Annotated in this window: 99 protein-coding genes, 2 tRNA genes and 2 pseudogenes (1 of these 103 only partly in view); 63 read left to right on the top strand and 40 right to left on the bottom strand. The window is 73.9% G+C overall.

Going from position 1 to position 112,575, the window contains the following annotated elements; genetic code table 11:
- The 4 genes from ACIQKA_RS20830 to ACIQKA_RS20815 form a co-directional block, all read right to left on the bottom strand.
- A protein-coding gene (locus ACIQKA_RS20830) for a hypothetical protein (protein WP_402541905.1) crosses the window boundary here: on the bottom strand, positions 1 to 105 show its 5' portion. The gene continues 432 nt to the left of window position 1, outside the view; only the first 105 of its 537 coding nucleotides appear in the window; its start codon is at positions 103 to 105; the stop codon falls past the left edge of the window.
- Between the two features lie 350 nt (positions 106 to 455).
- The gene (locus ACIQKA_RS20825; RefSeq protein ID WP_383156205.1) at positions 456 to 800 is read right to left on the bottom strand and encodes an FmdB family zinc ribbon protein; all 345 of its coding nucleotides are present in this window, start codon (positions 798 to 800) and stop codon (positions 456 to 458) included.
- 68 nt (positions 801 to 868) lie between these two features.
- On the bottom strand, positions 869 to 2,095 hold the full coding sequence (locus ACIQKA_RS20820; RefSeq protein WP_383156231.1) for an MFS transporter: 1,227 nt from the start codon (positions 2,093 to 2,095) through the stop codon (positions 869 to 871).
- A 395-nt stretch (positions 2,096 to 2,490) separates the two neighbouring features.
- Complete coding sequence (locus tag ACIQKA_RS20815) at positions 2,491 to 4,077, bottom strand: potassium/proton antiporter (RefSeq protein ID WP_383156203.1); 1,587 nt, start codon at positions 4,075 to 4,077, stop codon at positions 2,491 to 2,493.
- A 260-nt stretch (positions 4,078 to 4,337) separates the two neighbouring features.
- Here ACIQKA_RS20815 and ACIQKA_RS20810 point away from each other — a divergent pair, with 260 nt between their 5' ends.
- The gene (locus tag ACIQKA_RS20810; protein WP_402541903.1) at positions 4,338 to 7,178 is read left to right on the top strand and encodes a penicillin acylase family protein; all 2,841 of its coding nucleotides are present in this window, start codon (positions 4,338 to 4,340) and stop codon (positions 7,176 to 7,178) included.
- On the opposite strand, the gene ACIQKA_RS20805 is transcribed toward ACIQKA_RS20810, so the two are convergent.
- On the bottom strand, positions 7,168 to 7,773 hold the full coding sequence (locus ACIQKA_RS20805; RefSeq protein WP_383156198.1) for a 5-formyltetrahydrofolate cyclo-ligase: 606 nt from the start codon (positions 7,771 to 7,773) through the stop codon (positions 7,168 to 7,170). The two genes, ACIQKA_RS20810 and ACIQKA_RS20805, sit on opposite strands and share 11 nt — an antisense overlap.
- Before the next feature lie 104 nt (positions 7,774 to 7,877).
- Between ACIQKA_RS20805 and galU the strand changes: the two genes are divergently transcribed.
- The 8 genes from galU to ACIQKA_RS20765 all read left to right on the top strand — a co-directional run bounded on the left by galU (position 7,878) and on the right by ACIQKA_RS20765 (position 13,847).
- A complete protein-coding gene (gene galU, locus ACIQKA_RS20800) occupies positions 7,878 to 8,789 on the top strand; it encodes a UTP--glucose-1-phosphate uridylyltransferase GalU (protein ID WP_383156195.1) in 912 nt (303 codons plus the stop codon).
- Positions 8,790 to 8,792: 3 nt separating this feature from the next.
- Entirely contained in the window at positions 8,793 to 10,154 is a 1,362-nt protein-coding gene (gene glp / locus ACIQKA_RS20795; protein ID WP_383156193.1) for a gephyrin-like molybdotransferase Glp, read from the top strand.
- Positions 10,155 to 10,213: 59 nt separating this feature from the next.
- On the top strand, positions 10,214 to 10,699 hold the full coding sequence (gene moaC / locus ACIQKA_RS20790; RefSeq protein ID WP_383156191.1) for a cyclic pyranopterin monophosphate synthase MoaC: 486 nt from the start codon (positions 10,214 to 10,216) through the stop codon (positions 10,697 to 10,699).
- Positions 10,696 to 11,262: a molybdenum cofactor biosynthesis protein B gene (locus ACIQKA_RS20785; RefSeq protein WP_383443336.1), complete on the top strand. Its 567-nt coding sequence runs from the start codon at positions 10,696 to 10,698 to the stop codon at positions 11,260 to 11,262. The genes moaC and ACIQKA_RS20785 overlap by 4 nt, the downstream gene beginning before the upstream one ends.
- Positions 11,259 to 11,870, top strand: a complete 612-nt coding sequence (locus ACIQKA_RS20780) for a GNAT family N-acetyltransferase (RefSeq protein WP_391095790.1) — start codon at positions 11,259 to 11,261, stop codon at positions 11,868 to 11,870. The genes ACIQKA_RS20785 and ACIQKA_RS20780 overlap by 4 nt, the downstream gene beginning before the upstream one ends.
- Positions 11,871 to 12,007: 137 nt before the next feature.
- Positions 12,008 to 13,099 carry a gephyrin-like molybdotransferase receptor GlpR gene (glpR, locus tag ACIQKA_RS20775; RefSeq protein ID WP_402541899.1) on the top strand — a complete coding sequence of 364 codons (1,092 nt, stop codon included), beginning with the start codon at positions 12,008 to 12,010 and terminating at the stop codon, positions 13,097 to 13,099.
- A gap of 276 nt (positions 13,100 to 13,375) precedes the next feature.
- Positions 13,376 to 13,449: transfer RNA gene (locus ACIQKA_RS20770), tRNA-Ala, on the top strand.
- A gap of 182 nt (positions 13,450 to 13,631) precedes the next feature.
- A complete protein-coding gene (locus ACIQKA_RS20765; RefSeq protein WP_383156182.1) occupies positions 13,632 to 13,847 on the top strand; it encodes a hypothetical protein in 216 nt (71 codons plus the stop codon).
- 146 nt (positions 13,848 to 13,993) lie between these two features.
- Here ACIQKA_RS20765 and ACIQKA_RS20760 read toward each other — a convergent pair whose 3' ends face one another.
- A complete protein-coding gene (locus tag ACIQKA_RS20760) occupies positions 13,994 to 14,473 on the bottom strand; it encodes a GNAT family N-acetyltransferase (RefSeq protein WP_383156179.1) in 480 nt (159 codons plus the stop codon).
- Positions 14,474 to 14,523: 50 nt separating this feature from the next.
- Here ACIQKA_RS20760 and ACIQKA_RS20755 point away from each other — a divergent pair, with 50 nt between their 5' ends.
- Positions 14,524 to 15,327, top strand: a complete 804-nt coding sequence (locus tag ACIQKA_RS20755; protein ID WP_383156177.1) for an exodeoxyribonuclease III — start codon at positions 14,524 to 14,526, stop codon at positions 15,325 to 15,327.
- Positions 15,328 to 15,341: 14 nt separating this feature from the next.
- Here ACIQKA_RS20755 and ACIQKA_RS20750 read toward each other — a convergent pair whose 3' ends face one another.
- Positions 15,342 to 15,962 (bottom strand): MerR family transcriptional regulator, encoded by a 621-nt coding sequence (locus tag ACIQKA_RS20750; protein ID WP_383156229.1) that lies wholly within the window; start codon positions 15,960 to 15,962, stop codon positions 15,342 to 15,344.
- 300 nt (positions 15,963 to 16,262) lie between these two features.
- Between ACIQKA_RS20750 and ACIQKA_RS20745 the strand changes: the two genes are divergently transcribed.
- From ACIQKA_RS20745 to ACIQKA_RS20725, 5 genes are all read left to right on the top strand, one after another.
- Complete coding sequence (locus tag ACIQKA_RS20745) at positions 16,263 to 17,789, top strand: flavin-containing monooxygenase (RefSeq protein ID WP_402541895.1); 1,527 nt, start codon at positions 16,263 to 16,265, stop codon at positions 17,787 to 17,789.
- Positions 17,786 to 18,712: an alpha/beta fold hydrolase gene (locus ACIQKA_RS20740; RefSeq protein WP_383436581.1), complete on the top strand. Its 927-nt coding sequence runs from the start codon at positions 17,786 to 17,788 to the stop codon at positions 18,710 to 18,712. The genes ACIQKA_RS20745 and ACIQKA_RS20740 overlap by 4 nt, the downstream gene beginning before the upstream one ends.
- The gene (locus ACIQKA_RS20735) at positions 18,709 to 19,590 is read left to right on the top strand and encodes an SDR family oxidoreductase (protein ID WP_383156172.1); all 882 of its coding nucleotides are present in this window, start codon (positions 18,709 to 18,711) and stop codon (positions 19,588 to 19,590) included. The genes ACIQKA_RS20740 and ACIQKA_RS20735 overlap by 4 nt, the downstream gene beginning before the upstream one ends.
- A 143-nt stretch (positions 19,591 to 19,733) precedes the next feature.
- Positions 19,734 to 19,919, top strand: a complete 186-nt coding sequence (locus ACIQKA_RS20730; RefSeq protein ID WP_383156170.1) for a hypothetical protein — start codon at positions 19,734 to 19,736, stop codon at positions 19,917 to 19,919.
- Positions 19,920 to 20,035: 116 nt separating this feature from the next.
- The gene (locus tag ACIQKA_RS20725) at positions 20,036 to 20,530 is read left to right on the top strand and encodes a GNAT family N-acetyltransferase (RefSeq protein WP_391095796.1); all 495 of its coding nucleotides are present in this window, start codon (positions 20,036 to 20,038) and stop codon (positions 20,528 to 20,530) included.
- Between the two features lie 6 nt (positions 20,531 to 20,536).
- On the opposite strand, the gene ACIQKA_RS20720 is transcribed toward ACIQKA_RS20725, so the two are convergent.
- On the bottom strand, positions 20,537 to 23,839 hold the full coding sequence (locus ACIQKA_RS20720; RefSeq protein ID WP_383436578.1) for a S41 family peptidase: 3,303 nt from the start codon (positions 23,837 to 23,839) through the stop codon (positions 20,537 to 20,539).
- Positions 23,840 to 24,042: 203 nt separating this feature from the next.
- Here ACIQKA_RS20720 and ACIQKA_RS20715 point away from each other — a divergent pair, with 203 nt between their 5' ends.
- Both ACIQKA_RS20715 and ACIQKA_RS20710 read left to right on the top strand, forming a co-directional pair.
- Positions 24,043 to 24,615, top strand: a complete 573-nt coding sequence (locus ACIQKA_RS20715) for a TetR/AcrR family transcriptional regulator (RefSeq protein ID WP_383156164.1) — start codon at positions 24,043 to 24,045, stop codon at positions 24,613 to 24,615.
- Positions 24,616 to 24,742: 127 nt separating this feature from the next.
- Positions 24,743 to 26,914, top strand: a complete 2,172-nt coding sequence (locus tag ACIQKA_RS20710) for an MMPL family transporter (RefSeq protein WP_383156162.1) — start codon at positions 24,743 to 24,745, stop codon at positions 26,912 to 26,914.
- Positions 26,915 to 26,982: 68 nt separating this feature from the next.
- On the opposite strand, the gene ACIQKA_RS20705 is transcribed toward ACIQKA_RS20710, so the two are convergent.
- The gene (locus ACIQKA_RS20705) at positions 26,983 to 27,375 is read right to left on the bottom strand and encodes an SsgA family sporulation/cell division regulator (RefSeq protein WP_383436813.1); all 393 of its coding nucleotides are present in this window, start codon (positions 27,373 to 27,375) and stop codon (positions 26,983 to 26,985) included.
- Between the two features lie 144 nt (positions 27,376 to 27,519).
- On the opposite strand from ACIQKA_RS20705, the gene ACIQKA_RS20700 reads away from it, so the two are divergent.
- The 5 genes from ACIQKA_RS20700 (at position 27,520) to ACIQKA_RS20680 (ending at position 32,006) form a co-directional block, all read left to right on the top strand.
- Positions 27,520 to 28,578: an energy-coupling factor ABC transporter permease gene (locus ACIQKA_RS20700; protein WP_402541891.1), complete on the top strand. Its 1,059-nt coding sequence runs from the start codon at positions 27,520 to 27,522 to the stop codon at positions 28,576 to 28,578.
- A gap of 1 nt (position 28,579) precedes the next feature.
- Positions 28,580 to 29,341, top strand: coding sequence for a cobalt ECF transporter T component CbiQ (gene cbiQ / locus ACIQKA_RS20695; RefSeq protein WP_391095804.1), 762 nt, complete (start codon positions 28,580 to 28,582; stop codon positions 29,339 to 29,341).
- Positions 29,338 to 30,084, top strand: coding sequence for an energy-coupling factor ABC transporter ATP-binding protein (locus ACIQKA_RS20690; RefSeq protein WP_383156441.1), 747 nt, complete (start codon positions 29,338 to 29,340; stop codon positions 30,082 to 30,084). The genes cbiQ and ACIQKA_RS20690 overlap by 4 nt, the downstream gene beginning before the upstream one ends.
- Before the next feature lie 100 nt (positions 30,085 to 30,184).
- Positions 30,185 to 31,384 carry a serine hydrolase domain-containing protein gene (locus ACIQKA_RS20685; RefSeq protein WP_383156439.1) on the top strand — a complete coding sequence of 400 codons (1,200 nt, stop codon included), beginning with the start codon at positions 30,185 to 30,187 and terminating at the stop codon, positions 31,382 to 31,384.
- A gap of 133 nt (positions 31,385 to 31,517) precedes the next feature.
- On the top strand, positions 31,518 to 32,006 hold the full coding sequence (locus ACIQKA_RS20680) for a YbaK/EbsC family protein (RefSeq protein ID WP_383156453.1): 489 nt from the start codon (positions 31,518 to 31,520) through the stop codon (positions 32,004 to 32,006).
- Positions 32,007 to 32,012: 6 nt separating this feature from the next.
- Here ACIQKA_RS20680 and ACIQKA_RS20675 read toward each other — a convergent pair whose 3' ends face one another.
- Positions 32,013 to 32,630, bottom strand: a complete 618-nt coding sequence (locus tag ACIQKA_RS20675) for a LysE family translocator (protein WP_383436805.1) — start codon at positions 32,628 to 32,630, stop codon at positions 32,013 to 32,015.
- A gap of 261 nt (positions 32,631 to 32,891) precedes the next feature.
- Here ACIQKA_RS20675 and ACIQKA_RS20670 point away from each other — a divergent pair, with 261 nt between their 5' ends.
- The 4 genes from ACIQKA_RS20670 to ACIQKA_RS20655 all read left to right on the top strand — a co-directional run bounded on the left by ACIQKA_RS20670 (position 32,892) and on the right by ACIQKA_RS20655 (position 35,201).
- Positions 32,892 to 33,674 carry an SDR family NAD(P)-dependent oxidoreductase gene (locus tag ACIQKA_RS20670; RefSeq protein ID WP_383436816.1) on the top strand — a complete coding sequence of 261 codons (783 nt, stop codon included), beginning with the start codon at positions 32,892 to 32,894 and terminating at the stop codon, positions 33,672 to 33,674.
- A 130-nt stretch (positions 33,675 to 33,804) separates the two neighbouring features.
- Positions 33,805 to 34,224, top strand: coding sequence for a phage holin family protein (locus ACIQKA_RS20665; protein WP_383156435.1), 420 nt, complete (start codon positions 33,805 to 33,807; stop codon positions 34,222 to 34,224).
- Positions 34,221 to 34,661, top strand: coding sequence for a DUF3618 domain-containing protein (locus tag ACIQKA_RS20660; protein ID WP_383436802.1), 441 nt, complete (start codon positions 34,221 to 34,223; stop codon positions 34,659 to 34,661). Before ACIQKA_RS20665 ends, ACIQKA_RS20660 begins: the two co-directional genes overlap by 4 nt.
- A gap of 78 nt (positions 34,662 to 34,739) precedes the next feature.
- Positions 34,740 to 35,201 (top strand): GNAT family N-acetyltransferase, encoded by a 462-nt coding sequence (locus ACIQKA_RS20655; protein WP_402541887.1) that lies wholly within the window; start codon positions 34,740 to 34,742, stop codon positions 35,199 to 35,201.
- A 21-nt stretch (positions 35,202 to 35,222) separates the two neighbouring features.
- Here ACIQKA_RS20655 and ACIQKA_RS20650 read toward each other — a convergent pair.
- The 5 genes and pseudogenes from ACIQKA_RS20650 to ACIQKA_RS20630 form a co-directional block, all read right to left on the bottom strand.
- A pseudogene (locus ACIQKA_RS20650) lies at positions 35,223 to 35,707 on the bottom strand (YdcF family protein); the annotation flags it as partial.
- Positions 35,708 to 35,721: 14 nt separating this feature from the next.
- On the bottom strand, positions 35,722 to 36,033 hold the full coding sequence (locus tag ACIQKA_RS20645) for an NUDIX domain-containing protein (RefSeq protein ID WP_390110314.1): 312 nt from the start codon (positions 36,031 to 36,033) through the stop codon (positions 35,722 to 35,724).
- A gap of 163 nt (positions 36,034 to 36,196) precedes the next feature.
- A complete protein-coding gene (locus ACIQKA_RS20640; RefSeq protein WP_402541885.1) occupies positions 36,197 to 37,372 on the bottom strand; it encodes a methyltransferase domain-containing protein in 1,176 nt (391 codons plus the stop codon).
- Positions 37,373 to 37,374: 2 nt separating this feature from the next.
- The gene (locus ACIQKA_RS20635; protein WP_383156420.1) at positions 37,375 to 37,509 is read right to left on the bottom strand and encodes a hypothetical protein; all 135 of its coding nucleotides are present in this window, start codon (positions 37,507 to 37,509) and stop codon (positions 37,375 to 37,377) included.
- A gap of 287 nt (positions 37,510 to 37,796) precedes the next feature.
- Positions 37,797 to 38,219 carry a hypothetical protein gene (locus ACIQKA_RS20630; RefSeq protein WP_390110323.1) on the bottom strand — a complete coding sequence of 141 codons (423 nt, stop codon included), beginning with the start codon at positions 38,217 to 38,219 and terminating at the stop codon, positions 37,797 to 37,799.
- Positions 38,220 to 38,365: 146 nt separating this feature from the next.
- Here ACIQKA_RS20630 and ACIQKA_RS20625 point away from each other — a divergent pair, with 146 nt between their 5' ends.
- Positions 38,366 to 39,712: a tetratricopeptide repeat protein gene (locus tag ACIQKA_RS20625; RefSeq protein WP_402541882.1), complete on the top strand. Its 1,347-nt coding sequence runs from the start codon at positions 38,366 to 38,368 to the stop codon at positions 39,710 to 39,712.
- Positions 39,713 to 39,753: 41 nt separating this feature from the next.
- Here the strand turns inward: ACIQKA_RS20625 and ACIQKA_RS20620 are convergent, their stop codons facing one another.
- The 3 genes from ACIQKA_RS20620 to ACIQKA_RS20610 all read right to left on the bottom strand — a co-directional run bounded on the left by ACIQKA_RS20620 (position 39,754) and on the right by ACIQKA_RS20610 (position 42,808).
- Positions 39,754 to 40,605 carry an EamA family transporter gene (locus ACIQKA_RS20620; protein WP_383156414.1) on the bottom strand — a complete coding sequence of 284 codons (852 nt, stop codon included), beginning with the start codon at positions 40,603 to 40,605 and terminating at the stop codon, positions 39,754 to 39,756.
- Positions 40,602 to 41,090: a YbaK/EbsC family protein gene (locus ACIQKA_RS20615; protein ID WP_383156412.1), complete on the bottom strand. Its 489-nt coding sequence runs from the start codon at positions 41,088 to 41,090 to the stop codon at positions 40,602 to 40,604. The genes ACIQKA_RS20620 and ACIQKA_RS20615 overlap by 4 nt, the downstream gene beginning before the upstream one ends.
- A gap of 68 nt (positions 41,091 to 41,158) precedes the next feature.
- Positions 41,159 to 42,808 (bottom strand): penicillin-binding transpeptidase domain-containing protein, encoded by a 1,650-nt coding sequence (locus ACIQKA_RS20610; protein WP_383156409.1) that lies wholly within the window; start codon positions 42,806 to 42,808, stop codon positions 41,159 to 41,161.
- Between the two features lie 199 nt (positions 42,809 to 43,007).
- Here ACIQKA_RS20610 and ACIQKA_RS20605 point away from each other — a divergent pair, with 199 nt between their 5' ends.
- Positions 43,008 to 43,400 carry a hypothetical protein gene (locus ACIQKA_RS20605; protein ID WP_383443374.1) on the top strand — a complete coding sequence of 131 codons (393 nt, stop codon included), beginning with the start codon at positions 43,008 to 43,010 and terminating at the stop codon, positions 43,398 to 43,400.
- A gap of 89 nt (positions 43,401 to 43,489) precedes the next feature.
- On the opposite strand, the gene ACIQKA_RS20600 is transcribed toward ACIQKA_RS20605, so the two are convergent.
- A complete protein-coding gene (locus ACIQKA_RS20600) occupies positions 43,490 to 45,232 on the bottom strand; it encodes a dolichyl-phosphate-mannose--protein mannosyltransferase (protein ID WP_383156404.1) in 1,743 nt (580 codons plus the stop codon).
- Positions 45,233 to 45,293: 61 nt separating this feature from the next.
- Between ACIQKA_RS20600 and rsmI the strand changes: the two genes are divergently transcribed.
- The 6 genes from rsmI (at position 45,294) to ACIQKA_RS20570 (ending at position 51,286) form a co-directional block, all read left to right on the top strand.
- A complete protein-coding gene (gene rsmI, locus ACIQKA_RS20595; protein ID WP_383156401.1) occupies positions 45,294 to 46,193 on the top strand; it encodes a 16S rRNA (cytidine(1402)-2'-O)-methyltransferase in 900 nt (299 codons plus the stop codon).
- A 138-nt stretch (positions 46,194 to 46,331) separates the two neighbouring features.
- Entirely contained in the window at positions 46,332 to 46,748 is a 417-nt protein-coding gene (locus ACIQKA_RS20590) for a hypothetical protein (RefSeq protein ID WP_383156399.1), read from the top strand.
- Positions 46,749 to 46,797: 49 nt separating this feature from the next.
- Positions 46,798 to 47,667, top strand: coding sequence for a TatD family hydrolase (locus ACIQKA_RS20585; RefSeq protein WP_356544055.1), 870 nt, complete (start codon positions 46,798 to 46,800; stop codon positions 47,665 to 47,667).
- A gap of 187 nt (positions 47,668 to 47,854) precedes the next feature.
- Complete coding sequence (locus ACIQKA_RS20580; protein WP_402541877.1) at positions 47,855 to 49,249, top strand: ubiquitin-like domain-containing protein; 1,395 nt, start codon at positions 47,855 to 47,857, stop codon at positions 49,247 to 49,249.
- 76 nt (positions 49,250 to 49,325) lie between these two features.
- Entirely contained in the window at positions 49,326 to 50,198 is an 873-nt protein-coding gene (gene rsmA, locus ACIQKA_RS20575; RefSeq protein WP_402541875.1) for a 16S rRNA (adenine(1518)-N(6)/adenine(1519)-N(6))-dimethyltransferase RsmA, read from the top strand.
- Positions 50,195 to 51,286 (top strand): 4-(cytidine 5'-diphospho)-2-C-methyl-D-erythritol kinase, encoded by a 1,092-nt coding sequence (locus ACIQKA_RS20570; RefSeq protein ID WP_402541873.1) that lies wholly within the window; start codon positions 50,195 to 50,197, stop codon positions 51,284 to 51,286. The genes rsmA and ACIQKA_RS20570 overlap by 4 nt, the downstream gene beginning before the upstream one ends.
- 99 nt (positions 51,287 to 51,385) lie before the next feature.
- On the opposite strand, the gene ACIQKA_RS20565 is transcribed toward ACIQKA_RS20570, so the two are convergent.
- On the bottom strand, positions 51,386 to 52,816 hold the full coding sequence (locus ACIQKA_RS20565; protein WP_402541871.1) for a PLP-dependent aminotransferase family protein: 1,431 nt from the start codon (positions 52,814 to 52,816) through the stop codon (positions 51,386 to 51,388).
- Between the two features lie 46 nt (positions 52,817 to 52,862).
- Between ACIQKA_RS20565 and ACIQKA_RS20560 the strand changes: the two genes are divergently transcribed.
- From ACIQKA_RS20560 to ACIQKA_RS20550, 3 genes are all read left to right on the top strand, one after another.
- Entirely contained in the window at positions 52,863 to 53,315 is a 453-nt protein-coding gene (locus ACIQKA_RS20560; RefSeq protein ID WP_402541869.1) for a carboxymuconolactone decarboxylase family protein, read from the top strand.
- Between the two features lie 234 nt (positions 53,316 to 53,549).
- Positions 53,550 to 53,708 (top strand): hypothetical protein, encoded by a 159-nt coding sequence (locus tag ACIQKA_RS20555; protein ID WP_402541867.1) that lies wholly within the window; start codon positions 53,550 to 53,552, stop codon positions 53,706 to 53,708.
- A 47-nt stretch (positions 53,709 to 53,755) separates the two neighbouring features.
- Entirely contained in the window at positions 53,756 to 55,078 is a 1,323-nt protein-coding gene (locus tag ACIQKA_RS20550; RefSeq protein WP_391095822.1) for an acyltransferase family protein, read from the top strand.
- Here the strand turns inward: ACIQKA_RS20550 and ACIQKA_RS20545 are convergent.
- Complete coding sequence (locus ACIQKA_RS20545; protein WP_402541865.1) at positions 55,059 to 57,431, bottom strand: PQQ-binding-like beta-propeller repeat protein; 2,373 nt, start codon at positions 57,429 to 57,431, stop codon at positions 55,059 to 55,061. The genes ACIQKA_RS20550 and ACIQKA_RS20545 overlap by 20 nt on opposite strands.
- Before the next feature lie 2 nt (positions 57,432 to 57,433).
- Positions 57,434 to 59,779 carry a protein kinase domain-containing protein gene (locus tag ACIQKA_RS20540; RefSeq protein WP_383156380.1) on the bottom strand — a complete coding sequence of 782 codons (2,346 nt, stop codon included), beginning with the start codon at positions 59,777 to 59,779 and terminating at the stop codon, positions 57,434 to 57,436.
- Between the two features lie 227 nt (positions 59,780 to 60,006).
- Between ACIQKA_RS20540 and ACIQKA_RS20535 the strand changes: the two genes are divergently transcribed.
- From ACIQKA_RS20535 to ACIQKA_RS20500, 8 genes are all read left to right on the top strand, one after another.
- Positions 60,007 to 61,812, top strand: coding sequence for an ABC-F family ATP-binding cassette domain-containing protein (locus ACIQKA_RS20535; protein WP_383156378.1), 1,806 nt, complete (start codon positions 60,007 to 60,009; stop codon positions 61,810 to 61,812).
- A gap of 112 nt (positions 61,813 to 61,924) precedes the next feature.
- Complete coding sequence (locus ACIQKA_RS20530; protein WP_402541862.1) at positions 61,925 to 63,754, top strand: PQQ-binding-like beta-propeller repeat protein; 1,830 nt, start codon at positions 61,925 to 61,927, stop codon at positions 63,752 to 63,754.
- A 13-nt stretch (positions 63,755 to 63,767) separates the two neighbouring features.
- On the top strand, positions 63,768 to 65,603 hold the full coding sequence (locus ACIQKA_RS20525) for a PQQ-binding-like beta-propeller repeat protein (RefSeq protein ID WP_402541860.1): 1,836 nt from the start codon (positions 63,768 to 63,770) through the stop codon (positions 65,601 to 65,603).
- 191 nt (positions 65,604 to 65,794) lie between these two features.
- Complete coding sequence (locus ACIQKA_RS20520; protein WP_383152408.1) at positions 65,795 to 66,478, top strand: LuxR C-terminal-related transcriptional regulator; 684 nt, start codon at positions 65,795 to 65,797, stop codon at positions 66,476 to 66,478.
- 198 nt (positions 66,479 to 66,676) lie between these two features.
- A complete protein-coding gene (galT, locus tag ACIQKA_RS20515) occupies positions 66,677 to 67,720 on the top strand; it encodes a galactose-1-phosphate uridylyltransferase (protein ID WP_402541858.1) in 1,044 nt (347 codons plus the stop codon).
- Positions 67,717 to 68,688 carry a UDP-glucose 4-epimerase GalE gene (gene galE / locus ACIQKA_RS20510; protein WP_402541856.1) on the top strand — a complete coding sequence of 324 codons (972 nt, stop codon included), beginning with the start codon at positions 67,717 to 67,719 and terminating at the stop codon, positions 68,686 to 68,688. The genes galT and galE overlap by 4 nt, the downstream gene beginning before the upstream one ends.
- Positions 68,685 to 69,824 carry a galactokinase gene (galK, locus tag ACIQKA_RS20505; RefSeq protein ID WP_390110351.1) on the top strand — a complete coding sequence of 380 codons (1,140 nt, stop codon included), beginning with the start codon at positions 68,685 to 68,687 and terminating at the stop codon, positions 69,822 to 69,824. The genes galE and galK overlap by 4 nt, the downstream gene beginning before the upstream one ends.
- Positions 69,825 to 70,111: 287 nt before the next feature.
- Positions 70,112 to 70,912, top strand: a complete 801-nt coding sequence (locus ACIQKA_RS20500) for a LuxR C-terminal-related transcriptional regulator (protein ID WP_383433056.1) — start codon at positions 70,112 to 70,114, stop codon at positions 70,910 to 70,912.
- Here ACIQKA_RS20500 and ACIQKA_RS20495 read toward each other — a convergent pair.
- Positions 70,871 to 71,368 (bottom strand): MarR family winged helix-turn-helix transcriptional regulator, encoded by a 498-nt coding sequence (locus ACIQKA_RS20495; RefSeq protein ID WP_383152397.1) that lies wholly within the window; start codon positions 71,366 to 71,368, stop codon positions 70,871 to 70,873. The genes ACIQKA_RS20500 and ACIQKA_RS20495 overlap by 42 nt on opposite strands.
- Positions 71,369 to 71,531: 163 nt before the next feature.
- On the opposite strand from ACIQKA_RS20495, the gene ACIQKA_RS20490 reads away from it, so the two are divergent.
- The gene (locus tag ACIQKA_RS20490; RefSeq protein ID WP_402541853.1) at positions 71,532 to 72,365 is read left to right on the top strand and encodes a trans-aconitate 2-methyltransferase; all 834 of its coding nucleotides are present in this window, start codon (positions 71,532 to 71,534) and stop codon (positions 72,363 to 72,365) included.
- Positions 72,366 to 72,423: 58 nt separating this feature from the next.
- Here the strand turns inward: ACIQKA_RS20490 and ACIQKA_RS20485 are convergent, their stop codons facing one another.
- The 3 genes from ACIQKA_RS20485 to ACIQKA_RS20475 all read right to left on the bottom strand — a co-directional run bounded on the left by ACIQKA_RS20485 (position 72,424) and on the right by ACIQKA_RS20475 (position 76,102).
- Positions 72,424 to 74,118 (bottom strand): FG-GAP-like repeat-containing protein, encoded by a 1,695-nt coding sequence (locus ACIQKA_RS20485; protein ID WP_391095834.1) that lies wholly within the window; start codon positions 74,116 to 74,118, stop codon positions 72,424 to 72,426.
- Between the two features lie 302 nt (positions 74,119 to 74,420).
- Positions 74,421 to 75,110 (bottom strand): TetR/AcrR family transcriptional regulator, encoded by a 690-nt coding sequence (locus tag ACIQKA_RS20480; RefSeq protein WP_383152407.1) that lies wholly within the window; start codon positions 75,108 to 75,110, stop codon positions 74,421 to 74,423.
- Entirely contained in the window at positions 75,110 to 76,102 is a 993-nt protein-coding gene (locus tag ACIQKA_RS20475; RefSeq protein WP_383433052.1) for an acyl-CoA desaturase, read from the bottom strand. The genes ACIQKA_RS20480 and ACIQKA_RS20475 overlap by 1 nt, the downstream gene beginning before the upstream one ends.
- Positions 76,103 to 76,354: 252 nt before the next feature.
- Here ACIQKA_RS20475 and ppc point away from each other — a divergent pair, with 252 nt between their 5' ends.
- The gene (gene ppc / locus ACIQKA_RS20470; RefSeq protein WP_383152393.1) at positions 76,355 to 79,096 is read left to right on the top strand and encodes a phosphoenolpyruvate carboxylase; all 2,742 of its coding nucleotides are present in this window, start codon (positions 76,355 to 76,357) and stop codon (positions 79,094 to 79,096) included.
- Between the two features lie 170 nt (positions 79,097 to 79,266).
- Here the strand turns inward: ppc and ACIQKA_RS20465 are convergent, their stop codons facing one another.
- From ACIQKA_RS20465 to ACIQKA_RS20440, 6 genes are all read right to left on the bottom strand, one after another.
- Positions 79,267 to 79,707 carry a hypothetical protein gene (locus ACIQKA_RS20465; RefSeq protein ID WP_383152392.1) on the bottom strand — a complete coding sequence of 147 codons (441 nt, stop codon included), beginning with the start codon at positions 79,705 to 79,707 and terminating at the stop codon, positions 79,267 to 79,269.
- A 55-nt stretch (positions 79,708 to 79,762) separates the two neighbouring features.
- The gene (gene pth, locus ACIQKA_RS20460; protein ID WP_383152391.1) at positions 79,763 to 80,359 is read right to left on the bottom strand and encodes an aminoacyl-tRNA hydrolase; all 597 of its coding nucleotides are present in this window, start codon (positions 80,357 to 80,359) and stop codon (positions 79,763 to 79,765) included.
- A gap of 113 nt (positions 80,360 to 80,472) precedes the next feature.
- Complete coding sequence (locus ACIQKA_RS20455; protein ID WP_383433068.1) at positions 80,473 to 81,093, bottom strand: 50S ribosomal protein L25/general stress protein Ctc; 621 nt, start codon at positions 81,091 to 81,093, stop codon at positions 80,473 to 80,475.
- 239 nt (positions 81,094 to 81,332) lie between these two features.
- Complete coding sequence (locus ACIQKA_RS20450; RefSeq protein WP_030216703.1) at positions 81,333 to 82,307, bottom strand: ribose-phosphate diphosphokinase; 975 nt, start codon at positions 82,305 to 82,307, stop codon at positions 81,333 to 81,335.
- 120 nt (positions 82,308 to 82,427) lie between these two features.
- Complete coding sequence (glmU, locus tag ACIQKA_RS20445; protein WP_402541849.1) at positions 82,428 to 83,876, bottom strand: bifunctional UDP-N-acetylglucosamine diphosphorylase/glucosamine-1-phosphate N-acetyltransferase GlmU; 1,449 nt, start codon at positions 83,874 to 83,876, stop codon at positions 82,428 to 82,430.
- Positions 83,877 to 83,985: 109 nt separating this feature from the next.
- Positions 83,986 to 84,057: transfer RNA gene (locus ACIQKA_RS20440), tRNA-Gln, on the bottom strand.
- Positions 84,058 to 84,236: 179 nt separating this feature from the next.
- On the opposite strand from ACIQKA_RS20440, the gene ACIQKA_RS20435 reads away from it, so the two are divergent.
- Entirely contained in the window at positions 84,237 to 85,571 is a 1,335-nt protein-coding gene (locus ACIQKA_RS20435) for a sensor histidine kinase (protein WP_383152389.1), read from the top strand.
- A gap of 55 nt (positions 85,572 to 85,626) precedes the next feature.
- Here ACIQKA_RS20435 and ACIQKA_RS20430 read toward each other — a convergent pair whose 3' ends face one another.
- Both ACIQKA_RS20430 and ACIQKA_RS20425 read right to left on the bottom strand, forming a co-directional pair.
- Entirely contained in the window at positions 85,627 to 86,115 is a 489-nt protein-coding gene (locus tag ACIQKA_RS20430) for an SUKH-3 domain-containing protein (protein WP_383152388.1), read from the bottom strand.
- Between the two features lie 10 nt (positions 86,116 to 86,125).
- Positions 86,126 to 86,638, bottom strand: a complete 513-nt coding sequence (locus ACIQKA_RS20425; protein ID WP_383152387.1) for a YwqJ-related putative deaminase — start codon at positions 86,636 to 86,638, stop codon at positions 86,126 to 86,128.
- A gap of 269 nt (positions 86,639 to 86,907) precedes the next feature.
- Here ACIQKA_RS20425 and ACIQKA_RS20420 point away from each other — a divergent pair, with 269 nt between their 5' ends.
- The 3 genes from ACIQKA_RS20420 to ACIQKA_RS20410 all read left to right on the top strand — a co-directional run bounded on the left by ACIQKA_RS20420 (position 86,908) and on the right by ACIQKA_RS20410 (position 91,588).
- The gene (locus ACIQKA_RS20420; protein WP_366377068.1) at positions 86,908 to 87,906 is read left to right on the top strand and encodes an SMI1/KNR4 family protein; all 999 of its coding nucleotides are present in this window, start codon (positions 86,908 to 86,910) and stop codon (positions 87,904 to 87,906) included.
- A 7-nt stretch (positions 87,907 to 87,913) separates the two neighbouring features.
- Positions 87,914 to 90,547, top strand: a complete 2,634-nt coding sequence (locus ACIQKA_RS20415) for an SUKH-4 family immunity protein (RefSeq protein WP_402541845.1) — start codon at positions 87,914 to 87,916, stop codon at positions 90,545 to 90,547.
- A gap of 126 nt (positions 90,548 to 90,673) precedes the next feature.
- Positions 90,674 to 91,588 carry a cellulose-binding protein gene (locus tag ACIQKA_RS20410; protein ID WP_391096711.1) on the top strand — a complete coding sequence of 305 codons (915 nt, stop codon included), beginning with the start codon at positions 90,674 to 90,676 and terminating at the stop codon, positions 91,586 to 91,588.
- Positions 91,589 to 91,609: 21 nt separating this feature from the next.
- Here the strand turns inward: ACIQKA_RS20410 and ACIQKA_RS20405 are convergent, their stop codons facing one another.
- Positions 91,610 to 93,226 carry an MFS transporter gene (locus ACIQKA_RS20405; protein WP_402541959.1) on the bottom strand — a complete coding sequence of 539 codons (1,617 nt, stop codon included), beginning with the start codon at positions 93,224 to 93,226 and terminating at the stop codon, positions 91,610 to 91,612.
- 285 nt (positions 93,227 to 93,511) lie between these two features.
- On the opposite strand from ACIQKA_RS20405, the gene ACIQKA_RS20400 reads away from it, so the two are divergent.
- Positions 93,512 to 94,300 carry an ABC transporter ATP-binding protein gene (locus tag ACIQKA_RS20400; RefSeq protein ID WP_383152383.1) on the top strand — a complete coding sequence of 263 codons (789 nt, stop codon included), beginning with the start codon at positions 93,512 to 93,514 and terminating at the stop codon, positions 94,298 to 94,300.
- Positions 94,297 to 96,867, top strand: a complete 2,571-nt coding sequence (locus tag ACIQKA_RS20395; RefSeq protein WP_402541842.1) for an ABC transporter permease — start codon at positions 94,297 to 94,299, stop codon at positions 96,865 to 96,867. The genes ACIQKA_RS20400 and ACIQKA_RS20395 overlap by 4 nt, the downstream gene beginning before the upstream one ends.
- Positions 96,868 to 96,934: 67 nt before the next feature.
- Here the strand turns inward: ACIQKA_RS20395 and ACIQKA_RS20390 are convergent, their stop codons facing one another.
- Complete coding sequence (locus tag ACIQKA_RS20390) at positions 96,935 to 97,309, bottom strand: type II toxin-antitoxin system VapC family toxin (RefSeq protein ID WP_383152381.1); 375 nt, start codon at positions 97,307 to 97,309, stop codon at positions 96,935 to 96,937.
- Positions 97,306 to 97,572 (bottom strand): type II toxin-antitoxin system Phd/YefM family antitoxin, encoded by a 267-nt coding sequence (locus tag ACIQKA_RS20385; protein WP_383152380.1) that lies wholly within the window; start codon positions 97,570 to 97,572, stop codon positions 97,306 to 97,308. Before ACIQKA_RS20385 ends, ACIQKA_RS20390 begins: the two co-directional genes overlap by 4 nt.
- 242 nt (positions 97,573 to 97,814) lie before the next feature.
- Here ACIQKA_RS20385 and mfd point away from each other — a divergent pair, with 242 nt between their 5' ends.
- Positions 97,815 to 101,348, top strand: a complete 3,534-nt coding sequence (gene mfd / locus ACIQKA_RS20380; protein ID WP_383443425.1) for a transcription-repair coupling factor — start codon at positions 97,815 to 97,817, stop codon at positions 101,346 to 101,348.
- Positions 101,349 to 101,375: 27 nt separating this feature from the next.
- On the opposite strand, the gene ACIQKA_RS20375 is transcribed toward mfd, so the two are convergent.
- On the bottom strand, positions 101,376 to 101,936 hold the full coding sequence (locus tag ACIQKA_RS20375; RefSeq protein WP_383152378.1) for a TetR/AcrR family transcriptional regulator: 561 nt from the start codon (positions 101,934 to 101,936) through the stop codon (positions 101,376 to 101,378).
- A gap of 71 nt (positions 101,937 to 102,007) precedes the next feature.
- Between ACIQKA_RS20375 and ACIQKA_RS20370 the strand changes: the two genes are divergently transcribed.
- The 3 genes from ACIQKA_RS20370 to ACIQKA_RS20360 all read left to right on the top strand — a co-directional run bounded on the left by ACIQKA_RS20370 (position 102,008) and on the right by ACIQKA_RS20360 (position 104,509).
- Positions 102,008 to 102,901: a hypothetical protein gene (locus ACIQKA_RS20370; RefSeq protein ID WP_402541839.1), complete on the top strand. Its 894-nt coding sequence runs from the start codon at positions 102,008 to 102,010 to the stop codon at positions 102,899 to 102,901.
- A 107-nt stretch (positions 102,902 to 103,008) separates the two neighbouring features.
- Entirely contained in the window at positions 103,009 to 103,680 is a 672-nt protein-coding gene (locus ACIQKA_RS20365; protein ID WP_402541837.1) for an HNH endonuclease family protein, read from the top strand.
- Between the two features lie 82 nt (positions 103,681 to 103,762).
- A complete protein-coding gene (locus ACIQKA_RS20360; RefSeq protein ID WP_383152375.1) occupies positions 103,763 to 104,509 on the top strand; it encodes an N-acetyltransferase in 747 nt (248 codons plus the stop codon).
- A 191-nt stretch (positions 104,510 to 104,700) separates the two neighbouring features.
- Here ACIQKA_RS20360 and ACIQKA_RS20355 read toward each other — a convergent pair whose 3' ends face one another.
- Both ACIQKA_RS20355 and ACIQKA_RS20350 read right to left on the bottom strand, forming a co-directional pair.
- Positions 104,701 to 105,465 (bottom strand): hypothetical protein, encoded by a 765-nt coding sequence (locus ACIQKA_RS20355; RefSeq protein WP_390110386.1) that lies wholly within the window; start codon positions 105,463 to 105,465, stop codon positions 104,701 to 104,703.
- Positions 105,466 to 105,588: 123 nt separating this feature from the next.
- Positions 105,589 to 106,338, bottom strand: coding sequence for a DUF4190 domain-containing protein (locus tag ACIQKA_RS20350; protein ID WP_383152373.1), 750 nt, complete (start codon positions 106,336 to 106,338; stop codon positions 105,589 to 105,591).
- Between the two features lie 313 nt (positions 106,339 to 106,651).
- Here ACIQKA_RS20350 and ACIQKA_RS20345 point away from each other — a divergent pair, with 313 nt between their 5' ends.
- From ACIQKA_RS20345 to ACIQKA_RS20320, 6 genes and pseudogenes are all read left to right on the top strand, one after another.
- Entirely contained in the window at positions 106,652 to 108,703 is a 2,052-nt protein-coding gene (locus tag ACIQKA_RS20345) for an N-6 DNA methylase (protein WP_402541958.1), read from the top strand.
- 126 nt (positions 108,704 to 108,829) lie between these two features.
- Positions 108,830 to 109,447: a hypothetical protein gene (locus ACIQKA_RS20340; RefSeq protein WP_390110388.1), complete on the top strand. Its 618-nt coding sequence runs from the start codon at positions 108,830 to 108,832 to the stop codon at positions 109,445 to 109,447.
- Entirely contained in the window at positions 109,444 to 111,045 is a 1,602-nt protein-coding gene (locus ACIQKA_RS20335) for a protein kinase (RefSeq protein ID WP_402541834.1), read from the top strand. Before ACIQKA_RS20340 ends, ACIQKA_RS20335 begins: the two co-directional genes overlap by 4 nt.
- Positions 111,046 to 111,232: 187 nt before the next feature.
- Entirely contained in the window at positions 111,233 to 111,631 is a 399-nt protein-coding gene (locus ACIQKA_RS20330; protein WP_383152370.1) for a hypothetical protein, read from the top strand.
- Between the two features lie 116 nt (positions 111,632 to 111,747).
- A pseudogene (locus ACIQKA_RS20325) lies at positions 111,748 to 111,936 on the top strand (DUF1772 domain-containing protein); the annotation flags it as partial.
- Positions 111,937 to 111,946: 10 nt separating this feature from the next.
- Positions 111,947 to 112,348 carry an FKBP-type peptidyl-prolyl cis-trans isomerase gene (locus tag ACIQKA_RS20320; RefSeq protein ID WP_383152369.1) on the top strand — a complete coding sequence of 134 codons (402 nt, stop codon included), beginning with the start codon at positions 111,947 to 111,949 and terminating at the stop codon, positions 112,346 to 112,348.
- Positions 112,349 to 112,575: the final 227 nt, after the last annotated feature.

The raw sequence follows: 112,575 nt of genomic DNA, 5'->3' as shown, positions 1-112,575 counted from the left end.
CGCCCCGCGCAGCCGCGGCCGGGCGCCCCGCACCCGTACCGGCTCGAAGGCCGGCACCGGGCACGGCGCCGGCACGGAGACGGAGGACACCGGGACGGAAGACACGGAGCCGGAAGACACGGGGACGGGAGCGAGGGAGGCGAGGAGTGGGTCGTTCGTGGTCGTCACGGGAGACCGCCTGTCCTGGTGGGAGGGGACGAAGGGAAGCGGCTCCCACTCTCCCCGCCCCGCCCCCGCCCCGCTCAGGCTTGTGGATCACCCCATGCCTGTGGAGAACTCCCTCACCCTCCCGGGGGACCCGCCCTCAAGGGTTCCAGCCCGCCCTCAGGGGCTCCGAACCCGCTCTCAAGCATCTCCGGACCCGCTCTCAAGGAGCTCCAACCCCCGCCCCCAACGGCTCCGGACACGCCCGAGGGCCCCGTCGCACGCGACGGGGCCCTCGGGGAAGAGCGGGATCAGGCGGCCGAGCTTCCGGTGCTCGACGAGGACGCCGAGGAGGAGGAAGAGGACGACGACGAGGCCGCCGCGGCCGGCTTCGCGTCCGGCGTCGAGGCCGAGCCCGACGAGGACGAAGAGGGCGAGGCCTTCGACGAGGACGACGCCGGCGAGCTGCTGGACGACGAGCCGCGGCTGTCGTTCCGGTAGAAGCCGGATCCCTTGAAGACGATGCCGACGGCCGAGAACACCTTCTTCAGGCGGCCCTTGCAGCTGGGGCACTCGGTCAGCGCGTCATCGGTGAACTTCTGCACCGCCTCGAGGCCTTCGCCGCACTCGGTGCACTGGTACTGGTAGGTCGGCACTTGACTTCCTCCTGGCACTCACACTCATCGAGTGCTAACGACGATCCATAGTGACGCATTCCGTGGCCTCAGTCCACCGCCACCGGCACGCGGTGACCGATACCACGCGCCGCGACCCGGCCCGCCTCGCGCGGCTTCAGCCGCGACCGCAGCAGGACCAGCGTGGTCAGGGCCAGGGCCGTGCCCGCCATCGGCACCAGGAATCCGGTGCTCGCGCCGTGGGCGTCGGCCAGGCGGCCGGCGACCGTGACGGCCGCCGCCTGCCCGAGGGCGACGGCGCCGGTGAGCCAGGTGAAGGCCTCGGTGCGGGCCGACGCCGGGATCAGGGTCTCCACGATGGTGTAGCCGGTGATCAGGGCGGGGGCGATGCACAGGCCCACGACCAGGCCCAGGGCGCCGAGGAGCACCACCGAGTGCACCGACCACAGCAGGGACGCGGCGACGGTGAGGCCCGCGTAGCCCAGGACCAGGCGGCGGCGGGGGCCGGTCTTCCAGGCGACGGCGCCCATGGCGATGCCCGCGAGCATGTTGCCGGCGGCGAAGACCCCGTACAGCAGGCCGTTGGCGCCGGGGTTGCCGATCTCCTCGCTGAAGGCGGTCAGGGAGACCTGCATGCCGCCGAAGACGGACCCGATGCCGAGGAAGGCGACGATCAGGACGCGGACGCCGGGCACGGAGAGCGCCGGGCGGTGGGGCTCGGCGGCGTGGGAGGCGGCCGGGCCGTGCGCGGGCTGGGTGGCGCGCTGCGCGGCGAAGAACAGGCCGCCGACGAGGGTGAGGGCGGCTTCGGCGATCAGACCGGCGGCCGGGTGGACGCCGGTGCACAGGGCGGTGGCGAGGACCGGGCCGACGACGAAGGTGAACTCGTCCGTGACGGACTCGAAGGCCGCGGCCGTCGGCATCAGCGGGGTGCCGTCGAGCTTGGCCGCCCAGCGGGCCCGGACCATCGGGCCGACCTGCGGCACGGAGGCGCCGGCGGGCACGGCGGCCAGGAACAGCGCCCAGAGCGGGGCGCCGGCCAGGGCGAGGGCCACGAGCAGCGAGACGGACGCGGTGTGGACGAGGACGCCGGGGACCAGGACGGCGCGCTGGCCGAAGCGGTCGGCGAGCCTGCCGCTCTGCGGCGCGAAGAGCGCCATGGAGACGCCGGTGACGGCGGCGACCGCGCCGGCGCTGCCGAAGGAGCCGGTGGTGTGCTGGACGAGCAGGACGATGCCGATGGTCAGCATCGCGAAGGGCTGCCGGGCGGCGAAGCCGGGGAGCAGGAAGGACAGCGCGCCGGGGGTGCGCAGCAGCTGTCCGTAACCGGGCCGCTTGCCCGTGCCGGGCCGCTCGTCGGTGTCGACCGTGCCCGTGGTGGGGCGCTCGTCGGTGTCGACCGTGCCCGTGTTGACCGTGGACGCCACGGTCCTTGCCTTTCCGCCGCCTGGTAGCGCTCCCCGTGCACGGTGGTGCGGGTGTCGCCGAGAGCTGTCCTCATGCGCGGAACTGCGGTAGATACCGGGCCGGCCCCACTGCGGAGGGGCGCCACGGCCGCCATACGGTCGCGCCAGCTCTGCGTCAGGCAGAGTTGGTTCGATCAGGTGTGCCTTCATGGTACAGGGAAGGAGCGTCCTCCCGCCTGGGAAACGCTCCCTCCCCTTCATCGATTCCTGCGAACGCGGGGATCGTGTGCGCCACGTCTCGTTCGTCAGCGCGCGGGCTTCTTCTGCCGGTGACCGGACTGCGGGGCGGACTGCCCGCCGGATCGCCGGTCGGACCGCTGCGCCGGCCGCTGTCCGGGCCGGTGGGGGCGCGTCTCCGCGCCCGGCGGCGGGCCGAGCGCCGTCGATCCGCCCCCCGTGCCGAGCCAGCCGGCCAGCTTGCCGCCCTGGCCGACCGCCCGCAGGCGCCGTTCCGTGGCGTCCCGCACCGGGTCGGTGGCGACGACCAGGAGTTCGTCGCCGTGCCGCAGGACGGTCGCGGGCGCCGGCACGAAGCTCTTCTCGTCCCGTACGACCAGGGTGACGGCCGCTCCGGCCGGGAGGCGCAGTTCGGCGACCTCCACGCCGTGCATCCGGGAGCCCTCCGGGATGGCGACGGAGAGCAGGTGGCCGCGCAGCCGCTCCAGGGGCGCGGACTCGACGCCGAGGTCGGAGGCGTCCGAGGAGGCGCCGAGCTTGAGCGCCTTCGCCAGCCAGGGCAGCGTCGGGCCCTGGATGAGGGTGTAGACGACGACCAGGACGAAGACGATGTTGAAGATCCGCTCGCTGCCCGCGACCTGCGCCACCATCGGGATGGTGGCGAGGATGATGGGGACGGCTCCGCGCAGGCCGGCCCAGGACATGAGGGCCTGCTCCTGCCAGGGGATGCGGAACGGCAGCAGGCTGACCAGGACCTCCAGGGGCCGCGCGACCACCGTCAGGACCAGGCCGATGACGACGGCGGCCCAGAAGTCGTTGATCAGGTCGTGCGGGGTGACGAGCAGGCCGAGCAGGACGAACATGCCGATCTGCGCGATCCAGCCGAGTCCCTCGGCGAAGCCGCGGTTCGCGGGCGCGTGCGGCAGCTTGGCGTTGCCGAGGATCATCGACGCCAGGTAGACGGCGAGGAAGCCGGAGCCGTGGGCCAGGGCACCGGCGGCGTACGCGACGACGGCGATGGCCATGACGGCGATCGGGTAGAGGCCGGAGGCGGGCAGGGCGACGTGCCGCAGTCCGTAGGCACCGAGGAAGCCGACCGCGACGCCGATGGCCGCGCCGATGGCGAGTTCCAGGGCGATCTCGCCGAGGAGCACGTACCAGTGCTCGATCGGTCCGGCGGTGGAGAAGGCGACGACGAGGATGACGACGGGGGCGTCGTTGAAGCCGGACTCGGCCTCCAGGGTGCCGGTGACCCGGGAGGGGAGGGGCACCTTGCGCAGCACGGAGAAGACCGCGGCGGCGTCGGTGGAGGAGACGACGGCGCCGATGATCAGGGCCTGCCGCCAGTCCAGGCCGACGAGGTAGTGGGCGGCGGCGGCGGTGACGCCGACGCTGACCGCGACGCCGACGGTGGAGAGGACCGCCGCGGCCGGCAGGGCCGGCCTGACCTCCTTCCACTTCGTGCCGAGGCCGCCCTCGGCGAGGATCACGACGAGGGCCGCGTATCCGATGACCTGCGTGAGCTCGGCGTTGTCGAAGGCGATGTTGCCGATGCCGTCCTGGCCGATGGCGACGCCGATCCCCAGGTACAGCAGGAGGCTGGGGAGGCCGCTCCGGGACGAGATCCGCACGGCCGCCACGGCGATCAGCAGCACGAGCGAGCTGACGAGCAGGAGTTCGTTGAGCTGGTGGACAGTCAGTGGCCGGTCCTTCCCCTCATATGCGGCTGGATCGTTCCTCCAGCGGACGACACTTCGTTACCTTACCTAATCTTTAACGTTTTCTTGACGCCTTCCCGGTGGCTCACCCGCTCACCAGTACGGTTCTCTTCCTGACACCGCGTCCGAGCCGTCCGGACGCTGCGCCTAAGGTGGCTCCCGTACTCCAGGACCACCCTGCCCCTCGAAGGACAGCGATGCCCTCCAACACGTCCGCGCCCCCCGCCAAGAAGAAAGGGCGGCGTGCCCGCCTGCTCCTCGTCCTCCTGGTCCTCGTGCTGGTCGCGGGCGTCGGGGCCGGCGGGTACTGGGGCGTCAGCACCGTCCGGGCCTCGTTCCCGCAGACCACCGGCGAGATCCGCCTCGACGGGCTCTCGGGCCGGGTGGAGGTGAAGCGGGACGCCCTCGGGGTCCCTCAGGTCTACGCCGACAACGAGCAGGACCTCTTCCGCGCGCAGGGCTACGTGCAGGCGCAGGACCGGTTCTACGAGATGGACGTCCGCCGGCACGTGACCGCGGGCCGGCTCTCCGAGATGTTCGGCGACGGCCAGGTCGAGACCGACTCCTTCCTGCGCACGCTCGGCTGGCGCCGGGTCGCGCAGGAGGAGTACGACAAGGTCCTGTCGGCGGAGACCAAGAAGTACCTCCAGGCGTACGCGGAGGGCGTGAACGCCTACCTGAAGGACCGGGAGCCCGGCGACATCTCCGTCGAGTACGCGGCCCTGGCCCTCACCAACGACTACGCGATCGAGCCGTGGACCCCGGTCGACTCGGTGGCCTGGCTCAAGGCGATGGCCTGGGACCTGCGCGGCAACATGCAGGACGAGATCGACCGCTCGCTGCTCACCAGCCGGCTGACCCCGGCGCAGATCAAGCAGCTCTACCCGGAGTACCCGTACGCGCTCCACCAGCCGATCGTCGACAAGGGCGCGGTCGACGGGTCGACCGGGAAGTTCGACCCCGAGGGCGAGGGCGGCGACGACGACCTGGGGACGGGCGAGACCCCGGGCAGCAATCCGGCCGGCTCCGAGGGCTCGACCGGCGGCTCCTCCTCCGGTTCCGGCTCCTCCTCCGGCTCCGACGGCTCCACCGGCTCCGGGAACTCCGGAGGCTCGACCGGCTCGGACGGCTCCACCGACGGCATGGCGTCCCAGCTCGCCTCCCTCTCCGAGGTCCTCGACGGCGTCCCGGCCCTGCTCGGCCCCAACGGCAACGGCATCGGCTCGAACTCCTGGGTCGTCGCCGGGAAGTACACGACCTCCGGCAAGCCGCTGCTCGCCAACGACCCGCACCTCGCGCCGCAGCTCCCGTCCCTCTGGTACCAGATGGGCCTGCACTGCCGCTCGGTCTCGGCGACCTGCCGCTACGACGTCTCGGGCTACACCTTCTCCGGCATGCCCGGAGTGATCATCGGACACAACGACAAGATCGCCTGGGGCCTCACCAACCTCGGCGCCGACGTCACCGACCTCTACCTGGAGAAGATCGGCCCCGACGGCTACCTCGTCGACGGCAGGGTCAAGCCCTTCACCGTCCGCGAGGAGACCATCAAGGTCGCCGGCGGCGCCGACCGCAAGATCACCGTCCGCTCCACCGAGCACGGCCCGCTGGTCTCCGACCGCTCCTCCGAACTGGAGACGGTCGGCCAGAAGGCCCCCGTCGGCAACGCCGCCCCCGACCGCGGCACCGGCTACGGCGTCTCCCTCCAGTGGACCGCCCTCCAGCCCGGCAGGTCGATGGACGCGATCTTCGCCATCGACCGCGCCAAGGACTTCGCCTCCTTCCGGGCCGCCGCCAAGAACTTCGAGGTCCCCTCGCAGAACCTGATCTACGCGGACACCGAGGGCAACATCGGCTACCAGTCCCCGGGCAAGATCCCGCAGCGCGCCAAGGGCGACGGCGCCCTGCCCGCGCCCGGCTGGGACTCCTCGTACAAGTGGAAGGGCTACATCCCCTTCGAGGAGCTGCCCTACGAGTACAACCCGGAGCGCGGTTACATCGTCACCGCCAACCAGGCCGTGATCGACCCGAAGAACTACTCCGCCCTGCTGACCAAGGACTGGGGCTACGGCTCGCGCAGCCAGCGGATCAACGACCTGATCGAGTCGAAGACCAAGGACGGCGGGAAGATCTCGCCGGACGACATGCGGACCATGCAGACGGACAACCGCAGCGAGATCGCCACCCTGCTCAACCCGCTCCTGCTCAAGATCGACATCGCCGACCCGCACGTCCGCGAGGCGCAGAAGCTCCTTGAGGGCTGGGACTACACCCAGGAGCCCGACTCGGCCGCCGCCGCCTACTTCAACGCGGTCTGGCGCAACGTCCTCAAGCTCGCCTTCGGCGACAAGCTGCCCAAGGAGCTGCGCGCCGAGGGCGACTGCATCAACGTGCGCCCGGCCGACGCCACCGGCCCGGTCGACGAGCAGAACAAGCTCGTCCGCGAGTGCGGCCAGCGCGACCCCGACTCGGCCCAGCCGGACGGCGGCGACCGCTGGTACGAGGTCGTCCGTCCGCTCCTCAAGCAGGAGAAGAGCGAGTGGTGGACCACCCCGGGCAACCGCACCGACCAGGCCACCGAGACCCGTGACCAGCTGCTCGCCCGCGCCATGAAGGACGCGCGCTGGGAGCTGACCGCCAAGCTCGGCAAGGACGTCTCCACCTGGAGCTGGGGCCGGCTGCACCAGCTCACGCTGAAGAACCAGACCCTCGGCACCGCCGGACCCGGCGCCGTGCAGCGCCTCCTCAACCGCGGCCCGTGGAACCTGGGCGGCGGCGAGGCGGCCGTCGACGCCACCGGCTGGAACGCGGCCGGCGGCTACGAGGTCATCTGGGTCCCGTCGATGCGGATGGTCGTCAACGTCGGCGACTGGGACAAGTCCCGGTGGGTCAACCTGACCGGCGCCTCCGGCCACGCCTTCCACACGCACTACACCGACCAGACGGACGCGTGGGCGAAGGGCGAGCTGTACGACTGGGCCCACGGCAGGGCGGCGGTCGACGCGGCGACCAAGGACACGCTGGTCCTCAACCCGTAGGGGCGGCCCGGAAGCGGACGACCGCTTCCGGGGTCACCACCGCGTGCACGGGGTGGTCGTGCGGTTCCTCCGGGACCCGCCCGACCACCTCGTCCGCGTAGAGGAGGACCACCAGGGCCGGGTCCCGGCCGGCCCGTACGAGCCGGGCGAGGACCCGGTCGTACGAGCCGCCGCCCCGTCCCAGCCGCATCCCGCGCGCGTCCACCGCGAGCCCCGGCAGCAGGACGGCGTCCGCCCCGCACACGGCCTCCGGGCCGAGCCGGGGCCCGACCGGTTCGAGCAGTCCCCGGCCCGCCCGCGCGAGCCGGTCCGGGCCCTCGTACGCGGCCCAGTCCAGGTCGTTGTCGGGGAGCAGCACGGGGAGCAGGACCCGCACCCCGCGCGCGTGGAGCGCGTCGAGCAGCGCGCGCGTGCCCGGCTCGCGGCCCACGGACACGTACGCGGCCACGGTGGACGCCCCGGCGAGCTCGGCCAGTTCCAGCCCGTGGCGGGCGAAGGATCCGGCCGATTCCACGAGGAATTCGGGAGTCAGCGCGGCGCGCGCGCCCAGAAGTCGACTGCGCAGCACGGTCTTTTCGGACATCTCCGGTGTCATGACGGTCCTCTGTGAATACGCGAAGCCCATGTAACTGCCTTTATGTGGAGGAAGTTAATCGGAGCCACATCTTCCTCTCATTCCGAACCGTTAGGGTGCACCGCATGAATCAGTCGCTCCCCAGGCTCGGCCGGATCAGCAAGGCTGTCATCCCGGCCGCCGGCCTCGGCACCCGCTTCCTCCCGGCGACCAAGGCGACGCCGAAGGAGATGCTGCCGGTCGTCGACAAGCCGGCCATCCAGTACGTCGTCGAGGAGGCCGTCGCGGCCGGCCTCTCCGACGTCCTGATGATCACCGGCCGGAACAAGCGCCCCCTGGAGGACCACTTCGACCGGAACCACGAGCTGGAGGAGGCCCTGAGCCGGAAGGGCGACGCCGAGCGCCTCTCCAAGGTCCAGGAGCCCAGCGACCTCGCCACCATGCACTACGTCCGCCAGGGCGCCCCGCGCGGCCTCGGCCACGCCGTCCTGTGCGCCGCTCCGCACGTCGGCGACCAGCCCTTCGCGGTCCTCCTCGGCGACGACCTGATCGACCCGCGCGACCCGCTGCTCTCGCGGATGGTGGAGGTCCAGGAACGGGAGGGCGGCAGCGTGATCGCCCTGATGGAGGTCGAGCCCTCGCAGATCCACCTCTACGGCTGCGCGGCGGTCGAGGCCACCGCCGACGGGGACGTCGTCAAGGTGACGGACCTGGTGGAGAAGCCCGAACCGGGCGAGGCGCCCAGCAACTACGCGATCATCGGCCGCTACGTCCTGGACCCGGCCGTCTTCGGCACGCTGCGGGAGACCGAGCCGGGCCGCGGCGGGGAGATCCAGCTCACCGACGCCCTCCAGAAGCTCGCCTCGGACGAGAAGATCGGCGGACCGGTGCACGGCGTCGTCTTCAAGGGGCGCCGCTATGACACCGGCGACCGGGGGGACTATCTGCGTGCCATTGTCAGACTCGCGTGCGAACGTGAAGATCTGGGACCGGACTTCCGGGCCTGGCTCCGGAGATACGTCAGCGAGGAGATGTAGGCCTTGAGCAGCAGCACGGCGCCGTCGCCGTCCCACGACGACCACGACGACCGGGAGAAGGCGGCGCCCGACCCCTGCGCGGGCCCGGCCCGCGACCTGTGGACGGTCGACGAGCACCTGGACGACGTCCTCGCGTCCGTGAGCCCGCTCGAACCCATCGAGCTGCAACTCCTCGACGCCCAGGGCTGCGTCCTCGTCGAGGACGTGACGGTGCCGGCCGCGCTGCCCCCCTTCGACAACAGCTCCATGGACGGCTACGCGGTCCGGGTCGCCGACGTCGCCGGGGCCACCGAGGAGTTCCCCGCCGTCCTCACGGTGATCGGCGACGTCGCGGCCGGCGCGGACGGCCTGCCCGAGGTCGGCCCCGGCCAGGCCGCCCGGATCATGACCGGCGCCCCGCTGCCGCCCGGCGCCGAGGCCGTCGTCCCCGTCGAGTGGACCGACGGCGGTACGGGCGGGGGCGCGGCCACCGGCATGAGCGCCGCGAGCACCGCCCCCGAGGGCGCGGCCGGCGAGGTCCGGGTGCACCGCGCCGCCGAGGCCCGCGCCCACGTGCGCGCGCGGGGCAGCGACGTCCGCGCGGGCGAGCTCGCCCTGGCGGCCGGCACGGTCCTCGGGCCGCCGCAGATCGGGCTGCTCGCCGCGATCGGGCGCGGCACGGTCCGGGTGCGGCCCCGCCCCCGGGTCGTCGTCGTCTCCACCGGCAGCGAGCTGGTCCAGCCGGGCGAGCCGCTGGGCCCGGGGCAGATCCACGACTCCAACAGCTTCGCGCTGGCCGCCGCCGCGCGGGACGCCGGAGCCCTCGCCTACCGGGTGGGGGCCGTCGCCGACGACGCGGAGTCGCTGCGCTCCACCATCGAGGACCAGCTCATCCGGGCGGACCTGATCGTGACCACGGGCGGGGTCAGCGTCGGCGCGTACGACGTGGTGAAGGAGGCGCTGACCGGCGACGGCGAGGTCGACTTCCGCAAGCTGGCCATGCAGCCGGGCAAGCCGCAGGGCTTCGGCGCGATCGGCGCCGACCGGATCCCGCTGCTCGCCCTGCCGGGCAACCCGGTCTCCTCGTACGTCTCCTTCGAGCTGTTCGTCCGTCCCGCGATCCGCGCCCTGATGGGCGTGGGGGACCTGCACCGGCCCCGGGTCCGGGCGGTCCTCGACGCGGACGGCCCCCTGCGCTCCCCGGCGGGCCGCCGCCAGTTCCTGCGCGGGGTGTACGACCGGGAGACCGGCGCCGTCACTCCCGTGGGCGGTGCCGGCTCCCATCTGGTCGCGGCCCTCGCGCACGCGGACTGCCTGCTCGTGGTCCCGGAGGAGACGGAGGGCGTGGAGCCGGGCGCCGAGCTGGAAGTGGTCCTCCTCGGCTGAGGGGGCCGGGGTGGGGGTACGGTGTCTCGTCCCACACAGCGACCGGGAGTGTCACGGCCATGAGCACGCAGCAAGGTCTCACCCACATCGACGAGGCGGGTGCGGCCCGCATGGTCGACGTCTCCGCGAAGGACGTCACGTCCCGCACGGCGCGCGCCAGCGGACGGGTCCTCGTCTCGCCGCGCGTGATCGAGCTGCTGCGCGGCGAGGGCGTCCCCAAGGGCGACGCGCTCGCGACCGCCCGCATCGCCGGGATCATGGGCGCGAAGAGGACCCCGGACCTCATTCCGCTCTGCCACCCGCTCGCCGTCTCGGGCGTGACGCTCGACCTGTCGGTCGCGGACGACGCGGTCGAGATCCTGGCGACCGTGAAGACCACGGACCGCACGGGCGTCGAGATGGAGGCCCTGACGGCGGTCTCGGTGGCGGCCCTGACGGTCGTCGACATGGTGAAGGCGGTCGACAAGGGCGCGGTCATCTCCGACGTGCGGGTGGAGGAGAAGACGGGCGGCAAGTCGGGCCGCTGGGCGCGGGGCGAGTCGTGACGCGCGCCGGCCGGCCGGCGGGGACCCACGGGCACCCGGAGCCCACCGGGTCCGCCGCGCCGGGGGAGGCCCCGGCGGACGCCTACGCGGCCCTGGTCGTCACCGCCTCCAACCGGGCGGCGGCCGGGGTGTACGAGGACAGGGGCGGCCCGCTGATCGCCGAGGCCCTGACCGCGCTGCGGTTCGCGGTCGAGGGACCGCAGGTCGTCCCGGACGGCGAGCCCGTCGAGGCGGCGCTGCGGGCGGCCGTGGCGGCCGGGTACGACCTGGTGGTCACCACCGGCGGCACGGGGATCTCGCCCACCGACCTGACCCCCGAGGCGACCCGCCGGGTCCTGGAGCGGGAGATCCCGGGCATCCCGGAGGCCATCCGCGCGTACGGCCGGGAGAAGGTGCCGACGGCGGCGCTCTCCCGGGGCCTCGCCGGGGTCGCCGGCACCACCCTGATCGTCAACCTGCCCGGCTCGGCGGGCGGGGTGCGGGACGGCCTGGCCGTCCTGGAGCCGCTGCTGCGGCACGCCGTCGACCAGATCCGCGGCGGCGACCATCCGAGACCGTCGTGATCCCGTCCTGGCCCGCGGTCCTGGTCGACGGCGACGTCGTCCTGCGGCCGATAAGGATGCGGGACCACGCGGCCTGGCGCGAGGTGAACCGGCGCAACCGCGAGTGGCTGCGCCCGTGGGAGGCGACGGTCCCGCCGCCGCCCCCGGGCGCCCCGGCCGCCCAGCGCCCGACCTACCGTCAGATGGTGCGCCACCTGCGGTCGGAGGCGAACGCGGGCCGGATGCTGCCGTTCGTGATCGAGTACCGGGGGCGGCTGGTCGGCCAGTTGACGGTGGCCGGGATCACCTGGGGCTCGATGTGCTCGGGGCACGTGGGGTACTGGGTGGACAGCGCGGTGGCCGGGCGCGGGGTGATGCCGACGGCGGTCGCGCTCGCCGTGGACCACTGCTTCCGCACGGTCGGCCTGCACCGCGTCGAGGTGTGCATCCGCCCGGAGAACGGCCCCTCGCGCCGGGTCGTGGAGAAGCTGGGCTTCCGCGAGGAGGGGCTGCGGCCCCGCTACCTCCACATCGACGGGGCGTGGCGGGACCACCTGGTGTTCGCGCTCACGGCGGAAGAGGTGCCGGAAGGGCTGCTGAGGCGCTGGCGTCAGGCAAGAATGAAATAAGTGTTCGAATTCAATCGGTAGTTGACGGTCAATCGATCTGAACAATCACAAAAAAGTTCAGTGATATCAGCCAGATCGTGCGACACACCGGGCCAATTGGCCTATGCCCTCGCGCGAACCCCTCTACGGTGTGAACCGTGAGCAGCAGCGGCCTCATCTACGCAGTCATCGTCGGGGCCTGGGCCGCCTACTTGGTACCGATGTGGCTCCGCAGGCAGGACGAGCTGAACGAAGCACGTCCGACGGAGCGCTTCAGCACCGCCATCCGGCTGCTTTCCGGACGGGCGGGCATGGAGCGCCGTTACGCCAAGGAGCTGAAGGAGCGGGACCGTACGGCGGAGGGCCCGACGCCCGACGTGGACCCGGACGCGGTGACCGAGCATCTCGGCTCGGTCGACGTCCGGGCCTTCTCCGCGCCCGCGGCCAGGACGGAGGCGCGCCTGGAACTCCCGGACCGCGACCGCGCGTCGGACCGCGGCCCGGACCACGCGCAGGACCGTGAACCGGGACGCGACCCGAACCGCGAACCGGAACCCGCGTCCGCCCCGGTCCGGCCCGCCCCGGGCGCCGCCGAGCGCGCCCGCCGGGGCAAGGTCCTCGCCCGGCGCCGCCGCACCACGATCGTCCTCTTCCTCGGCTTCACGCTCGGCGCGATCGTCGCGGCCGTCGGCGGCGTCCCCTTCCTGTGGGCGCCCGCCGTCCCCGCCCTGCTCCTCAGCGCGTACATCGTCCACCTGCGGATCCAGGAGCGGCGCCGCTTCGTGTACGTGATGGACCGGCGCCGCGCCGAAGCGGCGGCCGCCCGGCTGCGCGAGAGCCGCCGCCCCGCCCCGACGCCCGAACCGGAGGCCGACCCGGCGCCCGCGACGGCCCCGGCGGTCTCCCCGCAGGAGGCGGACCGGCGCGCCCTGGTCGAGCAGACCGACCACGCCGAGTGGGTGGACCAGCAGCGCGACCGCGGCCCGGCCCGCGGCGACAGCTGGGACCCGGTCCCGGTCCCGCTGCCCACGTACGTCACCGCCCCGGTCGCCCCGCGGGCCTCCGGCGGCGTCGACATCACGGACCCGGATACCTGGAGCGCGGCCCGCTCCTCCACGGCGGCCGACCCGACCCCCGCCCCGGCCCCCCGCAAGCGCCCCGCCGCGCCCCGCCGCGACCGCGACCACGGCCGCACCCCGCTCTTCGACCAGTACGCGGACGACGACCGTCCCCGGGCCGCCAACGAGTGACCCGGGCGCTCCCCACCGCCCCTTCCGCCTCGACGCCGTCGGCGACCTCCCGAAGGCGGGCCTCCTGCCGAAGAAGGACGCCGGGCGCCCGTCGGGCGCACGTGGTCGTCCTCCGGTGCGGGGCCTCGTCGTCGGGGGCTCCGGGAGGGGAAGCGGAAGGGGGCCCCGAGGTGCTCGGCGGGGCCCGGCCCGGTCCGGCGACGGCCTTCGGCTGACCTGCGGCGGAAGGGATTTTTGTTCTCGTCGGTCGGGGTGCTAATGTTTCACACGTCGCAAGGGCCTGTGGCGCAGTCTGGTAGCGCACCTCGTTCGCATCGAGGGGGTCTGGGGTTCAAATCCCCACAGGTCCACAGACGACGGGAATCCCGTCCGATCCAACGATCGGACGGGATTCCTGCTTTTTCGGGGACGTCGGCCTGCCCGAGAAAGCGGGGAACGGCTCCCGCCGACCGGGGGAACGGGCTTCGTATTTCCCGGTTCTCCGGTGAGGCGGCGCAAGGCCGTGCGTCACCCCGGGTCAATAATGCGGAGCGTGACCCACAGTTCGAAGAACCGGTGGAACGAGCTCGCGCTGTTCCTGGTGGTGACGGGTGTCAGCGTCTTCGCTCTGTCTTCTCTGGTGACGTTCCTGATCGGTGACCGGGACGTGGTCGTCAACGGAATCCTCGTCGTCCTCCCCAGCGTCCTCCTCGGGCTCGGCACCGCACGGGCCTACCGTCGCCGCCCGGCGGGCGGGGTCGGCAAGTAGGCAGTCCCGTCGGCTCGGCGAAAGCCGGGAGCGATCGACGGAGTCGCTTCCGGCCCGTGCGGCGCGGCCGCGACCTCCGAGGAGCGTCGGCGGCCAACCGGGCGTGGAACGGGAACTCTTCTCCCCGGGCGCTCCCGGCGCAGCCGTCAGACCAGGGACTTCGCGTAGCAGCGGCTCTCCGGGTGGTTGCGGTAGTGGCCGAACTTCGGGCACGGGGCGTAGCCGCTGGAGGCGTAGAGGGCGATGGCCTCCGGCTGGGCCGTGCCCGTCTCCAGGACCATGCGGACGCGGCCGGCGGCGCGGGCGTCGGCTTCGAGGGCCGCGAGGATGCGGCGGGCCAGGCCCAGGCCGCGGGCCTCGGGGATCACGTACATGCGCTTGAGCTCGGCGTCGCCGTCCGCGTAGCCGTGGTCGTTCGCGTCCTGCGTGCGCCAGCCGCCGGTGGCGAGGGGGTGGCCCTCCGGGTGGTACGCGAGCAGGTAGAGGCCGCGGGGCGGGACGAACATCCCGGCGTCCAGCGGTGTGACGTCGCCCTCGTCGCCGTAGCGGACGGCGTACTCGGCCTGGACCGCGTCTTCGAGCTTGACGGCGTCGGGGTGGTCGTAGGGGGTGGGACGGATGTTCATGCGCTTCATCGTACGTGTGTGCGGGTCGTGGGTGTCGGTATTCTCCCGGGATGCTCACTGTCACGACCGCCAATGTCAATGGTCTTCGCGCCGCCGCCAGGAAGGGCTTCGCCGAGTGGCTGGCCGGGACCTCCGCCGACGTCCTCTGCCTCCAGGAGGTGCGCGCCGAGGAGGCGCAGCTGCCCCCGGAGGTGCGGGCGCCCGAGGGCTGGTTCGCGGTGCACGCGCCCGCCACCGCCAAGGGCCGGGCGGGCGTCTCCCTCTACACCCGGCGCGAGCCGGACGCGGTCCGGGTCGGCTTCGGGTGTCTGGAGTTCGCCGACAGCGGCCGGTACGTCGAGGCCGACCTGCCCGGCGTGACCGTCGCCAGCCTCTACCTGCCCTCCGGCGAGGTCGGCACCGAGCGGCAGGACGAGAAGTACCGCTTCATGGGCGAGTTCCTGCCGTACCTGAAGGACCTCCGCGCGCGGGCCGCCGCCGACGGGCGCGAGGTCGTCGTCTGCGGCGACTGGAACATCGCCCACCGCGAGGCCGACCTCAAGAACTGGAAGGCCAACCAGAAGAAGGCCGGCTTCCTGCCCGACGAGCGGGAGTGGCTGACCCGGGTCCTCGACGGGGGCGACGGCGGGTACGTGGACGTCGTGCGCGCGCTCCACCCCGACCAGGAGGGGCCCTACTCCTGGTGGTCCTACCGCGGGCGGGCCTTCGACAACGACAGCGGCTGGCGGATCGACTACCAGATCGCCACGCCCGGACTCGCCGCCAGGGCCGTGAAGGCGTACGTCGAGCGGGCCGCCACCCACGACGAGCGGTGGAGCGACCACGCGCCCGTCACCGCCGTCTACGACCTGTAGGCGGGCCCCGGCCCTCAGGGCTCGTCGCGCAGGCGGCGGTCCAGGGCCATCGACAGCTCCGCCTCCACCACGCTCTTCGCGAGCGGGCGCAGCCGCCACAGGTCCTGTTCGGCCGCGTGGGAGCGGAGCAGCTCGGCGAAGAGGTCCGCGAGCGCCTCGGCGTGCTCGCGGACCCTCGCCCCCGCCTTGAGGACCTCCGCCAGCGGCACGCCCTCGCGGACGAGCGCGGCGGAGACGTCGAGCAGCCGGCGGCTGATGTGGACGATCTCCTCGCCGTCGGTGACGAGGTAGCCGAGGTCGAGGGCGGCGGCCAGGTTCTCGGCCGTGACCTCGCCCGCGAAGTGGTCGGCCAGCTCCCCGGGGGTGAGCCGGACCGGCTCCTCCTCGCTGGGGACGTCGATGGCGAGGACCTCGCGGACGTTCCGGCCGCTCTCGAACGCGGTGGTGAGGTCGGCGATGCCGTTGAGGGTGTGGCCGCGCTCCAGGAGGGCCGCGATGGTGCGCAGCCGGGCCAGGTGCTGCTCGTCGTACCAGGCGATCCGGCCCTCGCGGCGGGGCGGCGGGATCAGCCCGCGCTCGCGGTAGAAGCGCAGGGTGCGCACGGTGATGCCGGCGGCGGACGCCAGCTCCTCCATGCGGTACTCGCGCACGCCCCCCTCGGCCGCCGCGCCGCCCGTCACCGCGCCCTCGGCCGCCGCGCCGCCCGCCGACGGGCCCGCGCCCGCGGGCGTGCCCGTGTCCGCCGGTGCGCCCGCACCCGGTCCCTCGTGTCCGCCCGTCCCGGGACTCGATCCTTCTGCCACGCCCGTCAGCCTATGTTGTACCGCCGGTAACTTTCCCTCGTCGTACCCCTACCGCTCGGTAGGGAGCTGCTCTACAGTCCCCACCATGCCAGTGATTGCTGGCGGAATCGGGCCGGGCGCACGGGAGGCGGCATGGCGAAGCACGAGAACGTACGGGTGGCGGTGATCGGATCGGGATTCGGCGGCCTGGGGGCCGCCGTCCGGCTGCGCCGCGAGGGGATCACCGATTTCGTCGTCCTGGAGCGGGCCGACTCCGTGGGCGGCACCTGGCGCGACAACAGCTACCCCGGATGCGCCTGCGACGTCCCCTCCCACCTCTACTCCTTCTCCTTCGCGCCCAACCCGGACTGGCCCCGCACCTTCTCCGGGCAGCGGCACATCCGCGCGTACCTGGAGCACGTCACCGACACCTTCGGGATCCGGCCGCACCTGCGCCTGAACCACGAGGTGCTGCGGATGGAGTGGGACGCCGACGCGCTGCGCTGGGAGATCGAGACCTCCGCCGGCTCCTTCACCGCCGAGGTCGTCGTCTCCGCCACCGGCCCGCTCTCCGACCCCAAGATCCCCGACATCCCGGGGCTCTCCGACTTCCCCGGCAAGGTCTTCCACTCCGCCCGCTGGGACCACGACCACGACCTCGCCGGCAAGCGCGTCGCCGTGATCGGCACCGGCGCCTCCGCCATCCAGATCGTGCCCGCCATCCAGCCGCGGGTCCGGAAGCTCACGCTCTTCCAGCGCACGCCCCCGTGGGTCATGCCCCGCATGGACCGGAACATCACGGGCGTCGAGCGCCGGCTGCACCGCGCCCTGCCCGTCACCGCCACCCTGCGCCGCGGCCTGCTCTGGGGCATCCGCGAGCTCCAGGTCGGCGCCTTCACCAAGCACCCCGGCGAGCTGGGGCTCGTCGAGAAGCTCGCCAGGGCCAACATCGCCAGGGCGGTCAAGGACCCGGTGCTGCGGGCCAAGCTGACCCCCTCGTACCGCATCGGCTGCAAGCGGATCCTGCTGTCGAACGCGTACTACCCGGCGGTCGCGCAGCCCAACGTCGACGTCGTCGCCTCCGGCCTGCGCGAGGTCCGCGGCTCGACCCTGGTCGGCGCCGACGGCAGCGAGACCGAGGCCGACGTGATCGTCTTCGGCACCGGCTTCCACGTCACCGACATGCCGATCGCCGAGCGCGTCTTCGGCGCCGACGGGCACTCGCTCGCCGACGCCTGGAAGGACGGCATGGAGTCGCTGCGCGGCGCCACCGCCGCCGGCTTCCCCAACTGGATGACGATCATCGGCCCCAACACCGGCCTCGGGAACTCCTCGATGATCCTGATGATCGAGTCCCAGCTGAACTACATGGCCGACTACCTGCGCCAGCTCAACGTCCTCGGCGGCCGCGCCGCCCTCGCCGTCCGGCCCTCCGCCGTCCACTCCTGGAACCGCAAGGTGCAGGCCCGGATGGAGCGGAGCGTCTGGAAGTCCGGCGGCTGCGAGAGCTGGTACCTCGACGCCAACGGCCGCAACACCACCCTCTGGCCGGGCACCACCGGCGAGTTCCGGCGCGAGACCCGGCAGGTCGACCTCTCCGAGTACGAGGTGATCCGCGCGCCCAGGACCGCCCCGGCCGCCAAGAACCGTCCGTCCCGCACGAAGGAGGCCGCCCAGTGAGCCGGCACCTGACCCCGCTCCCCGGAGCCCGCGAACTCACCGTCACCTCCGCCGACGGCTCCCGCGTCCACGTCGAGGTGTACGGCCCCGAGGGCGCCCCCGCCGTCGTCCTGGCCCACGGCTGGACCTGCTCCATCGCCTTCTGGGCCGAGCAGATCCGGGCGCTCGCCGCCGACCACCGGGTCATCGCCTACGACCAGCGCGGCCACGGGCGTTCGCCCGACCCCGGCCCCGGCGGCTACTCGACGACCGCGCTCGCCGACGACCTGGAGGCGGTGCTCGCCGCCACCCTCGCCACCGGCGAGCGGGCCGTCCTCGCCGGGCACTCCATGGGCGGCATGACGATCATGGCCGCCGCCGAGCGCCACGGGCTGCGCGACCACGCCGCCGCCGTCCTGCTCTGCTCCACCGGCCCCTCGCGGCTGACCGCCGAGGCCACCGTCGTGCCGCTGCGGCCCGGCGGCCTGCGCACCCGCCTCACCGAGGCCGTGCTCGGCTCCAAGGCGCCGCTCGGACCGGTCAACGCCGTCTCGAAGAAGGTCCTCAAGTACGCGACCATGGGCCCCGGTTCGGCGCCCGAGAAGGTCGACGCCTGCGCCCGGATCGTGCACGCCTGCCCGCGCGGTCCGCGCCACGGCTGGTCACAGGTCCTCGCCGGACTCGACCTCGAACACGGAGTGCGGGCGCTGCGGCTGCCGGTCGCCGTGCTCGTCGGCACCGCCGACCGGCTCACCCCGGCCGCCCACTCCCGCGCCCTCGTGGAGGCGCTGCCGCACTGCACGGGCCTCGTCGAGCTGCCCGGCATGGGCCACATGACCCCGGTGGAGGCCCCGGAGGCCGTCACCGCGCAGATCCGCGAACTGACCCTCACGTACCTGGGCGTGAAGGACACCACCACCGTGAACGCCAAGGAGGACGCATGAGCAGGGTCAGTCTCGAAGGACAGGTCGCGGTCGTCACCGGAGGGGCCCGCGGCGTCGGCGAACTCCTCGCCCGCAAGCTCTCCGCGCGCGGCGCGAAGATCGCGCTCGTCGGCCTGGAGCCCGAGCAGCTCAAGGAGGTCGCGGGCCGGCTCCACACGGAGGCCGACTGGTGGCACGCCGACGTCACCGACCACGAGGCCATGGCCCGGGTCGCGACCGAGGTGAAGGAGCGGTTCGGGAAGGTCGACATCGTCGTCGCCAACGCCGGCGTCGCCTCGGGCGGCCCGTTCGTCGACTCCGACCCGGCCGCCTGGCGGCGGGTCGTCGAGGTCAACCTGATCGGCGGCGCCGTGACCGGCCGGGCGTTCCTGCCCGTCCTCATGGAGTCCCGCGGGTACTTCCTCCAGATCGCCTCGCTCGCCGCGATCACCCCGGCCCCGATGATGACGGCGTACTGCGCCTCCAAGTCGGGCGTGGAGGCCTTCGCGCACAGCCTGCGCGCCGAGGTGGCGCACAAGGGCGTGAAGGTCGGCGTCGGCTACCTCTCCTGGACCGACACGGACATGGTGCGGGGCGCCGACGAGGACGACGTCATGCGGGAGCTGCGCCAGCGGCTGCCCTGGCCGTCGAACCGCACGTACCCCCTCGGCCCGGCCGTCGACCGGATCGTCGAGGGCATCGAGCGGCGCTCGCCGCACGTGTACGCCCAGTGGTGGCTGCGCGGGATGCAGTCCATCCGCGGCTACCTGCCCGGCCTGATCGCGACCGTGGGCCAGCGCGAGATGAAGCGCTTCGAGCCGCGCCTCGGCACGGTCTCCAAGGGGCTCGTGGGCGCGGGCGGCGCGGCCGACGAGCAGGCGCGGACGGAGCGGGTCTGACCCCCGGAACCCCCGCCCGACCTCCGCGCCTCACGGTCCGTAACTGATCGAAATGCGCGGAATGTTCGCTCGTGCGAGGCTGATCGAGGTCGGGGACACCACGTCCCCGACCTCCCCCACACCTCTCACAGGAGTGAACTTCCATGGGCGTGCAGGACCAGTTCAAGGACAAGGCCGAACAGCTCAAGAGCCAGGCCAAGGAGGCCATGGGCAAGGCGAAGGACGAAGCGTCCGAGCGCGCCTCCCAGGGCCGCGACCGCTCCCAGGACGCGCAGGACCGCGCCCAGCAGGAGGTCCGGGACCGCCGCAACCAGGGCCGCCAGGCCTGACGTCCGCCGGTTCGCACCGGAGGCGCACCCGGGACACCGGGTGCGCCTCCGTGCGTTTCCGGCCACCGCCCGCAACTCCCGCGCGTCCGCCGCCGGATCTCCGTACGGTGGCGCCCATGGCCGTACTCGAACGTCTGCGCCCCGACCACGCCCCCGCCCTGCTCGTGTTCGAGCGGGAGAACCGGGACCACTTCGCCGCGTCCGTGCCCGACCGGGGCGACGCGTACTTCAGCGGGTTCGAGGAGCGGCACCGGGCGCTCCTCGACGAGCAGGAGGCCGGGACGGGCCACTTCCACGTGCTCCTGGGGGAGGGCGGGGAGGTCCTCGGCCGGTTCAACCTGGTCGACGTCGCCGACGGGGGCGCCGAACTGGGCTACCGGGTCGCCGAGCGGGCCGCCGGGCGCGGGCTGGCGACGGCCGGGGTCCGCGAGGTGTGCCGGCTGGCCCGCGAGGAGTACGGGCTGAGCCGGCTGACCGCCGTCACGACCCTCGACAACGCGGGATCGAGGGCCGTGCTCGGGCGGGTCGGCTTCGGCGCGGTCGGGAGCGTGGTGCTGGACGGCCGCCCGGGCACGTCGTACGAACTCGACCTGGCCTACGGGGCGGTGTGAGGGGACTCAGCCCTCCGGCCTCGGCGGCAGCTTCGGACGGGAGCGGTCCGGGAGCTCCTCGTACGCCGGGGGGCTCGCCGCCGGGGTCTCCTCCAGGAGGGCGAGGGCGACGTGGACGGCGTCGTCGAGCTGGGCGTGGCGGCCCTCCGCCCAGTCCAGGGGGGTGCGCAGGACCGCGAGGTCGGGTTCGACGCCGTGGTTCTCCAGGGACCAGCCGTACTCGGGGAACCAGGCCGCGTTCATCGGCACCGTGATCTGCGTGCCGTCCCCGAGCCGGTGGCGCCCGGTCATGCCGACGACCCCGCCCCAGGTGCGCTGCCCGACGACCGGGCCGAGGCCCAGGAGCTTGAAGGCGGCGGTGATCATGTCGCCGTCGGAGGAGGTGGCCTCGTCGGCGAGGGCGACGACGGGGCCGCGCGGCGCGTTGGAGGCGTAGCTGACGGGCTGGGCGTTGCGCGTGAGGTCCCAGCCGAGGATCCGGCGGGTCAGCTTCTCGATGACCAGCTCGCTGATGTTGCCGCCCGCGTTGCCGCGCACGTCCACGATGAGGGCCGGCCGGGAGACCTCCATGCGCAGGTCGCGGTTGAACTGCGCCCAGCCGGAGCCGCCCATGTCGGGGATGTGGAGGTAGCCGCAGCGCCCGCCGCTGAGTTCGCGGACCACGGTCCGGCGCTTGGCGACCCAGTCCTGGTAGCGCAGCGGGCGCTCGTCGACGAGCGGGACGACGGCGACGCGGCGGGCCCGCCCCTCGCCCTCGGCGGGGGTGAAGGTGAGCTCGACGGTGGTGCCGCCGGTGCCGGAGAGCAGCGGGTACGGTCCGGTGACCGGGTCCACCGGCCGCCCGTCGACGTGGGTGAGGACGGCGCCCTCGCGGATGCCCGTACCGGCGAGCGGGGAGCGGGCCTTGGAGTCGGAGGACTCGCCGGGCAGGATCCGCTTCACCGTCCAGCCGGCGTCGCGGAGCACGAGGTTGGCGCCGAGCAGGCCCATGGGCCGCTGGTAGTGCGGCGGGCCCTCGTTGCGGCGGGCCGGGGTGACGTACGCGTGCGAGGTGCCCAGCTCGCCCATCACCTCGCGCAGCAGGTCGGCGAACTCGTCGGGGGAGGAGACCCGTTCGACCAGCGGCCGGTACTGGTCGAGGACCGCCGTCCAGTCCACCCCGCCCATGCCGGGCTCCCAGAAGTAGGCGCGGACGATCCGCCCGGCCTCGTCGAAGGCCTGCCGCCACTCGGCGCCCGGGTCGACCTCGTGCAGGATGCGCCGCAGGTCCAGGTAGACGGTCGAGTCGCCGTCCCCGGCCTCGGTCGCGGGCACCGCCCGCAGCTCGCCCTCGTCCGCGACGACGAGCCGGGTGCCGTCGCCGCTGACCGCGAACCAGTCCAGGTCGGAGGCGAGTTCGCTCTTGCGGGCCTTGGTGATGGAGAAGTGCTCCAGGGTGGGGCGGCCCGAGGTGTCGGCCGGGTTGGCGAAGGTCTCGCCGAGCGCGCCCGAGATGGGCCAGCGCAGCCAGACCAGGCCGCCGCCGCTGACCGGGTGCAGCGCGGAGTACTTGGAGGCGGCCACCGGGAAGGGCGTGACCCGCTCGGCGAGGCCCTCGGTCTCCACCGTCACCGTGCCCTCGGCCGGCGCCGTGTCGTCGTCGGCCGGGTCCAGGCCGCCGGCCGCCGGGCGCCCGTCCGGGAGCAGCGCGAAGGGGGACGGGGTCGCGGAGGAGAGCGGCACGAGGTAGGGGCGGCAGCCCAGCGGGAACGACAGGTCGCCGGTGTGCACGTCGTACACCGGGTCGAAGCCGCGCCAGGAGAGGAAGGCGAGGTAGCGCCCGTCCCGGGTGAAGACCGGGTTCTCGTCCTCGAAGCGCCCGTTGGTGACGTCCACGACCGTGCGGGCGCCGGGGCCCGAGATCCGAGCCATCCTGATCGAGCGCAGGGAGCGGCCGATGCCGGGGTGGGACCAGGTCAGCCAGTCGCCGTCGGGGGAGAAGGCGAGGTCGCGGACGGGTCCGTTGACGGACCTGATCAGCTCGGTGACCTCTCCGTTCGATTCCTCGCTCGCGTCGAGCAGGAGCAGCCGGCCGTCGTGGGAGGCGAGGGCGAGCCGCTCGCCGTCCGGGTCGGCGACCAGCTCCTCGACCCGCCCGAGGCCCCCCGTGGCGAGCCGGCGCGGCGGCCGGTCGCCGCTGGCGCGCGGCAGGTGGGCGACCTCGACGGCGTCCTCGCCGTCGGCGTCGGTGACGTACGCGACCTGGCCGCCGCTGCCGAGCATCTCGGGCAGCCGGACCCGGACGCCGGGAGAGTCGGTGATCGTGCGGGCCGGGCCGTCGCGGTGCGTCAGCCAGTACAGGCTGCCCCGGACGGAGACGGCGCTGGCCCGGCCGGTCTCGTCGACGGAGAGGGAGTCGATGTGGTGGGCGGCGGGCACCTGGTAGCTCCGCCGGCCCACGCGCTGGCCGCCGAGCCGCACTTCGAGGCGGCGGGGGCGCGAGTCGGGGGTGAGGGCGTCCACGGTCCACAGCTCGCCCGCGCACTGGTAGACGACCCGCCGCCCGTCGCTGGAGGCGTGCCGGGCGTAGAACTCGTCGTGGTCGGTGTGGCGGCGCAGGTCGGTGCCGTCGGGCCGGCAGGAGTACAGGTTGCCGACGCCCTCGTGGTCGGAGAGGAACGCGATCCGGCCCCCGACGGCCATCGGGCAGTCCAGGTGCCCGCCGATGTCGGGCAGCAGCCGCTTGCCGTGCAGCCAGAGGCGGCCGGTGGCGCCGCCCAGGTACCGCTTCCAGGCGGCGGGCTCGTGCGGCGGCTTCCCGGTGAGCAGCAGCGTGCACCGCTCGCCGTCGTGGCCGGGGGCGGTGGTGTCGTCGGTGACCGCGATGTCGGAGACCGGGCCCCAGGGCAGCCGTCGGCCGGGGGTGCCGTCGGTGGGCACGGTGTAGGCCCACGAGTAGTACGAGAAGGGCTGCCCGTGCGAGGAGACGGCGAGGATCTCGGAGCGGCCGTCCTTGTCGGGGGGCGTCCAGCCGCAGACCCGGGTGTCGGTCGAGCCCCAGTGGGTGAGCCGCCGGGCGGTCCCGCCGTCGACCGGGACGAGGTGGATCTCGGCGTCCAGGCTGCGCCAGTTCGTGTACGCGATGTGGCGCCCGTCCGGCGAGAAGCGCGGGTGCCCGACCCGGGTCCGGTCGACGGTGAGGCGCCAGGCCCGGTCCGGTCGCCGCCCCTCGGGCGCGAGCGGGGCGATCCAGAGGTCGTCCTCGGCGGCGAAGCACAGCAGGTCGTCGTGGAGGTGCGGAAAACGGAGATACGCGACGTCGTCACTCACCTCCCCATGCTTTCCGGGCGGCGGGGGCGTGGCAACTCGTACGTGTTTGCGGGCGGGTACGCGGGAGGGGGCCCCGATGTGGCCCAGGACACGTACGAAACGGTTTCGTTTCGCTGGGAGCGGGGGTACCTTCGTACCGTACGAAACCGTTTCGTTCGCCCTTCCCCGGTCCGTGGAGGGGCCGCTGAAGCAGGAGACCCGGCATGGCGCGCAGCAGACTCACTCCCGAGCGGGAGTCCGAGCTGTACGCGGCCGTGCTCGACCTCCTCCGCGAGGTCGGCTACGACGCCCTCACCATGGACGCCGTCGCCGCCCGCACCCACTCCAGCAAGGCCACCCTCTACCGCCAGTGGGGGAGCAAGCCCGAGCTGGTCGCCCGGGCGCTGCGCGCCAACAAGCCGGCCGACCTCTCCGAGATCGACACCGGCTCGCTGCGCGGCGACTTCCGGGAGATGGTCGACCGGGCCGACGACTGCCAGATGGAGAAGGACTCCGCGCTGATGCGGGGCCTGGCCCATGCCGTCCACGACAACCCCGACCTGCACCGGGCGCTGCGCGAACTCCTCATCGAACCCGAGATGAACGGTTTCGAGGAAGTGCTGCGCCGGGCGGTCCGCAGGGGCGAGGTCGACGCCGACAACCCGGCGCTGAAGCTCGTCCCGCACATGCTGATCGGCGCGTTCGTCGCCCGCCCGCTGATCGAGGACCAGCCGGTCGACCACGCGTTCCTCAGCACCTACGTCGACGCCGTCGTGCTCCCCTCACTCGGCGTCTGAGCCCCACGGGAACCTCCCCGGAGGCCCCGGCACCACCCGCACCGCCCTCTCCACCTGACGTCGCGCCGCTCACGCCGTCGGGCCGGCTCCCCATGCCCCTGTCCCTCAACACCGGGAGTACGCCCCCGTGGCCACGTTCCTGTACAAGCTGGGCCGTTCCGCCTTCCGGCGCCGACGGCTCGTCGCCCTCCTCTGGGTGGCGCTCCTCGCGCTCGCCGGCGTCGGCGCCGCGACCGCGCCCGCCGCCACCTCCAGCTCCTTCTCGATCCCCGGCACCGAGGCCCAGCGCGCCTTCGACCTGCTCGAAGAGCGCTTCCCGGGCGCCGGGGCCGACGGGGCCACCGCCCGCGTCGTCTTCAAGGCCCCCGAGGGCCAGAAGGTCACCGACCCGGCGCACAAGGCCGTCGTCGAGGAGACCGTCGCCGCGCTGAAGTCGGGCTCGGACCAGATCGTCTCGGTCGCCGACCCGTACACCGCGCGGGCCGTCTCCCAGGACGCCTCCACCGCCTACGTCTCCGTCGCGTACAAGGTCAACGCGATGGAGCTCACCGACGCGACGCGCGAGGCCCTGACGCAGGCCGGGCACCAGGCCCAGGGCAAGGGCCTGACGGTCGAGGTCGGCGGCGACGCCCTCCAGACCATGCCCGAGACCGGCGCGGGCGAGATCGTCGGCGTGGTCATCGCCGGCTTCGTGCTCGTCGTCACCTTCGGCTCGCTCGTCGCCGCCGGACTCCCGCTGCTCACCGCGATCATCGGCGTCGGCATCGGCGTCTCCTCGATCACGGCGCTCGCGAACGTCCTCGACCTCGGCTCCACCACCTCCACCCTCGCGATGATGATCGGCCTCGCGGTCGGCATCGACTACGCCCTCTTCATCGTCTCCCGCTACCGCGCGGAGCTGGCCGAGGGCCGGGACAAGGAGGAGGCAGCGGGCCGCGCGACCGGCACCGCCGGCTCCGCCGTCGTCTTCGCCGGACTCACCGTCGTCATCGCCCTCGTCGGCCTGGCCGTCGTCAACATCCCGATGCTGACGAAGATGGGCTTCGCCGCCGCCGGCACGGTCGTCATCGCCGTCCTCATCGCGCTCACCCTGATCCCGGCCCTGCTCGGCTTCGCCGGCGACAAGGTCGTGGGCCGCAAGCAGCGCAAGGGCGCGACGTCCGGGGGCGACAAGGAGGGGAAGCCGAACGGCGGCACCCGCTGGGCCCGCTTCGTCATCCGCCGCCCCGTGCTCGTGCTCCTCGTCGGCGTCCTCGGCCTCGGCGCGATCGCGGTGCCCGCCGCCTCCCTGGAGATGGGCCTGCCGGACGACGGCGTGAAGCCGGTCTCCACCACCGAGCGCCGGGCGTACGACATGCTGTCCGACGGCTTCGGCCCCGGCTTCAACGGCCCGCTGCTCGTCGTCGTCGACGGCGACGGGGCCGCCGCCGACAAGACGGTCTCCGCGATCAAGAGGCTCGAAGGCTGGGCCGCCGTCACCCCGGCGACCCCGAACAAGGCCGGCGACGCCGCGATGATCACGGTGGTCCCGAAGGACCGCCCGTCCTCCGTCGCCACCGAGAACCTCGTCCACGACATCCGCGACGCCACCGGCGACGACGTCCTCGTCACCGGCGCCACCGCGATGAACATCGACTTCTCGCAGAAGATGAACGACGCCCTGGTGCCCTACCTGGCCCTCGTCGTCGGCCTCGCCTTCCTCCTCCTGACCCTGGTCTTCCGCTCGGTCCTCGTCCCCCTGAAGGCGGCCCTCGGCTTCCTGCTCTCGGTGGTCGCGGCCCTCGGCGCGGTCGTCGCGGTCTTCCAGTGGGGCTGGCTCGGCAGCCTCTTCGGGGTCGAGCAGACCGGCCCGATCATGTCGATGATGCCGATCTTCATGGTGGGCGTCGTCTTCGGCCTCGCGATGGACTACGAGGTCTTCCTCGTGACCCGCATGCGGGAGGCGTACGTGCACGGCGAGCGTCCCGGCGAGGCGATCGTGACCGGCTTCCGGCACAGCGCCCGGGTGGTCACCGCCGCCGCGGTGATCATGATCGCGGTCTTCTCCGGCTTCATCGGGATGACCGACCAGATGATCAAGATGATCGGCTTCGGCCTGGCCGTCGCGGTCCTCTTCGACGCCTTCGTGGTCCGCATGGCGATCGTCCCGGCCGTCCTCGCGCTGCTCGGCCACAAGGCCTGGTGGCTGCCGAAGTGGCTGGACCGGCTCCTGCCGAACGTGGACGTGGAGGGCGAGGGACTCGCCGCGCACGTCGGCGGAACCGGCTCGGAGGAGAGGCCGGACCTCGTGAAGGTCTGAGTCCGGCCGGGTGGGGGGCGTGCGGGCGGTCCGCACGCCCGCGCCCGACGCCGTCGGCGCGTCGCCCGTCAGCGACGCGCCGACGGCGTTCGCGTGCCCGCCGCGCGGGAGGGCGCGGAGGGCCCGGAGGAGTACGTGTGGCGCAGGAACCGGGCCAGGGCGGCGGTGTCGAACTGGACCACCTCCACCCCCTCCTCCGTGTGGAACTCCACCACCGTCTGCACCCGGCCGCAGGGCCAGACCCCGATGTCGCCGCGCCGGGTCGGGGTCCGCAGGCCCGTCTCCAGGAGGGCGCGCGGGAAGGACCACTCGACGGCGCCGGGGAAGACGAAGCGGACGGTCGCGGGGGAGTAGCCGGGGTCGTAGCGCAGGGCCACCGGGACGGGCCGGGAGAGCGGGGCGTCGGTGATGATCCGACCCTTGGCACGGTCGTCGACGGCGGGGGCGGGTGCGGTGGCCATCGGTGGCTCCTGACTTTTTGTCCTCTTATAAGCCAATGTGGCACTTCTTCCCCGTGATCGCACGGCCCATGCGGGGGAAGGTGCGGCCATGATGTGACCCGTGCGCTCTTGCAAGGCCTTCGCAGGAGCGCCCATCATTCCGACGTGCATGTACCTGACGGATTCATCAACGCCCCCGTATCGGCCGTCGCCGGTGTCGTCGCCGCCGGCGCCGGCGCCGTCAGCCTGCGCGGAGCCCGCCGCGAACTCGGGGGCACCTCCCGCGCCGGAGGCCACGGGGGAGAGCGGACGGCGCCGCTCGCCGGACTCGTCGCGGCCTTCGTCTTCGCCGTCCAGATGCTGAACTTCCCGGTCGCCGCCGGCACCAGCGGACACCTCCTCGGCGGCGCGCTCGCCGCGATACTCGTCGGCCCCTGGACCGGCGTCCTGTGCATATCGGTCGTCCTGCTCATGCAGGGCGTCCTCTTCGCGGACGGCGGCCTCACCGCGCTCGGCGTGAACATCGACGTCATGGGCGTCGTCACCGTCGTCGTGGCCTACGCGCTCTTCCGGGGCCTCGTCCTGGTCCTGCCGCGCACCCGCCGCTCGGTGACCGCCGCCTCCTTCGCCGCCGCGCTCGTCTCCGTGCCGGCCGCGGCCGCCGCCTTCACCCTGATCTACGCGATCGGCGGCACCACCGACGTCCCCGTCGGCAAGGTCCTCACCGCGATGGTCGGCGTGCACGTCCTCATCGGCGTCGGCGAGGCCGTCATCACCATGCTGACCGTCGGCGCGGTCCTCGCCGTCCGCCCCGACCTGGTCCACGGCGCGCGCGGCCTGACCGCCCCGCTCAAGCTCCGGGTCGACGGCGAGCTGGTCGACGCCGCGCCCGCCGCCCCGGCCCAGGGCTCCCCCCGGAAGCTGTGGATCGGCGGCGTCGTCACCGCCCTCGTCCTCGCCGGCTTCGTCTCCTTCTACGCCTCCGCCAGCCCCGACGGCCTGGAGAAGGTCGCCGCCGACAAGGGCATCGACGCCAAGGCCGAGGAGTACGAGCACGCCACCGCCGACTCCCCGCTCGCCGACTACGGCGTCCGGGGCATCGCCGCCGAGCGCCTCTCCGGCGGCCTCGCCGGCGTCATCGGCGTGGGCGCCACCCTGGCCGTCGGCACCGGCGTCTTCCTGGTCGTCCGCCGCCGGCGCGCCGCCGCGGCGGAAAGCGTCTGACATGGGTGCGGGCCACGCCCACAAGCTCTACCGGCACGGGCACTCGCCGGTCCACGCGCTGCCCCCGCACACCAAGCTCGTCGCCGTCCTCGGCTTCGTCGTGGTCGTCGTCTCGACGCCCCGCGAGGCCGTCTGGGCCTTCGCCGCGTACGCCGCGCTCCTCGCGGCCGTGGCGGCGAAGGCCCGGATCCCGGCCGGCTTCCTGCTCAAGCGGCTCCTCGTCGAGGTGCCGTTCGTCGCGTTCGCCCTGCTCATGCCGTTCGTCGTGCCCGGCGAGCGGACCGAGGTCCTCGGGATCTCCCTGAGCGTCCCCGGACTGTGGGGCGCCTGGAACGTCCTCGCCAAGGGCACCCTCGGCGTCGCCGCCTCCGTGCTCCTCGCCGCCACGACCGAGCTGCGCTCCCTGCTCCTCGGTCTCCAGCGGCTGAGGCTGCCGCCGCTGCTCGTCCAGATCGCCTCCTTCATGATCCGGTACGGCGACGTCATCACCGACGAGATGCGCCGCATGTCCGTCGCCCGCCGCTCGCGCGGCTTCGAGGCGCGGGGCGTGCGCCACTGGGGCGTCCTCGCCAAGTCCGCGGGCGCGCTCTTCATCCGCTCGTACGAGCGCGGGGAACGGGTCCACCTGGCCATGGTCAGCCGCGGCTACACCGGCACGATCCCGGTGCTCGACGAGGTGACCGCCACCCGCGCCCAGTGGGCGCGCGCCGCCGCGCTGCCGCTGGCCGCCCTCCTGATCTGCCTCCTGGGACGGACCCTATGACCACGCCCCCCTCCCTCGACGTCCGCGGCCTCGCGTACGCCTACCCCGACGGCCACCAGGCCCTCTTCGGGGTGGACCTGACCGTCGGACGCGGCGAGCGGGTCGCCCTGCTCGGCCCCAACGGCGCCGGCAAGACCACCCTCGTCCTCCACCTCAACGGCATCCTCACCGGCGGCGCGGGCACCGTCACCGTCGCCGGACTCCCGGTCGGCCGCGCCCACATGGCCGAGATCCGCCGCAGGGTCGGCATCGTCTTCCAGGACCCCGACGACCAGCTCTTCATGCCGACCGTCCGCGAGGACGTCGCCTTCGGGCCGGCCGCCGCCGGACTGCGCGGCGCCGAGCTGGACGCCGTGGTGCGGCGGGCCCTGGAGCGGGTCGGGATGGCGGAGTACGCCGACCGGCCGCCGCACCACCTCTCCTTCGGACAGCGCCGCCGGGTCGCCGTGGCCACCGTCCTCGCCATGGAGCCGGAGATCCTCGTCCTCGACGAACCGTCCTCCAACCTGGACCCGGCCTCGCGCCGCGAGCTCGCGGACGTCCTGCGCTCCCTGGACGTCACCGTCCTGATGGTCACCCACGACCTCCCGTACGCCCTGGAGCTCTGCCCGCGCGCGGTGGTCCTCAGCGAGGGCGTCATCGCCGCCGACGGGCCGACCGGCGAACTCCTCGCGGACGAGGAGCTGATGGCCCGGCACCGCCTGGAGCTGCCGTTCGGCTTCGTGCCGCGGTCGGTGGTCTGAGGATCCGCCTTCCCGGCGGCCCGAGGGCCCCGGAATCGGTCCCGCGCCCGCCGCGTTGCACCATGGGGGGTCGGAACAGGGCAAGAGGAGGAGCGGGAACGTGGACGTCCGGGGCACGGTGGCGGCGGGCTGGGAGCCCGTCGGGGACGCGTTCCTGCGCAACTTCGAGCAGCGCGGCGAGCGCGGGGCGGCCGTCGCCGTCCACCGGGACGGCGTGAAGGTCGTCGACCTGTGGGCGGGCACCGCCGACGTGGACGGCGGGGACCCCTGGACCGAGGACACCGCCCAGGTCGTCCGCTCGGCCACCAAGGGCGTCGCCGCCGCCGTGCCCCTGCTGCTCCACCAGCGTGGCCTGCTCGACCCGGACGCCCCCGTCGCGACGTACTGGCCCGAGTTCAAGGCGGCCGGCAAGGACCGCGCGACCGTGCGGGACCTGCTCGCGCACCGGGCCGGCGTCCCCGTCCTCGACCGGCCGCTCACCCTCGCCGAGGCCGTCGACCTGCCGACCGCGACGGCCGCCGTCGCCGCCCAGGCCCCCGTCTGGGAGCCCGGCACCGGCCACGGCTACCACGCCCACACCTTCAGCTGGCTGCTCTCCGGCCTGGTCCACCGGGTCACCGGCCGGACGATCGGCCGCTGGGTCGCGGAGGAGATCGCCGGTCCGCTCGGCCTCGACCTGTGGATCGGGCTCCCGGAGGCGGAGGCCCACCGGGTCGGCCGCATCGGGCCCGTCGAGGAGGTCGAACCGGCCGGGAGCGGCGCGCTCCGGCTCCGCCCCAAGCGCGCGGTCACCGAGGCCTACCGGGACCCCGGCTCCCTCACCCGCCGCGCCTTCGGCGTCATCGACCCGAAGCCCGACGAGAACGACCCCGTCTACCGGGCCGCCGAACTCCCCGGCTCGGCCGGCGTCGCCACCGCCCGCGCGCTCTCCCGCTTCTACGCCGCCACCCTCGGCCCCGTCGACGGCGCCGGGCGCCTCTTCGCCCCGGCGACCCTCACCCTCGCCCGCACCGAGGAGTCGGCGGGCACGGACCGCGTGCTGCTCGTCGGCACCCGCTTCGGCCTCGGGCACATGCTGCACGGCCCGGCCTCGCCGCTCCTCGGCCCGTCCTCCTTCGGCCACCCGGGCCGGGGCGGCTCCCTGGGCTTCGCGGACCCCGACTCCGGGATCGCCTTCGGGTACGTCACCAACGGCATGCGGAAGACGGTCACGGCGGACCCGCGGGCCCAGGCGCTCGTACGGGCGGTGGGGGCGGTGGCGGGCGTAGGGTCGGCCCGGCAGGCGACGAAGGCGAACTGAGACGGGGAGTGGGCGCATGACCGCGGAGACGGCGGGGACCGGGGGGACCGTGGAGACGGCGGGGGCCGCGGAGACGGCGGGGACCGGGGGGACCGTGGAGACGGCGGGGACCGTGGAGACGGCGGAGGCCGGGATCGGCGGCCACGCCACGTACGAGAAGCTGATCGCCCTGCTCGACGAGCGCGGCGCCGCCTACCGGGTGCTCGAACACGCCCCCGAGGGCGCCACCGAGGCGGTCAGCGCGCTGCGGGGCAACACGCTCGCGCAGGCGGCCAAGTGCATCATCGCGATGGTCAAGATCGGCAAGAAGGAGAAGCGGTTCGCGCTGGCCGTCGTCCCCGGCGACCGCCGGATCGACCTCGCGGCGGTGAAGGCGCTGTACGGCGGCACGTACGTCTCCTTCGCCTCCCCGGAGATCGCGGAGGAGCTCGCGGGTTCCCCGAGCGGCACCATCCTGCCCTTCGCCTTCGACGAGCGCCTCGAACTGATCGTGGACCCGGACCTGTTGGGCCACGCGGAGCTCTACTTCAACGCGGCCCGGCTCGACCGCTCGCTCGCCCTCTCCACCGAGGACTACCGGGCGATCGCCGAGCCGCGCGTGGAGCGGGTCTCGACGGTCTGAGGCCCCTCAGGCGGCGGACGGCGTCAGCGCGAGCACCATCCCGAGGCCGACGAGCACGGTGCCGACGGCCTTGTTGAGCACGGTCTGGCGCCGCAGCAGCCGGGTCCGCAGGTCCTGCCGGGAGAACAGCAGCGCGACGAGCGCGAACCACACCAGGTGCGCGAGCGACATGAAGAGGCCGTAGCCGATCTGCTGGGGCACGGGGGTGTCGGCGCTGACGACCTGGGTGTAGGTGCTCAGGACGAACAGCATCGTCTTCGGGTTGAGCGCGTTCGTCAGGAAACCGGTGCGCAGCGCGCCCGCCTTCGACGGGCCCCCGCCGTCCGACAGGTCGACGTCCCCCCGGGCCCTGGTGACGAAGGTCCTGTACCCGATGTACACCAGGTAGGCGGCGCCGATCAGCTTCATCGCGGTGAAGAGCGCCGGGCTCCGGGACACCAGGAGCCCGACGCCCAGCATGGTGTACGTGACGTGGACCAGGACGCCGAGGGCGATGCCGACGGCGGCGAGGACGCCGGCGGTCCGCCCGTACAGACAGCTGTTGCGGACGGTCATCGCGAAGTCCGCGCCGGGGCTGATGACGGCCAGGACGGTGATGACCGCCACGGCGATGAGCTGACCCATGTTCCCGTCGTTCCCGTCTTCTCGTGCGGACCGCTCGCGCGGACCGCTCGTACGGGCTTCCCGCACGGACTCCTCGTCCGGGCCGGGGCGGTGGGGATCCGCGCCGGATGCCGGGGCTTGCGACAGTAGATGATCTCCGGCGCGCCGCGCGAGGCCCTTCGAACGTTCCTCTGGTGCGGACGCCGCGATCGGTGCTGTGATCGGCCCATGGAGCACATGAAGCGCATGGAGCACGTGGGACGCATGGAGCACATGGAACGCATGGATCTCGGGAAACGGCTCGACGGGTACGGGGTGCTGATCACGGGAGCGGCGCGCGGCATCGGCGCGGCGACCGCGCGCCGCCTCGCGGCGGAGGGCGCGCGGGTCCTCGTCACGGACGTGGACGAGGAGGCGGCCCGGGCGACGGCGGCGGAGCTGCCCGGGGCGGAGTCCGTACGCTGCGACGTGTCCGACCAGGGCTCGGTGGACGCGGCCGTGGCGTACGCGGTGGAGGCCTTCGGCGGCCTCGACGTCCTCGTGAACAACGCGCTCGGGCCCGTGGTCCCCGACCGGGAGCGCTTCGAGGACGAGCCGGACGAGGTGTGGTCCGTCCAGCACGAGATCACGTTCATGGGGGCGGTGCGCTGCTCGCGGGCGGCGCTGCCGCACCTGGCGGCGGCGGGCGGGCGCGGGGCGATCGTCATGATCGGGTCGGTCAACGGGGAGGCGGACTTCGGCAACCACGCGTACAGCGCCGCCAAGGCCGGACTCGCCTCCTTCACCCGCACCCTGGCGGGGGACGCGGCGGCGCGCGGGGTCCGGGTCAACCAGATCAACCCGGGCACGATCGCGACCAGGGCGTGGGAGGGCCGGGAGGCCGGGCTCGCCGCCCTCGCCGAGCGGGTCTACCCGCTGGGCCGCGTCGGCGCCCCCGAGGACATCGCCGCCGCCGTCGCCTTCCTGGCCTCCCCGGACGCGTCCTGGGTCACCGGCACGGTCCTCCGCGTCGACGGCGGACTCCTCGCGGTGAACCGGCACTTCGCGGAGGTGCTGGGGGACTGAGGGCGCCGGCCCCCCCCGCCCGGACGACACGGCGTCCGGGCGGGCGGGTGGGAACTGACCCGTGTGAAAACGCTCCTACCGAGCAGGCGAAGGAGAGGAGAAGCGGGCAGACGGACGAAGAGAGGACGCGATGAGCACCATCCAGCGACCGGTCCACGGTGGTACCGCCGACGCGTCGGTGGGCGACCTCGTCTCGCGGGCGTCGCAGCAGATCTCGGAGCTGGTCCGCGACGAGATGCGGCTCGCCCGGGCGGAGATGACCGAGAAGGGCAAGCGCTACGGCGTGGGCGGCGGCCTCTTCGGCGGCGCCGGCCTGGTCGGCGTGCTGGCCGCGCAGGCCCTCGTCGTCGCCGTGATCGCGGCCCTCGCCCTGGTCCTCCCGGTCTGGGCGTCGGCCCTGATCGTCGCCGCCCTGCTCGCGGCGGGCGCGGCGGGCATGGCCGCGGCCGGGAAGAAGCAGATCGACGAGGCGGGCACACCGGCTCCCGAGCAGACCATCGACAACGTCAAGGCCGACGTGGCCGAGATCAAGGAGAGGGCCCACCGATGAACCACCGGACGCAGGGCGACAAGACCGCGAACGACCTCGGGGAGCTGCGCGAGCAGGCCGAGCACACCCGCGACGAACTCGGGCGCACGGTGGAGGCGCTGGCGGCCAAGGCGGACGTGAAGGCGCAGGCCGGGGAGAAGGTGGCCGAGGCGCGCGAGAAGGCGGCGGTCGCGACCGAGCGGGCCAAGGAGAAGGCGGTGGTCGCCGCGGACCTGGTCAAGGAGAAGACGGCGGTCGTCACCGACCGGGCCAGGGAGAAGGCGGCGCAGGCCGCCGACCTGGTGCAGGAGAAGACCCCCGACCCGGTCCTGGAGAAGGCCGGTGCGGTCGCGCACAAGGCGAAGGCCAACAGGACCCCGCTGGTCGCCGTGGTCGCGGCCCTGGCGGGCTTCCTGCTCGTGCGCCGGATCGTCCGGGGCCGCCGGGGGCGCCGCTGACGGCGCCGCCGGGGAACACCGGCACCGTGCCCCGGCCCCGGGTGGGATACCTCCCCGGGGCCGGGGCACACGGGTTCCATGAACGGACACCATGCGCGCCCCGGCAGCACCATGTTCGGCTCAGTCCTGACCCCGTCGACCGACCGCCCCACGGCCAGGCACTCGCGACCGGGCAGGCTGGCGACCCGCCTCCGCCGCCGGTTCCTGGCGTACGGGGCGGTCGAGTTCCTCTCCACGCACGTCCCGGACGACCCGGGCCCCGGGGAGGAGCGCCTGCTCCTGGTCCACGCCCGCCAGGTCGTCGGGCAGGTCCACTACCGGATGTGCGCGCGGTGCGCCCGGGGCGTCATCACCGACGTCGCCCTCGACGAGCGGTTCCGCGGCAGCGGCCTGGGCACCCGGGCCCTCTCCCACCTCCGCGCCCGCCACCCGGGGACCGCCTGGCACAGCACCCTGACCCTCCGCGCCACCCGCGACCTGCTGCGCCGCATGCGCATCCCGACGACGGGCCCGGGCCCGCTCTGCGCCCACGCGGGATGACGACCGGCCTCCTCACCCGGGCACGAGCCGGACGTCGCCGAGGGACGCGACGTACGCGTCGAGCGCCAGGGGAGCGGACGCGCGACGACCTCCACCTCGGGCCAGAGGTGCCGGGCGGTGGCGTACGCGCGCCGCTCCTCGTACGGCTTGCTGACGAGCAGTACGGAGGACACCTCCACGCCCCGCCCCGCGAGCAGCTCCCGGGAGAACCGGATGTTCTCCCCGGTGTTCCGCGCCCGCGTCTCCACGAGCACGACCTCCCCGGGCACCCCGCTCCCCACCGCCCGCTCCCGGTAGTGCACGGCCTCGCCGCGCGGCATCCGGTCCCCGGTCGTCGGGCTGGTGGCCCCGGTGAACACGATCAGCGGCGCCATGCCCCGCCGGTACAGCTCCACCGTCGCGTCGGCCACCCCGAGATCGTGACTTCCGAGCCCGACGGCCACGGAACAGGGGCGCGGCTCGTGGCCCATCCGCTGGAAGTCCCAGAGGAGCCGGGCGTCGGCCATCACGTGGCCGGGGATCACGGTGCTCGTCCGAGGTGGGGCTCGGGCCGGTTCTCCAGGAAGTGCCGGAGCCGGAGGCGCTGGGTGGGATGGATCGGCAGGGCCGCGAACTCCTCGGGGGCCACGAAGCGGAGTTCGGTGCTCTCGTCCGACACGGCCAGGGACTCCCCCCTCTCCATGACGCCCCCCGGCAGCGCCCACAGCCCGCTGTCCCGTCGCCGCTGCAACAGCACACGTCCCCGCCCGTCGGTCACGACGGCGGAGGCCGCCACGACCATGCTGTTGGGCTCCGGAGCTTCCGGATCGTCGTAGTACTCGGTCCGTGCCATGCGCTCAGCCTTCCACGGGGGAGGGAGCGGACACGCCGGGGTGGTCACCGTGCGGGTCGAGACCCGCCACCCCGTGTACGGCGTCGGTTCCCCTCCCCGTACGAGGGACATCCCGTCCGTGCGCCACGAGAGGGCAGGCGCACGGACAGGGCGGTTCATACGGTCAGCCCGTCGGGGGCACGGGGCGGTCGGGGGCGTCCAGCCACGGAGTCTCACCCGTCGCCGTCACGGTCAGCCCGAACCGCTCGGGCCCGGGACGGTCGTGCGACGTCCACCACGCGTACGCGGCCTCCGTCTCGTCCCAGAGGCGCCGCGGTCCGTGCTGCCAGACCGTGAACCGGTCGTCCGACTTCCCGTCCCAGTCCACGGCCGCCCACGACGTCGCGTCGGTCGTCGCGACCCAGAGCCGGGACGCCACCCCTTCCACGTCGGGGTCGTCGTGCCACGTCCACCACACGTCACGGAGCCGCAGCCCCATGGCGAACTGCGCGGCGAGGTCGTCGCCCGCCACCCGCCACGGCGGAAGGCCGCTGCCCGACTCGTCGGGCCGGTGGGCGTCGCTCACCACGTCCCGGAAGATCCGCAGATCGGTGCGCTGTGCCCGCATGAGCATGAACGCGGAGTGCGGCGAGAAACGACCCGACGCGGTGCCGGCGTCGTCCACGGTCATGCGGAGCAGCCCGTAACAGATCCAGGGGCTTTCCCAGGGGGTCAGGACGACGCCCCCGGGCCTGACCTGTTCGAGCCACGGGCGGGGGACGGAGCGCACGGAGCACGTGGCCACGAGCCGGTCGTACGGGGCGCCGCCCGCGTGTCCCAGGGCACCGTCCCCGGCGACCACCTCCGCCTTGAGCCCCTGCCTCCACAGCCGTTCCCTGGCCGAGGCCGCCAGCACGGGGTCCACTTCGACGGTCGTCACGTTCTCCGGGCCGACCACGTGGGACAACAGCCCCGCGTTCCAGCCCGTGCCGGTGCCGATCTCCAGGACCCGGTGTCCGTCGCCCACGTCCGCCATGCGCAGCATGCGGAACACGATGCCCGGCGCGCTCGCGGACGACGACGCCCAACGTTCGCCGCCCTCCCCGGGGTCCTCGCCGTCGTTGATCTGCGTCACCACGGAGTCGTCGGCGTACACCGCACGCAGCCACGTCTCCGGGGCGTCGGCACGGTCGCACGGCTCCAAGTCGTCGCCCAGGTAGATGCGTTCGGGCACGTACGCGGAGCGGCGCACGGCCCGTGCGGCACGCTCCCACTCGGGCGGCACGAGCCCTTCCTGTTTCAGAGTGCCGAGCAGACCGCGAAGCGCGGTCCGCTCGGCCGCCGCGAAGTCTTCCGTCACCGTCACTTTTCCTTCTTGTGCTTCGGCGGGTCCTTCGGCTTGGCCGTGTCGGAGGACGGCTTGGCCGTGCCCGGGTCCTTACCGCCGGAGTGCTGTCCGGTACCGCCGCTTCCGCCCTTGCCCGTTCCCCATCCCATACTGCTGTCCCCTCTCGGTCATGGACCTTCATGGACCTTCTGTGGAACCCGCCCCGGGCGCCGCTGTCCTTCCGCATCCGGGGCGGGAGCCTCGACGCGGCGGACCTGCCGCGAGTGGCGCGCCAACGCTTCGAGTTGTCGGCGCTGGTACGGCGTGGCGGGGCGAAGCCGCGAGGCGGCTGCCTGCCACCGGTAGCCGGAGGGCCGTTCGAGGGCCACGAGCGCTCCCGTCACGGACCGCACCACGCCCACCATCTCCGCGCCCGGGTCGAACACGGGGGAGCCGTTCACCAGGAACGCGGGGCGTGATCCCGGCTCCGGCGGTTCAGCTCGCGCACCTGCGGGGACATCGCGTCGGACTGCCGGGCCGGCACCATGTCGTCGGCGTACGCTTCCCATTCCCTTCCCCCTGTCAGTGGCCGAAGTTGGTAACAGGGCCCCACGTGACCCATCACGCGCCCCACGCGGTCCGTACGGGTGTCCCGGGCGACGTCCCCGGGCTCCCAGTGGCGCGGGTGCTCCGTGGCCCCGCCGGGGTCGCCCACAAGCCGCTTGAGCCCCGTGTGCACCTGCTCGATCAGGACCCGTGTCGGCTCCGCGTACTCGCGCGGTACGGACTCCGGAACGAGCCGCCAGAACGCCCCCGCGTCTATCTGCGCGCCGAGCTCCGTCACGCTTTTCTGCCCCGTGGCGATGGCTCTCTCGTCCATGGTTCGGTCCCTCGCGGTGACGTCGTTCCTCGTGGCGATCCCTGCTCGCTCTAGGCAACCGCGTGACTACCGACAGCGGTACTGTTGCGAAGGGGGCGGGACTTAAGAGCTTTAAGTGCGTGCACATCGCGGGGAGTTGATTACTCGTGGCCGGCTCGAAGCCGAACGAAGGACTCGTGCGCCTCTACCGGGAGACCGGCTGGACGCTGCGGCAGTTCGCCCAGGAGATCAACCGGCTGGGTACGGAGCGCGGCACGCCCCTCCGGTACCGGGAGCCCTCGGTCCACCAGTGGCTCAAGGGCCACCTGCCGAAGGAAGCGGTCCGGCCGCTGGTCCTGGAGGCGTTCGCCCGCAGGCTGCGTCGTCCCGTGGCGTACAGCGAGACGGGTTTCCCGCCTCCTCCCGCCGAAGAGTCCAGTGCGCTCCCCAGTACCGTGGAAGGACTGTTGGACCTGGGGAGGCAAGACATGGATCCGTCCCGTCGCAGCGTTCTCGGGGTCGGTCTTTTCTCCGTCGCGCTGACCATTCCCGACTGGCCGGACGTCATCGGTCGAATGGAAGCGGCGCATAAGGGTCATGTGCGGCGCATAGGAACGGCGGACGTCCGGGCCGTGGCCGCCATGACCGAGCGGATCTCCAACCTCGACGACCAGTTCGGCGGCCGGACCGCCCGCCCCATGGCCGCGGCGTTCCTCGTGAACACGGCGGCCCCGTACTTGCGCGCGGAAGCCCCCGACGACGTACGCAAGGCGATGACGGGTGCCGTCTCGGACCTCTGCTACCTCACGGGGTACATGGCGGTGGACGAGGGGCTGCACGGATTGGCGCAGCGGTACTACCTCAAGGCCCTCGAACTCGCGGGCGCCGCCGAGGACCACTTGACGTTCTGCACCACCCTGCGGGGCATGAGCGTCCAGGCCGTCGACCTGGGGCACGGCGCGGAGGCGATGCGGCTCGCGGACGCCGCTGCCGCCGCCTCGCCGCAAGCGGGGCCCCGGATGCGGGCCTTCCTCGCCGGCCAGCAGGCCCACGCGGCGGCGCGGACGGGGGCGCGAGCCGCAGCGCGGACTTATCTCAAGGAAGCCGAAGTGGCCATGGAGAAGGCCGAGTCGCAGTCCAAGGCCTTCGGCTCCTACGATCCTTCCTCACTCCTCTACCACACCAGCCAAGTGCGTTTCGAACTCGGCGACGTCGCCGGATCGATCGCGGCCATGCAGGAATCGGACAAGGTCCGCCAGAGCGTCTACCGGCGCGCTCGCGTCCGGCACCGCTGCACCCTGGCCGAGAGGCAGCTCGACCTGGGGCACCTCGAAGCGGCGTGCGCCACATGGACCCTCGCGCTGGAGGACTATCCGAGCCTTCAGTCCGGGCGGGCGGACGAGCGCATCAAGGTCATGCACGGCCGCATCAAGCCGTACCTGAAGAACCCCGTGGCGCGGGACCTCTTCGAGCGGGCGCGGGGGGTGACGCCCCCCAGCCTCCTCCCCCGGTGAGGGGAAGCGAGCCCCTGGCCCCGTCGACACGTCCGTCCCCGTCACCCCGCGTGCAGCATCAACCCGATCCCCACCGCCATCAGCGCCGCCGCCGCGATGCGCGGGCCGCCGAAGCGTTCCTTGAAGAGGAGGGCGCCGATGGCCGCGCCCACGATGATGGAGGACTCGCGGAGGGCGGCGATCGGGGCGAGGGGGGCCTTCGTCTGGGCCCAGAGGACCAGGCCGTACGCGGCGACCGAGAGGGCCGCGCCGAGAAGGCCGCGGGCGGCGTACGGGCGGAGCTGGGGGAGGAGGGCGGCGCGGCGGCGCCACAGGGCGTACGCCGGGATCGCGAGGCCCTCCAGGACCATCAGCCACGCGACGTAGCCGAGCGGGGTGCCGGAGGCGCGGACGCCCATGCCGTCGACGACCGTGTACAGGGCGATCGAGACGCCCGTCGCGCCCGCCGCCAGGAGGGCCGGGCCGTGCGGCCGCGCGCCCTTGCCCCGGACGCCCCACAGGGCGAGCCCGGTCAGGCCCGCGCAGGCCACCGCGACCCCGAGGAGCTGCCATCCGTCCGGGACCTCGTCGAGGAGGGCGGCCGCCAGGAGGGTCACGATCAGCGGGGCCGTACCGCGCGCGATCGGATACATCTGGCCGAAGTCGCCCAGCGTGAACGAGCGCATCAGGAGCGCGTAGTACCCGACGTGCAGGAGCGCGGACACGATCAGGTACGGCCACGCCCCCGCCGCCGGGAAGGGGGCGAAGGGGACGAGTGCCAGGCCGATCAGCGCCCCGCCGCCCGCGATCAGCGTGAAGGAGAGCAGCTGGTCCTTGATGTGGTGCGCGAGGGCGTTCCAGCCGGCGTGCGTGACGGCCGCGACCAGGACCGCGAGCGTGACGAGCGGAGTCACACCGACGCCTCCCGCACGTCCACCACCGTGCCGCCCGCCTGCGCGACCAGCGACCTGGGGTCCATCGCGAAGACCGTGTGCGGGGTGCCGGCCGCCGCCCACACCGCCTCGTGGGCCAGGATGCCCCGGTCCGCGAGGACCCGGGTCCGGGTGCGGTGGCCGAACGGCGGGACGCCGCCGATCGCGTACCCCGTCGTCTCCCGGACCAGCTTCGCGTCGGCCCGGGTCACCTTCTCCGCGCCCAGTTCCTCCCGCACCCGCTCGACGTCCACCCGGGACGCGCCGTCCATCAGGACGAGCACCGGCACCCCGTCCGCCGCGAAGACCAGGGACTTCACGATCTCCTCGACCGCGCAGCCGATCGCGTCGGCGGCCTGCTGCGCGGTGCGGGTCTCGTCCGGGAAGCGGCGGACCTCGACGTCGAGCCCCAGCTCCCGCAGGGCGGTGGCGAAGAGGGGGTGGGCGGTGGTGTGATCGGTCGTCATGGGGGGACGGTAGTCACCCGCGTACGGGTCGTGCGACCGGCTTCCGCCCTCCGGGAGCCGTGGGCGGATCAGCCCGCCTTCAGCACCCTCGCCACCACCTTGCCCGCCGAGTCGCCCCCGTGTCCGCCGGACTGGACCACGGCCGCCGCCGCGAGGTCTCCCGAGTAGGCGGTGAACCAGCTGTTCGAGACGGACTGGTTGCCCATCTCCGCCGAACCCGTCTTCGCGCCCTTCGGGGACGGCACTCCCGCCATCGCCTCCGTCGCGGTGCCGTCCGCCGCCGTCGCCGCCGACCTCATCATCTTCTGCAGGCCCGAGGCGATTCCCGCGGGCAGGCGCTCGGCCGTGGCGAACTCGCGGTCGCCGTACTTCTCGGCCACCAGGTACGGCTGGAGGAAGCCGCCGTTCTTCACGGTCGCGGAGAGCGAGGCGACGTTCAGGGCGTTCATCGTGATCCTGCCCTGGCCGATGTACGAGGCGGCCGTCTCGGGGCCGTCCGACGCGGGGACGCTGCCGTCCGTCGTCGAGGTGCCGACCTCCCAGGTGGCGCCGATGCCGAAGTAGCGGCGGGCGGTCTCGCCGAGGGCGGTGTCCGCGACGTCCTTCTCGTTGAGGGGGCCGATCGCCTTGATGAAGGCGGTGTTGCAGGAGCGGCGGAACGCCTCGGTGAGGGTGCCGTTCTTGATCTCGAAGCGGTCCAGGTTCTGGAAGGTCCTGCCGAGCCACTGCGCGGTGGGCGGGCACTCCACCCGGTCGCCGGGGCCGGCGATCCCGTGCTCCATCATCATCGCGGCCGTCACGATCTTCATCGTCGAGCCCGGGGCCTGCGTTCCCAGGAAGGCCGTGTTGTAGCCCCCCGCGGGGCTGTTCGCCACCGCCCGTATCGCGCCCGTGGACGGCTCGATCGCCGTCACGGAGGCCTGCGCGTAGGCCGTGACCGCCTTCTCGGCCGCCGCCTGGACCCCCGCGTCGATGGTGGTCTCTATCGTGCCCGGCTTGCCCTGCCGCAGGACGAGGAGGGTGGTGTCGGCGACGGTCTCGCTGCCCGAGTCGATCCAGGTCTCGACCCCGGTCGTGCCGCCCGCCTGTGCCCCGTACCGCTGCCGCAGGGTGTCGATGACGGCGCCGAGCGAGGGGTACTTCTCCTTGGTCAGCTCGGCGCCGTTCCGGTCGACGGCCTTCACGGAGGCGACCTTCGCGGTGCCGGTGCGCAGGGTCGCGTCGGCGGTCAGCTTCGGGTGCAGGACGGTCGGGCGCCACTGCACCAGCGGACGGCCGGTGGTCTGCCCCCGGACCACCGTCAGCTCGGAGGCGTACGACAGGTCCTTGGAGACGCCCTCGTGCGAGACCGTCGCCCTCACGGTGAACGGCACCTTCGTGCCGACCGGCGTCCCCGGGGTGATGACCGCCTTCGAGACCTTCGCGCCCTCCTTGTAGGCGAGCAGCGCGGGACCGGCCGTGACCGGGTCGTTGGTGAGCTGGGCCGCCTTGTCCGACTCGCCGGCGGCCCAGGCCGCCAGGAAGTCCTTCGAGGTGGCCGCGGTCTCCTCGGGGGTGACGGGCCCCGATCTCTTCTCCGGCACGGCCTCGCTCCGGGTGTTCACGGTCGCGTCGCCGCCCGTGACCCCGTTCCACAGGTTGTAGCCCCCGTACCCGACCCCGCCCGCGACGACCGCGAAGACCCCTCCGACGACCGCGACCTTGGCTCCGCTGCGCATGACTGCGCCTCCCCTCCCCCAGACGACCGTCCAGTCAAGCAGTGTGCTCCCGGGCGTGTCGAGCGACCTTCGTCATCTCCGTCACTCCAGCCCCGGGCGCCACCGGTGGGCGCGTCCGTCCGGGCGGGGGTGACGGCCACGGCCGTCCACGATACTTTGAACGTGTTCAAGTCGTTCGGGCCGGAGGTGGGGCATGCAGGTGACCGCAGCGCGAGAGGGTGTGCACCCCTGGCAGTTCGGCCTCGTGCTGCTCGCCGCGCTCACCCCGCTGATCCCGCTGCTCTCGTGGACGGACGAGGGGTACACCGATCTGCCCACCGTCCTCGTGACCGCCGGGCTCACCGCCGTGCCGCTGCTGTTCCACGCCCGGCCGACGGGCTTCGGCCGGTGCGCCGCAGTCGTCTCGGCGCTGCTGCTGTGCTGGTCCTTCACGGGCGCCATGATCGGGATGCTCCTCTTCCTCCCCTCGGCGCTCCAGCTCCTGCTGGCCGCCGGCGCGGACCCGCGGCGGCGGCCGGCGCCGGCCGGGGTGATGGTCGGCCTCGGCCTCCTGCTCTCCGCGCTCCTCCTGGCGCGCTTCTGGAGCGAGTGAGCCCCGCCCGGTGGACCCCGGCGCCGGCCGCCACCGACGCCGGAGGGGGCGCGACCGCCGGCCGCGCCCCCTCCCTCACCTCCGCCCCGCTACACCCACGTGTCCAGCCACATCCGCCCCCGCCAGTCCTCCAGCGGGATCGGCGTGCCCGTGTAGATCGGCCAGAAGTAGATGAAGTTCCAGACGATGAGGAGGACGAGGCAGCCCGCCGCCACCGCGCCGAAGGTGCGGCGCCTCTCCGTGGAGCCCCGGGGGCCGATGAGCGCGCCCAGCATCATGGCCACCGCCAGGCACAGGAAGGGCACGAAGACGACCGCGTAGAAGAGGAAGATGGTGCGTTCCTGGTAGAGGAACCAGGGGAGCCAGCCCGCCGCGATGCCGCAGGCGATCGCGCCCGCGCGCCAGTCGCGGCGGAAGGCCCAGCGCCACAGGACGTACAGGACCGCGAAGCAGGCGGCCCACCACAGGAGCGGGGTGCCGAGGGCCAGGACCTCCTGGGCGCACTTCTCCCCGGCGTCGGCCGGGCAGCCCTGCGTGCCGGGGGCCGGGGACTCGTAGAAGTACGAGACGGGGCGGCCGAGGACGATCCAGGACCAGGGGTTCGACTCGTACGTGTGCGGCGAGGTCAGGCCCACGTGGAACGAGTAGACCTCGGTCTCGTAGTGCCAGAGGCTGCGCAGCCAGTCCGGCAGCCAGCTCCAGGTCCCGCCGCCGTCCAGCTTGTCCTGGTCGGCCGCCCAGGAGCGGAAGTAGCCCTTGTCGCCGACGATCCAGCCGGTCCAGGTGACCAGGTACGTCACGACGGCCACCGGCACCACCGACACGAACGCCGGGACCAGGTCCTTCCGGATCACCGAGGCGTATGGGCGGACCGCCCCGGCCGTGCGCCGCCCGGCCACGTCCCACAGCACCGTCATCAGGCCGAAGGCCACCATGACGTACAGGCCGTTCCACTTGGTCGCCGCCGCCAGCCCCAGCATCACGCCGGCCGCGATCCGCCACGGCCGCCACCCGAGCCGCAGGGACTCCGCGACCTCCGCGTCCGGCCGCAGCACCCCCTCCTCGTCCTCCGGGAGCGCCGCCGCCAGCCGTTTCCTGACCCGGTCGCGGTCCAGGACGAGGCAGCCGAAGGAGGCGAGCACGAAGAACATCAGGACCTGGTCGAGGAGCGCGGTGCGGCTCATCACGAAGTGCAGCCCGTCGACCGCGAGCAGCAGGCCCGCCAGGCAGCCCAGGAGCGTCGAGCGGAACAGGCGCCGCCCGATCCGGCACAGCATCAGGACCGACAGGGTGCCGAGCAGGGCCACCATGAAGCGCCAGCCGAACGGCTCGAAGCCGAACAGCTTCTCGCCGACGCCGATCACCCATTTGCCCATCGGCGGGTGCACGACGTAGCCCGGGTCGGTCGGCACGAGGACCGATCCCGGGTCCTTCAGGATCGTCTTGTCGATGTCCTTCGGCCAGGACCCCTCGTACCCCTGGTTGATCAGGGCCCAGGAGTCCTTGGCGTAGTACGTCTCGTCGAATATCACCGCGTTCGGCCTGCCCAGGTTCCAGAACCGGAGCAGGCCCGCGACCGCCGTGACCAGGAGCGGACCGCCCCAGGCGAGGAGCCGCCACAGCCGTTCGGCCCGGTCGGGGCCGACGCCGAGGAGCGACCACACGCGCGGGGAGGGCCGGGTGTACGGGGGGTCGAGCCGCTCCCGCAGCCCGACGGGGGCGGCGCTTCCGGCGGGCGGCGCGTAGCCGAAGAGCCGGAGCCGCTGCTGCCACGAAGAGGGCTCTGCCACGGACTGCCGGCCCTCCAGGGTCTCGGGTGCGGTACTGGTCACCGCGCCATCGTAGGGAACGCGCCTGTGCGAGTCGCCTGTCCGGGCTGGGAGGATGGCACCTGTGACAGGAACGCTGGTACTCGCAGGGACCCCCATCGGCGACATCGCGGACGCCCCGCCCCGGCTCGCCACCGAGCTGGAGAACGCGGACATCGTGGCCGCCGAGGACACCCGCAGGCTGCGCGGCCTGACCCGGGCCCTCGGCATCCACACCTCCGGGCGCGTCGTCTCGTACTTCGAGGGCAACGAGTCCGCCCGTACGCCCGAACTGGTCGAGGCCCTGGTGGGCGGGGCGCGGGTGCTGCTCGTGACCGACGCGGGCATGCCGTCCGTGTCGGACCCCGGCTACCGGCTCGTGGCCGCCGCCGTCGAGGAGGGCGTCAAGGTGACGGCCGTCCCCGGCCCGTCCGCCGTCCTCACCGCCCTCGCCCTCTCCGGCCTGCCCGTCGACCGCTTCTGCTTCGAGGGCTTCCTGCCGAGGAAGGCCGGCGAGCGCCTCGGACGGCTGCGCGAGGTCGCGGACGAGCGGCGGACCCTCGTCTACTTCGAGGCCCCGCACCGGCTCGACGACACCCTCGCCGCGATGGCCGAGGTCTTCGGCGCCGAGCGCCGGGCCGCCGTCTGCCGCGAGCTGACCAAGACGTACGAGGAGGTGCGGCGCGGCCCGCTCGCCGAGCTCGCCGCCTGGGCCGCCGAGGGCGTGCGGGGCGAGATCACCGTCGTCGTCGAGGGCGCCCCCGAGACCGGGCCCGCCGAACTCGGCGCGGAGGAGCTGGTGCGCAGGGTGCGGGTGCGCGAGGAGGCGGGGGAGCGGCGCAAGGAGGCGATCGCCGCCGTCGCGGCCGAGGCGGGCCTTCCCAAGAGGGAGGTGTTCGATGCCGTCGTCGCGGCAAAGAACGCGGCCGCTCAGGACCCCGGAAAGGCTGAGCGGGGCCCCGGGAAAGGTAAAGGGCTAATCTGAAAAGCAAAGCCGAAACCGGCGCCGGGACCCTTCGCAGGGCGCTTGGCAAGGGAAGGGCCAAAAGCCCTCCATGGTTCGACCCGCGCTGATGCGCTCCGGCCCGAAAAGGCGTCCACTGATCAGTGGAGAGGAGCTGGCATGAGCGAGATCACCGGCACCGGCACATCCGTCGCCCACGAGGCGTACGCCTTCGCCTGCATGCGCTGCGGATACGGCTGGGAGCAGGCGTACGACATCGAGCACCACGTCGACGCCGCCGGCCACGCGTTCGTCGTCTACAAGGCCGGGGGAGAGCGGGTACCGTCCCCGCTGTCCAGTCCCACCTGCATGAACTGCGGCGGCCACGTCGTCAGGATCATGCGCGCGGGGCAGGTGTCCTCGGTGCTCGACCTGATCGCCGCGACGGAGAAGCACGGACGCGGATCCAAGGAGACCAAGCCGATCGGGCCCGCGGGACCCGTCGGACAGGAACTGACCGAGGGCCCCGACGCCCCGCCCGTGCCGCACCACTGGCACCTGTCGGACCTCCTGCACCCCTTCCGCAAGCGCGGGTAGCCGAAAAGCGGCGGGCGCCGGTACTCGTGGCCCTCGTACGATCGGGGCCATGAGTGCCAAGGACGCCCCGCCCCCGCTGCCCGAACCCCTCCTCGTGGAGGTCGCGGACTCGCACACCCACCTGGACCTCCAGTCCGGGACCGTCGAGGAGGCCCTGGTGAAGGCCGCCGCCGTCGGCGTCACCACGGTCGTGCAGGTCGGCTGCGACGTGAAGGGCTCCCGGTGGGCCGCCGAGACGGCCGCCGCCCACGAGAACGTGCACGCGGCCGTCGCGCTGCACCCCAACGAGGCCCCCAGGATCGTCCTCGGGGACCCCGACGGCCGGTCCCGCCAGGGAGCGCGCGAGGGCGGCGGGGACGCGGCCCTGGACGACGCGCTCACCGAGATCGACCGGCTCGCCGCCCTGCCGCACGTGCGCGGGGTCGGCGAGACCGGGCTCGACTTCTTCCGCACGGGCCCCGAGGGCGTCGCCGCGCAGGAGCGCTCCTTCCGCGCCCACATCGAGATCGCCAAGCGGCACGGCAAGGCGCTCGTCATCCACGACCGGGAGGCCCACGCCGACGTGCTGCGCGTCCTGGACGAGGAGGGCGCCCCCGAGCGGACCGTCTTCCACTGCTACTCCGGCGACGCCGAGATGGCGGAGATCTGCGCGGCCAAGGGCTACTACATGTCCTTCGCCGGCAACGTCACCTTCAAGAACGCCCAGCCGCTCCGGGACGCCCTCGCGGTCGCCCCCCTGGAGCTGGTCCTCGTCGAGACCGACGCCCCCTTCCTCACCCCGGCGCCCTTCCGGGGCCGACCCAACGCCCCGTACCTGATCCCGGTCACCGTCCGGGCCATGGCGGAGGTGCGCGGGATCGGGGAGAACGAGCTCGCCGGGGCGATCGCGGTGAACACGGCCCGGGCGTTCGACTACTGAGCCGGGGGCGCCGGGCCCGGCGCGTCCGACCGCCGGGCCCCGGGCGTCCGACCGCCGGGCCCCCGCGCGTCCGAGCCCCGGACCCCGGGCCCGTCCCCTCACCGACCATCACCGATCCATAACGGTTACGGGAAGTAGTCGGGTCGCCGTGGAGCGTGACCGGGGTCGGGGCTAGGGTCCCGGCCTCGTGAGCACTTCCCAGGGCAGTCACCGGGCCGGGCGCCGGAGCGCCGGCACGGCCCCCGGCGCCCTCCCCGCCCCTCCCGGTCCCTCCGCGCCCCCCGGCCTCCCGCTCCACGAGCAGCCCACGCAGGCGGCGCCGCTCGTCGCGCCCGGGGGCGTGCCCGGTGCCGCGCCCGGCACCGTCCCCGGGCAGGGCACCCGGGCCGGGGCCCGCCGGGCCGCCCGCCGCCGCAGGCCCTCCGTGGGCTTCCCGAGGTCGGCGGGCTCCACGGGCTCCACGGGGTCTGTGAGCTCCGCGGGCTCCATGGGGGAGGGACTGCGGCGGCTCGTCCCGCAGGCCCTCGTCGTCGCCTTCCTCGCGGGCGGCACCACCGCCTTCGTCGCCGACGACAAGACCGTCCGGCTCTCCGTCGACGGCGTTCCGCGCACCCTGCACACCTTCGCCGACGACGTCGGGGAGCTCCTCGCCGACGAGGGCCTGGCCGTCGGCGGGCACGACATCGTCGCCCCCGTCCCCGGCCACGCCCTCGCCGACGGCGACGAGGTCGTCGTCCGCCACGGACGTCCGGTCTCCCTCACGCTCGACGGCCGGCGCCACCGGGTGTGGACGACCGCGCGGAACGTCGAGGAGGCGCTGCGCCAGTTCGGGGTGCGGGCGGAGGGCGCGTACGTCTCGGTCTCGCGCTCCGCCGCCATCTCCCGGCACGGCCTCGCCCTCGACGTGCGCACCGAGCGGGCCGTCACCTTCCTCGCCGACGGGCGCGAGCGGACCGTCCGCACCAACGCCGCCACCGTCGGGGAGGCGCTCGCCGAGACCGGCATCACCCTCTCGGGACAGGACGCCCTCTCCGTCGACCCCGGCTCCTTCCCCCGCGACGGCCAGACGGTCGCCGTGCTGCGGATCACCGACAGCAGGCGGGTGCGCGAGGAGACCGTCCCGTACGCCGTCGAGCGGGTCCGCGACCCGGAGCTCTTCGCCGGGACGGAGGTCGTCGAACGGCAGGGCGTCCACGGCCTCCGCCGCGTCACGTACGCCCTGCGCACGGTCAACGGCGTCCAGGGGCGGCCCCGCAGGCTCGGCGAGGAGATCGTCCGCGAGCCCGTCAACCGCACGGTGCGGGTCGGCACCCGCCGCCCGCCCGCCTCCGTCGCCGGCGCCGACGGCCTCGACTGGGCCGCGCTCGCCGCCTGCGAGTCCGGCGGCCGGCCGGACGCCGTCGACCCCTCGGGGACGTACGGCGGGCTCTACCAGTTCGACCCCGCCACCTGGCGCTCGCTCGGCGGCACCGGCACCGCCCAGGACGCGCCCGCCGCCGAGCAGACCTTCCGCGCGAAGAAGCTGTACGTGCGGCGCGGGGCGAGCCCGTGGCCCCACTGCGGGCGCCGGCTGGGCGGGTGAGCGGACCACGGGGCGGGACGGCGGGCCGCGCGGGCGAGCGGCGGGCCGTGCGACGGGCAAGGCCTAGTCTGTACTGGTGAGCGACACCACCGGTTCCGAAACCTCCGACGCCCTCCTCGGCCCCGCCGACATCCGTGAGCTGGCCGCCGTCCTCGGCGTGCGCCCCACGAAGCAGAAGGGCCAGAACTTCGTCATCGACGCCAACACCGTCCGGCGGATCGTCCGCACGGCCGGGGTGCGCCCCGACGACGTGGTCGTGGAGGTGGGGCCCGGCCTCGGCTCCCTCACCCTGGCCCTCCTGGAGGCCGCGGACCGGGTGACCGCCGTCGAGATCGACGACGTGCTCGCCGCCGCGCTGCCCGCCACGATCGGGGCCCGGATGCCCGAGCGGGCCGACCGCTTCGCGCTGGTGCACTCCGACGCCATGCTGGTCGAGGAGCTGCCGGGCCCGGCGCCGACCGCGCTCGTCGCCAACCTGCCGTACAACGTGGCCGTGCCCGTCCTGCTGCACATGCTGGAGCGCTTCCCGAGCATCGAGCGGACCCTCGTCATGGTCCAGGCCGAGGTCGCGGACCGGCTCGCCGCCCGGCCGGGGAACAAGGTGTACGGCGTGCCGTCGGTGAAGGCCAACTGGTACGCCGAGGTGAAGCGGGCCGGCGCGATCGGCCGCAACGTCTTCTGGCCCGCGCCGAACGTCGACTCCGGCCTGGTCTCCCTGGTCCGCCGCGCCGAGCCGCTGGCCACCACCGCCACCCGGCGGGAGGTCTTCGCGGTCGTCGACGCGGCCTTCGCGCAGCGCCGCAAGACCCTCCGCGCGGCCCTCGCGACCTGGGCGGGCTCCCCGGCGGCTGCGGAAGAGGCCCTGGTGAAGGCCGGGATCTCGCCGCAGGCGCGCGGCGAGGCCCTGACGGTGGAGGAGTTCGCGCGGATCGCGGAGGCGAAGGCATGAGCGGCGGCACGGAGCCGGTGATCGGCGGTATCGGCGGTACGGAGCCGGTGATCGGCGGTGCGGAGTCGGTGGACGGCGGTATCGGCGGTATCGGCGGTATCGGCGGTACGGAGCCGGTGCGCGGTGGTGCCGGTGGTGCGGAGCCGGTGGACGCCGGTGTCGCCGGTGCCGGTGGTGCGGACGAGGGGCGGCGGTCCGTCACCGTCCGCGTCCCCGCCAAGGTCAACGTCCAGCTCGCCGTCGGCGCGGCCCGCCCCGACGGCTTCCACGACCTGGCCAACGTCTTCCTCGCCGTCTCCCTGTACGACGAGGTGACCGCCACCCCCGCCGAGACCCTGACGGTCACCTGCGAGGGCCCGGACGCCGACAAGGTGCCGCTGGACCGCACCAACCTCGCCGCGCGCGCCGCCGAACTGCTCGCCGCCCGGCACGGCCTCTCCCCGGACGTGCACCTGCACATCGCCAAGGACATCCCGGTCGCCGGCGGCATGGCCGGCGGCAGCGCGGACGGCGCGGGCGCGCTGCTCGCGTGCGACGCGCTCTGGGGGCTGGACACGCCCCGCGCCGAACTCCTCGACATCTGCGCCGAGCTGGGCTCCGACGTGCCCTTCAGCCTCGTCGGCGGGGCGGCGCTCGGCACCGGGCGGGGCGAGAGGCTGACGGAGCTGCCGGTGGGCGGCGACTTCCACTGGGTGTTCGCCGTCGCGGACGGCGGGCTCTCGACCCCGGTGGTCTTCGGCGAGTTCGACCGGCTCGCCGAGGGCACCGACGTCCCCGCACCGGCCGCCTCGCCCGTCCTCCTGGAGGCCCTGCGCACCGGCGACACCGCCGCCCTCGCGGGCGCCCTCGCCAACGACCTCCAGGCCGCCGCGCTCTCCCTGCGCCCCTCGCTGGCCGCCACCCTCGCGGCCGGCACGGACGCGGGCGCGCTCGCCGCGCTGGTCTCGGGCTCGGGCCCGACGACCGCGTTCCTGGTGAAGGACGGGGAGGCGGCGAAGGCGGTCGCCGCCGCCCTGACCGCCTCGGGCACCTGCCGCACGGCCCGCACGGCCACGTCCCCGGCGCCGGGCGCGCGCCCCGTCCGGTAACCCGACCGCGTACGTCCGGATCACACCCGCCCGGATCACGTACGTCCGGATCACACCTGTCCGGATCACGTCCGTCCGGGGCGCGCCCGTCCGGGTCGTTCAGTACGCGGCGGGGGCGTCCGGCAGGGCCGTGCACAGGGCTTCGAGCGCGCCGGCGAAGGCGTGCTCGGGCGGGGTGCCGTAGCCGACGACCAGGCCGTCGCGGACGGCCATGGTGCTGTCGGGGTGGCGGTAGAACGCCAGGCCGTCCAGGGCGAGGCCCTGGCGGCGCGCGGCGCGCAGCGCGGCCTGCTCGGTGCCGGGCGGGAGTTCGAGGACGGCGTGCAGGCCCGCCGCCACCCCGCTCACCCGGACGTGCGGCGCCCGCCGGGCCAGCGTGGTGGCCAGCTGGTCCCGGCGGCGCCGGTAGACCTGCCGCATCCGGCGCAGATGGCGGTCGTAGGAGCCGCGGGCGATGAAGTCGGCGAGCGTCAGCTGCTCGACGGCCCCCGACCACATCTCCCGGGGCCCCTTGGCGGCGAGCACCTCGTCGACGAGCCGGCCGGGCAGCACCATCCACCCCAGGCGCACGGCGGGGGACAGGCTCTTGCTGACGGAGCCGAGGTGGACGACGCGCTCCGGATCGAGTCCCTGGAGGGCGCCGACCGGCTCGCGGTCGTACCGGAACTCGCCGTCGTAGTCGTCCTCGACGACCAGTCCGCCGGTCGAGCCGGCCCACCGGACGACCGCCGCGCGCCGCTCGGGGTGCAGCGGCCCCCCGGTGGGGAACTGGTGGGCCGGGGTGAGGAGGACCGCCCCCGCCCGCGCGGCCGCCAGCTCGTCGGTCCGGGCGCCCCGCGCGTCGACGGTCAGCGGCAGGGTGCGCAGCCCCGCCCCGGTGACGATGCTCCGGTGGAACTCCAGGCCGTACGCCTCCACGGCGACCGTGCCGTCCAGCAGCGAGCACAGCAGCCGCAGGCCGTGGGCGAAGCCCGAGCAGACGACGATGCGTTCGGGCGAGGTGCGCACGCCCCGGGAGCGCGCCAGGTACGCGGCGAGGGCCCGCCGCAGTTCGATCCGGCCCCGGGGGTCCCCGACGCCGAAGGCGTCGTGGGGCGCGGCGGCCACGGCGCGGCGGGCGGAGGCCAGCCAGGCGGTGCGGGGGAACGCGGAGGCGTCGGGGGAGGTGGGCATCAGGTCGTGCACCGGCCGCCGGGGGGCCGGCCGGAGCGGCGCGCGCGCCCGGTCGGCCTCCAGCGGTTCGGGGCGCGGCGCGACGTGCGTTCCCGAGCCCTGCCGCGCGGTCAGCCACCCCTCCGCGACGAGCTCCGCGTACGCGTCGGCGACGGTGTTGCGGGAGATCCCGAGGTCGGCGGCGAGCGTCCGGTGTGGCGGCAGCCGGGTGCCGGGGGCCAGGCGCCCGGAGCCGATGGCGTCCCGCAGGGCGCGCATGAGCCGGGCGCGGACGCCTCCGGGGCCCTGCGGCACGAGGTGGAGGTCGACGCCGTTCGCCGGCGGCACCTCCGGGGAATTGCCCCAGGAATCCGTCATGGAAATGCACCATAGCGGGGGGCGCTTCCGCTCCTGGGGTCGAGGCATGACGACTTATCAGGTCCCCGAGCGCATGAACTTCTCCCAGGTCGCCCCGAAGGCCTTCAAGGCCCTCCTGGCCCTCGACGCCGCCGCCCGCGACGGCCTCGACCCGGTGCTCCTCGAACTCGTCCAGATCAGGGTCGCCCAGATCAACCGGTGCGCCTACTGCATCGACTACCACGTCGCCGACGCCCGCAGGGCCGGCGAGAGCGAGGACCGCCTCCACCAGCTCGTCGCCTGGGAGGAGTCCAGCCTCTACACCGCCGGGGAGCGGGCCGCCCTCGCCCTGGCCGAGGCGGTCACGCTGCTGCCCGCGGGCGTGGGCGACGAGGTCTACGCCGAGGCGGAGGAGCACTTCGGCGAGAAGGCGCTGGCCCAGCTGATCGCGCTGATCCTGACCGCCAACGCGTGGAACCGGATCAACGTCACCACCCGCAAGACCCCTGGCACCCACTAGGACGCGTCCGGCGGACCGGGGCCGCGTCCCGGCTCCGGTCCGCCGGGCAGGGCGCGGGTCCCGGTCCGCCGGGCGCGCCCCGGGTCCCGGTCCGCCGGGCACGCCCCCGGCCCCGTCACCGCCGGGGCCGTCCTCGCCCTGTGGGGCCTGGGCTACGGAGCGGTCCCGGTCACCTTCCAGACCTGGATCCTCGCCGCCGCCCCCGACGCCGTCGAGGCCGCCTCCTCGCTGTACGTGTCGGTGTTCAACCTCTCCCTCGCGCTCGGCGCCCTCCTCGGCGGCCTGGCCGTCGACCACGTCGCCACCGCCGGCGCCCTCTGGGCCGGCGGCGCCCTCGCCCTCCTCGCCGTGCCGCTGCTCCGCGCGGGCCGGGGTACTCGGGTACGCGTCTGAGTATCCGCGCCCTGTTCCCGGCCGGGCCCGCGCGGGACCGTACCCCCATGGGAAGCCGCAACCGCCTCCGCGCGCGTGACCTCGCCGCCGCCACGCCCTCCAGCCGGGACCGGTACGTCGACCTGCTCCGGGTCGCCTCGCTCGCCGTCGTCGTGCTCGGGCACTGGCTGATGGCGGCGGTCGGCCCGGACGGGGAGGTGGGGAACCTGCTCGCGGTCGTGCCCGGACTCCAGGCGGCGACCTGGGCGTTCCAGGTCATGCCGGTGTTCTTCTTCGTCGGGGGCTTCTCGCACGCCCTCGCCCACCGCTCCCGCCCCCGGTACGCGGAGTTCCTGCGGGCCCGGCTCCAGCGGCTGCTGCGGCCCACCACGGCGTTCGTCGCCGTGTGGGGCGCGGCAGCGCTCGTGCTCCAGCTGCTCGGCGCCGACGGAGGGCTCACCGGGGTCGCGCTGCGGCTCGTGACCCAGCCGCTCTGGTTCATCGGGATCTACCTGGCGATGGTCGCCCTCACCCCGCCGCTCCTGCGGCTGCACGAGCGGTGGGGCCGGGGCGCGTTCGCCGCGCTCGCGGGCGGCGCGGTCGCCGTCGACGCCCTGCGGTTCGCGGCGCACGTCCCGTTCGTCGAGTTCCTGAACTTCGCGTTCGTGTGGCTGGCGGTCCACCAGCTCGGCTTCCTGCGCGCCGACGGCATGCTCCGCCGCCCCGCGCTGCTCGCCGGCGCGGGCCTCGTGGGCGCGACCGCGCTCGTCGCCCTGGGGCCGTACCCCCTCTCCATGGTGGGGATGCCCGGCGAGAAGGTCTCCAACATGGCCCCGCCGACGCTCGCCCTGCTCTGCCACGGCCTGTGGCTGGTCGGCGCGGTCGAACTGCTCAGGGGGCCCGGGACCCGGCTCGTCGCCCGCGCCCGGGTCTGGCGGGCGGTGGTCGCCGCCAACGGGATCGCGATGACCGCGTTCCTCTGGCACCTGACGGCCATGCTCGGGGTGTACGGGGCGCTGCTCGGGAGCGGCGCGCGGCTCCCCGACCCGGCCTCCGGCGCCTGGTGGGCGCAGGTGCCGCTCCGGCTCGCGGCGGCGGCCCTGCTCACCGCCCTCCTCGTCGCCGCCTTCCGCCGCTTCGAGACCCCGGTGCCGCCCGCCCCGGCGACCGACGGCGGCGGCCCGCTCGCCGCCCTCGGCATCACCCTCGCCCTGCTCGGCGTCCTCGGCCTCTCCCTGACCGGCTTCGCCGGGCTCCTGGACGGCCACGCGGCGACCCTGATCGTCCTCCCGCTCACGGCCCCGGCCGCCGTGGCGCTGATCCTGGCGGGATGGCTGGCGGTGGAGCGGGCGGGCCGGGCGGCCGGGTCGGTCACCGGCCGGACGCGCTGAGCGCCACCAGCCCCTTCGTCCCCATCCCGTACACCTTTCCGCCGCCCGCCCGGAGCGCGCGCAGCACGCCGCTGCCGACCGAGGTGGACAGCCGGTACGTCCAGCGGGCCCGGCCGTCCTTCGCGTCCAGGGCCCACAGGTGCCCGCCGGAGCTGAGGTAGACGGTGTCGTCCGCGCTCTGGAGCACGGGCAGGCCGCCGCCCCCGGCCTCCAGGGTGTCGACCGAGCCCGCCCAGCGGACGGCGCCGGTGCGGGCGTCGAGCGCGTACACCCGGATCGCGAGGGAGGCGGGGGCCATGGAGGCGGCGGCGAAGACGGTCTTCCCGTCGGGGCTCGCCACCACCGTCTTCAGCGGGACCTCGGGAGAGGACCAGACGACGTTCCCGTTCGCCGGGTCGATCGCGTGGAGCCGGTCGGAGACGTGGAGGAACAGGCCGCCCGCCGAGACGAACGGCCCGTCCCGCCACGGGGTGTGGCGGCCCTGGAGCAGGGCGTCGTACGTGCCGGACGCGCCCTCGGCGCCGGGCGAGGGCTGCTCCCAGAGGAGCTTGCGGGTGCGGACGTCGAGCGCCGCGATCTTCTGCGCGCTGCCGTCGGTCTGCCGGCTCGCCCAGAACAGGCCGGTGCCGGAGGACGGGACGAGCAGCTGGCCCTGGGGGTACTTGACCTCCGGGTCCGTGAGGATCACCTGCCAGCCCTTCCGGGTGGCCGGGTCCAGGGACCAGACGAACGGGCCCGAGACGATCGAGAACCCCTTCTTCGGATCGATGCCGCTCCTGCTCGCCGTCCCGTCGACGTACACCCGCCCGCCCAGCATCCCGACCACGGACACCTGGTTCGACGTGCCGTACGGCAGCGGGACGGTCCACGCCTCGGCGCCGGTGTCGAGGCGGACGGCGCGCAGGACCTGGGAGAGCCCGCCCGCGCCCTGCCGCATCACGCCGTACACCGTGCCGCCGCCGACGGTCGCGACGAGCCCTCCGCCGTAGGCGCCGGTGGACAGGTCCGCCGGGTGGGCCAGGGGACCCCACTTCCTGCGGCCCGCGCCGTCGAAGGCCCACATGTTCTTGGTGCTGAGGGCGACGACGGTGTCGCCCTCGCGCAGGAGCTGCACCAGCGGCTCGGAGACCGGCGCCGTCCACAGGGGCTTCGCGGTGACCCGGGTGCCGAGGGGGCGTTCGGGGTCGGTGAGGGCGGGGGCGGGCCTCTTCCCCGCCCGCGGCTTTCCGTCGGCGGTCGGGCCGGTGCCGCCGTCCCCGTCCCCGGCGAGCCAGAGTCCGAGGCCGGTGCCGCCGCCCGCGAGGGCCACGGCGCCGCCCGTCAGACCGAGCAGCAGCAGCCGGCGGCGGCCGGGACCGGGGGCCGCGGGCGGCGCCGAGGGAGCGGCGGGGAAGGGCGGCGGCGGGAGCGCGGGGCCGGCGGCCGGGGCCCCGGCGGGAGGCGCGGGCGCCGGGGCCGGGACCACCGAGGGTGCGAGGACCGAGGCGGCCTCCTCGATCGCCGCGATCAGGGCGGGCGGCAGCCAGGCGCCCGAGGTCCTCGGCGCCTCGCCCCGCTCGGCGATCCCGACGATCTGCCGGGGCGTGGGCCGGTCCTCCGGGCGCTTCGCCAGGCACGCGGCGACGAGCAGCCGCAGCCCCTCGGGCACCCCCGACAGGTCCGGCTCCTCGTACACCACGCGCCGCAGGACGTCCGTCGGCGTACCGCCGTCGAAGAGGCCCGTGCCCCGGGCGGCGAACGCGAGGGTCGAGCCCAGCGAGAACACGTCGCTCGCGGGCCCGACCGGATCCGCCACGGCCTGCTCGGGCGACATGTACGCCGGGGTGCCCAGGATCATGCCGGTGGCGGTGAGCGCCGTGCCGTCGGCGCTCCGCGCGATGCCGAAGTCGATGAGGTGCGGCCCGTCGAGGGCGAGCAGCACGTTCCCGGGCTTGAGGTCGCGGTGGGTGAGGCCCGCCGCGTGGACCGTCTCCAGGGACGCGGCGATCCCGGCGGCGAGCGCCCGCAGCGCGGACTCCGGCAGCGGGCCGCCGACCGCCACCGCCCGGCCCAGCGAGACGCCCGGCACGTACGCGGTCGCCATCCACGGCACCGGGCCGTCCGGGTCCGCGTCGACCACGGGCGCGGTGAACGCGCCGGACGCGGCCCGCGCGGCGGTGACCTCGGCCCGGAACCGGGCCCGGAACGCCGCGTCGGCCAGCTCCGGCCGGATCAGCTTCACGGCGACGGTCCGGCCGCCCGACGAGCGGCCCAGGTAGACCGCGCCCATGCCGCCGGCGCCGAGCCGGCCCAGGAGGGCGTACGGGCCGATCCGGGGCGGATCGGCGGGACCCAGCGGTTCCAGCGGGCTCATCCTCAGGCTCCGTTCGCGTCCAGTGCGGCGACGGTCGTCGCCGCGACGTCGGAGACGCACAGTCTCCGGTCACCGGCGCTCCAGGCGACCTTCAGGAGGTCGTTCCCCTTGAAGCCGCCGAACTTCCAGCGCGCCGCGCCGCTCGCGGCGGAGAACGCCCACAGCGTTCCGTCGGCCCCCATCCGGTACACGTTCCCGTCGGCGCACAGCAGCCGGGCGCCCAGGGCCCCGAGGGACCCGCCCGCGGGTTCGGCGGGCAGCGGGGTGCGCCAGCGGGTCTTCCCGTCCGCCGCGCCCAGGGCGGTCAGCGACATCCCGCCGTCCTCGTCCCGGAGGAGCACGAAGACGGTCTCGCCCTTCTCGTCGGTCGCGCAGCCGCCGCCCCGGGGGGAGGCGGGGACGACCTTCGGCACCTTCCACACCGCCCGGCCGTCCGCCGGGTCCAGCGCGGACAGGGTGCCCTGCTTGTCGGCGGCGAGGAAGTACCGTCCGGCCGCCCCGACCAGGACGGCGGCCGTCTCCTTCGTCCAGGCGGTCCTCCCCCCGGCGTCCAGGGCGACGAGCCGCTGGGCGTCGGCGTACAGCAGGCCGCCGCCGGTCGACGGCAGCCCCCAGAAGACGGGTGTCGCCTCCGTGGTGTGGACCCAGGCGGTCCGGCGTCCGGCCAGGTCCACCGCCCACACCGCCGTCGAGGTCGTACCGCTCCCGGCCTCCAGCAGGGGGGAGAGGAAGGCGCGGCCCGCGCGGACGCCGGGGAAGGAGAGCACGCCGATGGCGGGCGGGTCGTCCAGGAGCGTCACCCGGGCGTCCTTGCCGTCGGCCGTGCGGACGGAGAGCACCCCGGCCCGGGAGCCGGACAGCGCGAACCTCGATCCGGAGACGTGCAGCCGGTCGCCGTCGACGGCGGCGAGCGTCTGCACGTTCGGGCCCGCCACGGAGGGCAGCAGGTCGTGGTCCCCGACCCTCACCGTCCACGCCGTGCGGCCCCGGCGGTCGAGCCCCACGACCGTCTCCAGCATCACGCAGGCGACGATCCCGCTCCCGGGGAGCACCTGTGCGACGGAGGAGGGCAGCCGCGCCTGCCAGGCCAGCTTCGCGTCGGGCACGCTCTCGGCGGACGGACGCGGCTTCCCCGTGCTCCCGGACGCCTTCGCGCCGCCGGGCTCCTTCGCGCCGCCGGCCGTCCCGCTGTCGCGGTTCAGTGCCCAGGCGGCCCCGGCCCCGGCGGCGAGCGTCCCGGCGGCCAGGCCCAGGAGCAGCCTCCGCCGGCCGGGGCCGGGCGGCGGAGGCGCCGGGGGCCCGGACGGCGGGGCGGCGAGCGGCGGCGTCGGCGGCGTCGCGGGCGCGGGCGGCTCCGGAGCGGGCGCCGCGAGCGCGGCCCGCAGGGCGAGGACGTCGGCGGCGACCGGCCCGGGCAGCCAGCCGTCCGGGAGGCGGGGCGCGTCCACCGGGGAGCCGGCGTGCGCGACCCCGGCGAGCAGGGCGAGACGGGGGTCGGGCCGGTCGCCGGGCCCGGTGCCGGGCGCGGGCAGCGGGCCGGCCCCGGGCCGCGGCCCCTCGACGGCGGCGATGACCTCGCGCGGGGACGGGCGCTCCGCCGGGTCCTTGGCGAGGCAGCGCCCGATCAGCGGCCGCAGGCTCTCCGGGACGGCCGACAGGTCCGGCTCGGTGTGCACCACCCGGAACAGCACCGCCGCCCCCGCGCCGTCCCCGAAGGGGCTCTCCCCGCGGGCGGCGAAGACCACCGTGGTCCCGAGCGAGAACACGTCGCTCGCCGGGGTGAGGTGCTGCCCGAGGGCCTGCTCGGGCGACATGTACGGGGCCGAGCCGATCACCGCGCCGGTGGAGGTCAGGGCCGTGCCGTCGGTGGCCCGCGCGATGCCGAAGTCGATGACGTGCGGGCCGTCGAGGGCGAGGAGGACGTTCGCCGGCTTCAGGTCCCGGTGGACCACCTGCGCCGCGTGCACCCCCACCAGGGCCTCCGCGAGGCCCGCCGTCAGCATCCGCAACGCGGCCTCCGGCAGCGGCCCGTGGGCGGCGACCGCCCGGCTCAGCGGGACGCCCGGGACGAACGCCGTCGCCATCCACGGCACCGCGGCGTCCGGGTCGGCGTCCACGACCGGGGCGGTGAACGCCCCCGAGACCAGCCGCGCCGCCGCCACCTCGCGCCGGAACCGGTCCCGGAACTCCCCGTCCCCCGCCAGGTCCGGCCGCACCACCTTCACGGCCACCGTGCGGCCCCCGGACGAGCGCCCCAGGTACACCGCGCCCATGCCGCCCGCGCCCAGCCGGCCGACGAGCGCGTACGGGCCGACCTGCCGCGGATCGCTTCCGGCCAGTCGTTCCATGCCTGACCTCCCTCCCCCGTGAGGCCCCACAGGGTAGTGGCGATCACCACGCCGGGAAGGACGTTCGCGCGCACCCGCCCGGATCGGGTGCCGTCCGCCGCCCGGCCGGCGACGGCGGGTCCCGGCCCCGCCCGCGGCCCCGCGCCACAACCTTTTCGTCACGGAGAGTGACAGGTCGCCCCACGGTCTACCCTGGACGTCGATCGATCACCCCGTCAGGAGTCAACGTGGCCGTCAACCTGGTCAATGTCGAGAACGTCAGCAAGGTGTACGGCACCCGTGCCCTGCTCGACGGCGTCTCGCTCGGCGTCTCCGAAGGGGACCGGATCGGGGTCGTGGGCCGCAACGGCGACGGCAAGACCACCCTGATCCGGATGCTCGCCAGGCTGGAGGAGGCCGACACCGGCCGCGTCACCCACAGCGGCGGCCTGCGCCTGGGCGTCCTCACCCAGCACGACTCGCTCGACCCGGAGGCGACCGTCCGGCACGAGGTGATCGGCGTCATGGCCGACCACGAGTGGGCCGGCAGCGCCAAGATCCGCGACGTGCTCACCGGCCTCTTCGGCGGGCTCGACCTGCCCGGCTTCGAGAACGGCCTGGACACCGTCATCGGCCCGCTCTCCGGCGGCGAGCGGCGCCGGATCGCGCTCGCCAAGCTCCTCATCGAGGACCAGGACCTCATCGTCCTCGACGAGCCCACCAACCACCTCGACGTCGAGGGCATCTCCTGGCTCGCCCAGCACCTCCAGAACCGGCGCTCGGCGCTCGTCTGCGTCACCCACGACCGCTGGTTCCTCGACCAGGTCTGCACCCGCATGTGGGACGTGCAGCGCGGTGACGTGCACGAGTACGAGGGCGGCTACTCCGACTACGTCTTCGCCCGCGCCGAGCGCGAGCGGATCGCGGCCACGGAGGAGGTCAAGCGGCAGAACCTGATGCGCAAGGAGCTGGCCTGGCTGCGGCGCGGCGCCCCCGCCCGCACCTCCAAGCCCCGCTACCGCATCGAGGCCGCCAACGAGCTGATCGCCGACGTCCCGCCGCCGCGCGACACCGGCGAGCTGATGAAGTTCGCCAACGCGCGCCTGGGCAAGACGGTCTTCGACCTGGAGGACGTGACCGTCACCGCCGGGCCCAAGGAGCTCCTCACGCACCTCACCTGGCAGCTCGGCCCCGGCGACCGCGTCGGCCTGGTCGGCGTCAACGGCGCGGGCAAGACCTCGCTCCTGCGCGCCCTCGCGGACGCGGCCCGCACCGGCGGCGAGGAGCAGCCCGCCGCCGGCCGGATCGTCGTCGGCAAGACCGTCCGGCTCGCCTACCTCTCCCAGGACGTCACCGAGCTCCCCGGCACCCTGCGCGTCCTGGAGGCCGTGCAGCAGATCCGGGACCGGGTCGACCTCGGCAAGGGCCGCGAGATGACGGCCGGCCAGCTCTGCGAGCAGTTCGGCTTCTCCAAGGAGAAGCAGTGGACGCCGGTCGCGGACCTCTCCGGCGGCGAGCGCCGCCGCCTCCAGCTGCTGCGCCTGCTCATGGACGAGCCGAACGTCCTCTTCCTCGACGAGCCCACCAACGACCTCGACATCGAGACCCTGACCCAGCTGGAGGACCTCCTCGACGGCTGGCCGGGCTCCATGGTCGTCATCTCCCACGACCGGTTCTTCATCGAGCGGACCACGGACAAGACGTTCGCCCTGCTCGGCGACAGGACCCTGCGGATGCTGCCGCGCGGCATCGACGAGTACCTGGAGCGGCGCCGCAGGGCCGTCGAGGCGGCCGTCCCGGCGCCCGCCGCCGCCCCCGCGCAGCCGAAGCAGGGCGTCTCGGCGGCCGACGCGCGCGCCGCGAAGAAGGAGCTCCAGAAGGTCGAGCGGCAGCTCGACAAGGTCTCCGAGAAGGAGGCGAAGCTGCACGCCCGGATCGCGGACGACGCCACCGACTTCGAGAAGGTCGCGAAGCTCGACGCGGAGCTGAGGGACCTCGTCGCGGAGCGTGAGGAGCTGGAGATGCGCTGGCTGGAACTGGCCGAGGACGCATAACGAGGGCATTACAGGCCGGTCCTCCCTTGGGAACAAGGGGCGGACCGGTCGCTTTTGCGCCATCGCGTGGGTGGTAGAAAGAAAACCCGTTCACGCCTAGGGGGAACCAGCCATGTCGCAGCCGCCCAGCAACCAGCCGCCGGGGGGCTTCGGAGCCCCCCGGGACCCGAACCAGCCCTCGGGCCCCTCCCCGCAGGGGCAGCCGCCCGTGCCGCCGGTCCCGCCGCAGACGCCGCCGCCCCCGCAGGGGCCGCCGCCGGCCGCGCCCGGCCCGTACGGACAGGCCCCGCAGCAGCCGGCGCCCGGCTACGGCTACCCGCAGCAGCCCGGCCAGCCCGGCCAGCCCGGTCCGTACGGCCAGCCGGTCCCGCCGCCCTACGGCTACCCGCAGCAGCCCGGCCAGCCCGGTCCGTACGGCCAGCAGCCCAACCCCTACGGCGGCTACCCCGGCCAGCCCGGTCACCCCGGCGCCCCGACCCCGCCCGGCGGCGGTCCCGCCAAGAACCGGACCGCCCTCGTCGCCGGCGTGGCCGCCGCGGCCGTCCTGGTCGCCGCCGTCACCACCTGGGCCGTCGTCGGCGGCGGCGGTGACGACGAGAAGGACCCGGTGGCCCAGCCCACCGCCACCGCCTCACCGACCTCCGGCGCCCCCAAGCCCTCGGAGTCGGTCGACCAGGGCGACGGCTCCGGCGACGGGCGCAACGGCGAGGAGGACCTCAACGCGGGCCGCCAGGACGGCGAGGCCAAGGTCAACTGGCTCCTGAAGAACACCGTCGACCTGCCCCGCAACGGCGCCGACGTCAAGGGCCCCTGGGTCGTCGGGGACACGGTCGTCAAGGCCATGTACAAGAGCGTCGAGGGCTACGACCTCGCCACCGGCGCCGTGAAGTGGACCGTCGACCTCCCGTTCGAGCTGTGCGCGGCCCCGACCGAGCCCTCCGCGAACGGGGTCATGGTCTTCGGGTACGAGGAGAGCGCCAAGGACGGCGCCAAGTGCACCGAGCTCCAGCAGATCGACCTGAAGACCGGCAAGGCCGGCTGGAAGAAGGCCGTCCCGAAGGCCACCGGCCTCTTCGCCTTCTCCGACAACACCCTGACCATCAGCGGCAACACGGTCACCGCGGCCGGCTCCAGCAGCGCGTACGGCTTCTCGCTCGCCGACGGCCGGCAGCTCTTCACGGGCGCCACCAGCGGCTGCAAGCCCTTCGCCTACGCGGGCGGCAAGAAGCTGATCGCCGCCATGAACTGCCCCTCGGGCGACAGCTCCAAGAAGGTCCAGGCGGTCGGCGAGGTCGACCCCGCCACCGGCAAGCCGAAGTTCACCTTCCGGCTGGAGGCGAACTGGGAGGTCGACAAGGTCTACTCGGTCGACCCGCTGGTCGTCTCGGCCACCCAGCGCGAGCAGAAGAAGTGGGGCATCTTCGCCCTCCGCCCCGACGGCAGGCTGCGCTCCAACATCCAGGGCGGCACGGACAAGTTCGCCCCCTCGTGCGGCGGCAGCTTCGTCATCTTCGGCAAGAACCTCCAGGGCTGCACCGGCGTCGCCGCCGACGCGAACACCTTCTACATGGCGACCGACACCGGCTACGGCAAGGCCAACGAGGTCGTCGCCTTCGACCTGGACAACGGCAAGGCCAAGTGGCGTTCCAAGGCCCCCGGCGAGCAGACGATCGTGCCGCTGCGCACGGAGGGCTCCGAGGTCCTGGCGTACGTGAAGGCCTCGTACAACAAGGGCGGTGCCGTCGCCACCATCGCCCCGACCGGCGGCGCGCCGAAGATCCTGCTCCAGCACCCGGCCTCCACCGCCGAGATCGAGAACAACTTCTACAGCGCCGGCTACGCCTACGGCAACGGCACCTTCGTCGTGGCGAGCGGACGCGTCTCCGCCACGAACGACAAGGAAGAGAAGCTGGTCAAGACGATGATGGCCTTCAGCAAGTGAGGTACACGGACCGATGACGCAGCCACCCCCGCCCCCGCCGAACCAGCCGCCGGACCCGCAGGGAGGCTTCGGAGCCCCGACGCCTCCGCCGCAGGAGCCCGGCTACGGCCACCCGCAGCAGCCCGGCTACGGCTACCCGCAGCAGCCCGGCCCCGGCTACGGCTACCCCCAGCAGCCCCCGGCCGACCAGGGCTACGGCTATCCGCAGCAGCCCCCGACGGCTCCGCAGCAGGCCCCGTACGGCTACCCCGGGCAGCCCCGGCCCGACCAGGGGTACGGCCACCCGGCCCAGCCGCACCAGCCGCAGTCCCCGTACGGCTACCCGACCCAGCCGCAGCAGCCGCAGTACGGCGGCGGCCACCAGCAGCCCGCCCCGCCGGCGCCCGGCGGCGGCAAGAAGCTGTCGGCGCAGCTCCAGATCGTCATCGCGGCGGTCGTCGCGATCGCCCTCATCGTCGGCTTCGGCATCTGGTACGCCAACTCCGGCGACGGCTCCGACGAGGCCAAGGACCCGGGCGGCACCACGCAGGGCGCCACGGGCGGCGGCGACACCGGCGCCAAGGGCGGCGGGGGCGGCAAGGAGAAGGCGCCCGCCGACACGCAGGCGAAGGTGGCCTACAAGATCGACATCCCGAAGGTCCCGGACGTCACCGACGTCTCCGGCTCGTGGATCACCGACAAGGCGTTCGTGAAGCCCGGCGTCAACTCGCTGGTCGCCTACGACCTGGACAAGGGCGGCGTCCTGTGGACGCTGCCGCTGACCGGCCAGATGTGCGGCGCCTCGCGGCACGTCAGCGCCGACAACAAGCTGCCGATCCTCTTCGAGGCGGCCAAGCGGGTCGCGCCGCGCTACTTCCAGCAGTGCACCCAGGTCGGCGTGGTCGACCTGAACACCGGCAAGCTGGTGTGGTCCGACGCGGTCTCCGTCGGCGACGAGAAGGCGCGGCTCAGCGAGGTCACGCTCAGCGGCTCGACCGTCGCGGCCGGCGGCGGCGACGGCGGCGCGGCCTTCGACCTCAACAGCGGCAACCCGCGCTGGAAGCCGAAGGAGGACGCCAACCGCTGCTACGACCTGGGCTACGGCGGCGGCCCGGCCCTCGTCGCGGTCCGCAAGTGCGGCTCGTACGACAACCCGACCGTGCTGGTCCAGAACCTCGACCCGGTGTCGGGCAAGCCGCTCTCGCAGTTCAAGATGCCGACCGGCGTCAAGTACGCCTCGATCGTCTCCAGCAAGCCGCTGGTCGTCGCGGCCGACGTCGGCGAGACCGCCGGCGACGGCAGCGGCATCTCGGACTTCTTCTCGATCGACGAGAAGACCGGGAAGCTGAAGGCGAAGATCACGGCGGACGCGGACCAGTACGCGGCCCGCTGCCGCACGACCCAGGTCGAGTCCTGCCACCAGGCGGTCGTCGGCAACGGCAAGCTGTACGTGCCGACCGAGGAGCACGAGGGCAGCACCGGCGAGTACGGCTCCGAGACCAACGAGATCGTCGGCTTCGACCTGGCCACCGGGCGCATGCTGCCGGAGAAGGCCGACGCGGGCGACAAGTACACCTACGTCCCGATGCGGATGGACGGCGCCAACATCATCGCCTACAAGGAGGCGCCGTACGACAAGGGCGGCCGGGTCGTCTCGGTCGACGGGGCCACGATGAAGGAGACGCTCCTCCTGGAGAACCCGGCGGACCGGACGACCCAGAACCCCGAGCGGAGCTTCAGCCTGAACGGCGCCGACCTCCGCTACGCGGACGGCCGGTTCTTCCTCTCGGACAACCTGCTCAGCAAGCCCCGGGAGTCGGACACCGGCCCCAAGGACTACCTGGCGGTCTCCTTCGCCGTCCCGCGCTGACGGCGGAACGGCACACGGCCGCGGGCCCCTCCGGACCACCGGAGGGGCCCGCGGCCGTCTCCGGCGGTCCCGTTCGCCCGGCCGGGCGGCCCGTGTCCGGGATTGGCGCGATACGGGGCGGGGGAGCGTGTAGCTTGCCGGGTTCGGGCCCGCCGGGTTCTCCGGCGGGCGGAGGAGGGGGAATGACCGGGATGGGCGTACGCCTCGTGGTGGTCGACGACCACCGGCTGCACGCGGAGGCGCTCGCCTCGGCGCTGAAGCTGCGCGGGCACCGGGTGCTCGCGGCGGCCGCGCCGGTGGCGGGGGCGGCGGAGCTGGTGGTGGGCCGGGTGCCGGAGGTCTGCCTCCTGGGCACGGCGGCGCCGGACGGGCCGGGGGTCTTCGACCCGGTCGTGCGGATCAAGCGGGAGCGGCCGCAGGTGGCCGTGGTGGTGCTCGGCCCGGTGCCGTCGCCGCGCGGGATCGCGGCGGCGTTCGCGGCCGGGGCGTCGGGGTACGTCCGCCACGACGAGCGCATCGAGGGCGTCGAGCGGGCCCTGGTGAAGGCCAGGGCGGGCGAGTCGGCGGTGGCGCCGCAGCTCCTCCAGGGCGCCTTCGCGGAGCTGCTCCACCCGTCGGAGCAGCCGGACGACGAGGGGCAGCGGCTGCTGCGGCTGCTGACCCGGCGGGAGGCGGAGGTCCTGGTGCGGGTCGCGGAGGGCGAGGACACCCGGGTGATCGCGGTGGGGATGGGGATCGCGCCGAGCACGGCGCGGACGCACGTGCAGCGGGTCCTGATGAAGCTGGGGGTCGGCTCCCGTCTGGAGGCGGCGGCCCTGGCGGCCCGCACGGGCCTCCTGGACCGGGCCCTGCCGGGGCCGAGGGGCGCCTGCTAGGGGACGTCTCGCCGACCAGGCCGGATCGGGGTCGGACGCGCCCCGGGGGCCGGGCGGGCGCCCCCGGCTCCGTCCGGGGAGTCCGCGTGGATCGCACCCCGCGCCGGGGCGGTCCTCGCCATTGACGGTGATGTTCGAATGTGATTCTTTGTGCGTGGTTCTGTTTGAGCGCGCTTGGTCCTGCCCGGAGGGCATCCCGTGAAGAAGACCGTCACCACGCTCGCCGACGGGCGCGAGCTCATCTACTACGACGCGCGCGAGGACACCGTCCGCACCGCCGCCGACCCCCGCCCCCTCACCCGCGTCGTCTCCCGCTCCGAGATCCGCCGCGACGAGCTGACCGGCGACCCGGTCACCGTCGCCTCCCACCGGCAGGACCGCACCTACCTCCCGCCGGCCGACGCCTGCCCGCTCTGCCCCTCCCGGGACGGCCGCGAGAGCGAGATCCCCGAGAAGGACTACGAGGTGGCGGTCTTCGAGAACCGCTTCCCCTCCCTCTCCGGCGGCGTCGGCCGCTGCGAGGTCGTCTGCTTCACCGACGACCACACGGACTCCTTCGCCGACCTCACCGAGGAACGGGCCGCCCTCGTCCTCGACGCCTGGACCGACCGCACCGCCGCCCTCTCCGCCCTCCCCGGCGTCGAGCAGGTCTACTGCTTCGAGAACCGGGGCGCCGAGATCGGCGTCACCCTGCCCCACGCCCACGGCCAGATCTACGCCTTCCCCTACGTGACGCCCCGGACGGCCGCCATGAGGCGCCGGATCGACGAGCACCGGGAGGCCACCGGACGGAACCTCTTCGACGACATCGTCGCCCGGGAGAGGAGCGACGGCGAGCGGGTGGTCCTGGAGACCGACCACTGGATCGCCTTCGTGCCGTACGCCGCCCACTGGCCGTACGAGGTCCACCTCCACCCGAAGCGGCGGGTGCCCGACCTGCTCGCGCTCGACGGCGCCGCCCGCACAGAGTGCCCACAGGTCCTTCTGGAACTCTTGAGGCGCTTCGACCGGATCTTCGGACCGGACGCGCCGCCGACGCCCTACATCGCCGCCTGGCACCAGGCGCCGTTCGCGGACGGGCGGCGCGAGGACTTCGGGCTCCACCTGGAGCTCTTCACCGTCCGGCGGGCCCCGGACAAGCTCAAGTTCCTCGCGGGCACCGAGTCCGGCATGGGGGCCTTCATGAACGACGTGCGGCCGGAGGACGCGGCCCGACGACTGCGAGAGGTGGCGAGCGCGTGACGCGCAGGTATCTGGTGACGGGCGGAGCGGGGTACGTGGGCGGCGTGGTCGCCGCCCACCTCCTGGAACGGGGCCACCGGGTCACCGTCCTCGACGACCTCTCCACCGGCTTCGCCGAAGGCGTCCCGGAGGGCGCCGAGTTCGTCGAGGGGCGCGTCCAGGACGCCGCGCGGTGGCTCGACGGCTCCTACGACGCCGTCCTGCACTTCGCCGCCTCCTCCCAGGTCGGCGAGTCCGTCGCCAGGCCCGAGAAGTACTGGGAGAACAACGTCGGCGGCAGCATGGCCCTGCTCGCCGCCATGCGCGCGGCCGGGGTCCGCCGCCTCGTCTTCTCCTCCACCGCCGCCACCTACGGCGAGCCGGAGACCGTGCCGATCCCCGAGACCGCGCCGACCGCCCCCACCAGCCCCTACGGGGCGACCAAGCTCGCCGTGGACCACATGATCGGCGGCGAGTGCGCCGCCCACGGCCTGGCCGCCGTCTCGCTGCGGTACTTCAACGTGGCCGGGGCGTACGGCCCGTACGGCGAGCGCCACGAGCCCGAGTCGCACCTCGTCCCGCTCGTCCTCCAGGTCGCCCTGGACCGGCGCGAGGCGATCTCCGTGTACGGCGAGGACTACCCGACCCCGGACGGCACCTGCGTCCGCGACTACATCCACGTCGCCGACCTCGCCGAGGCCCATCTGCTCGCCCTCGACGCCATGACGGCGGGCGAGCACCTGATCTGCAACCTGGGCAACGGCAACGGCTTCTCCGTCCGCGAGGTCGTCGAGACCGTCCGGAAGGTCACCGGCCACCCGGTCCCCGAGGTCGTCGCCCCGCGCCGCCCCGGCGACCCGGCCGTCCTCGTCGCCTCCGCCGACACCGCGCGCGAACGGCTCGGCTGGACCCCCTCCCGCCCCGACCTGGCGGACGTCGTCACCGACGCCTGGGCCTTCGCCCGGAGCAGAGAAGGAGAGCGCCCGTGAGCGTCGCGGCCGGATTCGAGCGCCTCTACGGCGCCGCCCCCGACGGGGTCTGGGCGGCCCCCGGGCGGGTCAACCTCATCGGGGAGTACACCGACTTCAACGACGGCTTCGTGCTGCCGCTCGCCCTGCCGCACACCGCCGTCGCCGCCGTCTCCCGCCGCGACGACGGCGTCCTGCGCCTGCACTCGGCCGATGTCGACGGCGGGGTCGTCCGGTTGGCCGTGGACTCCCTCGAACCGCTCTCCGGCGGCGGCTGGGCGGCCTATCCGGCCGGGGTCGCCTGGGCGCTGCGGGAGGCCGGGCACCCGGTGACGGGGTTCGACCTGCACCTCTCCTCGACCGTGCCGACCGGCGCCGGGCTCTCCTCCTCGGCCGCCCTGGAGGTCGTCACCGCGCTGGCCCTGAACGACCTGTTCGGGCTCGGCCTCTCCCGGCCCGAGCTGGCCCGGCTCGCCCAGCGCGCCGAGAACGCCTTCGTCGGCGTGCCCTGCGGGGTCATGGACCAGATGGCCTCCGCCTGCGCGGTGGAGGGCCACGCCCTCCACCTGGACACCCGCGACCTGTCGTACCGCCGGGTCCCCTTCGACCTGGCCGCCGAGGGGCTGACGCTGCTCGTCGTCGACACCCGGGTGAAGCACGCGCTCGGGGACGGCGCGTACGCCGAGCGGCGCGCCGGGTGCGAGGCCGGCGCGCGGGCGCTCGGCGTGCGCGCCCTGCGCGAGGTCGACGCCGCGCGTCTGCCGGAGGCGCTCGCACGGCTGGAGGACGAGACGGTCCGGCGGTACGTGCGGCACGTCGTCTCGGACAACGCGCGCGTGGAGCGGACGATCGCGCTGCTCGACGCGGGCGATCCCCGGGCGGTCGGCCCGGTCCTCACCGAGGGCCACGCCTCCCTCCGGGACGACCTGCGGGTCTCCTGCCCCGAACTGGACCTGGTGGTCGAGTCGGCGAACGCGGCCGGGGCGCTCGGCGCCCGGATGACCGGCGGCGGCTTCGGCGGCTCGGCCGTCGTCCTGGTGGAGACCGACCGGGCGGAGAAGGTCGCCGCCGCCGTCGGCGAGGCCTTCGCCCCGGCCGGGCACGCGGCCCCGGGCGTCTTCCCGGCCGTCCCCTCGGCGGGCGCCCGCCGCCTCTGAGGAGACCTGCCGCCGCCGGGGGCGTCCGCCGCCTCCGAGGAGCCCTTTCCGGCCCCGGCCCGCGGCGGTTCCGGCCGCCGTCCCCGACAGTTCCGCGATTCGGCCCCCGCCGTGACGCCCCGCCCCTACCCTGAGGGGCGGTGCCGGCGGGAGCCGGCGCCGCCCGGGGGACGGGACCCGCCGGGTACGGCGCCGTGAGCGGGGTATCCGTCCACGCACGGCGGCGGCCGTGTCCCACGACGTACCCGCCCCGGCGCCGTTGCCCGCGCCGGTCCGTTCCTCGACGCATGGGGGTGTCCGTGGCACGTATCCGGGTCCTGGTGGTGGACGACCACCGGATCTTCGCCGAGTCGCTGGCCGCCGCCCTCGCGGCGGAGCCGGACGTCGACGTCGCCGCGGCGGGCAGCGGTCCGGCCGCCCTGCGCTGTCTGGAGCGGGGCGCGGCGGAGGGGCGCAGGTTCGACGTGCTGCTCGTCGACGCCGAGCTGGGCGCGGGCCCGCCCGGGGCGGCCGTGGCCCGCGCGGTGCCCGACGACGCGGAGGGCGCGGTGGACGGGATCTCCCTGGTGGCCGGGGTGCGCCGGATCCAGCCGGCCGTCCGGACCGTGGTCCTCGCGGAGCGGGACGACCCGCACCGGGCCGCGCTCGCCCTCCAGTCCGGGGCGTCGGGCTGGGTCGCGAAGGACTGCTCGCTCCAGCGGCTGCTCGCGGTGGTCCGGGGGGTGCTCCGGGACGAGACGCACCTGCCGCCGGCCCTGCTGACGGGCGTCCTGCGGGAGCTGACGGCGGCCCGCAAGCACCGCACGGACAGCGAGCGGCTGGTGGAGTCGCTGACCCCGCGCGAGCGGGAGGTGCTGCGCTGCATGGTGGCGGGCCTGGGCCGCAAGGCGGTCGCCGAGCGCCTCTTCCTGTCCCCGCACACCGTCCGCACCCACATGCAGAACGTGCTGGGGAAGCTGGGCGTGCACTCGACCCTGGCGGCGGTGGCCCTGGCCCGCCGCGCGGGCGTGGGGCCCGCGGAGCCGCTGCCGGCGGCGGCGGCCGTCCTAGCCGGGGACGTTGTCGAACGGGGCGGTCAGCCGGCGTAGCAGGGCGGCCAGTTCGGTGCGCTGGGCGCCGGAGAGCCGGGCCAGGATGGCGCGCTCCTGGGCGAGGAGCCCGGCGAGCGCCTCGTCGGCGCGGTCGCGGCCCTCGGGGGTGAGCCGGACGAGGACCCCGCGGCGGTCGCTGGGGTCGGGGAGCCGTTCGACGAGGCCCTTCTTGGCGAGCCGGTCGATGCGGTTGGTCATGGTCCCGGAGGTGACCAGGGTCTGGGTGAGGAGCTGGCCGGGGGAGAGCTGGTAGGGCGCTCCGGCGCGGCGCAGCGAGGTGAGGACGTCGAACTCCCAGGGCTCCAGCTGGTGCTCGGAGAAGGCGAGGCGACGGGCGCGGTCGAGGTGCCGGGCGAGCCGCGAGACGCGGCTGAGCACCTCGAGCGGTTCCACGTCGAGGTCGGGGCGCTCGCGGCGCCATGCTGCGACCAGTCGGTCGACCTCGTCCTCCATGACGATCAGTGTAGAGGGTCTGTTGACATAAAGTCTCTTCAGGTGAAGTTTCTTTAGATAAAGATTCTTGACATCAAGATATAGTTCGTCGAACTATGGGGAAGGGACCCGGCCGGAACACCGTTCCGCTTCGGTCATTCGTTCCAGCAAGGGGGCTTCGAACATGCATTCCGTGGAATCCGCCGCGCCCACGTGGGATCCGCAGCAGTACCTCCGCCACTCCGGACACCGCGCCCGGCCCTTCCTCGACCTGCTCGCCCGAATACCGCACCTGCCGGCCCAGGACCGGCCCGCCCGCATCGCCGACCTCGGCTGCGGCCCCGGCAACGTGACGGCCCTCCTCGCCGACCGGTGGGCCGACGCGCACATCACCGGGTTCGACCTCTCGGCCGAGATGCTGGAACGGGCCGACAAGGACTGGGCGGGGACCACCGGGGGAGGGGGCTGGATCGACTTCCGGCCCGCCGACGCCGCCCACTGGACCCCGGACGAGCCCTACGACCTGGTCGTCTCCAACGCGGCCCTCCAGTGGGTCCCCAACCACCCCGAGTCCTTCCCCCGCTGGATCGACGGACTGCGCCCCGGCGGCACCTTCGCCTTCCAGGTCCCCGGCAACTTCGTCTCGCCCAGCCACGCCCTGCTCGGCGAACTCTGCGACGCCCCCGAGTGGCGCGACCGCCTCGGCGACCAGGGGCGCCGCTTCGTCCACGTCCTCGGCACCGCCGACTACCTCGACCGCCTCGTCGGCCTCGGCTGCGAGACGGACGTCTGGGAGACCACGTACTGCCAGCTCCTCCAGGGCGAGGACCCCGTCCTCGACTGGGTGAAGGGCACCGCGCTGCGGCCCGTCCTCACCGCCCTGGGCGACGACCGGGAGGCGGTCGACGCCTTCCTCGGCCAGTACCGCGCCCTCCTGCGCGAGGCCTACCCGCCCGGCCCGCACGGCACGGTCTTCCCGTTCCGGCGCGTCTTCGCCGTCGCCCGCAAACCGGTCTGAACGCGCGGGCGCCCCGCACCGGACGTACCGGTGCGGGGCGCCCGTGGCCGGGGGCCGGTCACGACATCGAGTTGTAGATCCCGAAGCCGGTGCCGATCCCGGCGCGCTGCGAGAACTTGTTCGGCGCGGTGTTCAGGTAGGAGAACAGCTCTCCGTTGGCGGCCACGCCCAGGAGGTCGCCCTTGCCGTCGGCGTTCAGGTCGCCGGGGGCGACGATCCCGCTGTAGATGTGCCAGCCGGAGCCGATCTTCACCCGGCCCTTGAACGGGGCCGTGGCGCTTCCGGTGCCCGCGTACAGGTACAGGTCGCCGCCCGAGGTGCGGGCCACGACGTCCGCGCGGCCGTCGCCGGTGTAGTCGCCCGCACCGACGATCTTGTTGTACGCGTTCCAGCCGCCGCCGAGGTTGATCCGCGACGCGAAGCCGGTGCCCCAGCCGTTGCCCCGGTACAGGTAGAGGACGCCGGACTTGTCCCGGGCCAGCAGGTCGCCGTTGCCGTCGCCCGACAGGTCGCCCGGGCCCACGAGCGCGTTGTACACGCCCCAGCCGCCGCCGATGTATTCGCCCTCGACGTAGAGGTTGCCCTGGAAGAGCTCCGCGATGTCCGACGAGCCGTCATGGTTCAGCGTGGACAGGTACGTGAAGTTGGCGCCCGCCCAGCCGCCCTTGTCGCCGTACTGGGCGCGGTCGCCGAGCCGGCCGGTGTTGGTGGGGCCGTACCAGAACATCGTGCCGGACTTGTCCCGGGCCATCAGGCCGTCCTTGTCGCCGGTCACGGGGATGTTGCCCGCGCCGCCGAACTGCGGGATGCCCTGCCAGTTGGAGCCGATCTTCTGGCGGGCCGAGAAGGTGCCGTTGCCCCGGCCGGTGTAGTACCAGAAGTTGCCCTGGAGGTCGCGGGCGATCATCTCGCCGTTGCCGTCTCCGTTGTCGTCGCCGACCGGGAAGATCTGGTTGTAGATGTCCCAGCCGCCGCCGAGGGCCTTGCGGGTGGCGAACGGCGACGCCTTGTCGCCCTTGCCGGCGTAGAACCACAGGGTTCCGGCGGGGTCGCGGGCGATCACGTCGGCCCAGCCGTCGCCGTTGTTGTCGCCGATGCCGAGGACCTGGTCGTAGATGTTCCAGCCGGCGCCGATCTTCACGCGCGAGGAGAACGGCGCGTAGCGGTTGCCGGTGGCGTAGTACAGGTACAGGTTGCCGGCGTGGTCGCGGGCGAGCAGGTCGGCGCGGCCGTCGTCGTTCACGTCGCCCGGCGCGAGGACCTTGTTGTAGATGTTCCAGCCGCCGCCCTCCCAGGTGTACGAGGCGTAGGTGGGAGTGGCGTCCGCGTACAGGGTCAGGGTGCCCCGCGCCGAGAGCGTCAGGACCTCGGGGCCGCTGACGTCCCCGTCCTGGTTGCCGATCGGGACGACGTCCTTGACGGGCTCGGAGGCCTCCCCGAGGAAGAGCCCGCCGGTGCCCGCGGCCGTGGCGGTGTAGAGGTTCCCGTTCCAGGAGCGGAAGATCAGGTCGCCCGCCCCGTCGCCGTCGAAGTCCGACAGCTGCGGAGAGGCGCCGACACCGGCGGTCGCGGTGCCCGCGCGGTCCGCGCCGGACGTCTGCCGCTTCAGGGTCGGCGGGGTGAAGTCGGGTGCCGGCTTCTCGGCGACCGGACGGGGCGCGGGCCCGTCGGCCGACGCCGGGGTCGCGAGCAGCATGCCCGCGGAGAGGACGAGAGCGGTGCAGGCCGCGAGGCGCGCACGCGTGGAGTACACAGGACGCAAGAGATCCCCCCCAGGGATCAGATGACAGAGGACCGGGCGCGGGGCTCAGCGGCACGCCCGCACGCGGAAGACGCGTACGGGAGGCGAGCACCTTCCCGGTTGCGGCAGGAGCATATCCCGCCGGTACGACAAGTCATCAATGAATATGACCGGCAATCAGTGGCCCTCCCGATTGCCGGGCCCGGACCTTCCCGCGCTCCCCGATCGCCGGGCCCGGACCTTCCCGCGCCCCCCGATCGCCGGGCCGGGGCCTTCCCGCCCCCGCGGCCCCGGGCCCCGCCGGCCCCTCCCGGTCAGCTCTTCCGGTGGCCTATCAGCCGCGGCTTCTGCTCAAGGCCGTCCAGGCCGTGCCACGCCAGGTTCACCAGGTGCGCGGCGACCTCCGCCTTCCTCGGACGGCGCACGTCCAGCCACCACTGCCCCGTCAGGGCCACGCTTCCCACCAGCGCCTGCGCGTACAGCGGCGCCAGCTTCGGGTCGAACCCCCGCGCCTTGAACTCCAGGCCCAGGATGTCCTCCACCTGCGTGGCGATGTCGCTGATCAGCGACGCGAACGTGCCCGTCGACTGCGCCACCGGCGAATCCCGCACGAGGATCCGGAAGCCGTCCGTGTAGTTCTCGATGTAGTCGAGCAGCGCGAACGCCGCCTGCTCCAGGAGCTCCCGCGGATGCCCCGCCGTCAGCGCCCCCGTCACCCCGTCCAGGAGCTGGCGCATCTCCCGGTCCACCACGACCGCGTACAGCCCCTCCTTGCCCCCGAAGTGCTCGTACACCACCGGCTTGGAGACCCCGGCCTTCGCCGCGATCTCCTCCACCGACGTGCCCTCGAAGCCCTTCGCGGCGAACAGCGTGCGGCCGATGTCGAGCAGCTGCTCCCGGCGCTCCGCGCCCGTCATCCGCACCCGGCGCCCGCGCCGGGGCTTCTGCTCTCCGCCGCTGCCGCCACTGCCGCCGGTCCTGCCCTCGATCGCCACGTCTTCCATCATGCCGCGTCTGCGGACACGCTCTGGCGGCGGGCTTCGATGCGGGACTTCGCCGGCCAGCGCACGTCGTACGCCCAGCCCGCCCTCTCGAACCAGCGGATCAGCCGCGCGCTGGAGTCGATCTGCCCGCGCAGCACCCCGTGCCGCGCCGACGTCGGGTCCGCGTGGTGCAGGTTGTGCCACGACTCGCCGCAGGAGAGCACCGCCAGCCACCACACGTTGCCCGAGCGGTCGCGCGACTTGAACGGACGCTTGCCCACCGCGTGGCAGATCGAGTTGATCGACCACGTCACGTGGTGCAGCAGCGCCACCCGCACCAGCGAGCCCCAGAGGAACGCCGTGAACGCGCCCCACCACGACCACGTCACCAGACCGCCCACCAACGGCGGGATCGCCAGCGACACGACCGTCCACAGCACGAACTGGCGCGAGATCGCCCGGAGCGCCGGATCCCTGATCAGATCGGGGGCGTACTTGTGCTGCGGCGTCCGCTCCTCGTCGAACATCCAGCCGATGTGCGCCCACCACAGGCCCTTCATCAGCGCCGGGACCGTCTCGCCGAACCGCCACGGCGAGTGCGGGTCGCCCTCCGCGTCCGAGAACTTGTGGTGCTTGCGGTGGTCCGCCACCCAGCGCACCAGCGGGCCCTCCACCGCCAGCGACCCCATGATCGCCAGCGCGATCCGCAGCGGCCGCTTCGCCTTGAACGAGCCGTGCGTGAAGTACCGGTGGAAACCGATCGTGATCCCGTGGCACCCGATGAAGTACATCGCCACCAGCAGACCGAGGTCCAGCCAGCTCACCCCCCGGCCCCACGCCAGCGGCACCGCCGCGAGGACCGCCAGGAAGGGCACCACGATGAACAGCGTCAGGGCGAGCTGCTCCACCGTCCCCTTCCTGTCGCCGCCCAGCGTGGCGAAGGGCAGGGCCCCGGCGCCGTCCGGATCGTCCGGTGCCTGGGGCGCCGAGGTCATCTCGGGGCTCATGGTCATGGGTCTCCCTGGGGGGTGAGGGCAGAAGGGGTGACGCGCGCGGAAACGCGCACGTGAACACGCCCGTGGCTACGGCTCCGTAACCTACGGTGTCGTAAGTATGGCAGCGTCGTGGCGCGCGGCAAGAGGGCACGAGAGGGGCCCGGCCGCCACCGGAGGGACGGCCACCTATCCTTGGTGCGTCGGACAGCGCGGTCCGCAAGCCTCCAGAACACCTCCAGACGTGCTCAAACACTGCAAGGAGCCGCACCTGTGAGCAGTGCCGACCAGACCCCCACCGCCAGCGCCGAGCTGCGCGCCGACATCCGCCGACTGGGCGACCTCCTGGGCGAGACCCTCGTCCGGCAGGAGGGCCACGAACTCCTCGACCTCGTCGAGCGCGTCCGCGGCCTCACCCGCGAGGACGGCGAGGCCGCCGCCGAGCTGCTCCGCGGCGTCGAACTCGAAACGGCCGCCAAGCTCGTGCGCGCCTTCTCCACCTACTTCCACCTCGCGAACGTCACCGAGCAGGTCCACCGCGGCCGCGAGCTCCGCGAGAAGCGCGCCGCCGAGGGCGGCCTCCTCGCCCGCACCGTCGACATGCTCAAGGACGGCGACCCCGAGCACGTCCGCGAGACCGTCAAGAACCTCAACGTGCGCCCCGTCTTCACCGCGCACCCCACCGAGGCCGCCCGCCGTTCCGTCCTCAACAAGCTGCGCCGGATCGCCGCCCTCCTGGAGACGCCGATCGCCCAGGCCGACCGGCGCCGCACCGACCTGCGCCTGGCCGAGAACATCGACCTCATCTGGCAGACCGACGAGCTCCGGGTGGTCCGCCCCGAGCCCGCCGACGAGGCCCGCAACGCCATCTACTACCTCGACGAGCTGCACGCCGGCGCCGTCGGCGACGTCCTGGAGGACCTCGCCGCCGAGCTGGAGCGCGCCGGCATCGAGCTGCCCGCCGGCACCCGCCCGCTCACCTTCGGCACCTGGATCGGCGGCGACCGCGACGGCAACCCCAACGTCACCCCCCAGGTCACCCGCGACATCCTGATCCTCCAGCACGAGCACGGCATCACCGACGCCCTCGAACTGGTCGACTTCCTGCGCGGACTGCTCTCCAACTCCATCCGCTACACCGGAGCCACCCCGGAGCTCCTGGAGTCCCTCGGGCGCGACCTGGAGCTCCTCCCCGAGATCAGCCCCCGCTACAAGCGCCTCAACGCCGAGGAGCCGTACCGCCTCAAGGCCACCTGCGTCCGGCAGAAGCTCGTCAACACCCGCGAGCGCCTCGCCACCGGCACCGCCCACCAGGAGGGCCGCGACTACCTCGGCACCGCCGAGCTGATCGACGACCTCGCCCTCATCCAGACCTCGCTGCGCGAGCACCGCGGCGCCCTCTTCGCCGACGGGCGCATGGACCGGGTCATCCGCACCCTCTCCGCCTTCGGCCTCCAGCTCGCCACCATGGACGTCCGCGAGCACGCCGAGGCCCACCACCACGCCCTCGGCCAGCTCTTCGACCGCCTCGGCGAGGAGTCCTGGCGGTACGCGGACATGCCCCGCGACTACCGGCAGAAGCTGCTCGCCAAGGAGCTGCGCTCGCGCCGCCCGCTCGCCCCCACCCCGGCCCCGCTCGACGCCGCCGGACAGAAGACCCTCGGCGTCTTCCACACGATCAAGGACGCCTTCGAGCGCTTCGGCCCCGAGGTCATCGAGTCATACATCATCTCGATGTGCCAGGGCGCCGACGACGTCTTCGCCGCCGCCGTCCTCGCCCGCGAGGCCGGCCTCGTCGACCTGCACGCCGGCTGGGCCAAGATCGGCATCGTGCCGCTCCTGGAGACCACCGACGAGCTCAAGGCCGCCGACGTCATCCTCAACGACATGCTGGCCGACCCCTCCTACCGGCGCCTCGTCTCGCTCCGCGGCGACGTCCAGGAGGTCATGCTCGGCTACTCCGACTCCTCCAAGTTCGGCGGCATCACCACCTCCCAGTGGGAGATCCACCGCGCCCAGCGGCGCCTGCGCGACGTCGCCCACCGCTACGGCGTCCGCCTGCGCCTCTTCCACGGCCGCGGCGGCACCGTCGGCCGCGGCGGCGGCCCCTCGCACGACGCGATCCTCGCCCAGCCCTGGGGCACCCTGGAGGGCGAGATCAAGGTGACCGAGCAGGGCGAGGTCATCTCCGACAAGTACCTCATCCCGTCCCTGGCGCGGGAGAACCTCGAACTGACCGTCGCCGCCACCCTCCAGGCCTCCGCCCTGCACACCGCGCCGCGCCAGTCCGACGAGGCCCTCGCCCGCTGGGACGCGGCCATGGACACCGTCTCCGACGCCGCCCACACCGCCTACCGCAAGCTCGTCGAGGACCCCGGCCTGCCGGCGTACTTCCTCGCCTCCACCCCCGTCGACCAGCTCGCCGACCTGCACCTGGGCTCGCGGCCCTCGCGCCGCCCCGGCTCCGGCGTCTCCCTCGACGGACTGCGCGCCATCCCGTGGGTCTTCGGCTGGACCCAGTCCCGCCAGATCGTCCCCGGCTGGTTCGGCGTCGGCTCCGGCCTCAAGGCCCTGCGCGAGGCGGCCTCGCAGCAGGAGGGCGCCCCCGTCCTCGCCGAGATGTACGAGCACTGGCACTTCTTCCGCAACTTCCTCTCCAACGTGGAGATGACGCTCGCGAAGACGGACCTGCGCATCGCCCGCCACTACGTCGACACCCTCGTGCCCGACGACCTCAAGCACGTCTTCGAGGCCATCCGGGCCGAGCACGAGCTGACCGTCTCCGAGGTCCTCAAGGTCACCGGCGGCGAGAAGCTCCTCGACTCCAACCCGGTCCTCCAGCAGACCTTCGCCATCCGCGACGCCTACCTGGACCCGATCTCCTACCTCCAGGTCGCCCTCCTCGCCCGCCAGCGCGCGGCCGTCGAGCGCGACGAGGAGCCGGACCCGCTCCTCGCCCGGGCCCTGCTCCTCACCGTCAACGGCGTGGCGGCGGGCCTGCGCAACACCGGCTGACCCCCGAACCGACACGACGAAGCCCCCGCCGGGACCTCTCCCGACGGGGGCTTCCCCGTGCGCGCGGAGCCGGACGTACGGACCGGAGCACGAGGGCGTGCGGCTCGGGGTACGAAGACGTGCGGGCCGGAGTGCGAGGACGTGCGGCTCGGAGTACGAAGACGTGCGGCTCAGAGCGCGAAGAACGCCGCCACCAGCAGCGCCCCGCCGAGCCCCGCGAGCGACCACGCCGCCCGGGGCAGCCGCAGCCAGCCGACCAGCGGCGCCGCGAGCAGCAGCGCGCCGCCCAGCGGCAGCCAGGCGTGCAGCCCGCCGCCCCAGCCCGCCCGCACGGCCTCGTCCGTGCCCGGCTTCACCACCACCGGGATCGTCACGCCCGGCTCCGCCGCCACCGAACGCCCTATCGTCAGCGAGCGGCGCGCCGCACCGGGCTCCCCGGGAACGTAGCGCCCGCCGCACGTCTCCTCGCCGCAGGACGTCACGGTCAGGGTGCCGTGCTCGCGCCCCTTGCCCAGCAGCACGTGCTGGGCCGAGGCCCACGAGGCCCAGACGCCCGCGACGACGAGGAGCAGGGCGACCAGGGCCAGGGCGGCGTTACGGACGTGCGTCATGACCCGCGATCGTACAGTCGTACGTCCGTATGGCCGTACGCCCGTATGACCGGACTCAGGAGTTGTACGCGGACTGGGCCCGCTCCAGGCCCTCGGCCACCAGGCACTCCACCGCGTCCGCCGCCCGGTCCACGAACCAGTCCAGATCCTTGCGCTCCGCCGACGAGAAGTCCTTCAGGACGAAGTCCGCGACCTGCATCCGGCCCGGCGGGCGCCCGATCCCGCACCGCACCCGGTGGTAGTCGGCGCCCATCGCCTTCGTCATCGACTTCAGGCCGTTGTGCCCGTTGTCGCCGCCGCCCAGCTTCAGCCGCAACACCCCGTAGTCGACGTCCAGTTCGTCGTGGACCGCCACCACGTGCGCCGTCGGCACCTTGTAGAAGTCGCGCAGCGCCGTCACCGGGCCGCCCGACAGGTTCATGTACGACATCGGCTTCGCCAGGACCACCCGGCGGCTCGAAGGTCCGGGCGGGCCCATCCGGCCCTCCACCACCTGCGCCTGCGTCTTCTGGGCCCGCTTGAACGAGCCGCGGATCCGCTCCGCGAGCAGGTCCACAACCATGAAGCCGATGTTGTGGCGGTTCGCCGCGTACTCGGGCCCCGGGTTGCCGAGGCCGACGATCAGCCAGGGGGCGTCGGCGTCGTCCGTCATGTGCGTCAGGTCTCCTCGTGTCCGTGGGCCGTCGTGTCCGTACCCGTACAAGGGAAACGGGGTGACGGGCCGTGCGGCCCGGTCACCCCGTCACATCAGGCAGAGCCTACGGCTCAGGCCTCGTCGCCCTCGGCGGCGGCCTCGACGGCCTCGCCCTCGGCGGCCTCGTCGCCCTCGGCGGCCGGCTCCTCGGCCTGGGCGGCCAGGACCTGGAGGACGACGGCGTCGGCGTCGGTCACCAGGGTGGTGCCCTTGGGGAGCTCGATGTCCTTGGCGAGGACGGAGGCGCCGGCCTCCAGGCCCTCGACGGAGACCGAGAAGGACTCGGGCAGGTGGGTGGCCTCGGCCTCGACGGAGAGGGTGTTCAGCACGTGCTCCAGCAGGTTGCCACCGGCGGCCAGCTCGCCCTCGGCCTGGACCGGAACCTCGACGGTGACCTTCTCGCCGCGCTTCACGAGGATCAGGTCGACGTGCTCCAGGAAGCCCTTCAGCGGGTCGCGCTGCACGGCCTTCGGGATCGCCAGCTCCTGGCCCTTGCCCTCGATGTCGAGGGAGAGCAGGACGTTCGGCGTGCGCAGGGCGAGCAGCAGCTCGTGGCCCGGGAGGGTCAGGTGGACCGGGTCCGTGCCGTGGCCGTAGAGGACGACGGGGACCTGGTTGGCGCGGCGGATCTTGCGGGCGGCGCCCTTGCCGAACTCCGAACGGACGGAGGCGGCGATCTTGACCTCGGACATGGTGCACTCCTCGTAGAAGGTGACGGAAGACGTGGTCACCCGGCCACGACTGGCGATGGCCTGCTACGAAGAGCGCGTCGATAACGGACCGCCGTGACCCTCAACGGGCACGGCCTCCCTCGCCGAGCAACTTCGGCAGTCTACCCGCCGCCCCCGAACCGCCCAAATGGATCAGCCGGAGCACGGCGAAGGGCCGCCTCCCCACCGGGAAACGGCCCTCCCCACTCCTGCTCGGAGGCTCAGTGCTCCTCGAAGAGGCTCGTCACCGAACCGTCCTCGAACACCTCGCGCACCGCGCGCGCGATCGTCGGCGCGATCGAGAGCACCGTGATCTTGTCCAGCTCCAGGGCGCCCGGAACCGGCAGCGTGTCCGTGAACACGAACTCGCTGACCTTCGAGTTCTTCAGGCGGTCGGCCGCCGGACCCGACAGGATGCCGTGCGTCGCCGTCACGATGACGTCCTCGGCGCCGTGCGCGAACAGGGCGTCCGCCGCCGCGCAGATCGTGCCGCCCGTGTCGACCATGTCGTCCACCAGCACGCAGACGCGGCCCTTCACGTCACCGACGACCTCGTGCACGGTGACCTGGTTGGCGACGTCCTTGTCGCGCCGCTTGTGCACGATCGCGAGGGGGGCGTCCAGACGGTCGCACCAGCGGTCGGCGACCCGCACGCGGCCCGCGTCCGGGGAGACGATCGTCAGCTTGGAGCGGTCGACCTTCGCGCCCACGTAGTCCGCGAGGACCGGCAGCGCCGACAGGTGGTCCACCGGGCCGTCGAAGAAGCCCTGGATCTGGTCCGTGTGCAGGTCCACGGTCAGGATCCGGTGCGCGCCCGCCGTCTTCAGCAGGTCCGCCACCAGACGCGCCGAGATCGGCTCGCGGCCGCGGTGCTTCTTGTCCTGACGGGCGTAGCCGTACGACGGGATGATCACGGTGATGCTGCGGGCCGAGGCCCGCTTCAGCGCATCGATCATGATCAGCTGCTCCATGATCCACTTGTTGATCGGAGCCGTGTGGCTCTGGATCAGGAAGCAGTCCGCACCACGGGCCGACTCCTGGAAGCGGACGTAGATCTCACCGTTGGCGAAGTCGAACGCCTTGGTGGGAACGAGGCCGACGCCCAGCTGGTGCGCGACCTCCTCGGCCAGCTCGGGGTGGGCGCGGCCGGAGAAGAGCATCAGCTTCTTCTCGCCGGTCGTCTTGATCCCGGTCACAGCACTGTCTCCTCAGACGTGTTCTCTGGCCGCGATCCGCGCTCCCGTGCGCGTGAGCGAAACCAGCCGAATTTGTGTGCACGTATCACGGTACGCCGAGTTCGGCGTACCTGTTTCCGGTCAGCTTTCGCCGGCGGAACCCTCCGGGGCGCCCTGGGCGGCCTGCGCGGCGGCGCTTCCGGGCCGCTTCCGGGCCACCCAGCCCTCGATATTCCGCTGCTGGCCCCGGGCCACGGCCAGGGCGCCGGCCGGCACGTCCTTCGTGATCACGGACCCGGCGGCCGTGTAGGCGCCGTCCCCGATCGTGACGGGAGCCACAAACATGTTGTCCGAGCCGGTCTTGCAGTGGGAACCGATCGTGGTGTGGTGCTTCGCCTCGCCGTCGTAGTTCACGAAGACGCTCGCCGCGCCGATGTTCGTGTACTCGCCGATCGTCGCGTCGCCCACGTACGACAGGTGGGGGACCTTGGTGCCCTCGCCGATCGTCGCGTTCTTCATCTCGACGTACGTGCCCGCCTTGGCCTTCGGGCCGAGGTTCGTGCCCGGGCGCAGGTACGCGTACGGGCCCACGGAGGCGCCCGCGCCGACCGCGGCCGAGTCCGCCACCGTGTTGTCCACCCGGGCGCCCGCGCCGACGGTGGTGTCCTTCAGGCGCGTGTTCGGGCCGACCACGGCGTCCTCCCCGACGTGCGTGGCGCCGAGGAGCTGCGTGCCGGGCAGGAGCACCGCGTCCTGCTCGAAGGTCACCGTCACGTCCACGAACACCGACCCGGGGTCGACGACGGTCACGCCGGCGAGCATGGCGCGCTCCAGGAGGCGCCGGTTCAGCAGGCCGCGGGCCTCGGCGAGCTGCACCCGGTTGTTGATGCCGAGGATCTCGCGGTGGTCGGCGGCCACGGAGGCGCCGACCCGGTGCCCGGCCTCGCGCAGGATCGACAGCACGTCGGTGAGGTACTCCTCGCCCTGGCTGTTGTCGGTCCGCACCCGGCCCAGGGCCTCGGCGAGCAGCTTCCCGTCGAACGCGAAGACGCCGGAGTTGATCTCCTTGATCGCGCGCTGCTCGTCGGAGGCGTCCTTGTGCTCGACGATCTCGGTCACGGCGCCGGTCGCCGCGTCCCGCACGATCCGCCCGTAACCGGTGGAGTCGGGGACCTCGGCGCTCAGCACGGTGACGGCGTTGCCGTCGGCCGCGTGGGTGTCCGTCAGGGCGCGCAGGGTCTCGCCGGAGAGCAGCGGGGTGTCGCCGCAGACGACCACGACGGTCCCTCCGGGCGCCTCGCCCAGCTCCTCCAGGGCCGTGCGCACCGCGTGCCCGGTGCCGTTCTGCTCCTCCTGGACGGCGGTGCGGGTGCCCGCGTAGTGCTCCTCCAGGTGCCCCCGCACCTGCTCCCGGGCGTGCCCGACGACCACGACGAGGTGCTCGGGCTCCAGCTCCCGCGCGGCGGACACGACGTGCCCGACGAGCGAGCGTCCGGCGATCTCGTGCAGGACCTTGGGGGTCTTCGACTTCATGCGGGTGCCCTCACCCGCTGCGAGGACGACGACGGCTGCCGGGCGATTGGTGCTCACGGGGATGCCCTTCGGCTTTGGGTGGTGGACGCACGAAGGATACCGGGGGGTCGGGGGGCGGACATGAGCGCGGGTCCCGACCGTGGAGGTCGGGACCCGCGACGCACAGCTCCCCCGCCAGGACTCGAACCCGGACATAGGGCACCAAAAGCCCCAGTGCTGCCAATTACACCACAGGGGATGGTGTATGGGGTTTAAACGGACATGTCGTCCGTCCCGTGCCCCGGCGGCTCCTACTATGCCGTACCAGGCCCCTTCCGTGCGACGGTACGGCGCCGCGCTCCCGGGGATCCGGATCACGGGACGGCCGGGTCGCCGTTGCGGGACTCCGCGTCGCGGCCCGCCCGTAGGGTGGTGGGCATGACCGTAACGGGGGCAGATCGGGACGCCGCTGGCGTCGGGGGCCGGTGGTGGGGGAGACGGCGGAGTGCCGTCCTCGACGTGGGGCTCGCGGTCGTGTCCGCGCTGGAGTGCGGGCTCGAAGGCGTCGACTTCGCGGAGAGGGCCGCGCTGCCCGTGCCCCTCGGGGTGGTGTTCGGGCTGCTCGTCGGCTCCGTGCTCGTGGTGCGCCGCCGCTGGCCCATCGCCGTCGTCCTCGTGTCGATCGCCGTCGCGCCCGCCGAGATGGGCTTCCTGATGGGGATCGTCGGGCTCTACACGCTCGCCGCCTCCGACGTGCCGCGCCGGATCACCGCCGTCCTGGCCGGGATGTCCACGACGGCCGTGTTCGTCGTGACGGTGTTCTCGCTGCGGCAGGACATCGCCCGCGCCGAGCTGGAGACGAGCAGCTGGTACGTGCCCGGCATGGCGCTCCTCCTGACCCTCGGGCTCAACGCGCCGCCCCTCCTCCTCGGCCTCTACATAGGGGCCCGCCGCCGGCTCATGGAGAGCCTGCGGGAGCGGGCCGACAGCCTGGAGCAGGAGCTGTCGCTCCTCGCCGACCGGGCCGAGCAGCGGGCCCAGTGGGCCCGGCAGGAGGAACGGACCCGGATCGCCCGCGAGATGCACGACGTCGTCGCGCACCGGGTGTCCCTGATGGTCGTGCACGCCGCCGCGCTCCAGGCGGTGGCCCTGAAGGACCCGCAGAAGGCCGTGAAGAACGCCGCCCTCGTCGGCGACATGGGCCGACAGGCGCTGACCGAGCTGCGGGAGATGCTCGGCGTGCTCAGGGAGGGCACCGTGCCCGCCGCCCCCGCGCCGGTGCCGCTGGCCGCCGTCGGGCGGGCCGCCGCCGCGGCCGCCGAGGCCGCCGCCGACGACGGGCCGTGCCTGGACGCCCTGGAGGCGCTGTGCGAGCAGTCGCGGCTCGCGGGGGCGGTCGTGGAGTTCGTGGTGACGGGGGAGGTGCGCGCGTACCCGCCGGAGCTGGAGCGCACGGCGTACCGCGTGGTGCAGGAGGCCCTGACCAACGTCCACAAGCACGCGGCGGGCGCCGAGGTCGTGGTGCGGCTGGCGCACCGCGCGGCGGAGGTCGCGATGCAGGTGGAGAACGGCCCGTGCCCCTCGGACGCGGGCGGCGCCGACGTCGGTCTGCCGAGCGGGGGCAACGGGCTCGTCGGGATGCGGGAGCGGGTCTCCCGGCTGGGCGGCGCGTTCGTGTCCGGTCCGACGGACGCGGGCGGCTTCAGGGTGTCGGCGGTGCTGCCGGTGCGGGAGCGGGAGGCCGGGGCGGAGCGGGCGGTGGAGGCGGTGTGAGCCGGGCGGGGCCGGCCTCTTCCGGCCCCGTGCGCCCGCTGCCCGCCCGTACGGCCTACCCCGCCGTCAGCCGCGTCGGCTGCGCCCCCGTCACCAGGGCCGAGAGCGCCGCGTCGATGTCCTGGCCGAGGTACCAGTCGCCCGCGTGGTCGAGGCTGTAGACGCGGCCCTCCGCGTCCATCGCCAGGACCGCCCGGTGGTCGCCCTCCTCCCCGAGCGGCGCGAGTTCGGTGTCCAGGGCGCGGCCGAGGTCCGCGAGGGTGCGGGAGAGGTGGAGGCCGGCGAGCGGGTCGAAGCGGACGGCGGCGGGGGCTATCTGCCGGCCGTGTCCGGGCGCGGTGATCCGCAGGCCGCCGAACTCCGCCCAGGCCTCGACGACGGCGGGGAAGACGCTGTGCCGGTGGCCGGCGGGGGAGACGTGGGCGCGCAGGGCGTCGGCCCACTCCTCGGCGAGCTTGATGTCCCAGCGGCCGGGCTGCCAGCCGGCCTCGCGGAGGGCGGCGTCGACGTTGACCGGGAAGCGGGTGGTGCTGTGGTCGGGCATGGAGATGCGGTCAGCCGTTCTCGACAGGCGTGGTGGGGTCGACGGCGCGGACGCCGAAGTGGGCGAGCATCGCCGTGCAGGAGCGGCAGGGCGGCGCGTAGCTCCCGTGCAGCGGGTCGCCGTCCTCGCGGATGTGCCGCGCGGTGAGCTTGGCGTGCTTGAGGGAGCGGCGGGCCTCGCCGTGGGTGAGCGGCTTGCGCTGGGCGCGCCGGGAGCGTCCGCCCTCGGCGGCGGCGAGGTGCCGGGAGAGCAGGATCGCCTCGGGACACCGCCCGGTGAACCGTTCCCGCTGGCCGCTGGTGAGGGTGTCCAGGAAGTCCTGGACGAGCGGGTGCAGGGCGGGCGGACGGTCGCCGCGGCCCGCGGTGCCGGTGAGGGTCTCGCCGCGCACGGAGAGGGCGGCCCCGACGGTGGGGAGGATTCCGTCGCGGCGGTGACGCAGTAAGGGGGCGCGGCCGGCCTCGGCGCTGCTGCTCCAGTTGAGGCGTGGGTCACCCTGTGTGGGCGTCGTTGCTGCGTGCATGGTGCTGGTCTTCCCCTCCTGCAATCCCCCCGAGTTGCGGGGACAGCCTGCCAAATGGGGAGGCACATGGGGAAGCTGGGGCGCCGAAACGTGCTTTCGGTGTGTCGGAATCATGGTGCCTCTGTCATGGGGCCGTGACGTTTGGTCACCGCCGGATCGGGCCGGTTCGGCCTCTTGTGGCAGCGCATAGGCTGTGCGGCATCAGTCGGCGGCAGTCAGCGGTCCGGCTGTCGGTAGCAGTCAGCGACGCCATGCAGGGGGCAACCGCCATGACGACAGGTCGGCTCGGGCAGGACACCGCGCCACCGAACGCGGCCTACGCCGGGCAGGTCGTGCACTTCCCGGATCCGGTCCGTGCTTCCCGGCACCCCAGGGGTGTGCGGGTGGACGGGCGCGGCTACCCGGACTTCTCGCCGTACGCGCGCGCGGCGGCGGAGATCGCGGATCCGCCGGAGGGCTTCGGCGTCGACGAGCTGCGGCTCACGGACTACGTGTCGGCGAACGCGGCGATGGCCGCGACCGGGCACGAGCTGTGGGACACGATCCCGGCGGTGGCGACGCCGCACGGCTGGACCTGGCACCACGTGGCGCACAGCCGCCGGATGGAGCTGGTGCCGGTCGAGGTGAAGGCGCTGCTGCGGCACCACGGCGGGGTGGCGACGGCCGCCGTCGACCACGCGAAGCGGGGCACGCGCCCGCTCCAGGAGACGCGTCCGGCGCACTTCGGGCTGCCGAAGGGCGGGGTGTCGGTGTCGGAGCAGCAGCTCCAGGGCGTCGAGGAGGACCTGGGCTACCGGCTTCCGGGGGCGTACCGCTCGTTCCTGAGGGCGGCGGGCGGGTGCGCCCCGGTGGGGGCGGCGCTCGACGCGGAGCTGGGGCTCCTGGTGGACCAGCCGTTCTTCACGGTGCGGGAGGAGGCCGGGGTCAACGACCTGGTGTACGTGAACAAGTGCCTCCGCGACCACCTGACGAAGGACTACCTGGGCGTCGCGTTCGTGCAGGGCGGTCTGATCGCCCTGAAGGTGCGGGGCGGCGGGGTCGGTTCGGTGTGGTTCTGCGCGTACGACGACGCGCGGGACGCGGGCGAGGTCGCGGCGGGCTGGTCGGTGAACGAGCGGGTGGAGCGGTTGCTGCTGCCGTGCGGCGCGGACTTCGACGCGTTCCTCCAGCGTCTGGCGGGCAATCCGCCGGAGCTGGAGACGGTGGCGAACCTGATGGTGGACGGCGGCTTCGCGCGCGCCGTGCCCGTGGTCCCGGTGGGGGAGTGAGCTGGCTGTGGTGACGTTCGCGCAGGCGCAGGAGCGCGCCGAGGAGTGGATCAACGGCGATCTGCCGGGCTACCAGCACCGCGAGGTGCGGGTGCGGGAGTTCGAGCTGGGGTTCGTGGTGTGGGCGGAGGACCGCGAGGGCGGTCCGACGTCGGACGGCGGGCGCCAGCGGCTCGTGATCGCGCGGGACAGCGGTGAGGCGACGCTGTGGCCGGGGCTGCCGGTGGGCGAGGTGATCCGGCGGTACGAGGAGGAGTACGGGTCCGCGGAGGAGGTGCCGCCCCAGGCGGCGGTGCCGGCGGCCCGGATCGATCTGAACCAGACGTCGTTCCTGCTGACTCCGCCGGAGTGGTTGCAGGACGCGGCGGACAAGGCCGGGCTGCCGAGGGAGGAGTCGCACGCCTCGCAGGAGAGCGCGAGCGCGGCGGGTCCGGTGGACGACGCGTCGGACGTGGTGGGCGGGGCGGGCGGGACGGGTCCGGTGCCGTCCTCCTCGGCGTCCTCGGCGTCCTCGTCCTCTTCCGGGTCCTCGGGCTCCTTCGCCTCCCCGGCGTCGTCCTCCTCTCCTTCCTCTCCCTCTTCTTCCGTGTCCTCGGAGTCGTCGGCCGGTGCCTCGTCCCCGGCGGACTCCCCGTCGGCGGCCTCCCCGGCGCCCGGGACGTCCACGGCTTCCGGTTCCGGGGCCCCCGCGTCGGGGACTCCCGCGCCCGGGACCCCCGCGTCCGGGACCCCCGCGTCCGGGACTCCTGCGCCCGGAACTCCCGCGTCCGGCGCCGCTTCCGACGACGCCCACGAGCCGACCGCGATGGACGGCGTTCCGGCGTCCGCGCCCGTGGTCCCGGCGGCACCGCCGGCCCCCGCGCCCGCGGGCAGCCCGTGGGTGGACGCGAACGCGAGCTCCGGCGGTGCGGACGGGGCGGTGCCGCTGCCCGCCACCGTCTTCGCGCCGCCGCTGACGGGGACGGACGACGAGGACGCCCCGCCGCCGGTGGTGGGCGCCGACGCGCCGACCGCCCTGATGAAGGGCGGCAGCGCGCTGCCCCCGACCGCCGTGGCGCCCCGGCTCGACCCGGCCGCGCCGCCCCCGCCGGGCGCCGGCCCGGCGACCCCGCCCGGTCCGGCCGCCCCGCCGCTTCCGCCGCCCGGCCCCTCGGGCGCCGGGGACATCGCGGACGCCACGACGAGCAAGGCCACGGCGCCGCCGAAGGGCGGTCGCGGTCCGGCCGGTCCGCCGCCCCCGCCGGGCGTCCCGGGCACGCCGGGCGCGTCGTCGGGCGGCAACGCGTACATCCCGACGCAGCTGGTGTCGCAGCTCGGGCCCGACGGGCCCCCGCCGCCCGCGCAGCCGGGTCCGCCCGGTCCGCCGCCCGCCCCGCCGGGGCCGGTGACGCCGCCGCAGCCCGTGCACCACGCGGCGACGATGCTGGCGCAGCCCGGTCCGGCCGGTCCGGGCGTGCCTCCGCCGCCCCCGCCGCCGCCGGGCGTGCCCGGCACGCCTCCGGGCGGTGTCGCGCACGCCGCGACGATGCTGGCGCACCCGGGGCCCGGCGGTCCGGCCGGTCCGCCGCCCCCGCCCGCTCCGGCGCCGCCGGTGCACGGCGGGCACACGCCGCCGCCCGTGCCCGGTCCCGTACCTCCCGCGTACGGGTATCCGCAGCAGCCGCCGGGGCAGCCGACGGTCGGTCCCGGCTACCAGGCGGTGCTGCGCTACCGGGCGCCCGACGGTTCCGAGGCGCAGATCATCCGGCGTTCGGCGCCGGGCACCCCGCATCCGGAGTGGCAGATCCTGCACGAGCTGCGCGCGATGAACGTGCCGCCGCAGCAGGTGCTCGAACTGCACACGGAGCTGGAGTCCTGCGAGCTGCCGGGCGGTTACTGCGCGCGGATGATCCGGGAGACGTGGCCGCAGGCGCGGATCACCAGCATCGCCCCGTACGGTCGCGACCACGCGGGCCGGCAGCAGGGCATGCGCCAACTGATCACCCACCAGGGCGAGTTGCACCAGGTCGCGGACGGCCCGGCGCGGCCCGCCCCGGTGCGGGCGCCGCTGCCGCCGGTGCAGCCGGCGCCGCCGGTCCCGCCGGAGGCGATCGCGCAGGAGCTGGCCGGGGCGTTCGGTCCGGGCATCCTCCGCTTCGACCAGCGGGCGGTGTCGCGGCAGGGCGTGCCGGAGCTGGTGGCGCGCACGCTGGTGTGGGCGGGGCTGCCGGCGGACTTCGGTCCGTTCTTCTGGGCGCAGCCCGCGGTGCCGGTGGTGCCGACGCTGGCGGAGCTGGCGGCGCAGCGGCAGGTGCAGGCGGCGCCGGACGCGAGCTCGTACCTGGTGGTCGGCTCGGACTTCGGGCGGGCGCTGTGCGTCCAGTACGGGACCGCGCACATCGTGGCGGTGCCGGTGGAGGCCGGTCCGGGCGGGCAGCCGGTGCCGCCGCAGTTCGTGAACACCGGGCTGCCGGAGTTCACGCGCTCGATGGCGCTGCTCGGCCGGATGTGGCGGCTGCGGTTCGGGCTGAACCCGGAGCAGGCGGGCCGCTGGACGGTGGACTTCCAGGCGCAGCTGGCGATGCTGGACCCGGCGGCGCTGGCGTCGCCGGAGAACTGGTGGTCGGTGCTCCTGGAGCAGATGTGGGACGGCCTGCTCTGATCCTTCCCGGTCCACGGCCGGACGGAATGTGACGAAAGGCGCTCGACGTGTGTACACGTTGGGCGCCTTTTGTCCGTTCTGATGGAGCATCCTGGAAGTTCGGGCCAGAGGGAAGGGACGTCAGGGATGGGTTTCGCTGTCGGGCGGGGACGGAGCTACCGCCCCGAGCAGGTCGACCGCTTCCTCGCCGGGCTCTCCGCCGAGCGCGACGACGCCCGGGAACGGGCCGTGCTGCTCACCGCCCTGGTGGCGGAGCGGGAGACGGAGCTCGCGGGGCTCCGCGAGCTCGTCGGGACGCTGCCGCCGCAGCGGTACGAGTCGCTGGGCGAGCGGGCGCGGAAGATCCTGGAGTTCGCCGAGGCGGAGGACGAGGCGCTCGTCCGCGCCGCCGAGGCCGACGCGCAGGCCCTCGCCGAGGAGGCCGGCGCGGCGGGCCGGGAGGCGGCGGAGTCGGCGCGGGCGTACGCGGAGGGCGTCCGCGCGGCGGCGGAGGCGGCGGCCCGCGCCGCCCTGGAGGCGGCCCGGGAGCGGGCCGGGGAGCTGACGGCGGAGGCGGAGCGCGAGGCGGCGGAGCTGCGGTCGGCGGCCCGGGAGGCCTTCGAGGAGACCGAGCGGCGCGCGGCGGAGCTCCTGGCGGAGCTGGCCGCCGGGCAGAAGGCGGTGCGGGAGGAGACCGAGCGCGAGGAGCAGGCGCGGACGTCCGAACTCGACGCGCGCCACGACGAGTCGATCGGGGAGGCTGAGGCCCGTCTCGCGGAGGCCCGCCGCGCCCTGGCGGAGACCGGGGAGCAGGCCCGGCACGGCCAGGAGGACGCGGACGCGCGGGCGGAGGAACTCCTCGCCGCCGCCCGTCTGAAGGCCGAACGGGCCGAGCGCGCGACGGAACGGGTCCTGCGGGAGCACGAGGAGGCCCGGGACGAGATCCACTCCCACATGGAGCACATCCGCGACTCCCTGGCGGCCCTGACGGGCCGGGGCCCGGAGGAGGAAACGGAACCGGAGGCCGGGCCGGCGGCGGAACCGGGGCCGGGCGGCACGTAGCGGGCGTCCCGCGGGCGCCCCCTAGGGCTGCTTCTCCTCCCCCAGGACCGGGAAGCGGCGGGGCGCGAGAAACAGCAGGACCAGGAGGGCCAGGGCCGCCGCTCCCGCCGCGCCCAGGTAGACGTAGTCCACCGCCGCGTCGACCGCGCGGCGCAGGAGGTCCGTCGTCGCGGGCGGCAGGGAATCGGGGGAGTCCAGGGCGCGCGCCAGGGTGTCCAGGTCGCCGTCCGCGCCGAGCCGGGCGGACAGGACGCCGTTCGCGACGGCGCCGAAGACGGCCGCGCCGACGCTCTGGCCGACCTGGCGGCAGAAGAGGACGGACGCGGTGGTCGTGCCCCGCTCCTCGTACGGGACGGTCGACTGGACGCCGACGATCAGCGGCAGTTGGAAGAGGCCGAGGGCCGCGCCGAGGAGCAGCATCAGGAGCGCCGGCTGCCAGGGCTCCCCGGGGAACGGCAGCAGCGGGAAGGCGAGCAGGACGAGCAGCGCGCCCGAGATGCCGAGGACGGCGGTGAGCCGGAAGCCGATGCGGGCGTAGACCCGGTTCGAGAGCGCCGCGCTGACGGGCCAGCTCAGGGTCATCACCGACAGGACGAAGCCGGCCGCGATCGGGCCGAGCCCCAGGACGGACTGGGCGTACGTGGGCAGGAAGACGGTCGGGGCGACCATGAGCAGGCCGAGGGCCCCGAGCGCGAGGTTGACGGCGGCGATCGTGCGGCGGCGCCAGACCCAGCCGGGGATGATCGGTTCGGCGGCGCGCCGCTCCACGAGGACGGTCACGGCGCCCAGGACGGCGGCCCCGCCGAGGAGCCCGAGGGAGGGCGTCGAGAGCCAGGGCCAGGCCACGCCGCCCTGGACGAGGGCGGTCAGGAGCAGGGCGCCGGTCGCGAAGACGCAGAGCGCGCCCGCCCAGTCGATCCGCACGCGCGCGCGTGTCTCTGTTCTCCTCGACCCAGACCCGGACCCAGACCCAGACCCGGACCCAGACCCAGACCCAGACCCGGACCCAGACCCAGCCCCAGACCCAGACCCAGACCCAGACCCAGCCCCAGACCCAGACCCAGCCCCAGACCCGGACCCCGGCCGCACGCCCGCGCCCGCCCCCGCCCCCGTCGGCCGTCCCGGTTCCACCAGGTACCGGCAGATCAGCCACAGTGCCACCAGGCCGACCGGCACGTTGATCAGGAAGATCCAGCGCCAGTCCGCGTATCCCGCGAGGAGGCCGCCGGCCGCCGGGCCCGCGACCGCGGAGGCGGCCCAGACGGAGGACAGCTTCGCCTGGATCTTCGGGCGTTCCTTCAGCGGGTACAGGTCGGCGGCGATCGTCTGGACCGTGCCCTGGAGCGCGCCGCCGCCGAGGCCCTGGACGACCCGGAAGGCGATCAGGGACGCCATGTTCCAGGCGGCGGCGCACAGCAGGGAGCCGACGAGGAAGAGGACGACCCCGGCGATCAGGACCGGCTTGCGGCCGAAGGTGTCGCTGAGCTTCCCGTACACCGGCAGGGTGACGGTGACGGCGAGCAGGTAGCCGGAGAACAGCCAGGAGAAGACGGCGAGTCCGCCGAGGTCGCCGACGATCTGCGGGACGGCCGTGGACACGATCGTGCCGTCGATCGCGGCGAGCCCCATCCCGAGCATGAGCGCGGCGACGACGGGCCTCCGGCGTGCGGGTGCGGGGACGGAGGACGGGCCGGTTCCGGTCCGTGTCGTCGACGGCTCGGTCACCGTACGTCCTTCCTTTCTTCGTACACCTAAATTCCCGGGGGACAGCGTGCCACTCGGACCGCGGATGGAGGAACCCTTAGGGGCCCCTCCCCCATACGGCCCAGGGGCCGTTCGTACCGGCGGAGGAGGAGAACTCCCTCTTCGAATCCTTAACTTGAACCTACAAACCCATCACCGCTCCGACCCGAGGAGAAAACCGTGACCACGGCTGTGACCACCCCCAGGCCCGGGGGAACCGGAGGGGCTACGGCCGTCGCCGCGCGGGCGCGCCAGGTCGTCAAGGCGTACGGCTCGGGGGAGACCCGGGTCGTCGCCCTCGACTCCGTCGACGTGGACATCGCCCGCGGCCGGTTCACCGCGATCATGGGGCCCTCGGGCTCCGGCAAGTCCACCCTGATGCACTGCCTCGCCGGGCTCGACACCGTCACCAGCGGGCAGATCTTCCTGGACGAGACCGAGATCACCGGCCTCAAGGACAAGAAGCTGACCCAACTGCGCCGGGACCGGATCGGCTTCATCTTCCAGGCGTTCAACCTGCTGCCGACCCTGAGCGCGATCGAGAACATCACGCTCCCGATGGACATCGCGGGCCGCAAGCCGGACGCCGACTGGCTGCGCCGGGTGGTCGACACCGTCGGGCTGTCCGAGCGGCTCAGGCACCGGCCGAACGAGCTCTCCGGCGGCCAGCAGCAGCGCGTGGCCGTGGCCCGCGCGCTCGCCGCCCGCCCCGAGATCATCTTCGGCGACGAGCCGACCGGAAACCTCGACTCGCGGGCCGGCGCCGAGGTCCTCGGCTTCCTGCGCACCTCGGTGGACGAGCTGGGCCAGACCATCGTCATGGTCACCCACGACCCGGTCGCCGCCTCCTACGCCGACCGCGTCCTCTACCTCGCCGACGGGAAGATCGTCGACGAGATGGAGCGGCCCACCGCCGAGGCCGTCCTCGACCGGATGAAGGACTTCGACGCGCGCGGGCGGACCTCATGAGCGTCCTCAAGACCTCCCTGCGCAACTTCCTCGCGCACAAGGGCCGGATGGCGCTCTCCGCCGTCGCCGTCCTGCTCTCCGTCGCGTTCGTCTCCGGGACCCTGGTCTTCACGGACACGATGAACACGACGTTCGACAAGCTCTTCGCCACCACCGCCTCCGACGTCACCGTCAGCCCCGAGGGCGCGACCGACGACGAGACTCCGCAGACCGGCCGGCCCGAGACCCTCCCCGCCGCGCTCGTGGACGAGGTCGCGCGGGCGGAGGGCGCCCGGAACGTGCAGGGCGCGGTCGCCTCCCTGAGCGTCACCGTCGTGGACGCGAGGAACAAGAACGTCGGCCCGACCGGCGGCGCCCCGACGATCGCCGTCAACTGGACGCCGAACGAGCTGCGTTCGGTGGAGATCGCCTCCGGCCACGAGCCGCGCGGCCCCACCGACGTCGTCGTGGACGCCGCCACCGCCGAGAAGCACGGCCTGAAGCTCGGCGACGAGCTGCGGACCATCTCCGTCACCGGCGACTTCACCGCGAAGATCTCCGGCATCGCCGAGTTCAAGGTCACCAACCCCGGCGCCACCCTCGTCTACTTCGAGACCGCCACCGCCCAGCGCGAACTGCTCGGCAAGGAAGGCCTGTTCACCCAGATCACGGCCGACGCCGCGCCCGGCGTGAGCGACGAGGCCCTCAAGGCGGGCATCGCCGCCGCCGTCGGCGACGGCTACAAGCTCCAGACGGCCGCCGAGGCCGCCGACGCGGGCCGCGAGGAGCTCGCCGGATTCCTCGACGTCATGAAGTACGCGATGCTCGGCTTCGCCGGGATCGCCTTCCTCGTCGGCATCTTCCTCATCGTCAACACCTTCTCCATGCTGGTCGCCCAGCGCACCCGCGAGATCGGCCTCATGCGGGCCATCGGGTCGAGCCGCAGGCAGGTCAACCGCTCCGTCCTGGTCGAGGCGCTGCTCCTCGGCCTGGTCGGCTCGGCCGCCGGCGTCGCGGCGGGCGTCGGCCTCGCCGTCGGCCTGATGAAGCTGATGTCCGCCGTGGGCATGGAGCTCTCCACCGGCGACCTCACCGTGAAGTGGACGACCCCGGTCGTCGGCGTCGTCCTCGGCGTCGTCGTCACCGTCCTCGCCGCCTACGTCCCGGCCCGCCGCGCCGGGAAGATCTCCCCGATGGCCGCCCTGCGCGACGCGGGCACGCCCGCCGACGGCAGGGCCGGCCGGATCCGGGGCGGGATCGGCCTCGCCCTCACGGCCGCCGGGGCCGCCGCCCTCGTGGCCGCCGCCCGCGCCGAGGAGGCCGCCCCCGGCTCCGCCTGGCTCGGCCTCGGCGTCGTCCTCTCCCTGCTCGGCTTCGTCGTCGTCGGCCCGCTGCTCGCCGGCGTCGTCGTCCGCGCCCTCGGCGTCGTCGTCCTGCGGGTCTTCGGGCCCGTCGGCCGGATGGCCGAGCGCAACGCCCTGCGCAACCCGCGCCGCACCGGGGCCACCGGCGCCGCCCTCATGATCGGCCTGGCGCTCGTCGCCTGCCTGTCGGTGGTCGGCTCCTCCATGGTGGCCTCCGCCACCGAGGAGCTGGACCGCTCCGTCGGCGCCGACTTCATCGTGCAGTCCGGCACCGGGCAGCCGATCGTGCCGCAGGCGCAGGCCGCCCTGGAGAAGGCCCCGGGCATCGACCACGTCACCGAGTACAAGTGGATCGACGTCACCGTCACCGACCCGCGCGGCAAGAAGGCCGAGGAGGGCCTGGCCGCCACCGACGCGACGTACATGCGGGACCTGCGCCGGGAGACCACCGCCGGGCGGCTCGCCGACGCCTACGGGCCGGACGCCATGTCCGTCGGCAGCGACTACGCCACCGCGCACGGCGTGAAGGTCGGCGACGTCCTGACCGTCGCCTTCAAGGGCGGGAAGACGGCGAAGCTGAAGGTCGCGGCGATCACCTCCGACCAGGGGAACGTCGACAAGGGGGCGATGTACACCGACGTCACCACCGCCGCCCGGTACCTGCCGGCCGACCGGGTGCCGCACAGCCTGCTGCTCCTCGCCAGCGCGAAGGAGGGCCAGGAGACGCAGGCCTACCAGGCCCTCAAGGACGCGCTCGCGCCCTACCCGCAGTACAAGGTCAGCAACCAGGCCGACTACAAGAAGGAGCTCCAGGACCAGGTCGGACAGCTGCTCAACATCGTGTACGGGCTCCTCGCCCTGGCGATCGTCGTCGCGGTCCTCGGCGTCGTGAACACCCTGGCCCTGTCGGTCGTCGAGCGGACCCGCGAGATCGGCCTCATGCGGGCCATCGGCCTCTCCCGCCGCCAGCTGCGCCGCATGATCCGCCTGGAGTCGGTGGTCATCGCCCTCTTCGGCGCGCTCCTCGGCCTCGGCCTGGGCATGGGCTGGGGCACCGCCGCCCAGAAGCTCCTGGCCCTGGAGGGCCTCGGCACCCTGGACATCCCCTGGCCGACGATCCTCACCGTCTTCGTCGCCTCGGCCTTCGTGGGCCTCTTCGCGGCCCTGGTCCCGGCGTTCCGGGCGGGGCGGATGAACGTCCTGAACGCGATCGCGAGCGAGTAGCGGTCCGCACGAAGGAAGGTACGGCCCCGGTGCGTGCGCGCCGGGGCCGTACGGCTGCTCGGAGGGCTCAGACCGTGAGCACGGGCACGTCGTACCGGGGGATATGCTTGTCCCGGGTGACGAGGGTGAGCCCCTCGGTCTGCGCCTGGGCGATCAGTATCCGGTCGAAGGGGTCGCGGTGGTGGGGCGGGAGCCGTCCGGCGCGGATGCCGTGCGCACCGGTGATCGGGAGCGGCTTGAGCTGGCAGTCGCGGGCCAGTTCCGGCAGTTCGGCCGGTCCGTCGAGCCTGCCGAGGGCCTGCTTGACGGAGAGCTCCCACGGGGTGACGGCACTGACGTACGCGTGCTCCTCCGTGTCGAGCAGGTCCTTGACGTCGTCGGAGAGCTGCGGGGAGTCGAGCAGCCACCAGATGACGACGTGCGTGTCGACCAGCAGCTTCACTCCGTGGTGCCTTCCGGGCCGAGTCCGAAGGCCTCGGCGAAGCCGGGGTCGTCGGACATGTCGTCGAAGTCGTCGTGGAGGACGACCGGCGCGGTGAGGGACCCCCGGGCGGTGCGCCGGACCTTCCCCCGGAGCGGGATCACCTTCGCGACCGGTTCCCCGGACTTGCTGATGATCACCTCCTGGCCGGTCGCGACCGCCTCCAGGATCTTGGAGAAGTGGGTCTTCGCCTCGTGGACGTTGTACTGCCGGGATGCTTCCATCGCGGCCTCTCACAGCTAGGTGGAGCAAGGGTGGACTAAGCGATGGACTAATTTTAGGCGTACAAGCCGCGGGCGAGCCAGCCGCTTCGCCCTCCCGAGCGGCCCCCTTCCTTCGGGCGAGTGACAGTGGCACGTCGTAGGCTGGGGACGCCCGGGCCGAACGCGTCCGGGACCACCCGGCCCGTACGACGTGTCGGGCCGTTCGCGTTGTCCGCCCTCCAGTTCCGGGATGGAAAAGCCCCATGAGCCTGCACGGTCTGCTCGACGCCGTCGTCAAGGACGCCGCCCTCGCCGAGGCGGTGAAGGCCGCCGCCGACGGGAACCGGCCCCACGTGGACCTGGTCGGGCCGGCCGCCGCACGCCCCTTCGCCGTGGCCGCGCTCGCCCGGGACTCGGGCCGGCCGGTGCTCGCGGTGACCGCGACCGGCCGGGAGGCCGAGGACCTGGCCGCCGCGCTGCGCTCGCTCCTCGACCCCGACACGGTCGCCGAGTACCCCTCCTGGGAGACCCTGCCGCACGAGCGGCTCTCGCCCCGCTCCGACACCGTCGGCCGCCGCCTCGCCGTGCTGCGCCGCCTCGCGCACCCGAGGGACGACGACCCGGCGGCTGGGCCGGTCGGCGTGGTCGTCGCGCCCGTCCGCTCGGTGCTCCAGCCGCAGGTCAAGGGGCTGGGCGACCTGGAGCCGGTGGCGCTGCGGTCCGGGCAGACGGCCGATCTGAACGAGGTCGTGGAGGGCCTGGCCGCCGCCGCGTACTCCCGGGTGGAGCTGGTCGAGAAGCGCGGCGAGTTCGCCGTGCGCGGCGGCATCCTGGACGTCTTCCCGCCCACCGAGGAGCACCCGCTCCGGATCGAGTTCTGGGGCGACGACGTCGAGGAGATCCGCTACTTCAAGGTGGCCGACCAGCGGTCCCTGGAGGTCGCCGAGCACGGCCTGTGGGCGCCGCCCTGCCGCGAGCTGCTGCTCACCGACTCCGTGCGGGAGCGGGCGGCGGCCCTCGCCGAGGAGCACCCCGAGCTGGGCGAGCTGCTGAACAAGATCGCGGAGGGGATCGCGGTCGAGGGCATGGAGTCCCTCGCGCCGGTCCTCGTCGACGACATGGAGCTGCTGCTCGACGTGCTGCCCGAGGGCTCCATGGCCGTGGTCTGCGACCCCGAGCGGGTGCGGACCCGGGCGGCGGACCTGGTCGCCACCAGCCAGGAGTTCCTCCAGGCGTCCTGGGCGGCGACCGCCGGCGGCGGCGAGGCCCCGATCGACGTCGGCGCCGCCTCCCTGTGGGGCATCGCGGACGTCCGCGACCGGGCCCGCGAGCTCGGCATGCCCTGGTGGTCGGTGTCGCCGTTCGCGGCGGACGCGGCCGACGCCGACGGCGACACCCTCGCCCTCGGCATGCGCGCCCCCGAGTCCTACCGGGGCGACACCGCCCGCGCGCTCGCCGACACCAAGGGCTGGCTGGCCGACGGCTGGCGCACGGTCTACGTGACCGAGGCCCACGGCCCCGCGTCCCGCACGGTCGAGGTCCTCGGCGGCGAGGGCATCGCCGCCCGCCTCGACTCCGACCTGACCGGGATCACGCCCTCGGTCGTCCACGTGGCCTGCGGCTCCATCGACCACGGCTTCGTCGACCCCGGCCTGAGGCTGGCCGTCCTCACCGAGACCGACCTGTCCGGGCAGAAGGCGGCCGGCAAGGACGGGCAGCGGATGCCCGCCAAGCGGCGCAAGACGATCGACCCGCTGACCCTGGAGGTCGGCGACTACATCGTGCACGAGCAGCACGGCGTCGGCCGGTACGTCGAGATGGTCCAGCGGACCGTGCAGGGCGCCACCCGCGAGTACCTGCTCGTGGAGTACGCGCCCGCGAAGCGCGGCCAGCCCGGGGACCGGCTCTACATCCCGACCGACCAGCTGGAGCAGGTCACCAAGTACGTGGGCGGCGAGGCGCCGACCCTGCACCGGCTCGGCGGCGCGGACTGGACGAAGACGAAGGCGCGCGCCAAGAAGGCCGTCAAGGAGATCGCGGCCGACCTGATCAAGCTGTACTCGGCGCGGATGGCGGCCCCCGGCCACGCCTTCGCCCCGGACACCCCCTGGCAGCGCGAGCTGGAGGACGCCTTCCCGTACGCGGAGACGCCCGACCAGCTGTCCACCATCGCCGAGGTGAAGGAGGACATGGAGAAGACCGTTCCCATGGACCGCCTGATCTGCGGCGACGTCGGCTACGGCAAGACGGAGATCGCGGTCCGGGCGGCCTTCAAGGCGGTCCAGGACGGCAAGCAGGTCGCGGTCCTCGTCCCGACGACGCTGCTCGTGCAGCAGCACTTCGGGACCTTCTCCGAGCGGTACTCGCAGTTCCCGGTGAAGGTGCGGGCGCTGTCCCGCTTCCAGTCGGAGAGCGAGTCGAAGGCGACCCTGGAGGGGCTGCGGGACGGCTCGGTGGACATCGTCATCGGCACCCACCGCCTCTTCTCCTCCGAGACGAAGTTCAAGGACCTGGGCCTGGTCGTCGTCGACGAGGAGCAGCGCTTCGGCGTCGAGCACAAGGAGCAGCTGAAGAAGCTCCGGGCCAACGTCGACGTCCTCACCATGTCCGCCACCCCCATCCCCCGCACCCTGGAGATGGCGGTCACCGGCATCCGCGAGATGTCCACGATCACCACCCCGCCGGAGGAGCGCCACCCGGTCCTCACCTTCGTCGGCCCGTACGAGGAGAAGCAGATCGGCGCCGCGATCCGGCGCGAACTCCTGCGCGAGGGCCAGGTCTTCTACATCCACAACCGGGTCGACTCCATCGACCGGGCGGCGGCGCGGCTGCGCGAGATCGTGCCCGAGGCGCGGGTCGCGACCGCCCACGGCCAGATGTCGGAGCAGGCCCTGGAGCAGGTCGTGGTCGACTTCTGGGAGAAGAAGTTCGACGTGCTGGTGTCGACCACGATCGTGGAGTCCGGCATCGACATCTCCAACGCCAACACCCTCATCGTCGAGCGCGGCGACAACTTCGGGTTGTCGCAGCTCCACCAGCTCCGGGGCCGGGTCGGCCGTGGCCGCGAGCGGGGCTACGCGTACTTCCTGTACCCGCCGGAGAAGCCGCTGACGGAGACCGCGCACGAGCGGCTCGCGACGATCGCCCAGCACACCGAGATGGGCGCGGGCATGTACGTGGCCATGAAGGACCTGGAGATCCGGGGCGCGGGCAACCTGCTCGGCGGCGAGCAGTCCGGCCACATCGCGGGCGTCGGCTTCGACCTGTACGTGCGGATGGTCGGCGAGGCGGTCGCGGACTACCGGGCGTCGCTCGACGGCGGGGCGGAGGAGGAGCCGCCCCTGGAGGTCAAGATCGAGCTGCCGGTCGACGCGCACGTGCCGCACGACTACGCGCCGGGCGAGCGGCTGCGCCTCCAGGCCTACCGGGCCATCGCCTCGGCGAACTCGGAGGAGGACATCAGGGCCGTGCGGGAGGAGCTGACCGACCGCTACGGCAAGCTGCCCGAGCCGGTGGAGAACCTGCTCCTGGTGGCGGGCCTGCGGATGCTGGCCCGTGCCTGCGGGGTCGGCGAGATCGTCCTCCAGGGGCCGAACATCCGCTTCGCCCCGGTGGAGCTGCGCGAGTCCCAGGAGCTGCGCCTCAAGCGCCTGCACCCGCGCACGGTGATCAAGCCGGCCGTCCACCAGATCCTGGTGCCGCGCCCGACGACGGGCAAGATCGGCGGCAAGCCGGTGGTGGGCCGCGAACTCCTCGCGTGGACGGGCGAGTTCCTGACGACGATCCTGGGGTCGTGAGGCGGGGGCGGTCCTCCGGGACCGCCCCTACCCCCGCCGCGTGAAGAGCAGGCCCGTGAGCGAGCGGAAGTACTCCTCCGGGTCCCGGCCGCCCAGCGCGTCCGTCACGTTGCGGGTGAGGAGCAGCGTCGCGAAGCCGTGGGCGAGCGACCAGGCGGCGATGCCGGCCTCGCGCGCGTCGGGGACCTCGTCCAGTTCCGCGACGCCCGCGCGGAGTTCGGCGGAGGCGCGCTCCTTGGCGGCGCGCAGGTCCGGGTCGTCGGCGCGCAGCAGCTCCGGCCGGAACATGACCTGGAAGTGGGCCGGGTGCTCCACCGCGAACCGCACGTACCGCACGCCCCGCTCGCTCAGTTCGGGCGTGCCGGCCAGGGCCCGGGCGAGGAGGTCGTGGCCCTCGGCGGCGACGGCGGTCAGGAGCCCGGTGCGGTCCTTGAAGTGGTGGGCGGGCGCGGCGTGCGAGACGCCCGCGCGGCGGGCGAGGTCCCGCAGGCTCAGCGCGCCGGGACCCTCGGCGGCGATGACGTCGAGGGCGGCGGCGAGGACGGCCCGCCGCAGGTCGCCGTGGTGATAGGTGCTCCGGGTCGTCATGGGACCAGCCTAGCCCTCGTCTAGTCATTGACAAGTTCGCGGACGGGGCGCAATCTTGTCAGTGACAAGACATGGGACGGGCGACCGTGAGGGAGAACGCCGTGGAACCCGGACGCGCACGCCGGATGTGGCACCTGCTCGAACCGCTGCACGCCCTGCTCTACTACGCCCCCGAGGCCTTCGAGGAGGCCGCCGCCCTCGGCTACGACACCGGCGAGCGCTGGCCCTCCTACTTCGCCTGGCGGGCCGCGCCGCTCGGCGCCGCCGGTCCGGTCCGGGTGGCCTCCGCCTTCTACGGCTTCAGTCCGGAGACGGTCGCCCGGTACGTCCCCGCCGTCTGGGCGACCGTCGGCCCCGCCGACGTGCTCGCCGCCCGGCTCCGGGCCGTCGACCGCGCCTACCGGGCCGTCCTCGGCGCGGACGCGGTCGCGGACCCCGTCCTCGCCGAGGCCGCCGCGCTGGCCCGCCGGGCGGCGGAGGCGGCCGGACCCGCCGGCCGCCCGCTCGCCGCCGCCAACGCCGAACTGCCCTGGCCCGACGCCCCGCACCTCGTCCTCTGGCAGGCCGCCACGGTCCTGCGCGAGCACCGGGGCGACGGCCACCTCGCCGCCCTCCTGGCCGCCGGGCTCGACCCGGTCGAGTCGCTCGTCTCCTTCGCGGCGGTCGGCGCCGCGCCCGAGCCCGTCTTCGCGAGCCGGGGCTGGTCCGCCGCCGAGTGGTCCGCCGCCCGGGACCGGCTCGCCGCCCGGGGGCTCGTGGGCGCGGACGGCGCGGCCACCGACGCCGGACGGGCCCTGCGGGCCGGGGTCGAGCGGCACACGGACGAACTGGCCGCCGCGCCCTGGGCCGCCCTCGGCGCCGAGGACACCGGCCGGCTCGCCGACCTGCTCGGCGGCCCCTGGCTCGCCGTGATCGGCTCCGGCCTGCTGCCCGCCGAGAACACGCTGGGCATCGGCAAGGTGTGAGCGGCCGGGGCGTGCCGGGTCCGGGCAGGTGTGACGGGCCGGTGCGGGGGGAATCCGTTCGCCCCGGGGCCGAAGGGCCTCCTCGCCGCCCGACCTAGGATTTCATGGTGCCGACGTACCGAAGGACCCTCGCCGCCTCGGCCCTCGCCGTCGTGGCCCTCGCCACCGCCGCCTGCTCCCCCGTGCCCGGCGGGGGTAGGGAGGGACGGCCCGCCGCGGCCGGCTCGGCCCTCGCCGCCGTGGACACCCTCACCGTCAAGGGCCGTGCCCCGAAGACCGGTTACGACCGGGAGGAGTTCGGCCAGGCCTGGGCGGACGTCGACAGGAACGGCTGCGGCACCCGCGACGACATCCTCAAGCGGGACCTCACCGGGGTCCGCTACACGGACGGCCACTGCAAGGTCGCCTCCGGCACCCTCACCGACGACCCGTACACCGGCACCACCGTCACCTACGTCCGGGGCCGCAGCAAGGTCGACATCGACCACGTCGTGGCGCTCTCCGACGCCTGGCAGAAGGGGGCGCAGCAGTGGAACGCGGAGACCCGGCGCCGCTTCGCCAACGACCCGCTCAACCTCCTCGCCGTCGACGCCGCCACCAACCGCCGCAAGTCCGACGGCGACGCCGCGACCTGGCTGCCGCCGAACGGCGCGTACCGCTGCACCTACGTGGCCCGGCAGGTCGCGGTGAAGAAGAAGTACGGGGTGTGGGCGACGGAGGGGGAGCGGGACGCGATGAAGCGCATCCTGAAGGAGTGCCCGCAGCAGAAGCTCCCGTAGGGGGGCGGTCCGGCGGGAAGGCCTGCGGGGAACCGGAGGAAAAACGGTTGGCCACCGCCGGAACGATCTTTAGTCTGCGGCCATGGACCTGAACATATCGACCCTCGCCGAACGCCCCGAGCTGGAAGGGCCGATGTGGGACATGCGCCACCTCTGGCCCGAGTTCATGATGCACGACCCGGTGGGCTGGGCGAACATGGGCCAGATCGTGCGGCAGCTCCCGGAGTACGTGCTCGTCGCCACCGACGCCGACGGGAAGTTCGTCGCGCGCGGCTTCAGCGTCCCCTTCCGGATGGACCTGGACGGCCGCCGCGCGCTGCCCGACCGGGGCTGGGACGAGGTGCTGCTCTGGGCCTTCTCCGACCTGAAGCAGGGCCGGGAGCCCGACACGGTCAGCGCGATCGAGATCACGGTCGACCGGGACCACCTGGGACAGGGCGTCTCGCACCGGATGCTGTCCGCCCTGCGGGAGAACACGGCCGCGCGCGGCTTCTCCGAACTGGTCGCCCCGGTCCGCCCCAACGGCAAGCACCGGGAGGCCGGGACGTCCATCCACGCGTACGCCTTCCGCACCCGCGAGTCCGACGGCCTGCCGCACGACCCGTGGCTCCGCGTCCACGTGCGCGCGGGCGGCACGATCGAGGCGGTGGCCCCGGCGTCGATGACCGTCCCCGGCTCCGTCGAGCAGTGGCGGAAGTGGACCGGCCTGCCCTTCGACACGGACGGCCCGGTCGAGGTCGAGGGCGCGCTCGTCCCGGTCCACTGCGAGGCCGCGCGCGGCTACGCGGTCTACGTCGAGCCGAACGTGTGGGTCCGGCACCGCGTGTGACGCGCCCGCGTGGTCGCTTGTCCGCGTGGCCGCCCGTGCCACCGCACACCCGCGCCGCCACGCGCACGCGTGAGGAGGGCCGCTCCCCTGCGACGGCCCTCCTCACGCTCTCCCCCTCCTGAAACCCGGCCCCCCCCGGGCCCGGGATCCCCCGATCCCCCGGCACCCGGTCCGGCTCCGCCCCCCGGGGCTCAGTCCAGGTCCGCGATGTCCTTCGGTGCCGGGGCCTTCGCCGTGACCGGCTTCCCGTACTGGCTGAAGGTGATCGTCCCCGGCTCGTCGCCGCCCTTCGTGACGATCCTGAGGACGTACGGCGTGCCCTCCGTGGCCACGTACACGGTCCTGGTCGCATCGCCGTCCGGCTCCGTCAGCGCGAGCGCCTTCTGCCCGCCGACGGTGGTCTCCGCGCCCCGCTCGATCCCGCTCGCCCCCTGTTCCAACCCGCCGAGGAGCTTCTCCGGGTCGCACAGCTCCACGGCGTCCTTCGCGTCGGGGTCGGAGGCCGGCAGTTCGACCCAGCGGCCCCTGAGGGCCTTGAGCATGGCCTCCCGCACCTCCGGCGACTCGCCCTCGGACTCCTCGTTCAGGGCGGCCTCGTCGAAGCGTAGGTACACGTTCTTCCGGTCGGCCCTGATCAGTTCGGTCGTGGCGGCCGTGCCCGTGGTCACCGTGCCGGTGCACTTCCCGGTGCCGTCGAAGGAGACGTAGGACCTCGTCCGCTCGCCCTCGGACGTCAGGTCGACGTCCACGGTCAGGGACTTCGCCGTCGCCGTCGCCGCGAACGCCTTGTCGACGATCTGCGACCCGGTCAGCTCCGCGTAGGGCCCCGCGGGCTTCGCTTCCGCCGGGGACGGGCCGCAGGCGGCGGCGCCGGCCGCGACGGCGGCGCACAGGAGCGCGGCGGCGGCGGTGCGGCCGGCACGGGGGCGGGAGGAGGCGGGGGCGGGGGCGCGCATGGGGTTCTTCTCCGGAAGAGGGGTGTGTGTACGGGGGAGGGTATGCGGGAGCGGGGTCCGGGGGCGGGCCGGGGCGGGGCCCCGAAGGGCCCCGGTCCTCGCGGGCGGCCGGTCGCGGCCGGGTCAGCCGAGCTTCAGCTCCCACTGCGAGGCGTTGTAGTCGAAGCCCGGGTTCACCTCGACCGTCAGGTTCTTGGCGTCCTTGGGGGTGTCGAAGGCGACGGTGAGGGTGGCCTTCTTGCCGGGCAGGACGGCGCCCTGGAAGCCCGTGCCGACCTTCTCGTCGAAGATCTGCTCGGCCGCGACGCCGTTCGTCCCGGCGCGGCCGGTCAGCGTGACGAGGGTGGCGTCGAACTTCTTCTTGCCGCCGTTCTCGATGACCACGGTGACCTGGTACGCCTTGTTGCCCTCGGTGTGGCCGGCCGCGAACTCGCTCGGCTTGTACGCCTTCGGGTCCGAGACCGTGACCTTGAGGTCGTCGTCGTAGACCGAGGTGTCGCCGTCCGCCAGGTTCTTGGCCGCCGGGTCCTTGGGAGCGGAGTCCTTGATGGCCTTGTCGATCTCGTCGACCGCGTCGCTGACCGCCGTGAACGTGATGACCGCGCCGACGACCGAGAGGATCAGGGCGACGAGGCCGAGGATCGCGCCGGTGAGCGCCACTCCCTTGTTGTTCGCCTCGCCGCGCTTCGTCCGGCCCTTGCCGACGAGCCCGAGGATCAGGGCGATCAGGCCCAGGATGCCCGCCAGCCAGAAGAAGAACGGCACGAGGCCGGAGAGCGTGCCGATGATGCCGAGGATCAGGGCCGCGGTGCCGAGGCCGTTGCGCATGGCCCGGTGTGGGGCGGCGGGCGGGACCTGGGTGTCGTACGACATGGGTGTGTCCTCCCGGACATTGAGGATGTCTGGTGCGATGGGTCAATCACAGCAGAGCCTGTGAACCGAGTCAACATGGTTCACGGAAAACAGATCAGGCCACACTGTGAAGTGCTCGCGCCGTGGGTCGTCAGTAGGATGGGCGTCACACGAGAGTTGTCAGCGCCAGCCAGGGGAGATGGGTCAGGTGCCGGAGAACGCAGCGGACGCGCGTGCGGCGGAGACGGGCGCGGCGGAAGCAGGGTCGGCGCGGACGGGTGCGGCGGAGGCGGAGGCACCCGCGGGGGCCGCCCCCGCCGAGGCCGCCGCCGAGGTGACCGCCGCCGGGATCGCCCGGCTCGCCGGGGTCGGCCGGGCCGCCGTCAGCAACTGGCGCCGTCGCCACGCCGACTTCCCCAAATCCGTCGGCGGCACGGAGACCAGCCCGTCCTTCGCCCTCGCCGAGGTCGAGGAGTGGCTCCGCGCCCAGGGCAAACTGGCCGAGGTCCCGCTCCGGGAGCGCGTCTGGCAGCAGGTCGCGGGCCATCCGGCCGGTGCCGTCGCCGCCCTCGTCCACGCGGGCTGCGCCCTCCTCCTCGTACGGGACCGGTCGGCGGCCTGGCCCTCGCTCGCCGCGCTCCCGGACGACCGGCTCGGGGAAGTGCTGCCGGTCGCCCTGGAGGAGACGCTGACCGAGCGCCTCGGCCCCGGGCGGGCCGTCCTCACCCCCACCTCGGGCGCGCTCGCCGTCTCCCTGCCCCTGCTGCGCGGGGCTGCCGAACTCGCGGCCGACACCGGCGCGCGCCAGGCCTTCGAGTTCCTGCTCGGGCGCCACCTCGACGCCAACCCGCGCCAGTACACGCTGACCCCGCCCGGCCCCGCCGCCCTCATGGCGGCGCTCGCGGCCCCCGCGCCCGCCGGCGAGGGCGCCGCCCCGCTCACCGTCCTCGACCCGGCCTGCGGCACCGGCGGCCTGCTCGGCGCGGTCGAGCGCCCCGGCGCCCTCTGCGGCCAGGACGCCGACCCCGACCTCGCCGCGCTCACCGCCCTGCGCCTGGCCCTCGCGGCCGACGCCGACATCCGGATCAGGTCCGGGGACAGCCTGCGCGCCGACACCTTCCCGGCGCTCGCGGCGGACGCCGTCCTCTGCCACCCGCCGTTCAACGAGCGCAACTGGGGCCACGAGGAACTGGCCTACGACCCGCGCTGGGAGTACGGCTTCCCGGCCCGCACGGAGTCCGAACTCGCCTGGGTGCAGCACGCCCTGGCCCGTCTCCGCCCCGGCGGCACCGCCGTCCTCCTCATGCCGCCCGCCGCCGCCTCCCGCCGCTCCGGCCGCCGCATCCGCGCCGACCTGCTCCGCCGGGGCGCCCTGCGCGCGGTCGTCGCCCTCCCGGCCGGCGCCGCGCCCCCGTACGGCATCCCGCTCCACCTCTGGGTGCTGCGCAAGCCCGTCCCGGGCGGCCGGCCCCCCGCCGAACTCCTCCTCGTGGACACCGCGTCCGAGCACGCCGGACCGGGCCGGGAGGGCCGCGACCGGCTCGACTGGCCGGCCGTCCACACCGCCGTACTGGACGCCTGGGCGCCCTTCGACCGGGACGGGGCCCTCGCCGGGACCCCGGGCACGAGCCGCTCCGTCCCCGTGATCGAACTCCTCGACGACGACGTCGACCTCGCGCCCGCCCGCCACCTGCCGCCCCCGGCCGCCGCCGAGGGCGCGGCCCAGCTCGCCGGGGTGCGCGAGCGCCTGACGGAGACCCTGCGCCGCACCCGCGAACTGACCCCGCCGCCCGTCGCCGACCCGCCCGCCGCCGCGACCGGCAGGCCCACCACGACCGTCGGCGAACTGGCCCGCGCCGGAGCCCTGGTGCTGCGCGCGGGCGGCGCGGGCACGGCCCCGGCCGCCGCCCCGGTCGCCGTCCTCACCGACCACGACGTCCTGGCCGCCCAGCCGCCCTCCGGCACGCTGCCCGACGGCCCGCCCGAGGAGCCGGTCCTGCTGGCCGCCGGGGACGTCGTCGTCCCGGTCCTCGGCGGCGGGGCGGCCGTCCGGGTCGTCGACGCCACCGCCGAGGGCGCCGCCCTCGGCCGCAACCTCCAGCTCCTGCGCCCCGACCCGGCGGCCCTCGACCCCTGGTTCCTGGCCGGTTTCCTCCGCGCCACCGCCAACACCCGGCAGGCCAGCAGCTACGCCTCCACCGCGACCCGCCTCGACGTCCGCCGCCTCCAGCTGCCGCGCCTGCCCCTGGCCGAGCAGCACCGCTTCGGCGAGCGGTTCCGCGCCCTCGCCGCCTTCGAGGAGTCCCTGCGCCTGACCTCCCGCCTCGGCGACCAGCTCGTACAGGGCCTGTACGACGGCCTGGCGGACGGTTCCGTGGCTCCCTGACGGCCCCTCCGCTCCCCGCTCCTCCTCATCTCTTCGACAACGGTTCCTGGTATCCCGGAACCGTTGTCCGCAGGGGTGTATACGCTCGTCTCCGCACCCCAGATCCGTCCGAGCAGGAGCAGCAGGATGTACGGCCCCACGCAGGTCCCGCAGGTTCCGCAGCCGCCGAAGAGCACCCTCTCCGGCGGACGGATCGCCCTGCTCGCCCTCTTCTGCCTCCTCGCGCTGCTGAGCTGCGGCTTCCTGTCCTGGGCGCCGCTGATCCGGCTCGCGTGCGTCACCCGCAGGGCACGCGACTGGGTGGTGTGCGGCGTGCTGTTCGCGGGATCGGCCGCCCTGTTCTCGTACGCGGCGGCCACCGGCGACAAGGAGACCGGCACCGGGGAGTCCTTCGTCGCGGTCGGAGTGATGGTGGGTCTGGTGGCGGGCTCGATCACGTACTACCTGTTCGGGGAGATCCGGCACGCGGAGCGCCTCCGCACCGCGCCCGCGTACGGCCCGGTGGGGTACACGTACGGCAACGGCGCCGCCACCCTCCCGCGCGCGGACGTGCGGCCGAACCCGTACGCCAACCCCGTCACGCACACCCCCGTCGGCCCGGCGCCCGTCGTGCCCGGTCCCGCCGCCCCCGTGCCCCAGCCGCCCGGCCACCGCATCGACCAGGTCCGCGCCGAGCTCGACGAGCTGAGCCACCTGCTGCGCAAGGAGACCGGGGAGCCCCGGCCGGGCGAAGGCGGCCGGTGAACGGGCGGGTCGTCGGCGGGCGTTACGAGCTCGCCACCGTCGTCGGCCAGGGCGGCATGGGCCAGGTCTGGACGGCGTACGACGGACGCCTCGACCGCCGGGTCGCGGTGAAGCTGCTGCGGCCGGCCGGCATGAACGGCCAGGCCTCCTCCGCCGACGAGCTGCGCCGCCGCTTCGTGCGCGAGTGCCGGGTCACCGCGCGCGTGACCCACCCCGGCCTGGTGACCGTGCACGACGCGGGCAGCGAGGGCGAGGACCTGTACCTCGTCATGCAGTACGTGGACGGCGCGGACCTCGCCGACCACCTCGCCGAGCACACCCCGTACCCGTGGGAGTGGGCGGTGTCCGTGGCGGCGCAGCTCTGCGCGGTGCTCGCCGCCGTGCACGCGGTGCCGATCGTGCACCGCGACCTCAAGCCGCGGAACGTGATGATCCGCCCGGACGGGACGCTGACCGTCCTCGACCTCGGCGTGGCCTCCGTCCTGGACACCGACACCACCCGGCTCACGCACACCGGCTCGCCCATCGGCAGCCCGGCGTACATGGCGCCGGAGCAGGCCATGGGCGGCGCCGTCGGCCCGGCCACCGACCTGTACGCGCTCGGCGTCCTGCTCCACGAACTCCTCAGCGGGAACGTGCCGTTCGCCGGCTCGACCGCGCTCGGCGTGCTGCACCGCCACCTGTACGAGCCGCCCGTCCCGCTCCGGCAGCTGCGCACCGAGGTGCCCGAGCCGCTGGAGGCGCTGGTGCTCCGGCTGCTCGCCAAGGACCCGCGGGACCGGCCGGACGGCGCGCACGAGGTGTACGAGCACCTGCTGCCGCTGCTGCCCGCGCGCGGTGCCCCGGCGGGCCCGATGGACCCGACCCGGCCGTTCCTGCGCCCGCACGCGCCCTGGCCGGACCGCGCGCGGACGCCGGCGGGCCCGGTGCGCCCGGTCCCGACCCCCCAGGTCCCGGTCCCGCCCGTGCCCCGCCACGCCCCGGCCCCGACGCCGGTCCCGCAGGCCGACCCCCGGGTGTACGCGCAGCCCGGTCCGTTCGCGCGGCCGGACGTCGCCGCCGCCGTGGACGAGGTCAAGCGGCTGCTCGCGGAGGGCTCGCTGACCCAGGCGGTGGACGTCCTCGGCGGGATCCTGCCCGCGGCCGAGGCCGAGCACGGGGAGCGGTCGCCGGTCGTCCGCATCCTGCGCAAGCAGTACGCGTCGACGCTGATGGACGACGGCCAGTACCGGCGCGCGCTGCCGGAGCTGCGCCGCCTCGCGGCGGACCGCCAGGCGGAGGCGGGCCCGGCGGACCCGGGGACCCTCCAGTTCCGCTACGACGCGGCGCTGTGCCTGGAGCAGTTGGGGGAGACGGCGGACGCGCTCGCGGAGTTCCGGGCGGTCCTGCCGTACTACGAGCGGGAGCCCGCCCGGGCGTTCGACATCCGGCAGCGGATCGGGCTGCTGCTCCTGGCGGCGGGCGAGCACGCGGCCGGCCGGGACCAGCTCCAGCGGCTGCTGTTCGACGCGGAGCGCGCGTACGGCCCGTACCACCCGCTTCCGGCGGAGCTGCGCAGGGCGTTGGACCACCAGCGGATGATGGGCCCGCGCCCCTGACGGGGGCCTCCGGCGACGGGACGGCGTCCTCGGAGGGGACCGCCGGCAACGGAACGGCGTCCTTGACGGGACGGCAGGATCACGACTCGGCAAATGATCGGCAAGTGGATCTTCGTGATCCTTTTTGCCGTTTTTGATACATGTAACGTTCGCGTCTGATCATGTCCATACCTTCAAGGAATCCCTCATGACGACGCCGCCCGCGCCCTTCTCCCCCGAGCAGCAGCCTGCCCCCGAGCAGCAGCCCGCCCCCGCGAAGAAGGGTTCCGCGATCCTCAAGAAGATCGGCGGTGTCGTCGTCGCGATCGTCGTCGCGATAGCCGTGAAGCTGGGCCTCCCGCACCTCACCGGCGAAGCCCCGGTGCACGCCGAGGCCGGCGAGTGCGTCACGGTCACGGGCCCGGACAACGACCCGAAGGTCGACACCGTCGACTGCTCCTCCGGCAAGGCCGACCTCTTCAAGGTCGTCAAGGTCATCGACGACACCTTCGACGTGAACAAGTGCGGCGAGGAGCTGTCGGCGCTCGCCCAGCAGCTGAACTCGGACAAGTTCGTCCTCTGCCTGGAAGAGGTCGCCGCGAAGTAGGCGCGCGCGTATTTCTCGAAGAGAGCTCGAAACGGCCCGGAAGGGCCCGGGAAGAGCCGGAAGAGGGCCGGGACCCGTAAGGGGTTTCGGCCCTCTTCCGTGCTTCGGAGCGGGGCGCCGTCAGAACGTCGGTCCTGCTGCTCGTCCCGATCGACAACCGCAGCGAGACGCGGACCCCCGAGAACCGGCCCGCCGGCCGGAAGGAGCAGGGGAGGTGCTGGGGCGGCCACCACCACGCCCGCGTCGCCGTCATCGTCGCCGCCTTCGCCCTGCTGGTCACCGCCCTCGTGCGAGCGCCCGGGTAGCGTGCACCCGGTGGAGAGCGAAGAGACCGCGACGAGCGGACCGACGAAGCCCGAGGTCGTCCCCCCGGAGGGCGACGCCCCCGCCGAGCTGACGACCCGGGACCTCGTCGTCGGGGACGGGGACGAGGCGAAGCCGGGCAGGGTGGTGCGGATCCACTACGTCGGCGTCGCCTTCGCCTCCGGGAAGGAGTTCGACTCCTCCTGGGGCCGCGACGAGCCGTTCAAGTTCGCGGTGGGCGGCGGCCGGGCCATCAAGGGCCTGGACCGGGGGATCAGGGGGATGAGGGCCGGCGGCCGGCGCGAGATCGTCGTCCCCCCGCGCCTCGGCTACGGCAAGCAGTCGCCCTCGTCCCTGATCCCGGCCCACTCGACCCTCGTCTTCGTGGTGGACCTGCTCTCCGTCTCCGCCTGAACCGGGCCGGTGGCGGTGGCCTGTGACGTGGTGGGCCGCGATGCGGTGGGGGTGCGTGGCCGGTGCGCGCGCCGTTCCACGGGTCCGTACCGGATCGGGGCGGCCTACGACCCGGCCGTGCGCGACATCCTGTAACTGATCGTTTCAGAATGAGTTCGGCGTAGGGGCTTGGCAGTCGGGTTGGGTGACGGCACAGTGGTTCGGGTGTCGGATGATCTTGTGCCTGA

The sequence above is a fragment of the Streptomyces sp. NPDC092045 genome, from assembly GCF_044756005.1.
GTDB lineage: Bacteria > Actinomycetota > Actinomycetes > Streptomycetales > Streptomycetaceae > Streptomyces.
This window is presented reverse-complemented; position numbering and strand designations above follow the sequence as displayed.

What these genes read in the sequence shown, in the direction of transcription:
- pth (WP_383152391.1), bottom strand. Translation starts at nt 80,359, where the DNA reads ATGACGGACGACGCCGACGCCCCCTGGCTGATCGTCGGCCTCGGCAAC.
- ACIQKA_RS20805 (WP_383156198.1), bottom strand. Translation starts at nt 7,773, where the DNA reads ATGACACCGGAGATGTCCGAAAAGACCGTGCTGCGCAGTCGACTTCTG.
- galU (WP_383156195.1), top strand. Translation starts at nt 7,878, where the DNA reads ATGAATCAGTCGCTCCCCAGGCTCGGCCGGATCAGCAAGGCTGTCATC.
- ACIQKA_RS20560 (WP_402541869.1), top strand. Translation starts at nt 52,863, where the DNA reads ATGACGACTTATCAGGTCCCCGAGCGCATGAACTTCTCCCAGGTCGCC.
- ACIQKA_RS20730 (WP_383156170.1), top strand. Translation starts at nt 19,734, where the DNA reads ATGGGCGTGCAGGACCAGTTCAAGGACAAGGCCGAACAGCTCAAGAGC.
- ACIQKA_RS20500 (WP_383433056.1), top strand. Translation starts at nt 70,112, where the DNA reads ATGGGGGTGTCCGTGGCACGTATCCGGGTCCTGGTGGTGGACGACCAC.
- ACIQKA_RS20630 (WP_390110323.1), bottom strand. Translation starts at nt 38,219, where the DNA reads ATGGACGAGAGAGCCATCGCCACGGGGCAGAAAAGCGTGACGGAGCTC.
- ACIQKA_RS20350 (WP_383152373.1), bottom strand. Translation starts at nt 106,338, where the DNA reads ATGTCGTACGACACCCAGGTCCCGCCCGCCGCCCCACACCGGGCCATG.
- ACIQKA_RS20570 (WP_402541873.1), top strand. Translation starts at nt 50,195, where the DNA reads ATGAGCGGCGGCACGGAGCCGGTGATCGGCGGTATCGGCGGTACGGAG.
- ACIQKA_RS20615 (WP_383156412.1), bottom strand. Translation starts at nt 41,090, where the DNA reads ATGACGACCGATCACACCACCGCCCACCCCCTCTTCGCCACCGCCCTG.
- ACIQKA_RS20395 (WP_402541842.1), top strand. Translation starts at nt 94,297, where the DNA reads ATGAGCGTCCTCAAGACCTCCCTGCGCAACTTCCTCGCGCACAAGGGC.
- ACIQKA_RS20810 (WP_402541903.1), top strand. Translation starts at nt 4,338, where the DNA reads ATGCCCTCCAACACGTCCGCGCCCCCCGCCAAGAAGAAAGGGCGGCGT.
- ACIQKA_RS20755 (WP_383156177.1), top strand. Translation starts at nt 14,524, where the DNA reads ATGCTCACTGTCACGACCGCCAATGTCAATGGTCTTCGCGCCGCCGCC.
- ACIQKA_RS20330 (WP_383152370.1), top strand. Translation starts at nt 111,233, where the DNA reads ATGACGACGCCGCCCGCGCCCTTCTCCCCCGAGCAGCAGCCTGCCCCC.
- ACIQKA_RS20385 (WP_383152380.1), bottom strand. Translation starts at nt 97,572, where the DNA reads ATGGAAGCATCCCGGCAGTACAACGTCCACGAGGCGAAGACCCACTTC.
- ACIQKA_RS20530 (WP_402541862.1), top strand. Translation starts at nt 61,925, where the DNA reads ATGTCGCAGCCGCCCAGCAACCAGCCGCCGGGGGGCTTCGGAGCCCCC.
- ACIQKA_RS20435 (WP_383152389.1), top strand. Translation starts at nt 84,237, where the DNA reads ATGACCGTAACGGGGGCAGATCGGGACGCCGCTGGCGTCGGGGGCCGG.
- ACIQKA_RS20550 (WP_391095822.1), top strand. Translation starts at nt 53,756, where the DNA reads ATGGGAAGCCGCAACCGCCTCCGCGCGCGTGACCTCGCCGCCGCCACG.
- ACIQKA_RS20635 (WP_383156420.1), bottom strand. Translation starts at nt 37,509, where the DNA reads ATGGGATGGGGAACGGGCAAGGGCGGAAGCGGCGGTACCGGACAGCAC.
- ACIQKA_RS20745 (WP_402541895.1), top strand. Translation starts at nt 16,263, where the DNA reads ATGGCGAAGCACGAGAACGTACGGGTGGCGGTGATCGGATCGGGATTC.
- ACIQKA_RS20735 (WP_383156172.1), top strand. Translation starts at nt 18,709, where the DNA reads ATGAGCAGGGTCAGTCTCGAAGGACAGGTCGCGGTCGTCACCGGAGGG.
- ACIQKA_RS20480 (WP_383152407.1), bottom strand. Translation starts at nt 75,110, where the DNA reads ATGGAAGACGTGGCGATCGAGGGCAGGACCGGCGGCAGTGGCGGCAGC.
- ACIQKA_RS20675 (WP_383436805.1), bottom strand. Translation starts at nt 32,630, where the DNA reads ATGGGTCAGCTCATCGCCGTGGCGGTCATCACCGTCCTGGCCGTCATC.
- ACIQKA_RS20645 (WP_390110314.1), bottom strand. Translation starts at nt 36,033, where the DNA reads ATGGCACGGACCGAGTACTACGACGATCCGGAAGCTCCGGAGCCCAAC.
- ACIQKA_RS20585 (WP_356544055.1), top strand. Translation starts at nt 46,798, where the DNA reads ATGAGTGCCAAGGACGCCCCGCCCCCGCTGCCCGAACCCCTCCTCGTG.
- ACIQKA_RS20525 (WP_402541860.1), top strand. Translation starts at nt 63,768, where the DNA reads ATGACGCAGCCACCCCCGCCCCCGCCGAACCAGCCGCCGGACCCGCAG.
- ACIQKA_RS20430 (WP_383152388.1), bottom strand. Translation starts at nt 86,115, where the DNA reads ATGCCCGACCACAGCACCACCCGCTTCCCGGTCAACGTCGACGCCGCC.
- ACIQKA_RS20355 (WP_390110386.1), bottom strand. Translation starts at nt 105,465, where the DNA reads ATGCGCGCCCCCGCCCCCGCCTCCTCCCGCCCCCGTGCCGGCCGCACC.
- mfd (WP_383443425.1), top strand. Translation starts at nt 97,815, where the DNA reads ATGAGCCTGCACGGTCTGCTCGACGCCGTCGTCAAGGACGCCGCCCTC.
- ACIQKA_RS20715 (WP_383156164.1), top strand. Translation starts at nt 24,043, where the DNA reads ATGGCGCGCAGCAGACTCACTCCCGAGCGGGAGTCCGAGCTGTACGCG.
- ACIQKA_RS20660 (WP_383436802.1), top strand. Translation starts at nt 34,221, where the DNA reads ATGAACCACCGGACGCAGGGCGACAAGACCGCGAACGACCTCGGGGAG.
- ACIQKA_RS20425 (WP_383152387.1), bottom strand. Translation starts at nt 86,638, where the DNA reads ATGCACGCAGCAACGACGCCCACACAGGGTGACCCACGCCTCAACTGG.
- moaC (WP_383156191.1), top strand. Translation starts at nt 10,214, where the DNA reads ATGAGCACGCAGCAAGGTCTCACCCACATCGACGAGGCGGGTGCGGCC.
- ACIQKA_RS20665 (WP_383156435.1), top strand. Translation starts at nt 33,805, where the DNA reads ATGAGCACCATCCAGCGACCGGTCCACGGTGGTACCGCCGACGCGTCG.
- ACIQKA_RS20455 (WP_383433068.1), bottom strand. Translation starts at nt 81,093, where the DNA reads ATGTCCGAGGTCAAGATCGCCGCCTCCGTCCGTTCGGAGTTCGGCAAG.
- ACIQKA_RS20370 (WP_402541839.1), top strand. Translation starts at nt 102,008, where the DNA reads ATGGGACGGGCGACCGTGAGGGAGAACGCCGTGGAACCCGGACGCGCA.
- ACIQKA_RS20750 (WP_383156229.1), bottom strand. Translation starts at nt 15,962, where the DNA reads ATGGAGGAGCTGGCGTCCGCCGCCGGCATCACCGTGCGCACCCTGCGC.
- ACIQKA_RS20725 (WP_391095796.1), top strand. Translation starts at nt 20,036, where the DNA reads ATGGCCGTACTCGAACGTCTGCGCCCCGACCACGCCCCCGCCCTGCTC.
- ACIQKA_RS20590 (WP_383156399.1), top strand. Translation starts at nt 46,332, where the DNA reads ATGAGCGAGATCACCGGCACCGGCACATCCGTCGCCCACGAGGCGTAC.
- ACIQKA_RS20705 (WP_383436813.1), bottom strand. Translation starts at nt 27,375, where the DNA reads ATGGCCACCGCACCCGCCCCCGCCGTCGACGACCGTGCCAAGGGTCGG.
- ACIQKA_RS20420 (WP_366377068.1), top strand. Translation starts at nt 86,908, where the DNA reads ATGACGACAGGTCGGCTCGGGCAGGACACCGCGCCACCGAACGCGGCC.
- ACIQKA_RS20690 (WP_383156441.1), top strand. Translation starts at nt 29,338, where the DNA reads ATGACCACGCCCCCCTCCCTCGACGTCCGCGGCCTCGCGTACGCCTAC.
- ACIQKA_RS20495 (WP_383152397.1), bottom strand. Translation starts at nt 71,368, where the DNA reads ATGGAGGACGAGGTCGACCGACTGGTCGCAGCATGGCGCCGCGAGCGC.
- ACIQKA_RS20490 (WP_402541853.1), top strand. Translation starts at nt 71,532, where the DNA reads ATGCATTCCGTGGAATCCGCCGCGCCCACGTGGGATCCGCAGCAGTAC.
- ACIQKA_RS20670 (WP_383436816.1), top strand. Translation starts at nt 32,892, where the DNA reads ATGGATCTCGGGAAACGGCTCGACGGGTACGGGGTGCTGATCACGGGA.
- ACIQKA_RS20405 (WP_402541959.1), bottom strand. Translation starts at nt 93,226, where the DNA reads ATGCTCGGGATGGGGCTCGCCGCGATCGACGGCACGATCGTGTCCACG.
- ACIQKA_RS20520 (WP_383152408.1), top strand. Translation starts at nt 65,795, where the DNA reads ATGGGCGTACGCCTCGTGGTGGTCGACGACCACCGGCTGCACGCGGAG.
- ACIQKA_RS20475 (WP_383433052.1), bottom strand. Translation starts at nt 76,102, where the DNA reads ATGACCATGAGCCCCGAGATGACCTCGGCGCCCCAGGCACCGGACGAT.
- ACIQKA_RS20540 (WP_383156380.1), bottom strand. Translation starts at nt 59,779, where the DNA reads ATGGAACGACTGGCCGGAAGCGATCCGCGGCAGGTCGGCCCGTACGCG.
- ACIQKA_RS20610 (WP_383156409.1), bottom strand. Translation starts at nt 42,808, where the DNA reads ATGCGCAGCGGAGCCAAGGTCGCGGTCGTCGGAGGGGTCTTCGCGGTC.
- ACIQKA_RS20760 (WP_383156179.1), bottom strand. Translation starts at nt 14,473, where the DNA reads ATGAACATCCGTCCCACCCCCTACGACCACCCCGACGCCGTCAAGCTC.
- ACIQKA_RS20565 (WP_402541871.1), bottom strand. Translation starts at nt 52,816, where the DNA reads ATGACGGATTCCTGGGGCAATTCCCCGGAGGTGCCGCCGGCGAACGGC.
- cbiQ (WP_391095804.1), top strand. Translation starts at nt 28,580, where the DNA reads ATGGGTGCGGGCCACGCCCACAAGCTCTACCGGCACGGGCACTCGCCG.
- ACIQKA_RS20655 (WP_402541887.1), top strand. Translation starts at nt 34,740, where the DNA reads ATGAACGGACACCATGCGCGCCCCGGCAGCACCATGTTCGGCTCAGTC.
- ACIQKA_RS20360 (WP_383152375.1), top strand. Translation starts at nt 103,763, where the DNA reads ATGGACCTGAACATATCGACCCTCGCCGAACGCCCCGAGCTGGAAGGG.
- ACIQKA_RS20375 (WP_383152378.1), bottom strand. Translation starts at nt 101,936, where the DNA reads ATGACGACCCGGAGCACCTATCACCACGGCGACCTGCGGCGGGCCGTC.
- ACIQKA_RS20410 (WP_391096711.1), top strand. Translation starts at nt 90,674, where the DNA reads ATGGGTTTCGCTGTCGGGCGGGGACGGAGCTACCGCCCCGAGCAGGTC.
- ACIQKA_RS20545 (WP_402541865.1), bottom strand. Translation starts at nt 57,431, where the DNA reads ATGAGCCCGCTGGAACCGCTGGGTCCCGCCGATCCGCCCCGGATCGGC.
- ACIQKA_RS20465 (WP_383152392.1), bottom strand. Translation starts at nt 79,707, where the DNA reads ATGACGCACGTCCGTAACGCCGCCCTGGCCCTGGTCGCCCTGCTCCTC.
- ACIQKA_RS20340 (WP_390110388.1), top strand. Translation starts at nt 108,830, where the DNA reads ATGTACGGCCCCACGCAGGTCCCGCAGGTTCCGCAGCCGCCGAAGAGC.